Annotated in this window: 94 protein-coding genes, 6 tRNA genes and 6 pseudogenes (1 of these 106 cut by a window edge); 54 read left to right on the forward strand and 52 right to left on the reverse strand. The window is 71.8% G+C overall.

The genetic code is table 11. The features are described from left to right. Positions 1–168 precede the first annotated feature (168 nt). The 4 genes from ACFYM6_RS17665 to ACFYM6_RS17680 all read left to right on the forward strand — a co-directional run bounded on the left by ACFYM6_RS17665 (position 169) and on the right by ACFYM6_RS17680 (position 4,608). Positions 169–1,152, forward strand: a complete 984-nt coding sequence (locus ACFYM6_RS17665; protein ID WP_387276644.1) for a carbohydrate ABC transporter permease — start codon at positions 169–171, stop codon at positions 1,150–1,152. Positions 1,153–1,178: 26 nt separating this feature from the next. Further along, positions 1,179–2,051 (forward strand): carbohydrate ABC transporter permease, encoded by an 873-nt coding sequence (locus tag ACFYM6_RS17670; protein ID WP_387276885.1) that lies wholly within the window; start codon positions 1,179–1,181, stop codon positions 2,049–2,051. Continuing rightward, positions 2,048–3,481: a GH1 family beta-glucosidase gene (locus tag ACFYM6_RS17675; protein ID WP_387276646.1), complete on the forward strand. Its 1,434-nt coding sequence runs from the start codon at positions 2,048–2,050 to the stop codon at positions 3,479–3,481. Before ACFYM6_RS17670 ends, ACFYM6_RS17675 begins: the two co-directional genes overlap by 4 nt. 83 nt (positions 3,482–3,564) lie before the next feature. After that, the gene (locus tag ACFYM6_RS17680) at positions 3,565–4,608 is read left to right on the forward strand and encodes a LacI family DNA-binding transcriptional regulator (RefSeq protein WP_387276648.1); all 1,044 of its coding nucleotides are present in this window, start codon (positions 3,565–3,567) and stop codon (positions 4,606–4,608) included. A gap of 120 nt (positions 4,609–4,728) precedes the next feature. Here the strand turns inward: ACFYM6_RS17680 and ACFYM6_RS17685 are convergent, their stop codons facing one another. Together ACFYM6_RS17685 and ACFYM6_RS17690 are read right to left on the reverse strand one after the other, a co-directional pair. Continuing rightward, a complete protein-coding gene (locus ACFYM6_RS17685) occupies positions 4,729–5,940 on the reverse strand; it encodes an acyl-CoA dehydrogenase family protein (protein WP_387276650.1) in 1,212 nt (403 codons plus the stop codon). Next, the gene (locus ACFYM6_RS17690) at positions 5,940–7,010 is read right to left on the reverse strand and encodes a phosphotransferase family protein (RefSeq protein ID WP_387276652.1); all 1,071 of its coding nucleotides are present in this window, start codon (positions 7,008–7,010) and stop codon (positions 5,940–5,942) included. The genes ACFYM6_RS17685 and ACFYM6_RS17690 overlap by 1 nt, the downstream gene beginning before the upstream one ends. Positions 7,011–7,160: 150 nt before the next feature. Here ACFYM6_RS17690 and ACFYM6_RS17695 point away from each other — a divergent pair, with 150 nt between their 5' ends. Next, positions 7,161–7,862 (forward strand): amino acid-binding protein, encoded by a 702-nt coding sequence (locus ACFYM6_RS17695; protein WP_387276654.1) that lies wholly within the window; start codon positions 7,161–7,163, stop codon positions 7,860–7,862. An 80-nt stretch (positions 7,863–7,942) separates the two neighbouring features. Continuing rightward, on the forward strand, positions 7,943–9,022 hold the full coding sequence (locus ACFYM6_RS17700; RefSeq protein WP_387276656.1) for a GNAT family N-acetyltransferase: 1,080 nt from the start codon (positions 7,943–7,945) through the stop codon (positions 9,020–9,022). Between the two features lie 148 nt (positions 9,023–9,170). Here ACFYM6_RS17700 and ACFYM6_RS17705 read toward each other — a convergent pair whose 3' ends face one another. Next, entirely contained in the window at positions 9,171–10,736 is a 1,566-nt protein-coding gene (locus ACFYM6_RS17705; RefSeq protein ID WP_387276658.1) for an aldehyde dehydrogenase family protein, read from the reverse strand. Between the two features lie 353 nt (positions 10,737–11,089). Continuing rightward, a complete protein-coding gene (locus ACFYM6_RS17710; RefSeq protein ID WP_387276659.1) occupies positions 11,090–11,899 on the reverse strand; it encodes a hypothetical protein in 810 nt (269 codons plus the stop codon). Between the two features lie 369 nt (positions 11,900–12,268). Between ACFYM6_RS17710 and ACFYM6_RS17715 the strand changes: the two genes are divergently transcribed. Beyond that, entirely contained in the window at positions 12,269–12,799 is a 531-nt protein-coding gene (locus tag ACFYM6_RS17715; RefSeq protein ID WP_387276661.1) for a DUF488 family protein, read from the forward strand. Between the two features lies 1 nt (position 12,800). Here the strand turns inward: ACFYM6_RS17715 and ACFYM6_RS17720 are convergent, their stop codons facing one another. From ACFYM6_RS17720 to bioB, 3 genes are read right to left on the reverse strand one after another with little or no spacing between them, the layout of a single operon-like run. Beyond that, positions 12,801–13,307: a GNAT family N-acetyltransferase gene (locus ACFYM6_RS17720; protein ID WP_387276664.1), complete on the reverse strand. Its 507-nt coding sequence runs from the start codon at positions 13,305–13,307 to the stop codon at positions 12,801–12,803. 1 nt (position 13,308) lies between these two features. After that, the gene (locus ACFYM6_RS17725; RefSeq protein ID WP_387276666.1) at positions 13,309–13,518 is read right to left on the reverse strand and encodes a hypothetical protein; all 210 of its coding nucleotides are present in this window, start codon (positions 13,516–13,518) and stop codon (positions 13,309–13,311) included. Positions 13,519–13,540: 22 nt separating this feature from the next. After that, the gene (gene bioB / locus ACFYM6_RS17730) at positions 13,541–14,536 is read right to left on the reverse strand and encodes a biotin synthase BioB (protein ID WP_387276668.1); all 996 of its coding nucleotides are present in this window, start codon (positions 14,534–14,536) and stop codon (positions 13,541–13,543) included. Between the two features lie 176 nt (positions 14,537–14,712). On the opposite strand from bioB, the gene ACFYM6_RS17735 reads away from it, so the two are divergent. From ACFYM6_RS17735 to ACFYM6_RS17750, 4 genes are all read left to right on the forward strand, one after another. Then, a complete protein-coding gene (locus ACFYM6_RS17735) occupies positions 14,713–15,849 on the forward strand; it encodes an 8-amino-7-oxononanoate synthase (protein WP_387276670.1) in 1,137 nt (378 codons plus the stop codon). 115 nt (positions 15,850–15,964) lie between these two features. After that, the gene (bioD, locus tag ACFYM6_RS17740; protein ID WP_387276672.1) at positions 15,965–16,693 is read left to right on the forward strand and encodes a dethiobiotin synthase; all 729 of its coding nucleotides are present in this window, start codon (positions 15,965–15,967) and stop codon (positions 16,691–16,693) included. Between the two features lie 54 nt (positions 16,694–16,747). Continuing rightward, positions 16,748–18,388, forward strand: a complete 1,641-nt coding sequence (locus ACFYM6_RS17745) for a sensor histidine kinase (protein WP_387276674.1) — start codon at positions 16,748–16,750, stop codon at positions 18,386–18,388. Further along, on the forward strand, positions 18,385–19,062 hold the full coding sequence (locus ACFYM6_RS17750) for a response regulator (protein WP_387276676.1): 678 nt from the start codon (positions 18,385–18,387) through the stop codon (positions 19,060–19,062). Before ACFYM6_RS17745 ends, ACFYM6_RS17750 begins: the two co-directional genes overlap by 4 nt. A gap of 16 nt (positions 19,063–19,078) precedes the next feature. Here ACFYM6_RS17750 and ACFYM6_RS17755 read toward each other — a convergent pair whose 3' ends face one another. From ACFYM6_RS17755 to ACFYM6_RS17775, 5 genes are all read right to left on the reverse strand, one after another. Continuing rightward, positions 19,079–19,903, reverse strand: a complete 825-nt coding sequence (locus ACFYM6_RS17755) for an ABC transporter permease (RefSeq protein WP_387276678.1) — start codon at positions 19,901–19,903, stop codon at positions 19,079–19,081. Continuing rightward, entirely contained in the window at positions 19,900–20,832 is a 933-nt protein-coding gene (locus ACFYM6_RS17760; RefSeq protein ID WP_387276680.1) for an ABC transporter ATP-binding protein, read from the reverse strand. The genes ACFYM6_RS17755 and ACFYM6_RS17760 overlap by 4 nt, the downstream gene beginning before the upstream one ends. A gap of 98 nt (positions 20,833–20,930) precedes the next feature. Further along, positions 20,931–22,100 carry a cytochrome P450 gene (locus ACFYM6_RS17765; RefSeq protein ID WP_387276681.1) on the reverse strand — a complete coding sequence of 390 codons (1,170 nt, stop codon included), beginning with the start codon at positions 22,098–22,100 and terminating at the stop codon, positions 20,931–20,933. 1 nt (position 22,101) lies between these two features. Beyond that, positions 22,102–22,770: a class I SAM-dependent methyltransferase gene (locus ACFYM6_RS17770; protein ID WP_387276683.1), complete on the reverse strand. Its 669-nt coding sequence runs from the start codon at positions 22,768–22,770 to the stop codon at positions 22,102–22,104. Positions 22,771–22,931: 161 nt separating this feature from the next. After that, positions 22,932–23,534, reverse strand: a complete 603-nt coding sequence (locus tag ACFYM6_RS17775; RefSeq protein WP_387276685.1) for a TetR/AcrR family transcriptional regulator — start codon at positions 23,532–23,534, stop codon at positions 22,932–22,934. A 267-nt stretch (positions 23,535–23,801) separates the two neighbouring features. Between ACFYM6_RS17775 and ACFYM6_RS17780 the strand changes: the two genes are divergently transcribed. The 3 genes from ACFYM6_RS17780 to ACFYM6_RS17790 all read left to right on the forward strand — a co-directional run bounded on the left by ACFYM6_RS17780 (position 23,802) and on the right by ACFYM6_RS17790 (position 24,065). Beyond that, a tRNA-Gly gene (locus ACFYM6_RS17780) sits at positions 23,802–23,874 on the forward strand. Between the two features lie 35 nt (positions 23,875–23,909). Beyond that, a tRNA-Cys gene (locus ACFYM6_RS17785) sits at positions 23,910–23,980 on the forward strand. 13 nt (positions 23,981–23,993) lie between these two features. Then, positions 23,994–24,065, forward strand: a tRNA-Val gene (locus tag ACFYM6_RS17790). Positions 24,066–24,139: 74 nt separating this feature from the next. Here the strand turns inward: ACFYM6_RS17790 and ACFYM6_RS17795 are convergent. Continuing rightward, complete coding sequence (locus tag ACFYM6_RS17795; protein ID WP_387276686.1) at positions 24,140–25,120, reverse strand: helix-turn-helix domain-containing protein; 981 nt, start codon at positions 25,118–25,120, stop codon at positions 24,140–24,142. A 69-nt stretch (positions 25,121–25,189) separates the two neighbouring features. Between ACFYM6_RS17795 and ACFYM6_RS17800 the strand changes: the two genes are divergently transcribed. After that, positions 25,190–26,008, forward strand: a complete 819-nt coding sequence (locus ACFYM6_RS17800) for an isocitrate lyase/phosphoenolpyruvate mutase family protein (protein WP_387276688.1) — start codon at positions 25,190–25,192, stop codon at positions 26,006–26,008. A gap of 94 nt (positions 26,009–26,102) precedes the next feature. On the opposite strand, the gene ACFYM6_RS17805 is transcribed toward ACFYM6_RS17800, so the two are convergent. Further along, positions 26,103–26,342 (reverse strand): DUF6458 family protein, encoded by a 240-nt coding sequence (locus tag ACFYM6_RS17805; protein WP_073836378.1) that lies wholly within the window; start codon positions 26,340–26,342, stop codon positions 26,103–26,105. 173 nt (positions 26,343–26,515) lie between these two features. Between ACFYM6_RS17805 and ACFYM6_RS17810 the strand changes: the two genes are divergently transcribed. Further along, positions 26,516–26,588, forward strand: a tRNA-Gly gene (locus ACFYM6_RS17810). Positions 26,589–26,645: 57 nt separating this feature from the next. Next, positions 26,646–26,720: transfer RNA gene (locus ACFYM6_RS17815), tRNA-Val, on the forward strand. 128 nt (positions 26,721–26,848) lie between these two features. On the opposite strand, the gene ACFYM6_RS17820 is transcribed toward ACFYM6_RS17815, so the two are convergent. Then, positions 26,849–29,092 carry an MMPL family transporter gene (locus ACFYM6_RS17820; protein ID WP_387276690.1) on the reverse strand — a complete coding sequence of 748 codons (2,244 nt, stop codon included), beginning with the start codon at positions 29,090–29,092 and terminating at the stop codon, positions 26,849–26,851. Between the two features lie 714 nt (positions 29,093–29,806). On the opposite strand from ACFYM6_RS17820, the gene ACFYM6_RS17825 reads away from it, so the two are divergent. Next, the gene (locus tag ACFYM6_RS17825; RefSeq protein ID WP_387276692.1) at positions 29,807–30,814 is read left to right on the forward strand and encodes an NAD-dependent epimerase/dehydratase family protein; all 1,008 of its coding nucleotides are present in this window, start codon (positions 29,807–29,809) and stop codon (positions 30,812–30,814) included. Between the two features lie 67 nt (positions 30,815–30,881). Here ACFYM6_RS17825 and ACFYM6_RS17830 read toward each other — a convergent pair. From ACFYM6_RS17830 to ACFYM6_RS17860, 7 genes and pseudogenes are all read right to left on the reverse strand, one after another. Next, positions 30,882–31,133, reverse strand: a pseudogene (locus ACFYM6_RS17830) (nitroreductase); the annotation flags it as partial. Further along, a pseudogene (locus ACFYM6_RS17835) lies at positions 31,132–31,449 on the reverse strand (ATPase); the annotation flags it as partial. The pseudogenes ACFYM6_RS17835 and ACFYM6_RS17830, both read right to left, overlap by 2 nt. An 81-nt stretch (positions 31,450–31,530) precedes the next feature. Further along, positions 31,531–32,538: an Acg family FMN-binding oxidoreductase gene (locus ACFYM6_RS17840; RefSeq protein WP_387276694.1), complete on the reverse strand. Its 1,008-nt coding sequence runs from the start codon at positions 32,536–32,538 to the stop codon at positions 31,531–31,533. 177 nt (positions 32,539–32,715) lie between these two features. Next, on the reverse strand, positions 32,716–33,642 hold the full coding sequence (locus ACFYM6_RS17845) for a universal stress protein (RefSeq protein WP_387276696.1): 927 nt from the start codon (positions 33,640–33,642) through the stop codon (positions 32,716–32,718). After that, the gene (locus tag ACFYM6_RS17850) at positions 33,594–35,996 is read right to left on the reverse strand and encodes a phosphoketolase (protein ID WP_387276698.1); all 2,403 of its coding nucleotides are present in this window, start codon (positions 35,994–35,996) and stop codon (positions 33,594–33,596) included. Before ACFYM6_RS17850 ends, ACFYM6_RS17845 begins: the two co-directional genes overlap by 49 nt. 126 nt (positions 35,997–36,122) lie before the next feature. Next, entirely contained in the window at positions 36,123–36,950 is an 828-nt protein-coding gene (locus ACFYM6_RS17855; protein WP_387276700.1) for a universal stress protein, read from the reverse strand. Positions 36,951–37,072: 122 nt separating this feature from the next. After that, positions 37,073–37,870 carry a PP2C family protein-serine/threonine phosphatase gene (locus ACFYM6_RS17860; protein ID WP_387276702.1) on the reverse strand — a complete coding sequence of 266 codons (798 nt, stop codon included), beginning with the start codon at positions 37,868–37,870 and terminating at the stop codon, positions 37,073–37,075. 111 nt (positions 37,871–37,981) lie between these two features. Between ACFYM6_RS17860 and ACFYM6_RS17865 the strand changes: the two genes are divergently transcribed. Together ACFYM6_RS17865 and ACFYM6_RS17870 are read left to right on the forward strand one after the other, a co-directional pair. After that, positions 37,982–38,218, forward strand: a complete 237-nt coding sequence (locus tag ACFYM6_RS17865) for an HTH domain-containing protein (RefSeq protein WP_073836364.1) — start codon at positions 37,982–37,984, stop codon at positions 38,216–38,218. Then, a pseudogene (locus ACFYM6_RS17870) lies at positions 38,218–38,400 on the forward strand (Clp protease N-terminal domain-containing protein); the annotation flags it as partial. The gene ACFYM6_RS17865 and the pseudogene ACFYM6_RS17870, both read left to right, overlap by 1 nt. A gap of 230 nt (positions 38,401–38,630) precedes the next feature. Here ACFYM6_RS17870 and ACFYM6_RS17875 read toward each other — a convergent pair. Both ACFYM6_RS17875 and ACFYM6_RS17880 read right to left on the reverse strand, forming a co-directional pair. After that, complete coding sequence (locus tag ACFYM6_RS17875) at positions 38,631–40,007, reverse strand: zinc ribbon domain-containing protein (RefSeq protein WP_387276704.1); 1,377 nt, start codon at positions 40,005–40,007, stop codon at positions 38,631–38,633. Positions 40,008–40,161: 154 nt separating this feature from the next. Beyond that, positions 40,162–40,605 (reverse strand): hypothetical protein, encoded by a 444-nt coding sequence (locus ACFYM6_RS17880; protein ID WP_387276706.1) that lies wholly within the window; start codon positions 40,603–40,605, stop codon positions 40,162–40,164. Between the two features lie 191 nt (positions 40,606–40,796). Between ACFYM6_RS17880 and ACFYM6_RS17885 the strand changes: the two are divergent. The 6 genes and pseudogenes from ACFYM6_RS17885 to ACFYM6_RS17910 all read left to right on the forward strand — a co-directional run. Beyond that, positions 40,797–40,943, forward strand: a pseudogene (locus ACFYM6_RS17885) (Clp protease N-terminal domain-containing protein); the annotation flags it as partial. Positions 40,944–41,094: 151 nt separating this feature from the next. Next, on the forward strand, positions 41,095–42,102 hold the full coding sequence (locus ACFYM6_RS17890) for a diacylglycerol/lipid kinase family protein (protein ID WP_387276708.1): 1,008 nt from the start codon (positions 41,095–41,097) through the stop codon (positions 42,100–42,102). Further along, a complete protein-coding gene (locus tag ACFYM6_RS17895; RefSeq protein ID WP_387276710.1) occupies positions 42,095–43,096 on the forward strand; it encodes a YihY/virulence factor BrkB family protein in 1,002 nt (333 codons plus the stop codon). Before ACFYM6_RS17890 ends, ACFYM6_RS17895 begins: the two co-directional genes overlap by 8 nt. Before the next feature lie 70 nt (positions 43,097–43,166). Next, positions 43,167–44,657 carry a phosphatase PAP2 family protein gene (locus tag ACFYM6_RS17900; protein ID WP_387276712.1) on the forward strand — a complete coding sequence of 497 codons (1,491 nt, stop codon included), beginning with the start codon at positions 43,167–43,169 and terminating at the stop codon, positions 44,655–44,657. A 10-nt stretch (positions 44,658–44,667) separates the two neighbouring features. After that, positions 44,668–45,471 carry an endonuclease/exonuclease/phosphatase family protein gene (locus ACFYM6_RS17905; RefSeq protein ID WP_387276714.1) on the forward strand — a complete coding sequence of 268 codons (804 nt, stop codon included), beginning with the start codon at positions 44,668–44,670 and terminating at the stop codon, positions 45,469–45,471. A 424-nt stretch (positions 45,472–45,895) separates the two neighbouring features. Next, positions 45,896–46,123, forward strand: a complete 228-nt coding sequence (locus ACFYM6_RS17910) for a hypothetical protein (RefSeq protein WP_387276716.1) — start codon at positions 45,896–45,898, stop codon at positions 46,121–46,123. Positions 46,124–46,297: 174 nt separating this feature from the next. On the opposite strand, the gene ACFYM6_RS17915 is transcribed toward ACFYM6_RS17910, so the two are convergent. Then, on the reverse strand, positions 46,298–47,260 hold the full coding sequence (locus ACFYM6_RS17915) for a TIGR03557 family F420-dependent LLM class oxidoreductase (RefSeq protein WP_387276718.1): 963 nt from the start codon (positions 47,258–47,260) through the stop codon (positions 46,298–46,300). Between the two features lie 288 nt (positions 47,261–47,548). Between ACFYM6_RS17915 and ACFYM6_RS17920 the strand changes: the two genes are divergently transcribed. After that, positions 47,549–48,907 carry a cellulase family glycosylhydrolase gene (locus ACFYM6_RS17920; RefSeq protein WP_387276720.1) on the forward strand — a complete coding sequence of 453 codons (1,359 nt, stop codon included), beginning with the start codon at positions 47,549–47,551 and terminating at the stop codon, positions 48,905–48,907. Between the two features lie 176 nt (positions 48,908–49,083). On the opposite strand, the gene ACFYM6_RS17925 is transcribed toward ACFYM6_RS17920, so the two are convergent. The 6 genes from ACFYM6_RS17925 to ACFYM6_RS17950 form a co-directional block, all read right to left on the reverse strand. Next, complete coding sequence (locus ACFYM6_RS17925; RefSeq protein WP_387276887.1) at positions 49,084–50,325, reverse strand: RNA polymerase sigma factor; 1,242 nt, start codon at positions 50,323–50,325, stop codon at positions 49,084–49,086. A gap of 12 nt (positions 50,326–50,337) precedes the next feature. Further along, a complete protein-coding gene (locus ACFYM6_RS17930) occupies positions 50,338–50,730 on the reverse strand; it encodes a YciI family protein (protein ID WP_387276889.1) in 393 nt (130 codons plus the stop codon). A 124-nt stretch (positions 50,731–50,854) separates the two neighbouring features. Continuing rightward, positions 50,855–51,109: a hypothetical protein gene (locus ACFYM6_RS17935; protein WP_387276722.1), complete on the reverse strand. Its 255-nt coding sequence runs from the start codon at positions 51,107–51,109 to the stop codon at positions 50,855–50,857. A gap of 235 nt (positions 51,110–51,344) precedes the next feature. Next, positions 51,345–52,013, reverse strand: coding sequence for a hypothetical protein (locus tag ACFYM6_RS17940; RefSeq protein ID WP_387276724.1), 669 nt, complete (start codon positions 52,011–52,013; stop codon positions 51,345–51,347). 11 nt (positions 52,014–52,024) lie between these two features. Beyond that, positions 52,025–54,358, reverse strand: coding sequence for an FHA domain-containing protein (locus ACFYM6_RS17945; protein WP_387276727.1), 2,334 nt, complete (start codon positions 54,356–54,358; stop codon positions 52,025–52,027). Further along, positions 54,355–56,163 (reverse strand): protein kinase, encoded by a 1,809-nt coding sequence (locus tag ACFYM6_RS17950; protein WP_387276729.1) that lies wholly within the window; start codon positions 56,161–56,163, stop codon positions 54,355–54,357. Before ACFYM6_RS17950 ends, ACFYM6_RS17945 begins: the two co-directional genes overlap by 4 nt. Before the next feature lie 201 nt (positions 56,164–56,364). On the opposite strand from ACFYM6_RS17950, the gene ACFYM6_RS17955 reads away from it, so the two are divergent. Beyond that, complete coding sequence (locus ACFYM6_RS17955) at positions 56,365–59,376, forward strand: BTAD domain-containing putative transcriptional regulator (RefSeq protein WP_387276731.1); 3,012 nt, start codon at positions 56,365–56,367, stop codon at positions 59,374–59,376. A gap of 10 nt (positions 59,377–59,386) precedes the next feature. Here ACFYM6_RS17955 and ACFYM6_RS17960 read toward each other — a convergent pair whose 3' ends face one another. Genes ACFYM6_RS17960 through ACFYM6_RS17975 form a run of 4 tightly spaced genes read right to left on the reverse strand, consistent with a single transcriptional unit; the run spans position 59,387 to position 64,808 of the window. Beyond that, complete coding sequence (locus ACFYM6_RS17960) at positions 59,387–61,600, reverse strand: alpha-galactosidase (protein ID WP_387276733.1); 2,214 nt, start codon at positions 61,598–61,600, stop codon at positions 59,387–59,389. Beyond that, complete coding sequence (locus ACFYM6_RS17965; protein WP_387276735.1) at positions 61,597–62,505, reverse strand: carbohydrate ABC transporter permease; 909 nt, start codon at positions 62,503–62,505, stop codon at positions 61,597–61,599. Before ACFYM6_RS17965 ends, ACFYM6_RS17960 begins: the two co-directional genes overlap by 4 nt. After that, on the reverse strand, positions 62,502–63,458 hold the full coding sequence (locus ACFYM6_RS17970) for a carbohydrate ABC transporter permease (protein WP_387276737.1): 957 nt from the start codon (positions 63,456–63,458) through the stop codon (positions 62,502–62,504). The genes ACFYM6_RS17965 and ACFYM6_RS17970 overlap by 4 nt, the downstream gene beginning before the upstream one ends. A gap of 21 nt (positions 63,459–63,479) precedes the next feature. After that, positions 63,480–64,808 carry an ABC transporter substrate-binding protein gene (locus tag ACFYM6_RS17975; protein WP_387276739.1) on the reverse strand — a complete coding sequence of 443 codons (1,329 nt, stop codon included), beginning with the start codon at positions 64,806–64,808 and terminating at the stop codon, positions 63,480–63,482. A gap of 275 nt (positions 64,809–65,083) precedes the next feature. On the opposite strand from ACFYM6_RS17975, the gene ACFYM6_RS17980 reads away from it, so the two are divergent. The 3 genes from ACFYM6_RS17980 to ACFYM6_RS17990 all read left to right on the forward strand — a co-directional run bounded on the left by ACFYM6_RS17980 (position 65,084) and on the right by ACFYM6_RS17990 (position 69,058). Further along, positions 65,084–67,150, forward strand: coding sequence for a beta-galactosidase (locus ACFYM6_RS17980; RefSeq protein ID WP_387276741.1), 2,067 nt, complete (start codon positions 65,084–65,086; stop codon positions 67,148–67,150). A gap of 29 nt (positions 67,151–67,179) precedes the next feature. Next, the gene (locus ACFYM6_RS17985; protein WP_357433154.1) at positions 67,180–67,956 is read left to right on the forward strand and encodes a DeoR/GlpR family DNA-binding transcription regulator; all 777 of its coding nucleotides are present in this window, start codon (positions 67,180–67,182) and stop codon (positions 67,954–67,956) included. Positions 67,957–68,098: 142 nt separating this feature from the next. Then, positions 68,099–69,058, forward strand: coding sequence for a sporulation protein (locus ACFYM6_RS17990; RefSeq protein WP_387276891.1), 960 nt, complete (start codon positions 68,099–68,101; stop codon positions 69,056–69,058). A gap of 58 nt (positions 69,059–69,116) precedes the next feature. Here the strand turns inward: ACFYM6_RS17990 and ACFYM6_RS17995 are convergent, their stop codons facing one another. Next, a complete protein-coding gene (locus ACFYM6_RS17995) occupies positions 69,117–69,494 on the reverse strand; it encodes a hypothetical protein (RefSeq protein ID WP_387276744.1) in 378 nt (125 codons plus the stop codon). Positions 69,495–69,662: 168 nt separating this feature from the next. After that, positions 69,663–71,705, reverse strand: coding sequence for a glycerophosphodiester phosphodiesterase family protein (locus tag ACFYM6_RS18000; protein WP_387276746.1), 2,043 nt, complete (start codon positions 71,703–71,705; stop codon positions 69,663–69,665). 183 nt (positions 71,706–71,888) lie between these two features. Here ACFYM6_RS18000 and ACFYM6_RS18005 point away from each other — a divergent pair, with 183 nt between their 5' ends. Then, on the forward strand, positions 71,889–72,311 hold the full coding sequence (locus tag ACFYM6_RS18005; RefSeq protein WP_073836345.1) for a hypothetical protein: 423 nt from the start codon (positions 71,889–71,891) through the stop codon (positions 72,309–72,311). 109 nt (positions 72,312–72,420) lie between these two features. Here ACFYM6_RS18005 and ACFYM6_RS18010 read toward each other — a convergent pair whose 3' ends face one another. Together ACFYM6_RS18010 and ACFYM6_RS18015 are read right to left on the reverse strand one after the other, a co-directional pair. Then, positions 72,421–74,640, reverse strand: coding sequence for a HelD family protein (locus ACFYM6_RS18010; protein WP_387276893.1), 2,220 nt, complete (start codon positions 74,638–74,640; stop codon positions 72,421–72,423). Positions 74,641–74,930: 290 nt separating this feature from the next. Continuing rightward, a complete protein-coding gene (locus ACFYM6_RS18015; protein ID WP_387276895.1) occupies positions 74,931–76,079 on the reverse strand; it encodes an outer membrane lipoprotein carrier protein LolA in 1,149 nt (382 codons plus the stop codon). Positions 76,080–76,174: 95 nt separating this feature from the next. On the opposite strand from ACFYM6_RS18015, the gene ACFYM6_RS18020 reads away from it, so the two are divergent. Then, the gene (locus tag ACFYM6_RS18020; RefSeq protein ID WP_387276748.1) at positions 76,175–76,831 is read left to right on the forward strand and encodes a response regulator transcription factor; all 657 of its coding nucleotides are present in this window, start codon (positions 76,175–76,177) and stop codon (positions 76,829–76,831) included. A 47-nt stretch (positions 76,832–76,878) separates the two neighbouring features. After that, on the forward strand, positions 76,879–78,297 hold the full coding sequence (locus tag ACFYM6_RS18025; RefSeq protein ID WP_387276897.1) for an ATP-binding protein: 1,419 nt from the start codon (positions 76,879–76,881) through the stop codon (positions 78,295–78,297). 1 nt (position 78,298) lies between these two features. Here the strand turns inward: ACFYM6_RS18025 and ACFYM6_RS18030 are convergent, their stop codons facing one another. Both ACFYM6_RS18030 and ACFYM6_RS18035 read right to left on the reverse strand, forming a co-directional pair. Next, on the reverse strand, positions 78,299–79,837 hold the full coding sequence (locus ACFYM6_RS18030) for a tetratricopeptide repeat protein (RefSeq protein ID WP_387276750.1): 1,539 nt from the start codon (positions 79,835–79,837) through the stop codon (positions 78,299–78,301). 57 nt (positions 79,838–79,894) lie between these two features. Further along, the gene (locus ACFYM6_RS18035) at positions 79,895–80,356 is read right to left on the reverse strand and encodes a MarR family winged helix-turn-helix transcriptional regulator (protein ID WP_387276752.1); all 462 of its coding nucleotides are present in this window, start codon (positions 80,354–80,356) and stop codon (positions 79,895–79,897) included. Between the two features lie 50 nt (positions 80,357–80,406). Here ACFYM6_RS18035 and ACFYM6_RS18040 point away from each other — a divergent pair, with 50 nt between their 5' ends. Then, positions 80,407–80,928 (forward strand): VOC family protein, encoded by a 522-nt coding sequence (locus ACFYM6_RS18040; RefSeq protein WP_387276754.1) that lies wholly within the window; start codon positions 80,407–80,409, stop codon positions 80,926–80,928. Between the two features lie 25 nt (positions 80,929–80,953). Next, positions 80,954–81,850 (forward strand): hypothetical protein, encoded by an 897-nt coding sequence (locus ACFYM6_RS18045; protein ID WP_387276756.1) that lies wholly within the window; start codon positions 80,954–80,956, stop codon positions 81,848–81,850. Here the strand turns inward: ACFYM6_RS18045 and ACFYM6_RS18050 are convergent. Both ACFYM6_RS18050 and ACFYM6_RS18055 read right to left on the reverse strand, forming a co-directional pair. After that, on the reverse strand, positions 81,822–81,974 hold the full coding sequence (locus ACFYM6_RS18050; protein WP_387276899.1) for an ion channel: 153 nt from the start codon (positions 81,972–81,974) through the stop codon (positions 81,822–81,824). The genes ACFYM6_RS18045 and ACFYM6_RS18050 overlap by 29 nt on opposite strands. Before the next feature lie 140 nt (positions 81,975–82,114). Continuing rightward, positions 82,115–82,294 carry a DUF4236 domain-containing protein gene (locus tag ACFYM6_RS18055; protein ID WP_387276758.1) on the reverse strand — a complete coding sequence of 60 codons (180 nt, stop codon included), beginning with the start codon at positions 82,292–82,294 and terminating at the stop codon, positions 82,115–82,117. A gap of 195 nt (positions 82,295–82,489) precedes the next feature. Between ACFYM6_RS18055 and ACFYM6_RS18060 the strand changes: the two genes are divergently transcribed. Both ACFYM6_RS18060 and ACFYM6_RS18065 read left to right on the forward strand, forming a co-directional pair. Then, positions 82,490–82,615: a hypothetical protein gene (locus ACFYM6_RS18060; RefSeq protein ID WP_387276760.1), complete on the forward strand. Its 126-nt coding sequence runs from the start codon at positions 82,490–82,492 to the stop codon at positions 82,613–82,615. Positions 82,616–82,834: 219 nt separating this feature from the next. Further along, positions 82,835–83,161, forward strand: a pseudogene (locus ACFYM6_RS18065) (flavin reductase family protein); the annotation flags it as partial. Positions 83,162–83,204: 43 nt separating this feature from the next. Here the strand turns inward: ACFYM6_RS18065 and ACFYM6_RS18070 are convergent. Then, positions 83,205–83,660, reverse strand: coding sequence for an RrF2 family transcriptional regulator (locus ACFYM6_RS18070; RefSeq protein WP_387276761.1), 456 nt, complete (start codon positions 83,658–83,660; stop codon positions 83,205–83,207). Between the two features lie 7 nt (positions 83,661–83,667). Next, a complete protein-coding gene (locus tag ACFYM6_RS18075) occupies positions 83,668–84,540 on the reverse strand; it encodes a helix-turn-helix transcriptional regulator (protein ID WP_387276901.1) in 873 nt (290 codons plus the stop codon). Positions 84,541–84,742: 202 nt separating this feature from the next. On the opposite strand from ACFYM6_RS18075, the gene ACFYM6_RS18080 reads away from it, so the two are divergent. Then, the gene (locus tag ACFYM6_RS18080) at positions 84,743–85,519 is read left to right on the forward strand and encodes an SDR family oxidoreductase (protein ID WP_387276763.1); all 777 of its coding nucleotides are present in this window, start codon (positions 84,743–84,745) and stop codon (positions 85,517–85,519) included. Between the two features lie 87 nt (positions 85,520–85,606). On the opposite strand, the gene ACFYM6_RS18085 is transcribed toward ACFYM6_RS18080, so the two are convergent. Further along, entirely contained in the window at positions 85,607–86,038 is a 432-nt protein-coding gene (locus ACFYM6_RS18085; RefSeq protein ID WP_007457244.1) for an SsgA family sporulation/cell division regulator, read from the reverse strand. A 273-nt stretch (positions 86,039–86,311) separates the two neighbouring features. On the opposite strand from ACFYM6_RS18085, the gene ACFYM6_RS18090 reads away from it, so the two are divergent. From ACFYM6_RS18090 to ACFYM6_RS18110, 5 genes are all read left to right on the forward strand, one after another. Continuing rightward, positions 86,312–86,878, forward strand: coding sequence for a TIGR02611 family protein (locus ACFYM6_RS18090; protein ID WP_387276765.1), 567 nt, complete (start codon positions 86,312–86,314; stop codon positions 86,876–86,878). 51 nt (positions 86,879–86,929) lie between these two features. Continuing rightward, positions 86,930–87,001 (forward strand) — tRNA-Val (locus ACFYM6_RS18095). Positions 87,002–87,327: 326 nt separating this feature from the next. Then, positions 87,328–87,714: a hypothetical protein gene (locus ACFYM6_RS18100; protein ID WP_387276767.1), complete on the forward strand. Its 387-nt coding sequence runs from the start codon at positions 87,328–87,330 to the stop codon at positions 87,712–87,714. Between the two features lie 440 nt (positions 87,715–88,154). Further along, complete coding sequence (locus tag ACFYM6_RS18105) at positions 88,155–88,529, forward strand: SUKH-4 family immunity protein (RefSeq protein WP_387276769.1); 375 nt, start codon at positions 88,155–88,157, stop codon at positions 88,527–88,529. Between the two features lie 764 nt (positions 88,530–89,293). Beyond that, positions 89,294–91,783: a S8 family serine peptidase gene (locus ACFYM6_RS18110; protein WP_387276771.1), complete on the forward strand. Its 2,490-nt coding sequence runs from the start codon at positions 89,294–89,296 to the stop codon at positions 91,781–91,783. A gap of 623 nt (positions 91,784–92,406) precedes the next feature. On the opposite strand, the gene ACFYM6_RS18115 is transcribed toward ACFYM6_RS18110, so the two are convergent. The 3 genes from ACFYM6_RS18115 to ACFYM6_RS18125 all read right to left on the reverse strand — a co-directional run bounded on the left by ACFYM6_RS18115 (position 92,407) and on the right by ACFYM6_RS18125 (position 93,540). Then, positions 92,407–92,784 (reverse strand): hypothetical protein, encoded by a 378-nt coding sequence (locus ACFYM6_RS18115; RefSeq protein ID WP_387276773.1) that lies wholly within the window; start codon positions 92,782–92,784, stop codon positions 92,407–92,409. A gap of 103 nt (positions 92,785–92,887) precedes the next feature. After that, a complete protein-coding gene (locus ACFYM6_RS18120; protein WP_387276775.1) occupies positions 92,888–93,268 on the reverse strand; it encodes a hypothetical protein in 381 nt (126 codons plus the stop codon). A gap of 83 nt (positions 93,269–93,351) precedes the next feature. Continuing rightward, positions 93,352–93,540 carry a hypothetical protein gene (locus tag ACFYM6_RS18125; RefSeq protein ID WP_387276777.1) on the reverse strand — a complete coding sequence of 63 codons (189 nt, stop codon included), beginning with the start codon at positions 93,538–93,540 and terminating at the stop codon, positions 93,352–93,354. A gap of 159 nt (positions 93,541–93,699) precedes the next feature. Between ACFYM6_RS18125 and ACFYM6_RS18130 the strand changes: the two genes are divergently transcribed. Then, entirely contained in the window at positions 93,700–94,194 is a 495-nt protein-coding gene (locus tag ACFYM6_RS18130) for a YfbM family protein (protein WP_387276903.1), read from the forward strand. An 811-nt stretch (positions 94,195–95,005) separates the two neighbouring features. Next, positions 95,006–95,515, forward strand: coding sequence for a signal peptidase I (lepB, locus tag ACFYM6_RS18135; protein WP_387276779.1), 510 nt, complete (start codon positions 95,006–95,008; stop codon positions 95,513–95,515). A gap of 138 nt (positions 95,516–95,653) precedes the next feature. On the opposite strand, the pseudogene ACFYM6_RS18140 reads toward lepB, so the two are convergent. Further along, a pseudogene (locus tag ACFYM6_RS18140) lies at positions 95,654–95,845 on the reverse strand (transposase); the annotation flags it as partial. 371 nt (positions 95,846–96,216) lie between these two features. Between ACFYM6_RS18140 and ACFYM6_RS18145 the strand changes: the two are divergent. The 4 genes from ACFYM6_RS18145 (at position 96,217) to ACFYM6_RS18160 (ending at position 105,921) form a co-directional block, all read left to right on the forward strand. Continuing rightward, positions 96,217–99,171: a helix-turn-helix transcriptional regulator gene (locus tag ACFYM6_RS18145; RefSeq protein WP_387276781.1), complete on the forward strand. Its 2,955-nt coding sequence runs from the start codon at positions 96,217–96,219 to the stop codon at positions 99,169–99,171. A gap of 81 nt (positions 99,172–99,252) precedes the next feature. Then, positions 99,253–99,441 (forward strand): hypothetical protein, encoded by a 189-nt coding sequence (locus ACFYM6_RS18150; protein WP_387276783.1) that lies wholly within the window; start codon positions 99,253–99,255, stop codon positions 99,439–99,441. A 15-nt stretch (positions 99,442–99,456) separates the two neighbouring features. Continuing rightward, a complete protein-coding gene (locus tag ACFYM6_RS18155; RefSeq protein ID WP_387276785.1) occupies positions 99,457–105,639 on the forward strand; it encodes a S8 family serine peptidase in 6,183 nt (2,060 codons plus the stop codon). A gap of 90 nt (positions 105,640–105,729) precedes the next feature. Then, the gene (locus tag ACFYM6_RS18160; RefSeq protein ID WP_387276787.1) at positions 105,730–105,921 is read left to right on the forward strand and encodes a hypothetical protein; all 192 of its coding nucleotides are present in this window, start codon (positions 105,730–105,732) and stop codon (positions 105,919–105,921) included. Positions 105,922–106,124: 203 nt separating this feature from the next. Here the strand turns inward: ACFYM6_RS18160 and ACFYM6_RS18165 are convergent, their stop codons facing one another. Next, on the reverse strand, positions 106,125–108,767 hold the full coding sequence (locus ACFYM6_RS18165; RefSeq protein WP_387276788.1) for an SGNH/GDSL hydrolase family protein: 2,643 nt from the start codon (positions 108,765–108,767) through the stop codon (positions 106,125–106,127). A gap of 121 nt (positions 108,768–108,888) precedes the next feature. Here ACFYM6_RS18165 and ACFYM6_RS18170 point away from each other — a divergent pair, with 121 nt between their 5' ends. Both ACFYM6_RS18170 and ACFYM6_RS18175 read left to right on the forward strand, forming a co-directional pair. Beyond that, on the forward strand, positions 108,889–110,751 hold the full coding sequence (locus ACFYM6_RS18170) for an exo-alpha-sialidase (RefSeq protein WP_387276790.1): 1,863 nt from the start codon (positions 108,889–108,891) through the stop codon (positions 110,749–110,751). Between the two features lie 497 nt (positions 110,752–111,248). Then, positions 111,249–111,950 carry a FadR/GntR family transcriptional regulator gene (locus ACFYM6_RS18175; RefSeq protein ID WP_387276792.1) on the forward strand — a complete coding sequence of 234 codons (702 nt, stop codon included), beginning with the start codon at positions 111,249–111,251 and terminating at the stop codon, positions 111,948–111,950. Positions 111,951–112,020: 70 nt separating this feature from the next. Here the strand turns inward: ACFYM6_RS18175 and ACFYM6_RS18180 are convergent, their stop codons facing one another. Next, entirely contained in the window at positions 112,021–112,809 is a 789-nt protein-coding gene (locus ACFYM6_RS18180; protein WP_387276794.1) for a FadR/GntR family transcriptional regulator, read from the reverse strand. Between the two features lie 206 nt (positions 112,810–113,015). Between ACFYM6_RS18180 and ACFYM6_RS18185 the strand changes: the two genes are divergently transcribed. Together ACFYM6_RS18185 and ACFYM6_RS18190 are read left to right on the forward strand one after the other, a co-directional pair. After that, positions 113,016–114,572: an ABC transporter substrate-binding protein gene (locus tag ACFYM6_RS18185; protein WP_387276796.1), complete on the forward strand. Its 1,557-nt coding sequence runs from the start codon at positions 113,016–113,018 to the stop codon at positions 114,570–114,572. Between the two features lie 77 nt (positions 114,573–114,649). Continuing rightward, positions 114,650–115,343, forward strand: the 5' portion of a protein-coding gene (locus ACFYM6_RS18190; protein ID WP_387276798.1) for an ABC transporter permease. 266 nt of this gene lie beyond the right edge of the window; the window shows 694 of its 960 coding nt (coding positions 1–694); its start codon is at positions 114,650–114,652; its stop codon lies beyond the right edge, outside the window.

Consider the following 115,343-nt stretch of genomic DNA (forward strand, 5'->3'; position numbering starts at 1 on the left):
GCGCCGCGGGGCGGGCGGTCGCCCGGCCGCGGGGGGGGGGGGGCGGCGCGCCCCCCCCCCCCCCGGGGGCGGGGGGGCCCCCCGGGGGGGGGGCCCCCCCCCCCCCCGGGGGGGGGGGGCCCCCCCGCCGCGAGGTCACCAACGCCCAACTCCCCGGAAGGACCCGCAATGCGTTCCACTGTCGGCGCGGTGCCACCGTCGCGTGCCGCCTCGCCACCCCCGCCCGCCCCGCCGCGCCGGCGCCGGTCGTACCGGCTCGGCCGTTGGGACATCACCTACTCGCCGTACCTCTACATCGCCCCGTTCTTCGTCCTCTTCGGGATCTTCGGCCTCTTCCCGGTCCTCTACACCGCCTACGTTTCGCTCTTCGACTACGAGTTGCTCAGCGGCACCAAGGAGTTCGCGGGGCTGGAGAACTACCGGGTGCTGATGGCGGACGCCCAGTTCTGGAACGCGGCCTACAACACCGTCGGGATCTTCCTCCTCAGCACCGTGCCGCAGCTCATCGTGGCGCTGATCATCGCCAACCTGCTGAACCGGCAGATGCGGGCCCGCACGCTGCTGCGGATGGGCATTCTCATCCCCAACATCACCTCGGTGGCCGCGGTCGGGATCATCTTCGCGCTGATCTTCGCGGACCGGTACGGCCTGATCAACTGGCTGCTCGGCACCGTGGGCGTCGATCCGGTCGCCTGGCGGGACAACCGCTACGCCTCCTGGTTTGCGGTCGCCTTCATGGTCGACTGGCGGTGGACCGGCTACAACGCGCTGATCTACCTCGGCGCCATGCAGGCCATCCCGAAGGACCTGTACGAGTCGGCCGCGTTGGACGGTGCCTCGGCCTGGCGGCAGTTCTGTGCGATCACCGTGCCGCTGATTCGGCCGACGATCCTCTTCACGGTCATCATCTCCACCATCGGTGGCTTCCAGATCTTCACCGAGCCCCTGATGTACGGGTTCGGCCTGGTCCGCGGTGGCGCGGACCACCAGTTCCAGACCCTGGCCATGTACATCTACGAGCGGACCTTCACCGGCAACGCCGAGTACGGGTACGGCTCGGCGATGTCCTGGCTGCTCTTCATGATGATCATCATCTTCGCGCTGATCAACTTTGCGCTCGTACGCCGGTCGGTGAAGGGGGAGCAGAAGTGACCACCGCGCAGACCCTTCCCCGGTCGGTGGCCCCACCACCGCCGGCTCCGCGACGCCGCCGGCGCACCCCCGGCGTACAGCTCTGGCAGGCCAGCCCGCTGACCTACCTCGCGCTGATCATTGGCAGCGTGTTGTCGATCTTCCCGATCATCTGGTCGTTCATCATCGCCTCCCGGGACAACAGCGCGGTCTACGAGATGCCGCCGAGCCCCGGCGACCAGTTGTTCACCAACATCGACCGGATGCTCGCCAACGAGGACGCCTCGTTCGTCTACGGTCTGGTCAACTCGGCCGTCGTGTCGAGCGTGGTCACCATCTCGGTGATCTTCTTCTCCAGCCTGGCCGGCTTCGCCTTCGCGAAGCTCAGGTTCCGGGGCAGCAACGCGCTGCTGCTGGTCATCATCCTGACCATGATGGTGCCGACCCAGCTCGGCGTCATCCCGCTCTACCTGATGATGGTGGATCTCGGGTGGACGGGCACCCTGCAGGCGGTCATCGTGCCGTTCCTGGTGCAGGGCTTCGGGGTGTTCATGATGCGCCAGTACGCGATGTCCGCGATCAGCGACGAGCTGATCGAGGCGGCCCGGCTCGACGGCTGCTCCACCTGGCGGATCTACTGGAACGTGGTGCTGCCCGCGCTGCGGCCGGCGGCGGCGGTGCTCGGCCTGCTGACCTTCATGCAGACCTGGAACGAGTTCCTCTGGCCGTTCATCGTGCTCACCCCGGACACCCCGACGGTGCAATACTCCCTGAAGATCCTCTCGTCCGGGCCGTACCAGACGGACTACGTGGCCCTGTTCGCCGGCACCGCGCTGGCAACCCTGCCGCTGTTGGTCGTGTTCATCATCTTCGGCCGCCAGATCATCGGCGGAATCATGGAAGGCGCCGTCAAGTCGTGAGCAACCCAGCCAGCCCACCCGCCGTCGGGGTCCTCGACCAGGGGCCGGAACTCACCTTCCCGCCCGGCTTCCTGTGGGGTGCGGCGACCGCGGCGTACCAGATCGAGGGGGCGGCGGCCGAGGGCGGCCGGACCCCGTCGATCTGGGACACCTTCAGCCACACCGAGGGCCGGACGGTGGCCGGGCACACCGGTGACGTGGCCTGCGACCACTACCACCGGATGCCCGCGGACGTGCGGCTGATGGCCGACCTGGGCCTGAAGTCGTACCGTTTCTCGATCTCCTGGCCGCGGGTCCAGCCGGGCGGCGCCGGGCCGGCCAACCAGGCGGGACTGGACTTCTACCGCCGGCTGGTCGACGAGTTGCTGGCCCACGGCATCGAGCCGTGGCTCACCCTCTACCACTGGGACCTGCCCCAGCCACTGGAGGACGCCGGCGGCTGGCCGGCCCGCGACACCGCCGACCGGTTCGCCGACTACACCCGGCTCGTCGCCGACGCGCTCGGCGACCGGGTGCGATACTTCACCACCCTCAACGAGCCGTGGTGCTCGGCGTTCCTCGGCTACGGCTCCGGCGTGCACGCGCCCGGCCGCTCGAACGGGGCGGACGCGGTCCGGGCCGGGCACCACCTCATGCTCGGGCACGGGCTGGCCGTCCAGGCGGTGCGGGCGGCCCGGCCGGAGGCGCAGCTCGGCATCACGCTCAACCTCTACCCGGTGACCCCGGCCACCGACTCGCCCGCGGACGCCGACGCGGCCCGCCGCATCGACGGGCTGGCGAACCGGTTCTTCCTCGACCCGGTGCTGCGCGGGGCGTACCCGGCGGACCTGCAGGCCGACCTGCGCCAGGTCACCGACTTCGGGCACGTGCGCGACGGCGACCTGGGGATCATCTCGGCGCCGCTGGACGTGGTGGGCGTCAACTACTACAGCCGGTACGTGGTCGCCGCACCGGCCCCCGGGGCCGGGGCGGAGGCCTACTGGCGGGCGCCGTCCTGCTGGCCCGGCAGTGCGGACGTCCGGTTCGTCACCCGGGGGGTGCCGGTGACCGACATGGACTGGGAGATCGACGCCCCGGGCCTGGTGGAGACCCTGGAACGCGTCCACCGGGACTACACCGACCTGCCGCTGTACGTCACCGAGAACGGCTCCGCGTTCGTCGACGCGGTGATCGACGGCCGGGTGGACGACCCGGACCGGCTGGCGTACTTCGACGCGCACCTGCGCGCCGCGCACGCCGCGATCGGCGCCGGGGTGCCGCTGAAGGGGTATTTCGCCTGGTCGCTGCTGGACAACTTCGAGTGGGCCTGGGGCTACACCAAGCGCTTCGGGATGGTGTACGTCGACTACGACAGCCAGGCCCGGATCCCCAAGTCCAGCGCCAGGTGGTACGCCGAGGTGATCCGACGTAACGGCCTGGCCGCACAATAGGGCGGAAGGCCAGCCAGTAACGGGTGGCCCGGCACCGACGCCCAAGCAGGTGCCGGGTCCGCCCGACGTCGGAGGTGCAGACGATGACAACGCAGCGCACGCGGTCGCTCGGGCGCCCGACCCTGGACGCGGTCGCCGCCCGCGCCGGCGTGGGGCGCGGCACGGTCTCTCGCGTGGTCAACGGCTCGCCCCAGGTCAGCCCCGAGGCCCGGGCCGCCGTCCAGGCGGCGATCGCCGAGCTGGGGTACGTGCCCAACCGCGCCGCCCGGGCGCTGGTGACCCAGCGGACCGACTCGGTGGCGCTGGTGGTCTCCGAGTCGGGGGAGCGGGTCTTCACCGAGCCGTTCTTCGCCGGCATCGTCCGGGGTGTCAGCTCCGCGCTGCTGGAGACCCCGATGCAGCTCTGGCTGGCCATGGCGCAGTCCCAGATCGAGCGGGAACGGGTCGAGCACCACCTGACCAACCAGCACGTGGACGGCGTGCTGCTGCTCTCCCTGCACGACGCCGACCCGCTGCCCACCCTGCTGGAGGAGCGCGGCCTGCCCACCGTGCTCGGCGGCCGGCCGGCCCGGATGCTGCACCCGAACGCCCAGCCGGCCTGGTTCGTCGACGTGGACAACGTCGGCGGTGCCCGGCAGGCGGTGGAGCACCTGTTCGAACGAGGACGGCGGCGGGTCGCCACCATCGCCGGCCCCCAGGACATGGGCGCCGGCCTGGCCCGGCTGACCGGCTACCGGGAGGCCGTCCAGGCCGCCGGCGGCGAGGTGAACCCGGACCTCATCGCGTACGGCGACTTCAGCGAGGGCAGCGGCACGGCCTGCATGCGCCGGCTGCTGGAGGTCTGCCCGGACCTGGACGCGGTCTTCGTCGCCTCCGACCTGATGGCCTTCGGCGCCCTGCGGGCGCTCCGCGAGGCCGGCCGCCGGGTGCCCGAGGACGTGGCGGTGATCGGCTTCGACGACGCCCCGATCGCCCGGCAGGCCGAGCCGCCGCTGACCACGGTCTTCCAGCCGGTGGAGGAGATGGGCCGGCAGATGGCCCGCCTGCTGGTCTCCCGCATCCGCGGCGAGGAGGTGTCCCCGCACGTCCTCCTCGACACCAAGCTCATCCACCGCGCCTCCGCCTGACCCCCAGCCTCGACCGGACCGCGCGCCCCCGGGCGCGTTGACCATGAGGTTAGCGGTGTGGATTGCCCCGGTTCGTCCCGGCCAACCTCATGATCAACCCGGAGGTCGGCGGGGGTGGGGTCAGGACCAGCGGCGGAGTTCGCGTTTGGCTAGGGAGGCCTTGTGGACCTCGTCGGGGCCGTCGGCCAGGCGGAGGGTGCGGGCCTGCGCCCACAGGGCGGCGAGCGGGGTGTCCTGGCTGACGCCGGCCCCGCCGTACGCCTGGACGGCCTTGTCGATCACCCACTCGGCCATCGCCGGCGTGGCGATCTTGATGGCCTGGATCTCGGTGTGCGCGCCCTTGTTGCCGACGGTGTCCATCAGCCAGGCGGTCTTGAGCGCCAGCAGCCGGGCCTGCTCGATGCGCACCCGGGACTCGGCGATCCACTCCCGGACCACGCCCTGCTCGGCGAGGGGCCGGCCGAACGCGACCCGGTCCAGCGCCCGCCGGCAGAGCAACTCCAGGGCCCGCTCGGCCATCCCGATCAGCCGCATGCAGTGGTGGATCCGCCCCGGGCCGAGCCGGGCCTGGGCGATGGCGAAGCCGCCGCCCTCGGCGCCGACCAGGTTCTCCGCCGGCACCCGTACGTTGGAGAAGTCGATCTCGGCGTGGCCGCCGTGCGGGGCGTCGGTGTAGCCGAACACGGTCATGCCCCGGCGTACGGTCACGCCCGGGGTGTCCCGGGGGACCAGGATCATGCTCTGCTGGCGGTGCCGCTCGGCGCCCGGGTCGGTCTTGCCCATCACGATGAGGATCTCGCAGCGCGGGTCCATCGCCCCGGACGACCACCACTTGCGGCCGTTGACGACAAAGGTGTCGCCGTCCCGGGTGATCCGGGTGGCGATGTTGGTGGCGTCGGAGGAGGCCACCTCCGGCTCGGTCATGCAGAACGCGGAGCGGATCTCCCCCTCCAGCAGGGGCTTCAGCCAGCGGTCCCGCTGCGCAGCAGAGCCGAACTCGGCGAGCAGCTCCATGTTGCCGGTGTCCGGGGCGGCGCAGTTCAGCGCCTCCGGGGCCAAGTGCGGGCTGCGCCCGGTCAGCTCGGCGAGCGGGGCGTACTGGAGGTTGGTCAGGCCGGCGCCGTACCGGGAATCGGGGAGGAAGAGGTTCCACAGGCCCCGCGAACGGGCCTCGGCCTTCAGCTCGGCCATGACCGGCGGGCGTGCCCACGGGTCGCCGGCGGCGGCGACCTGCTCGGCGTGCACCGGCTCGGCCGGGTACACGCACTCGGCGAGGAAGGCTGCCAGCCGGTCGCGCAGCTCGACCGTACGGGCGTCGTACGCGAAGTCCATCACTTGCCCCTGACCGCGTGCAGACCGTGCTCGACCAGCGGCGCCACCAGCTCGCCGATCCGGTCGAAGCCGCCGCCGAGCGTCTGCCCGAGGGTGTGCCGGTAGTGGATCCCCTCGCAGATCACCGCGAGCTTGAAGCAGCCGAGCGCCACGTGCCAGTGCAGCGGGCCGACGTCGACGTCGCTGCGTCCGGCGTACCGGTCGATCAGCTCGGCTCCGGTGGGGAAGCCGGCGCGCGGGCCGAGGCCGTCGGCGACCGGGTTGCCGTCGGCGGCGTCGCTGTCGCCGAGCACGTCCCAGTAGGTCATTAGCAGCCCCAGATCGGCCAGCGGGTCGCCGAGGGTGGCCATCTCCCAGTCGAGCACCGCCCGGACGGCGACCGGGTCGACCGCGGCGAGGAGATTGTCCAGCCGGTAGTCGCCGTGCACGATCCGGCCGGCGTTCGCGCCCTCCGGCACGCTGCCGGCGAGCGCGTCGCGCAGCTCGTCGATGCCGGGCAGCGGGCGGCTGCGGGACCGGTCGAGCTGGCCTGCCCAGCGGCGTACCTGCCGACGCAGGTAGCCGTCGGGGCGGCCGAAGTCGGCCAACCCGACCGCGGCCGGCTCGACCGTGTGCAGCGCGGCGAGGGTGTCCATCATCGCCATGGCCAGGTCGCGCCGCTGCCCGGCGGTGAGCGGGTCGGTCTGTGACCGGGTCCGGTAGACCTCGCCGTCGACCTTCTCCATCAGGTAGAACGGCGCGCCGATCACCGTGTCGTCGGGGCAGAGCAGCAGCACGGCGGGGACCGGCACCTCGGTGGGGGCGAGCGCGGCGATCACCCGGTGCTCCCGGGCCATGTCGTGCGCGGTGGCCAGCACGTGCCCGAGCGGCGGGCGGCGCAGCACCAGCTCCCGGTCGCCGCTGCGCAGCAGGTAGGTCAGGTTGGACTTGCCCCCGGCGATCAGCCGCGCGGTCAGCGGCCCGGCCACCAGCTCGGGCCGGTGCGCCGCCAGGTACGCGGCGAGTCGTTCGAGGTCGAGCCCACCGGGGGCCGAACCGGTCGAGGGTGCGTCGACGGCCGGATCGGTCATCCGATTAGTTGATGGCAGCTCAGCTTTCTTGTCAAGGTCGGATTTTCCCGGCGGGACATGGCGCTGCAACCGGGGCGAAATGGTCCACCGGCAGGCTGTAGCCCAGCCTGCCGGCCGTCTTGGCCGGCCCGCCGAGCGGAGGGATCAGACATGCTGCTGAGAGTTCGGGTGACCCTGCCGGACCGGCCCGGCACGCTCGGCCAGGTGGCCCGCACACTCGGCGTGTCCGGGGCCGACATCGTGCAGGTGGTGGTGCTGGAACGGCTCGGCGGCCGGGCGGTGGACGACTTCACCGTGGTGTGGCCGGGCGCGGCGCGGGTGGAACGCCTCCTAGCCGGGCTGGCCGCCATCCCCGGCGTGCACGTGGACGGGGTGTGGCGGGCGATCGGCGCGCCGACCACCAGCGGCCAGGACGCCGAGCTGCTCGCCCAGATCGCGGCGAACCCGACCGACGGGATCGCCACCCTGGTCGACGCGGTGCCAGGGCTGCTCGCCGCGGACTGGGCGGTGGCCGCGGTCGTACCGCTGGACTGGGCCTCCCGCGGTGGCGCGGGTGAGGCCACCGTCGGGCACGCGAGCTGGCGGACCCCGACCCCGCCCCGGCTGCCGGAGGTGACCCCGCTGCGGGCCCGGGCGACGGCCGGCCCGGACGGCCGGCACCACGCGATCGCCCCGTTCGGGCGCGCCGGCCTGGTGCTGGTGGTGGCGCGGGACCATACCGAGCCGCTCACCGCCCCGGCGTTCCACGCCACCGAGGTGGACCGGCTCGCCCAACTGGTCCGCGCCAGCGCGGTGATCCTCGGCGACCGGCTCGATCTGGTCGGCGCGCCGTCGGTGACCAGCGTGACGTGACGGTGCCCGCCGCGTCACCGCCGGGCAACGGACCCGCAACAGCGGCGCGGCAGGGTCTGGTGGTGGGGAAAGGAGCAGACATGGCGCTGTGGCGGATCCGAGCCACCGTCGAGGACCGGCCGGGATACCTGTCGGTGCTCACGGCGAGCCTCGCGTTGCGCGGGGTCAACATCCTCGCCGTGCAGGTGCACACCACCGAGGTGGGCGCGGTCGACGACTTCCTGGTCGACGCGCCCGACCAGCTCACCGAGGCCGACCTGCGGGCCGCCGTCGAGCGGGGACGCGGCCGGGACTGCTGGGTGGCGCGCAGCGAGGCGCGTGGCCTGGCCGACCAGCCCACCAGGGTGCTCGGCCTGGCCACCCGGCTGGCCAGGGACCCGGAGGCGGCCGGCGAGGCGCTGCGTGCCCTGCTCGGCGCCGACTCGGTGGCCTGGCGGCCGGCGCCGGCCGGCCCGCTCGGCGGGGTGGGCGCGACGACGATGCTGCTGGCCGACCCGTCGGGCGGGTCGTACGAGCTGCGCCGCCGCGAGCCGAGCTTCACCCCGGCCGAGTACGCCCGGGCTCAGGCGCTGGTGGAGCTCGCCGCCACGGTCGCCCGGCGCGACGCCGACCGGGTGACCCTGGTGCTGCCCGACTCGGCCGAGGTGCTGGTCCGGCCGGCCACCGCCGACGACCTGCCGGGGGTGCTGGAGCTGCACGAGACCTGCTCGGCGCGGAGCCGGCAGCGGCGCTACCTGAGCGGTGCCGCCCGGCCGTCACCGGCCCGGTTGCGGCGGCTGCTGGAGCCGGCCCGCGGGCTCACCCTGGTCGCCACGGCCGACTCCGACGGGGAGGCGGAGCCGGTCGTGGCGCTGGCCAACCTGCTCGGCGAGGGGGACGAGGCGGAGGTTGCGCTGCTGGTCCGCGACGACTGGCAGCGGCGCGGCCTGGGCTCGGCCCTGCTGCGGCGGCTGCTCGGGCACGCCGAGCGGGTCGGCTACGCCGCCGTGCTGCTGCACGTGCACGCCGAGAACACCCCGATGCTGCGCGCCGTGCGCCGGCTGGACCGGCCGACCTCGGTGGACCGGGACGGCAGCGTGCTGACCGTGACGGTGCCGCTGCGGGCGCGCCGGGCCGAGGTGCCCCGGCCGGCCGACGCGGCCGTACGACGGTCGCCCTGACTGGACGGTCCCCCGCCGCGCCGGGTGCCGCAACGGCGCGGTACGCCGACGTCGGGCGGGTGACCGGTTCCGGCGCCACCTGACCGACCTCCGGTTCGGGGGACGGCGACCCGGCAGGGCCCCCGGTGCGGGGGCCCTGCCGGTGTCGTCAGGTCGTCGGGTAGCTGCTGTAGTCGGGGAAGTTGCCGTAGAGCCGGCCGTCGCCGCCCACGGTGACCGCCTGTACGAGCAGGTCGCCGCCGACGAACGCGCCCTTCCAGGACGCGCCCCGGCCGCCGAACGGCTCCTCCCGGTCGCCGCGCGAGCGGGGCTTGTTGATGCCCACCTTGAACGCCTGCAGGTCGACGGCGAGCTTGCCGGCCAGCTCCTCGTCGTCGCAGGCGAGGGAGGCGACCAGCGCGCCGTTGGAGGCGTTCATCTGGGCCAGCAGCTCGTCGGTGGTGTCCACCACGACGATGGTGTCGACCGGGCCGAAGGGCTCGGCGTGCATCAGCCGGGACCGCCCCGGCGGGGCGAGCAGCACAGCCGGCGCCACGTACGCGGAGGTGTCCTGCCCGTCGAGGAAGGGTGCCCCGTCGAGCTTGCCCCGGTGCAGCGGCACGGCGCCGCCGCGTACCGCCTCGTCGACCTTGCGGCGCAGCTCCTCGGCCTTGGCGGCGCTGATCAGCGGGCCGAAGTCCAGCTCGGGCAGCGGGTCGCCGGCCGACCAGTCGGCGCCGACGGCGAGCGGGTGTCCGAAGCGTACGGAGCGGACGACCGGCAGGTACATGTCGAGGAACTCGTCGACCAGGTCTCGCTGGACCACGAACCGCGGGTACGCGGTGCAGCGCTGCTTGCCGTACTCGAAGCCCTTCTTCAGGTGCGCGGCGAGCAGGTCCCACTGGGAGAATTTCCAGATGCCCCAGGCGTTGAGGCCCTCCTGCTCGATGAAGTGCCGCTTGTCGGAGTCCAGCAGCGCCGCGGCCACCTTGCCGCCGTTGGACCGGCCGCCGACGAACGCCACCGCGCCGATCTCCGGGGCGCGCACCAGGACCTCGGAGAGTTCCTCGCCGCTGCCGGAGACCAGGGTGGCGGGCAGCCCGGCGCGGCGCATCAGGGCGTGCGCCACGGTGAGGCAGACCGCGCCGCCCTGGGACGGGGTCTTGGCGATCACCGCGTTGCCGGCGAGCAGTTGCACCAGTTCGGCGTGCACCAGCACGCTCATCGGGTAGTTCCAGGAGGCGATGTTGCTGACCGGGCCGGGCAGCGGTTCGCGGCCGTCGGCGAGCATCCGGTCGATCTCCTGCACGTACCAGCGCACGCCGTCCAGGGCGCGGTCGACGTCGGCACAGGCCAGCCGCCACGGCTTGCCGATCTCCCAGACCAGCAGCATGGCGAGCAGGTCACGGTGGGCGGTGAGCGCGTCGAGGGCCTCGGTGACCCGGGCCTTGCGGTCGGCGAGCGGGGTCCGGGCCCAGTCCCGGTGGGCGGTGGCGGCGTGCGCGACGGCCCGGCGCGCCGCGTCGGCGTCGAGCCGGGCCAGGTTCACCAGGACGGTGTGGTCGACGGGGGTGCGCACCGGGGTCGGCGCGCCGACCGCCTGCCATCCGCCTTCGATCAGGTTGTGCAGGGTGGCGCTGCCGTCCGGCGTGGTGCCGAAGGCTTCCGGCGCGGCGGCCACCGCGCGGGCGAGGGTGTCGGACCAGGAGGTGCCGTCGGCGAGTCTGAGAGCCATCGCGATCTCCTCAGGGTTGTCCAGGGGAGCGGCGGCGTCGATGGCACCGCTGGTGAGGCGTACTGTCCCGCGCGGTCGAGCGCGCGGGCAACCGTACGCTCGTATGCCAGGACGCCGGGTCCACCGGTTGGCGCCGGCTGTGGTCGTCCCGCACTGGCGTCCACCTGGGAATACGTGGACATTCCATCGATAGTTATCGTTTATGTGATCCACGTCGGGCGGTCGGCGGCCGGGTTGTCCGTCAATGCCCGCCAGGGTTCAGTCGCGCAGCGCCGCGATCGTGCCGGTCCGCACAATGACGGAACCGGCCGCCGGACGGAGGTCCGACGGCCGGTTCCCAGGTGGCGCGGAGGTCAGCTGGTGAAGGTGACCTTGTCCCGGCGGCGACGCAGCGTCATCAGCACGACGCCGCCACCGATAAGCAGGACGCCGGTGAGCGCGATGCCGGTCGCGGCCACACCGGTGAGCGGCAGACCGCCCTCGCTGCCACCGCCACCCACCGAGGTGCTCGGCGAGACCGAGGTGCCACCGGTGGGGGTCTCCGACGTGGAACCGGACGGCGACTCCGAGGCCGACGGCGACTCGGACGCGGACGGCGACTCGGACGCGGACGGCGACTCGGACGCGGTCGGCGACTCGGACGCGGTCGGCGACTCGGACGGGGTCGGCGACTCGGAGGAGGAGGGCGACGGGGAGGGCGACGGCGACTCCTCGCCGCCGGTGCCGGCGCAGGTGTGGCTCAGGTTGAACTTGTCCGCCGTGCCGCTGATCACCGCGCTGCCGTCGACCAGCGTCCAGCCGGCCGGCGTGAACAGGTACGCGTGGATGGTGCGCCCGTTGTTGCCCCCGGTCGAGTAGAGGTGGTCCGGGTAGGCGTCGGACGCGTCCGGGATCTTCACCTCGACGTTTGTGGTCCCGTCGGTGAAGGTCAGGCTCAGGCTCTCGAAGTTCCCGGACGCGTTGCCGCCGGGCAGGACGAAGTGCCAGCCGTCCTGGTTATCCGCCTTGTCGGCGAACCGCTCGTCGCTGCACTCCTGATTGAAACCGGCCGCGGTCGAGCCCTTGTGCGCCGGGTTGAGCGGGGTGGTGCTGGACGCCCAGGCCGGGGTGGCGAGAGCGAGGAGGGCCGTGGCGGCGGCTGCGGTGAGAGCCGCGCGCGCCACGCGCCGACGCTGTGGCATGAGTATTCCTCCGAGATTGAGAGAGGGGACGGCACATGATCCCATAAGCCCTCTCGGATAGCGACATCGGACGATCAGGCTGAGCTGGACAGACGGCCGACCTGAAGCGGACGTCGGGCAAAGATCAGGCCGCTTTCAGCGCATGTCGATGTAACGCAGAGCGGGGCTGGCGTGCTGCGCCGGCATGGCGCTCGAAGTGCTCGCGCATGTCATGGCCACGTCGGCCGACCGGAGGACCCAGGGTCGCTCTCGTTGACAGGGTTGGCTCGTAGGGATTCGGCGTTGTCGCCCTGGGGTGGGCCGTGCGCCAACTGCCGGTTGGACGGCGGCGATCCGGGACAAGCTGACGCGGTGAAGCGGGAGTTGCTGACGGTGGGGCACGGGGCGGCCGACCGGGAGCGGTTGGGGGAACTGCTGACCGGCGCGCGGATCGCCCTCGTGGTGGACGTACGGCGGTACCCGGCCAGCCGGACCAACCCGGACGTCCGACGGGAGGCGCTCGAACGCTGGCTGCCGGAGCGGGGCATCGCCTACCGCTGGGAGCCCCGCCTCGGCGGTCGCCGGCACGTGCGCGCCGGGGAACCGGAGCCGGACACCTGGTGGACGGTCGCCGCATTCCGGGCGTACGCCGCCTACACCCGGACGCCGGAGTTCGACGCGGCGCTGGACGAGGTGCTGGCCGACGCGGCCCGGCGGACGACGGCGGTGATGTGCAGCGAGAGCGTCTGGTGGCGCTGCCACCGGCGGCTCATCGCCGACGTGGCGGCACTCGGGCGCGGGGTGCCGGTGCGGCACCTCATGCCGGACGGCCGGCTCAGTCCGCACCGCCCCGCGGCGGGTGCCCGCCGCCTACCCGACGGCCACCTGGTCTGGGACGGCTGACTCAGTCGGCCAGTTCGTGGGCGAGGAGGTCCATGAGGAGACCGTCGTGCCAGCGCCCGTCCGCGCCGCGCTCGTACCGCCGCATGATGCCCACCGGGCGGAAGCCCACCTTCGCGTACGCGCGGATCGCCGCCGTGTTCGCCGCCGCAGGGTCGATGGTGAACCGGTGATGGCCGTACTCGTCGACCAGGTGCCGGGCCAGGGTGCGGATGGCGTCCCCGCCGAGGCCGGCGCCGCGTACCGCCGGGTCGAGGAAGATGTCCAGGCTGGCGTGGCGGTAGTCGGGGTCCGTCTCGGCGTACCACTGGATGGCGCCGACCACCCGGCCCTCGTGCTCGATGGCGTACACGGTCAGGTCGTCGTCGGCCAGGTCGGCGCGGACCGCCTCGGCGAGGTCGTCGCCACCGCGCCACCAGCGCCTCACCTCGGGGGTGGCGCGGATCGCGGCGAGGGCGGGCACGTCGGCGTCCGTCGCCGGTCGTAACGTCACCGCCCGCCCCTGCAGCACGTCAGCCCCGACTCTCGCCGTGCTCGACGCAGACCGCCGACCAGCCGGTCGGCACGACCTGCACCTTCATCCGCCGGCGGCAGTGGGCGCAGTAGCGCGGCGGCTCCAGCTCGCGCGCCGCCTGGCAGGCCGCGTGCGCGCCGGCGTCGGCCGGCTCACCACAGCGGTCGCACCAGCGCCGCGTCGTCGCGGGCTCGACAAGCTCGGTCACGTCGTCCTCACCGGGTGGGTCTCTACAGGGTCGCCGACAGCGCCTTGACCGGCATCTTCAGCTCGTCCAGCAGCTTCAGGTCGTCGGTCGCCGACCGGCCCAGCGTGGTCAGGTAGTTGCCGACGATGACCGCGTTGATGCCGCCGAGCAGGCCGTCCCGGGTGCCCAGGTCGCCGAGGGTGAGCTCCCGGCCGCCCGCGTACCGGAGGATGGTGCGCGGCATGGCCAGCCGGAACGCGGCGATGGCCCGCAGCGCGTCCTTGCCCGCCACCACCGGACGGTCGCCGAGCGGGGTGCCGGGGCGGGGGTTGAGGAAGTTCAGCGGGACCTCGTGCGGGTCCAGCTCGGCGAGCTGCGCGGCGAACTCGGCCCGCTGCTCCACCGACTCGCCGAGGCCGAGGATGCCGCCGCAGCAGACCTCCATGCCGGACTCGCGGACCATCGTCAAGGTCTCCCAGCGCTCCTCCCAGGAGTGCGTGGTGACCACGTTCGGGAAGTAGGAGCGGCAGGTCTCCAGGTTGTGGTTGTAGCGGTGCACGCCCATCTCGACCAGCTCGTCGACCTGCTCCTGGGTGAGCATGCCCAGCGAGGCGGCGACCTGGATGTCCACCTCCGCCTTGATGGCGGCCACGCCCTCGCGCATCTGCTTCATCAACCGGGCGTCCGGGCCGCGCACCGCGGCCACGATGCAGAACTCGGTCGCCCCGGTCGCCGCGGTCTGCTTCGCCGCCTCGACCAGCGCCGGGATGTCCAGCCAGACCGAGCGGACCGGCGAGGTGAACAGGCCGGACTGGGAGCAGAAGTGGCAGTCCTCGGGACAGCCGCCGGTCTTCAGCGAGACGATGCCCTCGACCTCGACCTCCGGGCCGCACCAGCGCATCCGTACCTCGTGGGCGAGTTGGAGCGCGGCGGGCAGGTGCTCGTCGGGCAGGTTCAGCACGGCGAGGACACCGGCCTCGTCGAGGCCGACGCCGTTCTCCAGCACCCGGGTGCGGGTCTGGTCGAGGATCTCTGGCATGGCTCGTACCCTACAAGGCCGTTCCGAGGGCGGAAACGGCCGAGTCCCGGGCCATGAGCAGGGGCAGACCTGCCTCGGCGAGCCGGGGCGCGCCACGCCGGGGCCGCCCGGCCGGGTGGTAATTTCGCCCGGCGGAAGCGCCCGAGGGGCGACGAACGGCGGGAAGGGGCGCGACGGTGGCGGACTGGCTGGCGGCGCTCGACCGCCGCGCCGAGCTGCGGGCCAAGGCGGGGCTCACCCGTACGCTGCGCCCACGCGCGGCCGGCGACGCCGTGGTCGACCTGGCCGGCAACGACTACCTCGGCCTGGCCACCCACCCGGAGGTCACCGCCGCCGCCGCGGCGGCGCTGACCGCGTACGGGCTGGGGGCCACCGGGTCCCGGCTGGTGCGCGGCTCCACCGACCTGCACCACGCGCTGGAGGACGCGCTGGCCGACTGGCTCGGCGCCGACCGGGCGCTGGTCTTCTCCTCCGGCTACCTGGCCAACCTCGCCGCCGTCCGGGGCCTGGTGCAGCCGCGTACGCTGCTCGTCTCCGACGCGCACAACCACGCCTCGCTGATCGACGGATGCCGGATCTCCGGCGCGGAGACCGTGGTGACCCCGCACGCCGACGTCGACGCGGTGGCCGCCGCGCTGGCCGCCGCCCCGGGCCGGCCCGCGGTGGTGGTCACCGAGTCGGTCTTCTCGGTCGACGGCGACCTCGCCCCACTGGCCGCGCTGCACGCCGTCGCCCGCCGGTATGGTGCCCTGCTGCTGGTCGACGACGCGCACGCGCTCGGCGTCACCGGTCCGGCCGGGGCCGGCGGGGTGGTCGCGGCGGGGCTGGCCGGCGAGCCCGACGTGGTGGTGACCGCCACCCTCTCCAAGGCGCTCGGGGGCGCGGGCGGAGTGGTGGCCGGGCCGGCGGAGTTCGTCCGGCACCTGGTGGAGACCGGCCGCACCTTCATCTTCGACACCGCGCTGCCCCCGGCGGTCGCGGCCGGCGTGCTGGCCGCGGTGCGGCTGGCCCGGGCCGGCGACGAACTGCGCGCCGAGCTCGCCGAGCGGGCCGCCCTCGCGGTACGCCGGCTGGGCGGGGCCGGGCTGGAGGTCTCCGCGCCCGACGCGGCGGTGGTGTCGGTGACGGCGCCCGGCCCGGAGGCGGCGACCGCGTGGGCGGCCGACTGCCGGGACCGGGGCGTGGCGGTGGGCTGCTTCCGGCCGCCGTCCACGCCGGACAGCCGATCCCGGCTCCGGCTCACCATCGGCGCCGGGGTGGCGCGGGCGGACTTCGGCCGGGCCCTGGACGCCATCGTGGAGTGCGCACCGTGAGCGCGAGGAGTGAGCCGGTTTTGCGAGCCCCGCAGTCGCGAACGAAGAGCGGCACCGTGAGCGCGAGGAGTGAGCCGGTTTTGCGAGCCCCGCAGTCGCGAACAGAGGTGGCCTCATGACGAATGGTTGGACCGGGCCGGTGCTGGTGACCGGGACGGACACCGAGGTGGGCAAGACGGTGGTGACCGCGGCGATCGCGACCGCCGCGCAGGCCGCCGGGCTGCGGGTGGCGGTGGTCAAGCCCGGCCAGACCGGTACGGCCACCGGTGAGCCCGGCGATGTGGACTCGGTGATCCGGCTGGCCGCCCCGCTCACCGGCCGGACCTTGGCCAGCTATCCGGACCCGCTCGCCCCGCTGGCCGCGGCCCGGGTCGCCGAGCTGCCGCCGCTGGAGCTCTACACCGCCGTCGACGCGATCCGCGAGGAGACCGACAAGCACGATCTGGTGCTCGTGGAGGGGGCCGGCGGGCTGCTCGTACCGATGGGGCTGCGGCCGTCGGGTGAGCCCTGGACGGTGGCCGACCTGGCGGTGTCGCTGGGCGCGCCGGCCGTGGTGGTGGCCCGCGCCGGGCTCGGCACGCTGAACCACACCGCCCTCACCCTGGAGGCGCTGGACCGCCGGGCGGTCCCCGCCGGGGTGGTCATCGGGGCCTGGCCGGCCGAGCCGGAGCTGGTGCACTGGCTCAACCTGTCCGACCTGGTGCCTAACCTGCTGGGCGCGGTGCCGATGGGCGCCGGCGCGATGGACCCGGGGGTGTTCCGCCGGTCCGCCCCGGGCTGGCTCACCCCCGCGCTGTACGGGGTGCTCGACGACTGGCGGGCCTGGGCCGAGGACGCGAGCTGACCACCTGACTTTCGTCGGTGCCCGGTCCGGCCGGCCGTCGGTACCGTGGCCGCCGTGGAACTGCGCTGGTGGTGGGCGGGACGCCCGGACCCCGACCGCGGGCCGACCGGCCGGCGGTGGGTCGGCGACCTGCTGCTGTGGGCCGCGGTGTCGGCGCCGGTGGCGTACGCCGGGGTCACCCCGCCCTATCCCCGGTACGCGGTGCCGCTGCTGGTCGGGTCGCTGGCGCTGCTCGCCCTCGCGGTGGCGCTCGGCCGGCGGCTGCCCCTGGCGGCGTTGGTGGCGGTGGTGTTCGGCTCGCTGCTCGACGGCAACTTCGTCTTCGCCATCCCGGTGTTCAGCTTTCTCGCGGGGCGGCGCAGCACCGGCACCGGGCGACCGGCAGCGGTCTTCGGCGCCATCGCGGTCGGCGGGAGCGCGCTCAACCTCGGGCTGCTCGGCACCGAGCCGGAGACCTGGTTCCTGCTGGCCTCGGTGCTGCTCTTCGCCGGGGTGTTCCCCTGGCTGCTCGGGCGGCACCGGCGGCAGCAGCGGGCGCTGGCGCAGGCGGAGCGGCGGCATGCCGAGGCGGAGGAGCGTGAGCGGCGCAGCGCGGTCGACCGGATCCGGCTGCGGGAACGGGCCCGGATCGCCCAGGAGATGCACGACTCGCTGGGCCACGACCTGAGCCTGATCGCGTTGCGCGCCGCCGCGCTGGAGGTGGCACCCGACCTGGCTCCCGCGCACCGGGCCGCGGCCGGGGAGCTGCGCGTCAGCGTGGCCGCGGCCACCGAGCGGCTGCGCGAGATCATCGGCGTGCTCCGGGAGGACCGGCCGGGCTCGCTGCGACCGGCCGGCGAGACCGTGGCGGAGCTGGTGGACGGGGCCCGCGACGCGGGGATGACGGTCGCGCTGCGGGCCGCTGGGGACGTCGGCGCGCTGCCTCCGCTGGCCGCGCACACCGTCCATCGGGTGGTGCGCGAGGCGCTGACCAACGCCGCCCGGTACGCGCCCGGCGCCGCGGTGTCCGTCACCGTCGAGCGGACCGGCGACGAGGTGGTGGTCGGCGTGGTGAACGCGGCACCGCCGACCGGGCCGCTGCCGGGGCCGGCGTCCGACGGCAGCGGTCTGCTCGCCCTGCGCGAGCGGGTCCGCCTCGCCGGCGGGGCGCTCGACGCGGAGCCCCGGGACGGCGGCTTCCAGGTCTCCGCACGGCTGCCGCTGACCGCCGACGCGACGGCCGGCGCGGACACTCGGCCCCTCCCGGCCGCGGTGCCCGACGGTGCGGCGCCCGGAGCAGGCGGTGTGGCGCGCCGGACCGACGGCGGGCCGGACGCGAGCGGCCCCGGCCGAGCGTCGGGCGAGCAACCCGGGGAGGAGGCACGGCGGCTGCGGGACGCCCGCCGCCGGGTGCGGCGCAGCCTGCTGATGGCGTTCGGCGCGCCGGCCGTTCTCGGGCTCGTGCTCGCCCTGGTCTACTACCCGCTCGCCACGGCGGGTGCGGTGCTCGATCGGGCCGGGTATGAGCGGCTGCGGGTCGGCGACCCAAGGGACGGCCTCGGGTTGCCCCGCCGGCAGGCGGCCCCGCCGACGGCGGACGACGACCCCGGGGCATGTGAGTACTACACCGATGGCAACTTCCCCTTCGCGGAGCCGACCTGGCGGCTCTGCTTCTCCGAGGGCCGGCTGGTCAGCAAGGAGCGGATCGCGCAGTGACCGACGACCATGGGCACCCCTTGCGGGTGGTGCTCGCCGACGACGAGGCGATGGTCCGCGCCGGGGTGCGTGCCATCCTGGCCGCCGACCCGGCGATCGAGGTGGTCGGCGAGGCCGGCGACGGCCACGCGGCGGTGGAGCTGGTCCGCGCCCGCCGGCCCCGGGTGGCGCTGCTGGACATCCGGATGCCCAGGTGGGACGGGATCAGCGCGGCGGCGGAGATCCGCCGGCTGGTGCCGGAGACCGCCACGCTCATGCTGACCACCTTCGGTGAGGACGACCTGATCGCCCGGGCGCTCGGTCAGGGGGCGAGCGGGTTCCTGCTCAAGTCGGGTGATCCCCGGGAGTTGCTCGCCGCGATCCGGGCGGTGGCCGACGGTGGGGCGTACCTGTCGCCCCGGGTGGCGCGCCGGGTGATCGAGCTGAGCGGCGGGCGGATGGCGCGGGGGCCGCAGGCCCGGGACCGCCTCGCCGGGCTGACCGACCGGGAGCGGGAGGTGCTGGCCCTGGTCGGGGCGGGACTGTCCAACGCCGAGATCGGCCGCCGGCTGCACCTCGTCGAGGGCACCGTGAAGAGCTACCTGACCAGCATCTTCACCAGACTGGACGTACGCAACCGGGTGCAGGCGGCGATCCTCGCGTACGAGGCGGGGCTGGTGCCGCCGTCCGGGTGACCAGCCCCGCCCTCGCTCACGCGTCCCGGCGGCCCAGCGCGTACCGGCCGAGCAGCAGCGCGGCCACCGCCCAGCCGGCGAGCAGCAGCAGCCCCACCGCCGCCGGGTACGGCTCGGTGTCCCCGGCCAGGAAGTGGCTGCCGGCGACGCCCGGGAAGCCGTCGGCGATCCGGGTGAGCACGGTGATCCCCGGTTCCTGCAGCGACAGCGGCACGATCATCAGCAGGGCGAAGAGCACGGTCAGGGTGAGCACCGCGCCGCGCAGCGCCGCCGCCAGCCCGAGCGCCAGCACGCCGACCAGCGCGAGGTACGCGGCCGAGGCGGCCACGTCGCCGAGGGTTCCGCCGAGCGGGGCGCGACCCCACTCGCCGAGCACCGGCCGGGCGACCGCCGCGCCGACGCCGCCGAGCAGCAGCCCGACCAGGAACGTCACGACGCCGACCACGACCGCCTTGGCCAGCAGTGCGCGGCCGCGGGACGGGGTGCAGCGCAGCGTTGTGCGGATGGTGCCGGTGGCGTACTCGCTGGTGACGGCGAACAGCCCGAGGGCGAGGACGACGTACTGGGTGAGTTCCAGCGAGCCGGTCACGATGTCGCCGACCGGCAGGATGCCCGGGTTGACCGTCGGGTCGTCGTCGGTGTTGGCGTTGACGGCGTAGATGGCGAGCTGGGCAGCGGTGGCCGCCATGGTCAGCGCCGCCGCCAGCAGCGTCCACCAGGTGGACCGGACCGACCACAGCTTGGTCCACTCGGCGGCGACGGCGCCGGCGAACGGGCCGGTCGTCGGGGCGGTCCGGGATGCCGGCCGGGCGGTCGGCGGGAGGGTGGGCAGGGTGGTCATCGGGCCTCGTTTCCGGCCGGGCCGGCGGCGTACTCGACGCTGTCGGCGGTGAGTTCCAGGAACGCCTCCTCCAGCGAGGCGGCCACCGGGGTCAGCTCGTGCAGCCGCACCCCCAGCTCGTACGCCAGGTCACCAACCCGGTCGGCGGAGGCGCCGGTGACGGTCAGGCCGTCCGTGTCGTATGCGGTCACGGTCGCCCGCTCGGCGGTCAGCCGGGCGCCCAGCGCCGCCAGGCCGGCCGGTTCGGGGCCGCGTACCCGGACCGACGCGGCCGGGCCGGCGATCAGCTCGGCCAGCGGCGCGTCGGCGACGAGCCGACCCTTGCCGAGCACGATGACCCGGTCGGCGGTCTGCTGCATCTCGCTCATCAGGTGGCTGGAGAGCAGGACGGTCCGTCCTTCGTCGGCGAGGGTCCGGGTGAGCCGGCGGATCCACCGCACCCCGTCCGGGTCGAGGCCGTTGACCGGCTCGTCGAGCAGCAGCACGGGCGGGTCGCCGAGCAGCGCGCCGGCGATCCCGAGCCGTTGGCCCATGCCCAGCGACAGTGCCCGTCCCGGCTTGTCGGCGGCGCGCCCGTCCAGCCCGACCAGGTCGAGCACCTCGGCCACCCGGCGGGCCGGGATGCCGTTGCTGCGGGCCATCGCCCGCAGGTGGGACCGGCCGGAGCGGGTCGGGTGGATGCCGGTGGCGTCCAGCAGCGCGCCCACCTCGTGCAGCGGGTGCCGCAGTTCCCGGTACGGCCGGCCGTTGACCAGGGCCGCTCCGGCGGTCGGCCGGTCCAGCCCGAGCACCATCCGCATGGTGGTGGACTTGCCCGCGCCGTTGGGGCCGAGGAAGCCGGTCACCTGCCCCGGTCCGATGTCGACGGTCAGGCCGTCGACCACGGTCGCCGTCCCGAACCGTTTCGTCAACCCACGTAGTGTGATCATGCTCCGACGCTAGGCAACGGGCGGGTGGCGGCACCGCTGCCGATCGGCGGCGACCCACCCTGACTTTCGTCAGGCCCGGGCCCGCACCCTCGGGCGGCTCAGGCCCGGCGCACCACGAACGCGTCCGGCATCCGGAAGGTGAGGTTGTCCGGGCACCACGGCGGGCGGACCACGGTCACCCCGTCGAGCAGCGGCGCCGCCTCGGCGACCACCACCGATGCCTCCATCCGGGCCAGCTGCGCCCCCACGCAGCGGTGCGCCCCGGCCCCGAAGGCGAGGTGGCGCCGGGAGCCGCGCTGCCCCGGCCGGAACTCGTCCGGCGCGGCGACCACCTCCGGGTCCCGGCCGGCCCGGGCCAGCCAGGCCACGATGCTGGTGCCGGCCGCGACGGGGGTGCCGCCCAGCGTGGTGTCCACCGCCGCCACCCGTCGCCAGGTGACGATCGGCGGCTCCATGCGCAGCCCCTCCTCGACCACGTCGGCGACCGGGATCTCGCCGGCGCGCAGCCCGGCGCGGACCGACGGTTCGCCGGTCAGCCGGTGCAGCAGCAGGGTGAGGAACTGCGAGGTGGTCTCCTGGCCGGCGACCAGCAGGAAGAAGAGCGCGCCGACGACCACGTCGGGGGAGTGCCCGGCGTCGCGCAGCCGGGCGGCCAGCCCGCCACCGGTCGCGGCGAACGCGCGCAGCACGGTGTGGAACCGGCCGACCTCGGCGGCGAGCGCGAGCTGCCGGTCCTCGGCCAGCGGGGCCCAGAACAGCTCCAGGGCGGCCCGGGCGAAGTCCTTGACCGCGCCGACCGGGGCGTCCGGCAGCTCCACCAGGCGGCCCAGCACCAGCAGCGGCAGGTCGGCGGCGAGTTCGGCGTACAGGTCGACCGCCTCGCCCGCGTCGAGGGCGGTGGCGAGCCGGGCCACCCGCCGCCGGACCAGGTCGGTCAGCCAGGGCTGCTGCGCGGCCACCCGGGTGGGGTGCAGCGCGTCGGCGACGATGCCGCGGATCTCCGGGTGGCTGGAACCCGAGTTGTTGGCCAGGGTCGGGGGGAGCCGGAACCGGTGGCCGGCGAGGACCCGCAGGGCGGCCACCGGGATCGGGGTCACCGCGTCGAGGGCGTTGTCCGGCCGGAACGTCGCCGGGTCGGTGAGCAGCTGCCGGACCAGGGCGTGCCGGGTCACCACCAGATGCGGCACGCCGACGTGGTCGACCACCGTGGCCACGTCGGGCCACCGGCCCTCGACGGACTCCCAGCCCCGGAACAGCACGGGCGTCACGCTAGTGGGCGGCTCCCGGTGGAGCCGGGTTCAGCTCCCACACCGTGGTGTGCTTCACCCGTACGCTCTCCAGCGCCTCCGGCACCGGCACGTCGTAGGCGGCCAACTGGTGGAAGCGCTCGCGGGGCAGGAACGCCCGGCCCGGGTCGCCGACCAGCACCCGGGCCCCGGACCGGGCGGCCCGGAGCAGGAAGCGCAGCATCCGCCGCGCCATCGCCTCGCTGTAGAAGACGTCCCCGGCGAGCACCACCTCGGCGCCGCCGGCATCCTCGTCGAGGATGTCGCCGAGTTCGGCGTCGACGCGTACCCCGTTTGCCTCGGCATTGAGCGCGACGGCCGCGACCGCCCGCTCGTCCACCTCGACGGCCCGCACGGACGCCGCGCCGGCGCGGGCGGCGGCGATGGCGACCAGGCCGGATCCGGTGGCGAGATCGAGCACCCGCCGCCCGGCGACCAGGTCGGGGTGGTCGGTGACGTGCCGGGCGAGCGCCTGCCCGCCGGCCCAGGCGAAGGCCCAGAACGGTGGGGGTTGGGAGCTGTGGAACTCGCCCTCGGTCAGCTCCCAGAGCCCGATGGGCTCGTCGGCCTGGTGCAGCCGCACCTCGGGGACGAAGGCGACCGGGGCGAGCCGGGCGTGCAGCCGGACGAAGGCCGCGGACAGGTCGGACACCGGCTGATTCTGTCGTACGCCTCGACGCCGCCCGCCGGCGCTCCCAGGCGGGTCGCGGCGCGGGCGTGACCGCTTCACCACGGTCCGTGAGGCTGCCCCGCAGTTGGCGATCCGTGCGAACACGCCCGTCTACCGCCTGATCGAGGGCCGGACGGTCGACATCAGTCGAGCTGGGCCGGCTCCAGGCCCAGCTCACGGGCGGCCACCAGCCGGACCCACTCGGCGATCTGCCGCCGGGTGATCACGCGCTCGTGCACCGAGAGCTGCACGGCGAGGCCGTCCATCACGGCGCTGATCCGCCACGCCGCGCCCGCCGGGTCGGGGCAGTCGAAGGTGCCGTCGGCGACCCCGTCGGAGATCACCGCGGCGAGGTCCTGCCGCCACCGCAGGTCGAGCCGGCGGGAGAGCTTCTCCAACTCGGGGGTGCGCAGCGATTCCGCCCAGCCGTCGATCCAGATGGACCAGGAGGTCGACCGGCCGGTCGGGGCGTAGAGGCGCAGCATCCGGCGCAGCTTGGCCAGCGGCGGGGCGGAGGAGCGGAGCACCGCGTCGAGCCGGGCCAGGTCCTGCTCGACGGCGTACGCGAACGCCTGCGCGAGCAGCCGGTCCTTGGTGGCGAAGTGGTAGAAGACCAGCGCCTGGCTGACGCCGGCGGCCTCCGCCACGTCGGCCGTGCGGGTGTTGGCGATTCCACGTTCCGCGATCACGTCACAGGCCGTGCGGAGCAGGGCATCCAGGCGGATCTCGGCGGCGCGTCTCGTCACGATCGCTACCGTAGCCCATCGGTTTGACCACGGGGAGTTACCGACGCGGCCGGTCGTACGGCCAACAGTCGGAAGCCGGACAGTCCCGGCCGGCGTGTCGCCGGGGCGATCCTTCCACCCGGCCCCAACGCAGGCACCTGCCTCCTAGGAAGCTTTCCCGGCGGGGTGGGTCGTCACCCGAACGCGCCCGGAAAACAGACCCGATTTGGCAACCGTTCCCCGGCTCGGCTAAAGTTCTCATCCGTCGCCGGTTAACACCGGGGGCACGCGGACGTAGCGCAGCTGGTAGCGCATCACCTTGCCAAGGTGAGGGTCGCGGGTTCGAATCCCGTCGTCCGCTCGGAGCTGCCGCCACGCATGATCGGGGGCAACCTCGGTGGAGTGGCCGAGAGGCGAGGCAACGGCCTGCAAAGCCGTGTACACGGGTTCAAATCCCGTCTCCACCTCGGCAGTAGACGAGGGCGATTGGCGCAGTGGGAGCGCGCTTCCTTGACACGGAAGAGGTCACTGGTTCAAACCCAGTATCGCCCACTTCGATGAGCAGAAGGCTCGTCACCGGACACCGGTGACGAGCCTTCCTGTTTCTCCGGCCCGTCGGCCGCCGCTCAGGCCGACGCGGTCAGCAGCGCCTCCGCCACCGCCGTCCGGCTGCTCAGCAGGGATCGGCCCTGCCGGTGCGTCACCACCAGGCCGGCCGCGCGCAGCGCGGTGAGGTGCTGCGACACGCCGGCCGGGGACAGACCCGTGTGCCGGGCCAACTCGGTGGTCGACCGAGGTGCGTCCAGCGCCGCGAGCAGCCGGGCCCGCCCCCGCCCGAGCACGGCGCCCAGCGCGTCCGGCGCCGTCGGCGGGCAGGCCCACAGCGCGCCGAGGCCCCGGGCCGGGTACGCCAGCTGCGGCACGTCCCCGGCGGCGATGCTGAGCACGGACGGCCAGACGAAGACCGACGGCACCAGGACCAGCCCGCTGCCGTCGGGCACGTCCGCAGCGGTGCAGTGCCGCTGGCTGATCAGTAGGGCGTCGCCCTCCCAGCGGACCCGCTCGTGCAGGTCGTTGAGGAGCCCGGCCGCGCCGTCCTCGGCCAGCCGGCGGGCCCGCCGGAACACCTCCGCCTCGAGCAGGGCCCGGATCCGGAGCCAGTCGCCGGCCAGGGCCAGCCGCCAGTACGCCTCGATCTCGTCGGCGAGCCGGTGCAGCCCGTCCTCCGGGTCGGCGTAGAGGGCGGACAGCGCCGGTGGCCGGGGGCCGGGGTACAGGTCCAGGTGGGCGCGGACGGTCCCGGGCGGGGTGCCGCGCAGCGCGGCCAACTCCTGCCCCAGGTCGGGGGTCAGGCCGGCGGGCGGCGGGGTGAGGAAGTCGGCCAGGTAGCCGGGCGCGGGCGGGACGAGGTGCCAGAGCAGGCCGCGGTCCGGGCCGATCAGGTGCGCCTCGGCCAGGCGCGGCCGGACCCGGTTCACCCAGGGCAGGTGGATCGCGTGCTGACCGGGGTCGCGCAGCACCCGCACACTGGCGACGGTCTCCCAGAGGCAGGAGAGCGCGAATCGGACCCGCGCCACGGCGCCCGCCGACAGGCCGATCGCGACCATGCCGCCTCCTTCGTTTCAGCTGGGACTGAAACATTACGGCGGCCGGCGGCACGGACCCAGACTGGCCGGGTGAACAATCACCACAGTCAAGCCCTGCACTTCCGTTCCCTGCACGTCCCCGGCGAGCCGCTGGTCCTGGTCAACGCCTGGGACGCCGCCAGCGCCCGGATCGCCGCCGCCGCCGGAGCCCGGGCGGTCGCCACCACCAGCGCCGGCGTCGCCTGGAGCCTGGGCGCCCCGGACGGCGACGCGCTCGGCCGCGTCGCCGCCGTCGACCTGGTCCGCCGGGTCGTCGCGGCGGTGCCGTTGCCGGTCACCGCCGACATCGAATCCGGGTACGGCGACACCGCCGACGAGGTCGCCGTGACCGTCGAGGCGGTAATCGCGGCGGGCGCGGTCGGGGTGAACGTCGAGGACGCCCGGCACGACGGGCAGGCGCCGCTGCGCGCGGTCGACGAGCAGTGTGCCCGGCTGGCCGCCGTCCGGGCCGCCGCGGACCGGGCCGGGGTCCCGTTGTACGTCAACGCGCGCGTCGACACGTTCCTGCGGGGCGCCGGTGGCATCCCGGAGACGGTGGCGCGGGCAAAGGCCTACCTGGCCGCCGGCGCCGACGGGGTGTTCGTGCCGGGCACGGTGGACCCGGCGACGGTGACCGCCCTGGTCGAGGCGATCCCGGCCCCGCTGAACGTGCTGGCCGGGCCCGGCGCCCCAGCGGTGCCGGAACTAGCGAAGCTGGGGGTGGCCCGGGTCAGCCTCGGCTCCTCGGTCGCCGAGGCCGCGTACGCGGTGGCCCGCCGGGCCGCCGTCGAGGCGTTGGCCACCGGGACGTACGGCGCGCTGGCCGACGCCCTCGACTACGGCACGCTGAACGAGCTGATGCGCGGCTGACCGGGCCGGAAGGGGTGCCGGCCGCGCTGGCCGGCACCCCCGTACGCGTATCCCTGGTCCCGGGCCGATCAGTTCCGTCGATTCCCTCGACGGGTCACAGCGGTGGGGCGATGTCCCGACGCTCGTCGACCCGCCGGTACTCCACCGGCTCGGCCGTGGTGACCACCTCGCGGCGACGGCCCCAGACCAGCGTGGTCATGATCAGGCCGAGTACGCCGGCCGCCATCAGGATCCAGCCGACGACGTCCAGGCTGACCCCGCCGATGTGGGCGTTCAGCGCGAAGGTGAGGATCGCGCCGACGGCGATCAGGAAGATGCTGGTACCGATTCCCACGACAGCCTCCTTCGGGGGACGGGTTGTGCTGTCGAGTGCAGTCAGTACCCCGACGGCGACCAGCGCAATCACCGGGCGTGGCGACACGGCCGGGCGGGCGGGTGGGGCCTCCCGCGCGGCGATCTTGTCATCGGGTACAGTTCTACCCGTCGCCGACGCGAGCCGGCGACAACGCGGACGTAGCGCAGCTGGTAGCGCATCACCTTGCCAAGGTGAGGGTCGCGGGTTCGAATCCCGTCGTCCGCTCGCGATCCGCCCCTCGCGGGGCGACCGCCGCCGGTGTGTCAACCCCGGCGAGCGCTCGGGCGATTGGCGCAGTGGGAGCGCGCTTCCTTGACACGGAAGAGGTCACTGGTTCAAACCCAGTATCGCCCACCAACGGTTGTCAGCGGGCCCGGCGTCAGTCGGCGCCGAGCACGATGATGCTGCCCTCGCCCACCCGGCGACAGCCGGCACCGCAGCGGACCCGCGCCGCGACGCCATGGCGCGGGTCCGCTCTGCCACCTCTAGCTCACCGGGACCGGCTCGCGGGCGGGCGCCGGGTGCTCCTCCTTCTCCTCGGCCACCTCGCCGTGCGACAGCGTGGGCAGCCAGTTGAGCCAACTCGGCAGATACCACGCCCGGTCGCCGAGCAGCTTCATGGTGGCCGGCAGCAGGACGGCGCGCACGATGGTGGCGTCGATCAGGATGGCCACCGCCAGGCCCACGCCCATCTGCTTGAAGCTGAGCAGCGACATGGTGCCGAACACCGCGAACACCGCCACCATGATCAGCGCGGCGTTGGTGACCACGCCCGCCGATGCCTTGATGCCGTGGGTGACCGCCCGCTCCGTGGACATCCCGCTGTCGTACGCCTCGCGGATCCGGCTGAGGATGAAGACCTGATAGTCCATCGACAGCCCGAACAGGATGACGAAGAGGAACAGCGGCAGCCAGTTGACGATCGCCCCCGGCGTGAAGCCGAGCAGGTCCGCGCCGTGCCCGTGCTGGAACACGAGCACCAGCACGCCGTAGGCGACGGCCACCGAGAGCAGGTTGAGCACGATCGCCTGGATCGCCACCATGATTGACCGGAAGCTGCTCAGCAGCAGGAAGAACGCCAACAGCAGCACGAAGACGAGGACCAGCGGAGCGGTGCGGGACATCTGCCGGTTGAAGTCCACGGTGGCGGCCATCGCGCCGGTGACGTACGCCTGCGTGTCCGGCTGCGCGCCGACGGTCTCGGGCACGATCGTCTCCCGCAGCGCCGTCACCGACTTGCGGCCCTGCTCGCCGTAGCCGATGCTCAGCGAGACCGTGGCCACCGTCTTCGCCGGATTCACCTGCACGCTCACCGGTTCGTGCGCCACGCCCGTGGCCAGCGCCCGATCCTTCAGCCGCCCGATCGCCTCCTGCATCGCGGGGCTGGACACGTCCGGCGCCTGGACCGCCACGGTGGCCGGCTCGTTGCCGCCCGGGAAGGCCCGGTCGATCGCTTTGAACGTGGCCGCGATCGGATAGTCGCCCTGCAGGTCGTCGATGCCGGGCTGGCCGAGCCGCATCCCGACGGCGGGCACCGCCAGCGCGACGAGCAGGCCCACGGTCAGCACGGTGGACAGCCACGGACGGCGCAGCACGCCGGTGAGGATGACGTTCCACACCCGGCCGCCGCCCGCCCGGCCGCCCAGCCGCCGCGCCCAGGTGACCCGGCCACGGGTGACCACCCGGACGATCCCGTGGATCACCCGGGCGTCGACAGCGTCGCCGAACACCGCCAGCGTCGCCGGGAGCACGGTCACCGAGGCCACCATGGCGGTCAGGACGACCAGGATCGTGCCCTGCGCGAAGCCCATGAACACGCCGTGGTCGGTGAGGAACATGCCGGCCATCGCCACGATCACGGTGACGCCGGAGATCAGCACCGCCCGGCCCGAGGTGGCCGCGGCGATCTCCAGCGCCCGCTCCTTCGACCGTCCCTTCGCCCGCTCCTCCCGCTCCCGCCGCACGTAGAACAGGGAGTAGTCCACGCCCACGGCCAGCCCGATCAGCAGCATCAGGTTGGTCGTCGTGTCGGCCACGTGCAGCACCTTGCTGGCCAGGGCGAGCAGACCGGTGGCGGCGAAGAACGCGGTCATCGACACCCCGAGCGGGATGAGCATGGGCAACAGGGTGCCGAAGGCGATCAGCAGGATGATCGCGGTGATCGGCAGCGACAGCGCCTCGGCCCGCTGGAAGTCCTCGTTGACCGCCACGCCGGCCAGCCGCTGCATGCTGGCCGCGCCCGCCTGCTCCACCCGCAGGTCGGCGTGCCGGGCCTGGACGCCGGCGACCGCGTCGAGGACCGGCTGGACCCGCTCGTCCGCGGTGTCGCCGGCGCCGGTCATGTCGAACAGCACCAGCGCCGTGGTCCCGTCGGCGGTCCGCGGCGCCGGGGCGGCCGGGTCGTACGGCGTGCGCAGGTGCTCCACCTGGCCGGTGGCCTGGACCGCGCTCGCGACGTCCCGCACCACTTGGCGGAACTCGGGGCTGTCCACGGTGATCCGCCCGTCGCGGGCCTGGACCAGCACCATCTCACCCGCCACGTCCGGGAAGCCGGCCTCGTCGATGATCTGCTGGGCCCGCCGCGAGTCGCCGTTCTGGCCCTCGTAGCTCTTCATCGGGGTGGTGCCCACCGCGTTGCCGACAACGGTGGCGAGCACCACGAACGCCAGCCAGAGCAGAATCGCCCACCACCGGTGACGTGCGCTCCACCCGCCGACACGGGCAGCCACATTCTTCGTTTCCCTGGCCCGTTCCCTGGTCAATGTCGGCCTCCGCCGTCTTTGATGAACGCTTGTTGTGGTCTGCGCGCCCCACCACGCGCGTCTTCGCCAGTTCGACCGCCGCTCGTCCTCGTGGCGTACGCCGTCGAGCTCCGGCGATCGACTGAAGCAACCGTTCCTCGAGGCCGCCTCGACGCCGTCCACAGCAACCGCCGTCCCGGTACGCACGGCGGCCGGCGCCGGTCACCCTCGCCCCAAGCCCGCCGTGCGCCCGGCCCGCCCGTGCGTCGCGGTTGTCTTCGGGTACGAACCCGCGTCGCTTTCGGATCTTGGGCGGTTTCCGTTCGGGAGACGGTAACTGTCCACGATGCGGCGTCGTGCTGTTGTGACGGGTGCTTGGTTGATCCACTCCAGGTCGGGTACCCGGCGGTATCCCATAGCGTCGATACCGCCACATCCCGTAAACGGAGTCGGACACCGCCCAGCCGGAGCTTGGGAGGTCGGGATGCCCGGGCTGGGACTGGGCAGTCGATCACGCGCAACGGGCCGCCGGGAGGCCGGAAGCGCCTGGCCAGGGCCACGGGGGCCGGACCAGGGGGACGAGGCAGGGATCTCCGGGAGCGCCGGGCTTCGGCCGGCCGGCGGAGGGTTTCTGCCGTGGGCAGATCCGCTCACCGTGAACGTTGCTCGCTGACGGGTCGAACAGGGGGCAGGGTGGGGCGTATGAGACTGCTGGTGTTGGGCGGGACGGGATTCGTCGGTGGGGCCGTGGTGGCCGAGGCGGCACGCCGGGGCTGGTCGGTGACGTTGTTCAATCGGGGGCTGCACGGTGACGTGCCGGTGGGCGTACGCCGGTTGCGGGGGGACCGGACGGCGCCGGACGGGTTGGCAGCGCTCGCCGGCGGTGAGTGGGACCTGGTCGTGGACACCTGGGACGGCGCGCCCCGGGCGGTGCGGGACGCGGCCCGGGTGCTGGCCGACGCGGTGCCGCACTACGTCTACGTCTCCAGCGGGTCGGTCTACGCCGAGCCGGTGCCGCCCGGCGTGGGCGAGGAGGCACCAATCGTCGACGCTGCGGCCGACGCGGTCGACGGCGACTATCCGCAGCTCAAGGCGGGCGGGGAGCGGGCCGCGGTCGAGGTGTACGGCGAGCGGGCGTTGCTGGCCCGGGCCGGGCTGATCCTCGGGCCGGGCGAGGACATCGGGCGGCTGCCGTGGTGGTTGCAGCGGATCGCCCAGGGCGGGCCGGTCCTGGCTCCGGGGCCACGCGACCTGCCGCTGCAGTACGTCGACGCGCGGGACCTTGCGATCTGGCTGCTGGATCGAGGTGCCGAGGGCGTCGGTGGGGCGTACAACGTGGTGAGCCGGACCGGGCACGCGACGATGGGTGAGCTGCTCGACGCGGCCGTCGTGGCGACCGGCGCGGACGCCAGCCTGCACTGGACGGACCCGGAGCCGATCCTGGCCGCGGGCGTGGAGCCCTGGAACGACCTGCCGATCTGGATTCCGTCGGGCCACCCGTACCGATGGTTGCAGGAGCGGGGCGTGGAGCGGGCGTACGCGGCGGGGCTGGTCTGTCGGCCGGTGGCCGAGACGGTCGCCGACACCTGGCGCTGGCTGCGCGCGGTGGGCCAGGTGCCGCCCCGCGCCGGGCGGCCGGCCCGGGCGGCGGTCGGGCTCGACCCGGAGCGGGAGGCGAAGCTGCTGGCCGGGTTCACCCCGACGGCCTGACCAGCGCCGGACTTGCTGGCCGCCGTGCTTAGGCGCGATGCCAGGACTCGGACCGGGCGCGGCGGGGTCAGGCCGGCACCACGGGCAGGTCGAGCACCTCGTCGACGGGGCGGCGCGGGGTGGCGGCGCCGGGCTGGCCGTAGCCGATCCGCATCACCATCTGCGGGGTGCCGAACCGGCCCAGGGACAGCCGGAGCGCCTCCCGCGGCCCGGGCACCTCGATCGGCTGGGAGATCAGCGACACGCTGAGCCCGGCGTCGGTGGCGGTGAGCAGCACCCGTTGCAGGGCCTGGCCGGCGATGACCTGGTCGGCGGCGGAGCAGGCCGAGCACCCCGCGGCCGTGCGGCAGCTCGCCGATCTTCGCGTGCAGCTCCTCGCTGATGCCGTGGATGATGAAGTCGTGCAGCAGCCGGTCCGGGCCGATCACGCCGAGCGCGCCGTACTTCGCGCCGACCAGTTCGCACGCCGACTGCACGATCCGCTGCAGGGTGCTGCGCAGGTCGAGGTCGGTGCCGATGCCGACCACCGCGTCGAGCAGGGCGCGCAGCCGTTCCCGGCTGGTCACCACCTCGCCGACCCGGTCGAGCATCTCCTGCAGCAGCTCGTCGAGCCGGACCCGGGACAGCGGGGTCAGCCCCAGGGACGGGGTGACGTGCTCGTTCCGGGGATTCGGTGCGCTGGCCACCGGGCGATGTTGTCGCCGGGGACGAGATCGCTATGCGCTGGCGCGTACCGCGGAGGTGTCGACGATCTCCTCGGTGGGCAGGCGTGGGGTGTGCGGCGGCCCCGCGTGCGCCGGGTCCGCGAGCCCCAGCCGCAGCGCCAGGTACGGGAAGCCGAGTCCGGCCAGCAGCCGGCGCACGGTCTGCCGGGTGCCCGCCACCTCCACCACGCCGCTGAGCGGCACCATCGACGCGCCGAGCCGGGTGGCGGTCAGCCAGGCGGCGGAGAGCCCCTCACCGGCGCGCAGCCAGTTGTCCGGCTCGTCCTCGGTGTTCCAGAGGATCCCGTAGACGGCCGCCCGGTCGTGCCCGGGGCCGATCGGCAGCGTGCCGGGACGGCCGAAGTCCCGGGCCGGCACGGTGGTCTGCGGGGCCTGCTCGGGCAGCACCTCGGGCGGTAGCCCGGTGCCGGTGCCGGCCCGGCTGGTCCAGTACTCCAGCTCCTCGCGGGTTTCCGGGTCTTCCGCCGTCACCGTGGCGGCCTGCCCGGCCGCGGCGGCCAGCTCCATCACCTGGTCCGAGTCCAGCACCTCGAGCCGTACGCCCTCCGCGACGGCCGCCCGCACGATCTCGTCGAGGGCCGGGCCGGGCAGTGACTCCTCGCGCACCGGCCGGCGGTCGGTGTGCCGGACCTGCATGCACTGCACGAGGCGCATCGCGTCCGGATCCGCCCCGGTGTGCCGGAACCCGGTGAGCCGGGCGAGCAGTTCCGGCTGCGCCGGGTCGGGGAGCCGCTCCACCAGCGCCGTCCAGCCCTCGGCGGCCAGCGCCACGCGTGCGTGGTGCAGTGCCGCGCCGCAGCTCAGGGTCACCAGCCGGCCCTCCGGGTCGGTGGCGGTGAGCCGGGCTTCCCGCACCATCCGCAGCTCCAGCGCGTCGGGGAGCACCTTCCAGCGCCACGGCTGGGTGTTGTGCACCGAGGGGGCGCGACCGGACGTTGCGGCGGCCTCGGTCAGCGCGGTGGTCAGCGCCCGGTCGGTGGTCGGCGTCTCGTGGCTCATCGTCACGACCTTTCCGTTTCCCTCATCGTGCCCCACCCCGCCCGGGTCCGGGCGGCCTTGCCGCCCCATCCTCTGGCATCCGGCGGGCGGTCGCACGGGCTGCACGACCCGCGTACCTGGGACCTTCGACCGGCGCCGAGCAGCCTTGTTGCCCGGTGCGGCCACCCGCGTCGCCGCTCAGCGTTCCCGGACCACCGCCACCGGGCAGCTCGCATGGTGGATGAGCTGCTGGCTGACCGAGCCGAGGAGCATCCCCCGCAGCCCGCCCCGGCCCCGGCTGCCGACCACCACCAACTGCGCCGCACGGCTCGCCTCGACCAGCAGCGCGGCCGCGTTGCCCGGGCTCGACTGGATCTCGACCGGGACGTCCGGGAAGGTCTTCCGCCACGGGGCCAGGCTCTCCTCGGCCGCTGCCCGTTCGGCGGCCTCGGTCTCCTCCGGGCCGGCGCCGGGATCCACCCACCGCTCGGCCGGTGGCGCCCAGGCCCGCAGCAGCCGCAGCGGCACGTCCCGCTGGGCGGCCCGCTCGACGGCGAAGCCGAGCGCCCGCAGGGAGGACTCGGAGCCGTCCACGCCGACCACGACCGGCCCGGAGGTGGCCACCTGCCCCTGCCGGACCACCACCACCGGGCAGTGCGCGTGGGCGGTGACGGAGACCGCGGTGGAGCCGACGAGCAGGCCGCCGAAGCCGCCGTGGCCCCGGCTGCCGAGCACCAGTAGCCCCGCGTCGGCGGAGCGTTCCTGCAGCACCAGGGCGGGCGGGCCGTCGAAGACCTCGCCGGTCACGGTGAGGCCGGGCCGTTCGGCGCCGGCGTCCGCCGCCGCCTTGCGGACCAACTCCTCGACCTTGCGCCGGGCGGTCTCGTCCGGCCAGATCCCCGGGGCCACCCCGGGTCCGATCCAGCCGGCCACCGTCAGCCATTCGAAGACGTACGCCAGCCGGACCGGCCGGCCGGAGCGGCCCGCCTCGTCCAGTGCCCAGTTCAGGGCCACCGTCGAGTCGGCGGAGCCGTCGTAGCCGACCAGGATCTCGTCGCGGCTGACATCGGCCGGGTTCACTGCCCGCCTCGCAGGCCGAGCTCGGTCTCCCGGATCCAGCGCCACTCGGCGACCTTGGGGTCGTCCTCGCCGTACTCGCGGGTGTAGTCGCGAGCGGCCTGCCGGGCGTCGACCATGTCCTGGCGCAGGTGGGCGGCGCGCGAAGCGAGCCCGGGAACCCGGTCGATGACGTCGATGACCAGGTGGAAGCGGTCCAGGTCGTTGAGCATCACCATGTCGAACGGCGTGGTGGTGGTGCCCTCCTCCTTGTAGCCGCGCACGTGCAGGTTGTCGTGGTTGGTCCGGCGGTAGGTGAGCCGGTGAATCAGCCACGGGTAGCCGTGGTACGCGAAGATGATCGGCTTGTCGCGGGTGAAGATGGTGTCGAACTCGAAGTCCGGCAGGCCGTGCGGGTGCTCGGAGGGCGGCTGCAGCCGCATCAGGTCGACCACGTTGACCACCCGCACCTTCAGCTCGGGCAGGTGCCGCCGGAGCAGGTCGGCCGCGGCCAGCGTCTCCAGCGTCGGCACGTCACCGGCGCAGGCCAGCACCACGTCCGGCTCGGTGCCCTGGTCGGTGCTGGCCCAGTCCCAGATACCCAGACCGCGCCGGGCGTGCTGGATGGCCTCGTCCATGCTCAGCCAGTTCGGCGCCGGCTGCTTGCCGGCCACCACCACGTTGATGTAGTGCCGGCTGCGCAGGCAGTGGTCCATGGTGGAGAGCAGGGTGTTGGCGTCCGGCGGCAGGTAGACCCGGACCACCTCCGCCTTCTTGTTGACCACGTGGTCGATGAAGCCCGGGTCCTGGTGCGAGAAGCCGTTGTGGTCCTGCCGCCACACGTGGCTGGAGAGCAGGTAGTTCAGCGAGGCGAGCTGCTCCCGCCAGGGGATACCCCGGGTCACCTTCAGCCACTTGGCGTGCTGGTTGACCATCGAGTCGACGATGTGGATGAACGCCTCGTAGCTGGTGAAGATGCCGTGCCGGCCGGTGAGCAGGTAGCCCTCCAGCCAGCCCTGGCAGAGGTGCTCGGAGAGCACCTCCATCACCCGACCGTCCGGCGAGAGATGGTCGTCGCCGGGGACCGTCGCACCGACGAACGCCCGATCGGTGACCTCGAAGGCGGCGCCGAGCCGGTTGGAGGCGACCTCGTCGGGCCCGAACAGGCGGAAGTTCTGCGGGTTCGCGGTGATCACGTCGCGGATCCACGGGCCGAGGACGCCGGTGGAGCCGGCCACCGGCTCGCCCGGATGCTCGACGTCGACCCCGTAGGCGCGGAAGTCCGGCAGGTTCAGGTCGCGCAGCACCACCCCACCGTTGGTGACCGGGTTGGCGCTCATCCGCCGGTCCCCCTTCGGGGGCAGGTCGACCACTTCGGCGACCGGGGCGCCGGTGGCGTCGAAGAGTTCCTCCGGCCGGTAGCTGCGCAGCCAGCGCTCCAGCTCGGCCAGGGCCTCCGGGCTCTTGCGTACGCCGTCGATGGGCACCTGGTGGGCGCGGAAGGTCCCCTCGACCGGCTTGCCCTTGACCTCCCGCGGGCCGGTCCAGCCCTTCGGCGTACGGAGGATGATCATCGGCCAGCGGGGGCGTTCGACCCGGCCGCCGGAGCGGGCCCGCCGCTGGATCTCGGCGATCTCGTCGAGCGCCCGGTCCAGCGTCGCGGCGAGGCTCTGGTGCACCCGGGCGGGGTCGTCGCCGGCCACCACGTAGGGCTGGTAGCCGTAGCCGCGCATCAGGCCGAGCAGGTCGTCCTCGGGGATCCGGTCCAGCACACTCGGGTTGGCGATCTTGTAGCCGTTGAGGTGCAGGATGGGCAGCACCGCCCCGTCCCGGGCCGGGTTGAGGAAGACGTTGGACAGCCAACTGCCGGCCAGCGGACCGGTCTCCGCCTCGCCGTCCCCGATCACGCAGGCCACCAGCAGCTCCGGATTGTCGAAGGCGGCGCCGTAGGCGTGGCTCAGCGCGTACCCCAGCTCGCCGCCCTCGTGGATCGAACCCGGCACCTCCGCGGCGACGTGGCTGGGGATGCCGCCGGGGAAGGAGAACTGGCGGAACAGCCGGGCCATCCCCGTCTCGTCCCGGGTCACCGAGTGGTAGAGCTGGCTGTAGGTGCCCTCCAGCCAGGCGTTCGCCACGATCGCCGGCCCGCCGTGGCCGGGACCGGTGAGGTAGATGACGTTCAGGTCGCGGTTGACGATGACCCGGTTGAGGTGGGCGTAGATCAGGTTCAACCCGGGGCTGGTGCCCCAGTGCCCGAGCAGCCGGGGCTTGACGTGCTCGGGCTTGAGCGGCTCGCGGAGCAGCGGATTGGCGAGCAGGTAGATCTGCCCGACGGTGAGGTAGTTCGCCGCCCGCCAGTAGGCGTCAAGCCGGCGCAGCTCGTCTTCGGTCAGTGGGCTGTGCAGGTCGAGAGCGGTGTCCATGCTGCAATAGCCTCTCGCGGCTCGGGGACTTCTGCAGCCCGTAGGCGGATATCCCGCCCGGGCGGGTCCAGCTTGGCCCCGTGCCGGTCGGGCGGTCAGGGCCGGAGGTCCCGGGCCGGGCGGGCGTCATGGCCCGTACTCGTCCGGGGCGAGTCCACGGACGACGATCACCGGGGCCGGCGAGTGGTAGAGCAGCGACTGGCTGACCTCGCCCAGCATGCCCCGCCAGGCTTCGTCGCCGCGCGCGGCGACCAGCGCGACCTGCGCCGAGCGGGACTGTTCGACCAGGACGGTGCCGGGGTCGCCGCGGACGGTGTGGCACTCGGCGGCCACCGTGGGGTGCCGGGCGGCGTACCGGGCCACCGTCTCGGCGAGCAGGTCGTCGCCGTCGCCGGCGCGGCCGGACTCGACGACCCGGATCGCCAGCAGCCGGGCCCCGCGGCGTTCCGCGCAGTCGAAGGCGTAACCGAGGGCGGTGTGGGAGGACGTCGACCCGTCCACGCCGACCAGCACCGGTCCGGGCGGCGGCGGCTCGGCCCGGCCGACCAGGACCGGGCAGCCGGCCCGGGCGGCGAGCTGCACGGCCGGCGCGTCGGTCGGTACGCAGTCCGTGCAGCCGGCCATCCCGCCGTCGCCGAGCGCCACCAGGAAGGCCGACTCGGAGGCCCGGATCAGCGCCTCGACCGGGGATCCCTCGACGATCGCACCGCTCACCGGCACCGCCGGTTCCGCCTCGGCGGCCACCTGTCCGGCCTGTTCCAGCAGGTCCTCGGCGGCGGCGCGGGGCCCGCCCGGCGTGGACGTCGCGGCCTCCGCCGCCCAGTTGAAGGCGTGCAGCAGGTGCAGCGGGCGGTCGTGGGCGGCGGCCTCCACGGCGGCCGTCCGGACCACCTGGAGGTCCTCGTCCGACCGGCCGACGCCGACCACCACCGCGTCCTCGGTGGGTGCGGCCATCCCGCCTCACCTCCCGACCGCGCACTCCTCACCCACGGTAGTCGTGGCGGGTGCCCGCCCGGACCGGGTCGGCGGAACTGGCCCGGTCACCGCGCCGGGGGATGCGCGGGTGCGGCCCGCGGTCAGCGCGGGGTGGGCACGGTGGGCAGGACGCGGACCACCACGGCGGTGGCGTTGTCGTCGCCGCCCTCCTCCAGGCTGGCCGAGAGCAGGGCGCGGGTCGCCCGCGCCGGGTCCCGCTCGGCCAGCAGGTCCCGCAGCCGGTGGTAGCCGAGCTGGTCGCTGACCCCGTCGGTGCAGAGCAGCCAGGTGTCCCCGGTGCGCAGCGGGACGGCCAGCACGTCCGGCTCCGGCCGGTCCGGGTGGCCGACGTAGCGCAGCAGCTGGTAGCGGGCCCGGGCCGCCTCGGGCGAGGTGGCCGGCCACCAGCCGTGCACCACCCCCAGCCAGGCCATGGTGTGGTCGACCGTCACCAGCTCCAGCAGCCCGTCGCGCAGCCGGTAGGCCCGCGAGTCGCCGAGCTGGACGAGCCAGCCCTGCCCGCCGTCGGGCTCGACGGCCAGCGCGGTCAGCGTGCAGCCGGTGAGCCCGGCCAGTCCCGCCCCGGCCTGGCGTACCCGCAGCTGGGTCTCCGCGGTCGCGGCGCGCAGCTCGCGCGCGCCGACGGCCGGCCAGGTGGCGCGGACCCGCTCGACGAAGGTGCTCGTCGCGGTGGCGCCGGCGATCCGGCTGCCGTCACCGTCGCCCATCCCGTCGGCCACCGCGAACAGCGGCAGCTCCGGGTCGACGTGCAGCACGTCGAAGTTCTCCGGGTAGTGGTGCCCGACCACGCTGCCGCCGGCCATCTCCAGCGTGAGCCGCCCGACCGTCAGCCGGCGGGCGGCCTCGACCGGTCGGTCCAGCGAGCGGCGGCGGAACACCAGCGGACCGTAGCACCAGCTGGGGCTGCGCCCGGCGCGTCGCGGCCGTGTCGGCCCGTCGGGGTGTCAACCATGGTTGACAAGGAGGCGCTGTCAACCTATGTTGACAGCATGAGTCAGGCGACGGAACTCGCGGCGGCCGCCGGCAGCACCGACCCGAAGGTCGGGCTCCGCGCGGTCCTCGCCCTGCGCCGGCTGCTCGAGCGGCTCGAGGTGGTCCAGGTGGACAACGCCCGACGACAGGGCTGGTCCTGGCAGGAGATCGCCGACGCGCTCGAGGTCAGCCGGCAGGCGGTCCACAAGAAGCACGCCGGGCGACCGGCGGTGCCCGGAAGCTGGGAGGCGTGATGTTCGAACGGTTCACCGACCGGGCCCGGACGGCGGTGCGGCACGCGGTCGACGAGGCCCGCGCCGAGGGCCGGCGCCCCGTCGGCACCGAGCACCTGCTGCTCGGCGTGCTCGCCGACGGCGACAACCTGGCCGTCCGGGTGCTGGCCCAGGCCGGCGTCCGGGCCGAGGACCTGCGCGCCGCAGTGGCCCGGCACACGGCCGGCGGCGTCGACGGCCTCGGCGAGGCCGACGCGGCGGCGCTGCGGGAGATTGGCATCGACCTGGCGGCGATCGTCGCGCGGATCGAGGAGTCCTTCGGACCCGACGCGCTGCGCGAGGCGGCGCCCCCACCCCGCCGGCGCTGGGGCCGGCGCCGGCCCGACGACGGCCGGTTCTCGCCCCGGAAGGTGCTGGAACTCAGCGTCCCTGATCAGCTTAGCGATCCTGAGTCGGATGGGGTTTCCGGGATCGTTTCCCACCGTGGTGGAGATGCATGGGCGTGGAGATGGAATCCGGCGCCCAGTGCGGCTCCGCGTGGCCGGTGGCCGGCGGTGGTGGGTGTGCTGATCGTGTTCACGCCCTGGTGTCGGTGGGCTGCGCGGGGCAGCCTCCGGTCCGTTGGTGCGTGTCCCTCCGGACGCTTACCCGCCTGACCCTGAGGCCGGGTAGGGGAGGGTGCCCCGCGTCGCCTGGGCGCGGGGCGTGAGGTGCGGTGCCGGGTGGGGCCGGTCTTGGACCGGTCCCTCCGGCTGCCCGTGGTGCTTGGGGTGACGACGGCGCTGGCTTCGAGCTCGTCGACGACCGTGCGGATCACCATGGCACCGGTGGTCTTGTCGGTGACGGTTTTGGCTTGGTGGGTGAGGCCGCGGGCGGCGATGCGCCGCCAGGCGCCGTGGTCGCGGTCGCCCTGCCAGCCGCACCCGGTGTTGGGGCAGATGGCCCATTTCCATCCCGCGACGGTCCGCTTGTCGGGGGCTTTACGGTGCCGCAGCGGGGTCAAACATTGGGGGCAGTGCTTGGAGGTGTTGCGGGCGGGGACGGTGACCACGGCGATACCGTGCTCGGCGGCAAGGTGCCGCATCCGGTCGCTGATCTTTCCGCGGACCTGCTGGGACAGACGCGTGTTCAGGCTGTGCCCCATGCCCTTGGCTTCCATCGACCGCAGGTCTTCCAGATAGATCACCGTCGCCCGGGCGGCGATCGCCTGGTCCACGGTCCAGCGGGCGGCAGCCCAGGCGAGCGCGTCGTTCAAGTTTTGGCGGCGGGCGGACACGTGGCGGATCTCGCCGGCCAGCACCTCCTGTTTCGCCCTCAACTGCTCGTCCGGGCGGCCGCCGACCAGCCGCGCGTACTGGTCGACCTTCGCATGCAGCCGCTCACTGTGGCGGCGCAGGCGGTGCTGCTTGGCCAGGACCCCGGCGGCCCGGAACTGTCCACCAGCCCCCAACGCCGCGATCCGGCCATCCTTTCCCAGTCGCAGGGCACCGGCGCTGAGGAGAGTGTTGAGGCCCCAGTCCACGCCAAGCGCCACCGAGTGGCCGGTAGCCCGGGCCTTCGGCACGACGTGCGTGTACGCCATGTCGGCTTGTACCTGTGGGCCGGTGACACGGAGGGTGGGCAGGTGCAGCACCGCCGCGGCGGGAACCGCGGACGGCAGCCTGATCGGACACTCGACCCACGTCCAGTCCCGATACGTCTGCGGATCCGGACGGGTGGGCAGTTGCAGCCGCAGCAGCGCCCTGCCCGGGTCGGCGTCGCAGCGCTCGATGATGGCCTGCTGCCGATCACACGCGGCCAACACCAACATCCGCGGAATCCGCGGGACACCTTCCAACTCGAACACGTCCACCGGCAGCCGGCCGTTGACCTTGACGAACGCGGCGACCTGCCGGGTCCGGGACTTGATGACATTGGATGGCAGATACTCGCCGCCGGGGATCGAGGCCCGAACCTGATCCCACTTAGCCGGGAGTGCGCCTACGCGGATCGGACGGCCACGACGACAGGACCCCGGCGGTCACATCGGCACGCCACTTCACCGAACGCAGAACACGCCCCGCCTGCTCCTGGACCATCCGGATGATGCGGTCATTGACCCTCACACCACCAGGTGCGGTCACCGCCCAGCCCAAACGTCGTAACGCCATCCACGCGTTCGACGGCAACCGCCGCCCACCCGCATCCACCCCGGCCGCCAACACCTCCACATCCACGGTGTTCCAATGCGCGTCGATCAGCGCGGCCACCATGCCCGCCACCAGATCGGCACACCAACCGACCCGCTGCGCCAGCACCGCCCGAGACAGCACCTCACCGGTTGCCTCATCCACGCCGGTGCGCAGCAAACCGCGGGCACACGCGGTGCGGGCGGCCTCGCCCTCGGCCAGCCGCAGCTTCCCGCTCACCGACTCAACGACCCACCATCGATCGAGCAGAACCAACGCTCACGGCCGCCCCACGCCACCGGAATCCTCCCCGAACCAGCCCAAACACCAGGCGTCACGAGACGGACACCGACAGACGCGCCGTGGTCTGCGAAAATCGAAGAAGGTCCACGCGACCAATCTATGATCACTGACGATTCATAATCAAATTGGTTAGCCTGCGCGAGGCGATCCGGCTGCGCCACCACCACATCGGCACCGAGCACATCCTGCTCGGCCTGCTCCGCGAGGGCAACGGCCTGGCCGCGCTGGTGCTCACCGAGGCCGGCGCCGACCTCGACGACCTGCGCCGGCGGGTGGAGGCGGCGCTGCGGACGGCGGCCTGACGCCCGACGACACGAACGTCGGCGGCGCCGACCGGCCACTGCGGTCCTTAAACCTGTTTGCGGTCCATGCAACGTCCGTCTCCGTCGACTCGCTGACCCGTCGGAGTTGCTGCACACTGACGCCGTGAACGGTGGAGCGGACCAGCGGCTGGTGACCGCCGGCAACGCCGCGCCGCGCTCGGCGGTGGTGGTCAACCCGGTGAAGGTGACCGATCTCGACCAGTTCCGCCGCACGGTGGACGGCGCCCTCGACGCCGCCGGCTGGCCCCCGCCGACGTGGTACGAGACCACCGTCGAGGACCCGGGCCGCGGCCAGACCGAGGCGGCCGTCAGGGCCGGCGCGGAGGTCGTCCTCGCCTGCGGCGGCGACGGCACGGTACGCGCCTGCGTGACCGCGCTGGCCGGCACCGACGTGGCGCTCGCCGTGCTGCCCCAGGGCACCGGCAACCTGCTCGCCGCCAACCTCGGTCTCTCCGGCGACCTGGCCGCCGGGCTGGAGGTCGCCGTCGAGCGGGGCAGGCGGCGGCTGGACGTCGGGGTCGTCGGCGACCAGTGCTTCGCCGTGATGGCCGGGATGGGCTTCGACGCGCAGATGCTCGACGCCACCTCGGAGACCACCAAGGCACGGATCGGCTGGCCGGCATACGTCGTGGGCGCCGTGAAACACCTGCGGGACCGGCCGATGCGGGTCTGGATCCGGATCGACGACCACCCGCCGCTGCGCCGCCGGGCCCGCTCGGTCCTGGTCGCCAACGTCGGCCGCCTCCAGGGCGGCGTACGCCTGCTCACCGACGCTGAGCCCGACGACGGCTGGCTCGACGTCGCGGTGCTCACCCCCCGGACGCTGGGCCACTGGCTGGCCATGGGCTGGGCGCTCGTCCGCCGGCGTGGCCAGGTGCCCCGGATGGAGATCCTCCGGGGCCGGAAGGTCGAGATCACCAGCAACCGGGCCCAGCCACGGGAGCTCGACGGTGACCTGATCGAGCCCGGCCGCTCGCTCACGGCCGAGATCCGGCCCGCGGCGCTCTGGCTCTGCGTGGCCCGGCCGGAGCGCCACCCCGACCTGTCGGTGGACGCCGACGCCGCCGGTCAGCGCGGTGAACGCCTGGTCGAGGACGCCCGCCGTGAGTAGCACCAAGCTGGTCCCCGAGACCCGGCTGATGTCGGCGGACGAACTCTCCGCCGACGACGCCTGGCACACCCTGCGCCGCCACGGCGGCTGGTGCCTGCTGCGGGACGCCTTCGTCCGGTTCCGCTACGGCGACGGCTTCAGCCACTCCCGGGCCCTCGCCCTGCAGCTCTGCCTGGCCGTGGTGCCGTTCCTCATCGCGCTCACCGGCCTGATCACCGACCTCGGCGCCGACGAGGGCGGCAAGGTGGTCGCCGACACCGTGCTCGCGCTCACCCCCGGCCAGAGCGAGTCGGTGGTGCAGCAACTGCTGGCCGACGGCGAGCACAGCGAACACGCCGGTGAACTGGCGTTGACCCTCGGCCTGCTCACCGGCCTCGTCGCGCTCGCCACCACCATGGCCCAGATCGAACGGGGCGCGAACCGCATCTACGGCGTCGAGCGGGACCGCCCGGCCCTGGCCAAGTACGTCCGTGCCGCCGTGCTCGCGGTGACCGCCGGCGTGCCCGCGCTGGCCGGGTTCCTCATCCTGGTCGGCGGACGGGCGATGGGCGAGTCGGTGCGACGGCACTACGCCTGGGGCAGCGTCGCCAACGCCGCCTGGGACGTGATCCGCTGGCCGCTCAGCCTCGGGCTGACCGTGCTGGCCGTGGCGGTGCTGTTCCGGCACGCGCCCCGGCGCCGGCAGCCCGGCCTGTCCTGGCTGTTCATCGGTGCCGGCATCGCCACCGCGCTCTGGTGGCTGGCGAGCCTGCTGCTCGCCGCGTACGTCAAGTACAGCGACGGATTCGGACAGACCTACGGCGCGCTGACCGGGATGATGGCCCTGCTGCTGTGGGCCAACCTGACCGGGATGGCGCTCTTCGGCGGGCTGGCCTTCGCCGCGCAGCTGGAGGCGATGCGGATCGGCGTGGCGGAGCCCGCCCAGCCCGACCTCTGGGAGCCGGAGGCCGAACCCGCGGCGGTCCTCGACACCGGCGAGATGACCGCGCTCTGACCGCCGGCCGCGTGTACGCGGAGCGCGAACCGGGTACAGCGCGCCTCGGCAGAACACAAGGGAGGTGCGGGTGACAGCGGTCAAGGAGACCCGCCGCCGGCCCCTCGGCCGGTTCGCCGAGCGCAGCGTCGTAGGGCTGCTAGCGGTCGCCGGGGCGGGGGTCGCGTTCGGGGTGCTGCTCATGCTCGTCCGGTTCCACTGGGACCCGCTGTACCGCGCCGACCACGAGGCGGCCGAGTGGTTCAACCGGCTCGTGGCGCCGCACCACCCCCTGGTCACCGCGCTCCAGGCGGTCACCGACCTGGGCGGCCGGCCGGTGCTGATCTGGCTGGTCACCATCGCCGTGGTCGGCCTGCTGATCCGCCGCCAGCCCCGGCTGGCGGTCTACCTGATCATCGCCGGGGTGGGCGGGCTGATCCTCGACCCGTCGCTGAAGGCGCTGGTCGGGCGGCTGCGCCCGGTGGTCGACGTGCCGATCACCCACGCTCCCGGCAACAGCTTCCCGAGCGGGCACGCGCTCGGCTCGTTCGTCGCGTACGGGGCGCTGCTGCTGGTCTTCCTGCCGGCCATGCCACCCCGGTGGCGCAGACCGGCCATCGTCCTGGTCGGCGGGCTGGTCCTCCTGATCGGGCTGACCCGGATCGCGCTCGGCGTGCACTTCGTCTCCGACGTGCTCGGCGGCTGGCTGCTCGGCGCGACCTGGCTCGGCGTCACCGCGTACGCCTTCCGGCTGTGGCGGCGCGACCGCGGCCGCCCGGTGCCGCCGATCAGCGAGGGCCTGGAGCCGGAGGCGGGGGAGGAGATCACCCCCGCGCCGAACGAGGAGCACGTGCTGGAGCACCCCCGCTCGGCCGTCGCCGAGCTGCTGGTCGGCTGGGTACTCGTCTTCGGCGCCCTCTACGCGTTCGGCATGGTGGTCAGCTACCACGCCAAGGGAACGTTCCTCGACACCCTCGACACCGAGGTGCCGCAGTGGCTCGCGGCCCGGCGTACCGACTCGCTGAACAACCTGAGCTGGTGGTGGAGCAAGTTCGGCGACACCCACGCCATCCTGCTGATCTCGCTGGTCTTCTGCCCGCTGGTGCTGGCGATCTGGAAGCGCTGGCGGCCGGTGCTCTTCGTGGCGCTGGCGATGTTCGGCGAGCTGAGCCTCTTCCTCGCCTCCTCCGGAGCGGTCGACCGCCCCCGCCCGCCCGTGGACAACCTGGACGGGCACCTGCCCACCTCGTCCTTCCCGTCCGGGCACATCGCGGCCACCATCTGCCTCTGGACCGCGATCGCCGTCATCGTGCTCGCCCGCACCGACCACTGGTGGCGGTGGCTGTTCGTGGCCATGGCGGTGATCATGCCGGTCGGGGTGGCCGTCTCCCGGATGTACCGGGGCATGCACCACCCGACCGACGTCATGGGCGCGCTCCTGCTCAGCGGGCTGTGGATCGGGCTGCTCTGGTGGGTGGTCCGCCCCAACGCCGACGTCCGGCGGGGCAACCGCCCGGCCATCGAGTCGGAGCAGGTGCCCGAACTGCCCGACGAGCTGGCCAGGGCCGGCCGGGACGAGTGACCGGGCGCCGATGCTGCGGGTAATGACCTGGAACATCCGGACCGGCGGGCGGGACCGGGACGGGCCCGACCGGTGGGCCGGGATCGTCGCGGTCGTCAGCGGCCAGCGCCCCGACGTGCTGGCCCTGCAGGAGCTGCGCGGCCTCGACCGCGGCGGGCGGATGGCGGACCTGGCCGGCCGGCTGGGGATGGCGCCCCACCTGGCCCGGTCCTGCTTCGGGCAGCCGGTGGCGGTGCTGGTCCGCGCGCCGCTGCGGGTGCTGCGCTCCGCTCGGGTACGCCGACCCTTCCACCACGCCGCCGCCCGGGTCCAGGTGTCCACCGGGGCGGGGCCACTCACCGTGTTCAGCACCCACCTCGATCCGTACTCCGGCGGCCGGCGGCGGATGGAGGCGGAGTGGCTCGCGGCGGCGGTCCGGCGTACCGGGGGCGAGTTGGCCCTGCTCGCCGGGGACCTGAACACCCTCGAGCCGACCGCCGACCACACCGCCCGGCTGGCCGGCCTGTCCGACCGGTACCGGCGCCGGCACCTGCGCCGCGACGGCCGTACCGTCGACACCCGCGCCGTGTCCCGCCTGCTCGACGCCGGCCTGGTCGACCTGTGGCCGGACCGGGGCGGGAGCGAGCCCGGCGGGCTGACCGTGCCGACCCGGCACGGCGGGGCGGAGTTCGCCGGAATGCGCCTGGACTACCTGCTCGCCACGCCCGCGTTGGCCGCGCTGGCCCGCCAGGTGCGGGTGGTCCGGGGCGGCGACACGGACACCGCCTCCGACCACTATCCGGTGGTGGCGGACCTGGCGCTGGACCCGGCCTGACCGGGGCGGCGGTCGTTGCCGCGGCTGACTACCGTGACGCCGTGACCGGCCCGCCGCCCCCGCGCCCGTCCGACCCGTACCGGCCGCCCACGCCGCCCCGGCCGGACGCCGCCGCGTCGACCGGCTCGCGCACCCCGCTCGAGCCGCCGCCCCCGCTGGTCGCGGCCGTCGCCCGCGCCGTCGCCCTGGTCGTGGTCCTGCCGGTACGCCTCGCCTGGGAGTTGGCCATCGCCGCCGGCCGCCTGCTGGACCGGTACCTGGTCAGGCCCACCGGCCGGTTCCTGCACCGCTGGCTGCTGCGCCCGCTGGCCTGGGCCGCGCGCACCCTGCTGTGGCGGCCGCTGGTCTGGCTGGCGCGTGGGGCGGCCTGGGTCGCCCCGCACCTGCTGTGGCGGCCCCTGGTCTGGGCGGCCCGGCGCCTGGTGTGGGTGCCGCTGGCCTGGCTGGTCCCCTGTGGCGGCACGCCGCCGTACCGCTGGGCCGGGCCGTCCGGGCCGGCTGGCGGGCCACCGTCGTCCCGGCGGCGCGGGGCATGCGTACGGCGTGGCGGGCCACGGTCGGGCCGACCCGCCGCTGGCTGCGCCGGGCGGTGCTGGACCCGGTCCGGGTCACCAGCCGGGAGCTGCTCACCGCCCTGGGCCTGCGCCGCTGAGCCGCCCCCAGCCTCACCCGGCCCGGCGGTCAGATCAGCAGGTTCAGCACCACGGTCAGCACCACCGAGACGAGGATCGAGAAGAGGATCATCAGCAGGCAGCCGACTCCGCCCCCGAGGGGTCGGATCTCGGTGTTCCCGATACGCATGGACCCACCATCGCAGGTCGGGCGGTCACAGCGTGCGGAGCCGGGGCAACAGCTCCTCCTGCGCCCAGTTCAGGAACATCGGCTGGCTGTCCGCGCCCACCTGGACCAGCGCCACGTGGGTGAAGCCCGCGTCGACGAACTGCTTGAACGCCGCCACGTGCCGGTCCACGTCCGGGCCGCACGGGATCGACCCGGCCACGTCCTCCTCGCGCACGAACTGCGTCGCCGCGGCGAACGACTCAGGCCCCGGCAGGTTCGCGTTGACCTTCCAGCCCAGGCCGAACCAGCGGAACTGGTCGTGCACGATCTTGCGGCACTCGGCCTCGTCCGGGCCGTAGCAGATCGCCACCTGGCCGTAGCGCGGCTTTCCGGCGCCGCCGGCGTCGTCGTACATCTGGATCAGGTGCGCGTCGGGCTCGGTGGCGATCATGCCGTTGCCGTACTCGGCGGCGAGGGTGGCGGACTGCCGGCCGGAGGCGGCGACCGCCATCGGCACCGGGCGCTCCGGCCGGTCCCAGACGTACGCGTCGGGGACGTCGAAGTGGTTGCCGGAGAAGGTCAGCGTCTCGCCGTTGAGCAGGGGCCGGATGATCTGCAGCGCCTCCTCGAACATCTCGTGCCGCTGCTCCACGTGCGGCCAGCCGCCGACCACGTGCTCGTTGAGGTTCTCCCCGGCGCCCAGCCCGAGGGTGAACCGGCCGTCCGAGAGCACCCCGACCGTGCTGGCCTTCTGCGCCACCACCGCCGGGTGGTAGCGGCGGATCGGGCAGGTCACGAAGGACATCAGCCCGACCCGGCTGGTCGCGTGCGCGACCGCGCCGAGCACCGACCAGGCGTACGGGGAGTGGCCCTGCGCGTCGAGCCACGGGTAGTAGTGGTCGGATGTGACCAGGTGGTCGAAGCCGGCGGCCTCGGCGCGGACGGCGTGGTCGACCAGGTGCTTCGGGCCGGCCTGCTCGCACAGGAGGGTGTAGCCGACGTTGACCATGGCGCATCTCCTTCCGGCGGATCCTCACCAGATACCCCGCGCTGCGCCGGTCAACCGTGCCCGTCCGCTTGCCGTCCAGGCACTTACTGCCGGCGGCGGCGCTGCTGCCCACCTTCCGGTCGCCACCCTTATCCATCGATCGACTTCACCGGTTGCCTCCGGCGTTCCCTCGCCCTACGCTGATGCCTGCGTCCGCCGGGAGTCGGGCGGCGGCTGTCGGGCTCAGCCGCCCTTGTCACCACCACCGCACCCCCACCAGGGCACGGGGGAGACTCCCTGAGGACAGCCATGAAAAAGTTGCTCTCCGTCGCGGGCGCCGCCCTGCTGACGGTTCTCGCCGCCATCTTCGCCGTCGGGCAGCCGGCACACGCCGCCGCCGGCTTCTCCGTCTCGAACGGGCGGCTGTACGACGCCAACGGCACCGAGTTCGTCATGCGTGGGGTCAACCACGCGCACACCTGGTACCCGCAGCAGACCAGCTCGTTCGCCAACCTCAAGGCGCTCGGCGCGAACAGCGTACGGGTGGTGCTGGCCAGCGGTGACCGCTGGGCGAGGAACAGCGCCGCCGACGTCACCAACGTCATCTCCCTGTGCCAGGCCAACAAGCTGATCTGCGTCCTGGAGGTGCACGACACCACCGGCTACGGCGAGCAGAGCGGCGCCATCACCCTGGACCGGGCGGTCGACTACTGGCTCAGCATCGCCGGCGCACTGGTCGGGCAGGAGAAGTACGTCATCGTCAACATCGGCAACGAGCCGTACGGCAACCAGGGCTACGCCACCTGGGCGACGGACACCGCCAACGCGATCAAGCGGCTGCGCGCCGGCGGCATCAACCACACGATCATGGTGGACGCCCCGAACTGGGGCCAGGACTGGTCGTTCACCATGCGCGACAACGCCGGCACGGTCTTCACCGCCGACCCGGCGAAGAACACCGTCTTCTCGATCCACATGTACGGCGTCTTCGACACCGCCGCGGAGATCACCGACTACCTGGGCCGGTTCCGCACCGCCAAGCTGCCCATCGTGGTCGGCGAGTTCGGCTTCGACCACTCGGACGGCAACCCGGACGAGGACACCATCATGGCGTACAGCCAGGCCAACGGGATCGGCTACCTGGGCTGGTCGTGGAGCGGCAACGGCGGCGGCGTCGAATACCTGGACATGGCCACCAACTTCGACCCGAACAACCTGACCAGCTGGGGCCAGCGGATCTTCAACGGCGCCAACGGCATCCGGGCCACCGCCAGGGAGGCGTCGGTCTACTCCGGCACCACCCCGCCGACCACGACCCCGCCCACGACGACCCCGCCGAGCAGCCCGCCGCCGACCACCCCGCCGGCCGGCGGCTGCACGGCCGGCTACACGATCGTCAACTCCTGGCAGGGCGGCTTCCAGGGCGAGGTCAAGGCGACCGCCGGCCCCTCGGCGATCACCGGCTGGACCGTGCGCTGGACCTTCGCCAACGGCCAGACGATCAGCCAGACCTGGAACGCCACGATCAGCAACAGCGGCGCGGCGTACACGGCGCGCAACGTCGACTACAACGGCGGGCTGGGTGCCGGCGCCAGCACCAGCTTCGGCTTCCTCGGCAGCTGGAACGGCAGCAACACCACCCCATCCCTGACCTGCACCCCGAGCTGACCCACCCGGCGGCCGGGCCCGCCCGGCCCGGCCCGCCCGACCCGCCCGGCCCGCCCGGATGCGGGCCCGCACCGGATCGGCGACGTGGCGGTATCCCCGCCGCCCCGATAACACCACCTCGCCGATCTGGTGTGGATCATGGAGCCGTCGACAGCCGATCGGGAGTGGATCAACGATCAGCGCTGGGCCAGGCGGGCGGCGCGCATCTGCAGGTAGCGCTGCTCGGGGAGGCTGGTGGTCTGCCCGGCGGCGGCCCGGTAGTGGGTTACCGCGGCGTCCCGGTCGCCGGCCATCTCGTACAGGTGCGCCCGGGCCGCGTCGAGGCGGTGGTGCCCGGCCATCCGGGGGTCGGCGTCCAGGGCGGCGAGCGCGTCCAGCCCGGCGGTCGGGCCGTGCACCATGGCAGTCGCCACCGCGCGGTTGAGCGACACCACCGGGTTCCCGGAGAGGCGTTCCAGCACCTGGTAGAGCGCGAGGATCTGCGGCCAGTCGGTCTGCGTGGCGCTGGGCGCCTCGTCGTGCAGCGCGGCGATGGCGGCCTGGAGCTGGTACGGCCCGACCGGCCCGCGGGCCATCGCCCGGGTGACGAGCGTGGTCCCCTCGGCGATCGCGGCGGCGTCCCACCGGCTGCGGTCCTGGTCGGCCAGGGAGATCAGCTCACCCGACGGGCCGCTCCGGGCGGCGGCGCGGGCCTCGGTGAGCAGCATCAGGGCGAGCAGGCCGGCCACCTCGCTGTCGTCCGGCAGCAGCGCGTGCATGGCCCGGGCCAGCCGGATCGCCTCCTCGGACAGGTCCACCCGGCGCAGGTCCGTGCCGAGGCTGGCGGTGTGCCCCTCGGTGAAGATCAGGTACAGCACGTGCAGCACCGCCGCGAGGCGGGACTCGCGCTCGCCTTCGTCGGGCATCCGGAACGGCAGCCCGGAGCTCCGGATACGCTGCTTGGCGCGGCTGATCCGCTGCGCCATGGTGGGCTCGGGGACGAGGAACGCGCGGGCGATCTCGGTGGTGGTGAGCCCGCCCACCGCGCGCAGCGTCAGCGCGATCGCCGAGGCGGTCGACAGCGTCGGGTGGCAGCAGAGGAAGAGCAGGACCAGGGTGTCGTCCCGGTCCGAGATCAGCGGCTCGTCCGCGGCCGGCGCGGTCCGCCGCTGGTCGCCCTCCCGCCGGGCGGCGCGGTCCTCCCGGTCCCGCCGGGCGGCCTCGGCCCGGACCAGCTCGATCATCCGGCGGTACGCGACCTGGACGAGCCAGCCGCGCGGATTGTCCGGCAGCCCCTGGGCCGGCCACTGGGTGGCCGCGTCCAGCAGTGCCTCCTGCACCGCGTCCTCAGCGGTGGCGAAGTCACCGAACCGGCGGGCGAGCACGCCGAGGACCTGCGGCGCCAGCTCGCGCAGCAGGTCCTCGACGGTCCGGTCCAGGGTGTCCAGCGGTCAGATCTCCTGCGGTGGCGCCGACATGATCGGGTGCACCTCGATCGGCATGTTCACCGGCCGCCCGCCGGGCCCGGGCGCGGTGGAGATGTGCGCGGCGATCTCGACCGCCCGCTCCGGCGTCTCGCAGTCGACGATCCACCAGCCGGCGAGGAACTCCTTGGTCTCGGCGAACGGCCCTTCGGTGACGACCGGGGCGCCGCCCTCACCCGCCCGGACGATCCGCGCCTGCTGCGGCCCGCCCAGGCCCTCCGCCTGGACCCACTCCCCGTCGGCGGTGAGCTTTGCGTTGACCTCCCCCATGAACCCGATGTGCGCCCGGATCTCCTCCGGCGTCCAGGTGTCGATCGACGGGAAGTCGGTCCCGGCGGCGCTGAACTGCATCAGCAGCATGTACTTCACGGTTCGCTCCTCACGCCTGTGCACCGATTCTCGGTGCTTCCACCCTCAGGTAGAAGCCGCCACCCCGGTTCTCGACATCCGCGGCGAAAGAAATTCCTACCGTTCGGCTCGCCCTTCAGGTGTCTCGCTGACGCAGCACGAGATATCCCCCGACGAGGGCGGCCGTCGTCCAGCCCGCCAGGATGACCAGCGCGGTCCCCGCTCCGTACTCGGGTCCGAACCGGCCGTCCTGCGGTCCGCCGGCGATCCGCATCAGCTCCATGCCCGCCTGGTCGGGCAGATACTGCAGCACCTTCCGCAGCCCAGGGAGGTTGGCCAGCCCCTGCGACCCGAGGAACAGGACCGGGATACGGCCGCCGTGAAGACCCACGTCGGCCACCTGCTGACGAAGCTCGCCGCCCGGGACCGCGCCCAGCTGGTCATCGCGGCGTACGAAAGCGGCTTGGTCATCCCGACCACAGGTTCGTGAGGTTGGCCCGGATCCGTGGCTTGCCGGCGGTCATGCCGTGGGCTCTGGGTGCGCTTGTTGTCGCTGGGGTGGTTACCCAAGGATCAGCACGCGCCCTGGCCCCGTCCACGGCGGTTCATCGAGACGAGGATCGCGGCTAGGCGGGCGGCAGTGCCGGAGGGCCACCGGAGCCGTTTCCAGGGACGGTCCCGCCACTGATGATCCGTTGCTGGTGGGCCGTGGCTTCGGCTACCGAACGAGCCAGCGCGGCGAGGGCCGGAAGTTGCAGGCCCCTCCGCCCGTACACGAGGTGCGCGACACTGACCGCGAACCAGGGCGCCGCCGGGCCATGCAGCATGATCGGGTCGCCGACGTGGTAGCGCAGCACGAAGAGCCACTGCGCCATGTCGCCCTGGAACTCCACGATTCCCTCGTGCCAGAAGCTCAACCATTTGCCGCGGTAGTCGCACAACAAGCGTTTGTTGGTGAGGATCGTCCGGACGTGCGCGTGGTCGCGCCACTGGGTGGCGGCCTGCGCCGCCGCCCGGTTCTTCGCGGCCGAGTTCGCGACCGCGTTCGCAGCCAACCCGGCGGCTACGAACGTCGCCGAGCCCAGCAGGAACATGCTGCTCTGCTGGTACGTCACGGTCGTGCCGTAGAAGCGGGCGTAGCCGAGCACCGCCTCCGCGTACGGCACCTCGTCCGGGTTCAACCGAACCGCGCCGGGCGGCAGGATGGTGAGGTCACCGCCGCTTTGGAGATGCTGGTAAAGCTGGCATGCGCTGGTCCAACCCTCGCGCAGGGCGTTCTCGAGGCGTCCGTCCATCTCGTACCTCCTCAGCGGCCCGGCTCGTGGCGCCGCAGCGCCCACCTGGCGGCGCAGGTGAGCACCACACCCTGCAGCGCGAGGACGCCCATCGCCCACCACCACGCTCCGGCGGTGTGCTTCCACAGCGCATCCGCGCTGGGATTCACCACCAGCGAGCGCAGGTCGGCGGTCGCCGCCGCAGCCGCATATCCCCACCTGGACGGTGCGAGCCAGGACAACTGCTCGACGCCCTGGCGGCCGACCACTTCGAAAAGTCCGCCGCAGAGCACCAGCTGCGCCATCACCAGCCCCACCAGGATGGGCATCGTCTGCTCGCCGGTGGAGACGTATGCGCTGACCAGCAGGCCGGTCACGGTCGCGACCAGGGCGGTCAACCAGACCACCACGATCAGCTCTAGCAGCGGCCATGGCAGCGCCAGCGTCTCCTCGGCCCGCGGCCGCCCGGCGAGGCCCACCGCCACGAACAGCGCGGCCTGCATCCCGTTCAGGATCGCGAACACCAGAAGCTTCGAGCCGAGATACGCGCCGGGCGCGAGCCCGACGGCCCGTTCCCGGCGGTAGATGGCGCGCTCCCGGACGAGCTCCCGGACGCCGCCCGCGAGCCCGAAGAACACGGCTCCGATGATCAGCACGACGAGCAGCTGCGACGCTTCCGGGCTGCGCCCCAGCGGGTTGTCCGGCTTGGCGAATCCGTTGTCGCCGGGGATCACGTGCAGCAGCGCGGCGAGGCCGAGCGGCAGCCCGAGCAGCAATGCCACGTACATCCGGTCGGCCAGGGTCACCGCGGCCATCCGCCGGGTCTGGATCGCGAGCTGTCGCCGCCAGCTCTGCCGCGGCGGCGGCGCCTGGGTTGGTTGGGGCGAGGGCGCCGCCCGTTCGCCGGAGGCGGGTGGCGGCGCCACCGTGGCGGCGAAGCGCGCGGCCCAACCGTCGGGGGCGTCGTACACCTGCTTGAAGACGTCGGCGTACTCGCTGGCGCCGAAGAACGGCAGCAGGTCGCCGGGCGGCCCGAAATAGGCGACCTTGCCGCCCCGCCCGAGCACCAGTACCCGGTCGCAGACGTTGAGGTGCAGCGGGCTGTGGGTGACCACGACGACCGTACGGCCCCGGTCAGCGAGGTCCCGCAGGCTCACCATCACATCGCGGTCGAGCGCCGGGTCGAGCCCGGAGGTTGGTTCGTCGAGGAACAGCAGCGAGGGCTCGGTGAGCAGCTCCAACGCCACCGACGTGCGCTTGCGCTGGCCGCCGGAGAGGGTGTCGATCCGCTGATCTGCCTGGCTGGTCAGACCGAGCTGGTCGACCACCTCGTCGATCCGCCGTTCCCGCTCCGCGACCGTCACGTCGGACCCGAATCGCAGGGCGGCCGCGTATCGCAGGGCACGGCGTACGGTCAATGCCGAATGCAGGATGTCGTCCTGCGGCACCAAGCCGATCCGCTGGCGCAGTTCGTCGTATTCCCCGTACAGGTCGCGGCCCTGGTAGATGACGGCGCCCTCGTTCGCCGGACGGTACCCGGTCAACGCGCCCAACAAGGTCGACTTGCCGGCACCGCTCGGGCCCACGACGGCGAGCAGGCTGCACTCACCGAGCGCGAAACTGACCTTGTCGAGCAACCGCTTGCCGCCCGAAACGGTGACCTCCAACCCGTCCACGTGGAGCGAGACGCGGCCGGTGTCGACGTACTCCCGCAGCTGCGTGCCGTCGACGACGAGCTGATGCCGGCCGAACGACAGCAGGTCACCCTGCCGCAGGTCGGCCTCGGAGATCCGGCGGCCGTTGACGAACGTGCCGTTGCGGGTGCCCAGGTCGACGAGCTTCAGGCCAGCCGGGGTGCTCAGCAGTTCCGCGTGGTAACGCGACACCTGCAGGTCGTCGAGCACGATGTCGTTGTCCGGGGCGCGCCCGATCCGCGTCCGGTGCGCGGCCCGGTAGGTCGCGGAGGGTGCCCGCCCGGCCTCGAACCGCGGCCCGGGCGTGGCCGCCCCGGGCCGTGCCGGGCCAGCCGCCGCGGTGATCGTCACCGGCGGTGCATCGGCCCGGACCGACTCCGGACGCAGGGTGAGTGATGGCCCGTCGGCGGCCCCAAGTCGCACTTGGCACGGCTGCGTCAGGTCGAGTTCGTCGACCCGTACCCCCGCGGCGTAGGTGCCGTTTCGGCTGCCCAGGTCCCGCAGCCGCCAGCCACCGGGCAGGTATTGCACCTCGACGTGTTCGCGGGACACCCGGGGATCGTCGATCACGATCCGGCACAACGGATCCCGGCCGATCCGCAGCACCGCCTCCTCCGGCGTGATCCGGCGTTCCCCGTCCTGCGTACCGATCAGCAGCGCGGCGCCGGTCATGTGCCGCTCTTCGGGAGCCGCCTCGCCATCGCGGTGGCGAGCTTGATCGCGTCCGACTGGTAGCTGCCGTGGACCAGGTCCATGAAGGTCTGCCCCGTCACCACCACCTCGATGACCGCCTGACCGCTACGGACGAAAACGATGGCCAGCTTGGTGCTCCCATCGTCGGTGAAAACCCCGAGCGCTTCATCGCCGAGCTTCGCGGTCTGCATCTCCGTCCACCCGCATCGGCCGGCCTGGTCGCGCAAGGCGGCGAAGAAGACCTTCGCCTCGTCACCGTAGAAGCCCGCGACGGCCGAACTCACGTACGGGTAGCCCTCGGCACCTAGGACCTTGAAGTTGTTCGTCTCGGCGCCGGCGATGGCGTCCCCGGCCACCGCGCCGTCGGCGCACATCTTCAGGCTGGACAGCCCACCCTGAAGATAGTTCTCGTCAGACCTCTTCTCGATCGTGTCGCGCGATGCGCGCATCACCGCGGCTATGTCACCGACTGAGACCAGCGCCGCCCGCAGCTCCGTCACCGGTGGCGGGGGCTTGCTCTTGTCGAACGACCGCGCGGGGCGGGCGCCGGGACCGCCGCCGGAGCTGTATTGGCCGTTGCCCGCATTCGACGACGACCCGATCTTGTAGAGGCCACCGCAGCAGCCGGCGAAGACCAGCAGCACCACGCCGACGATCACGAAAGGCAGCTTCGTGGCCTTCTTCTTCGTCAGCGGGGGCGGGGCGCCCAGATAACCTCCGGCGGACGGCGGGAGCTGCGGTGCGCCGAGGCTGCTGGCCGGCATCGGATAGCTCACCGGTCCCGGCGGCGCACCGGCAGAGGAGCCGGGCGGCATCGGGTATCCGGACGGGGACGCCGTGGTGGGCGGACCCGCGAGGCCGGGCAGGGAGGCGGCCGTCGGGGGCGGACCCGAGGGCCCCGGGCCAGCCGTCGTCTGCAGCGGTGCCGCTCGCAGGGCGCGAACCCAGGCGGCGGCGCTGGCGGGGCGCGCGTCGGGCGGCACCGCGAGCATCGCGACGATGCCGCGGACCTCCCGATCCCTTCCGGGCCCGAGTGCCGCCGTCAGCCGCTGCGCCATCCCCTCCAGGTCACCGGGCACCGGCGTCTCGGCGGTCAGGGCGTAGTAGACGGTGGCGCCCAGCGTGTACCGGTCGGTGGCCGGGGTGTATTCGCCGCGAGCCAGGGACTCCGGCGCCATGAACGGCGCGGTGCCGAAGATCCGCGAGGTCCTGTCGGTGCTGCGCAGGCGCACCAGTCCGAAGTCCACCAGGTATACCCGGCCGTCGGCGGCGAGCAGCACGTTCGCGGGTTTGATGTCACGGTGGATCACCGGGGCGCCGTTGGTGTCCCGTCCGCTGTGCAGGTAGTCGATCGCCTCGGCGACCTGCTCCAGAGGCACCAGCACGTCGAGGCCCCGGATCTCGCCCCGCTCCAGCGCCTCCTGGAGGCTGCGCCCCTCGATCCACTTCATGACGAAGTACAGCCGCCGCCCGGTGGCGGTGGCTCCCTGACCGGCAGCGTGCGGCGGCGGGCCGACGAAGACCTCCTTCACCTTCACCAGTGCCGGATGCTCCACATGCGTGGCGAGCGCAGCTTGCAGCCGCAGTTCTTCGAGATGGCGATCCGCGGCCGAGTCGTCGTCGGTCCGGATCACCTTCACGGCGTAGGCGAACGACTCGGCGCCATGGCGTTCACGCGCCAGCCAGACCTCGCCCTCACCGCCTGCTGCGCGCCGCTCCACGAGCTCGTACCGGTCCAGCGCGTCGGTCGGGCCGACGAAGCCTGGGCCCCCGTTCAATGACACCAGTTCTCAACCGTTCTCTTGCCCTGGGCAATGTCCGCCACCCTAGTGGGGCACCGCCGCCGGCATCGAGCCGCTGTTAGAGGGTTGTTAGAGCAGCAATGAGCACTCCCAGAATTCGGGATAGCTTCGATGAGCTCGGTCTGCGTCAGCAGTGGTCCGCAGTCGACACGGACCGACCCATCTGAATGAATACGAGAGACGATGCGCTATCAATGTCTCGTGAAATTCGGAGTCTTGGGGCCGGTCGAAGTCCATGATCTGGGACGGCCCTTGCCGAGCGGGAGCGGGCGGGAGCGGCTGGTGCTCGCCACCCTGCTGGTCAACGCCGGAAGGTTGACCTCCACCGAGCTGTTGATCGCCCGGCTCTGGGATCAGGCGCCAGGTTCCGCGAAGGCACAGCTGCACAACCTTATCAGCAACCTGCGTCGCCGGTTCCGCATCGCGGATCCGTCCCTGATCGAGACCAGGCCCAGCGGATACATGGTGCGGCTGGGACCGCACCGGTTGGACCTGGTGGAGTTTCGAGGCCTCGCCGAGCGGGGCTGCACAGCGGCCGCGGCGGGCGACCACAGGGTCGCAGTGGCCCTGCTGGATCAGGCGCTGTCGCTCTGGCGCGGGCCGGCACTGGCCGACATCCCCGACGCCCTTGCCGGCGAGCTCCGCGCGGCACTCCATCAGGAGAGGCTCGCGGCTGCCGAAACGAAGCTGGACGCCGCGCTGGCGCTCGACGACTACGGCGCGGCGCTGCGCGAGGTGGAGCCGCTGGTCGCCGAGAACCCATACGCCGAGCGACTCTACAGTCGGCAGATGTTGGCGCTGGCCGGCATGGGCCGCCGGGCCGAGGCGCTCGCCGTCTACCGCCGCGCGCACCGGCGTTTCTTCGACGACCTGGGTGTGGAGCCGGGGCCGGTGCTGCGCAACACACAGCGGCAGATCCTGCAGGGGCAGCCGGTGGGAAGCGTCATCGCTACGCCCGCGCGAACGGTACCGCGCCAGCTTCCGCCCGCGGCGCCGCTGACGGGTCGCGGTCAGCTGCTCGATCGGGTCGTCCGGACGTTGGAGAGCAAGGGTGAAACCTCCGCTCCGGTGGTGGTACTGGTGGGGCAGGGCGGAGTCGGCAAGAGCGCGCTGGCGGTGTCGGCGGGTCAGCGGTTGAGCGCGGTGTTCACGAACGGGCAGCTTTACGCCGATCTGCGCGGCAGTTATGACACACCGGCGGACCCGTACCGGATCGTCGAGCGGTTTCTGCGAGCGTTGGGCGTGGACAGCGGCGAGATGCCAACGGACCCGGAGGAGCGCATCGCCTTGTACCGCAGCCACCTCGCGGATGGCCGGACGCTGGTGGTTCTCGACGACGCCGGCGACGAGGCGCAGGTGCGGCCGCTGCTGCCGGGGGCAGGCGGTGTGGTGGTGACCTCGCGGCGACAGCTGGCGGCGCTGCTGAACGCGGCCCGCCTCGTGGTGCCGGCGCTGCGGACCGAGGACGCGATCCGCTTGCTCGCCAATGGCGCCGGCGAAGCTCGCGTCGCCGCCGAGCCCGAGGCGGCACAGGAAATTGTGCGGCTCTGCGGTGAGCTTCCGCTCGCCGTCTGTATCGCGGGGGCCCGGCTGGCGCTACGGCCGGACGCCACTCTTGACGAGTTGCGGGCGCGACTGGCCACCCAGCGGGGCCGGCTCGACGAGTTGGCTGTCGGCGACCTGGATGTACGGGCCAGCATCGCGCTGAGCTGCGACGCACTTCCGGTCGACGCACGGCGGCTGTTCCTGCGGTTGAGCCTGCTCGCTACCGCCGACTGGCCGGAGTGGGTGGCACAGGCGCTCCTCGACGTAGCGGCAGTGCAGGCTCGGAAGCTCCTTGACCAACTCACGGACGTCCATTTGGTGGAACCGCTGGGCCTCGACCCGGTGGGACAGCGGCGATACCGGCTGCACGAGCTGGTCGCCGAGTATGCCCGGGAGCGCTACCCGACCGATGAAGCGCCGGCCGAGCGGGGCCGGGCGCTGGAACGGTTGCTCAACGGCTGGCTCGCGCTTGCGCGCGAAGCCGACGAGCTGCTGGGCGACCCCGCGGGCGACCGCGACGCGAGTGTTCCGTCGCCACCACGCGACAGCGGTGCACACGCGGTGCGGGTCAGTCCTCTCGACTGGTTCGAAACCGAACGGGCCGGACTCGTCGCGGCGGTCGACCATGCCTGCCGGTCCGCTCTGGCGGACGTCGCCGGCCCACTCGCGGTGCGCCTGTCGACCTATCTCTGGCACCGGTGCTATGCCGACGACTGGGAACAGGTGCTCCACCAAGCGATCTCGTGCGTCCGCACCACCGGGTCGGACACGCTCCTCGCCCCGTTGCTCGAAGCTCTCTTCAAGGCCCACCTGCAGCGCGACCAGTACGCCCAGCTACCGGCCATCGCGGCCGAGCAACGGGCCGTGGCGGGCCGGCTCGGTGACCGGAAACTCCAGGTGGCCGCGCTCCGGACCTCCGGCCTGGCCGCACTGCGTGTCGGGCGGTTGGGTGAGGCGTTCGACTGGTTGGAGCAGGCGGTGGTGGCGGCCCGCGACCAAGCGGTGCCCAACTGGTTGCTCGGCGAAAGCCTGGACAGCCTCGGCTACGCCCTCTTCGAGGCGGGTGCTGCCGCCAGAGCCGTGCCGCTGCTGGAAGAGGTAATCGCCATCGATGGCGCAGCGGGTGCCTCGCTGCGGACCGCGCTCCACCGCTACCACTACGGGATGGCGCTTACCGACATCGGGAAGCTCGAAGACGCGGAGCGGGAACTGGCCGCGGCGCTGCGGTTCTCCCATGAGGTGCGCGACGACATGGGTACGGCGTACGCCGAGCAGGCGATGGCCGACGTGGACATTCGGCAAGGCCGGTGGACCCATGCCGCCGCGCGACTGGACAGGGCCCTGGCCGGACACCACAAGATCGGGCGTCCCGATGGCCTCGCCGAAACGCTGCGTTCCATGGGTGACCTGGCCGCCGCGGAGGGACGCTGGGCGGAGGCCGCGACTTCGTTGCGCCGCGCACTGGACGTCTGGCGCCGCATCGGCACGCGGCCGCAGATCGCACGCGTGCTGGCCCGTCTCGACCGGATCGCGGCCGCCACCGGTGACGAAGTCGCTGCCGCGACCTACCGCCGGGAACGGCGGTCGCTCCTCGCCACATTGAACCTCGACGAAGCCTCGCTGCAAATTCCGCGGTTCCTCGCCGGGTAACTCCCCGCGCTTAGCCGACCGCGGTGACCTCCAGCAGCAGCGCCTGCTCCGGGTGCAGGGCGGGCAGCTGCACCCCGACGCTGCCCAGCACCGAACCGCTCAGCGTCACCCCGTCGCCCGAGGTGAGCCAGCCCGGCGCGCTCAGCTGCACCACCGCCGGCTCCGGCACCCCGGCCGGCGGGCGGACCAGGTAACGCCGGGTCGGGTCCAGCCCCGGCAGGCGTATCGGGCCCGGCACCTGGGCGACCGAGGTGGTCAGCCGGGCGATCGCGTACACCGCGTGGGAGCGGTCGTGAGCGACCACGCCGTGCGCCTGCACGGCCGGGTCGGGGTGGTCGACCCGGACCACCCGGCCGCCGTGCAGCAGCGGACGCAGCCGCTTGTGCAGGGCGACCCAGGCGGCGAGTTCCGCCCGCTCCGCCGGGGTGATGCCGCTGATGTCCCACTCGATGCCGTGGTGGCCGAAGAGCGCGGTGACCGCCCGGAAGCCCAGGCCGTGCACCCGGTGGGTGGTGTGCGAGCGTTCCGGTCCGATGTGGGTGCCGACCAGTTCGGGCGGGAGCAGCAGGCCGGTCCAGCGCTGGATCGACAACCGCTCCAGGGCGTCGTTGCAGTCGCTGGCCCACACCCGGTCGGTGCGGCGCAGGATCTCCAGGTCCACCCGCGCCCCGCCGGACGAGCAGCTCTCGATCTCCACTGCGGGGTGGCGACCCCGCAGCTCGTCGAGGAGGTGGTAGACCGCCACGGTCTGCGCGTGCACCCCGGGCCGGCCGCCGTGCCCGGCCTCGGTGAGGTCCCGGTTGTGGTCCCACTTCAGGTACGCGATCCCGTCGTGCTCCGTCAGCACGGCGTCCAGCCGGCCCAGCAGGTGGGCGTATGCGTCCGGGTGGGCGAGGTCGAGCACCTGCTGGTGGCGCCACTCCGGCGGCAGCCGGCCGGGCGCCTGGAGCAGCCAGTCCGGGTGGGCCCGGAACAGGTCCGAGTCCGGGTTGACCATCTCCGGCTCGACCCAGAGCCCGAACTGCATCCCGTGCCCGCGGACGTGGTCGATGAGCGGTTGCAGCCCGTCCGGCCAGACGTCGTCGTCGACCCACCAGTCGCCGAGCCCGGCCCGGTCGTGCCGGCGGCCCCGGAACCAGCCGTCGTCGAGCACGAACCGTTCCACGCCCACCTCGGCGGCCCGGTCGGCGAGGTCTCTGAGCCGGTCCAGGTCGTGGTCGAAGTAGACCGCCTCCCAGACGTTGAGTGTCACCGGGCGGGGTGCGCGCGGGTGCTGCGGGCGGGCCCGCAGGTGGGTGTGCAGCACGTCGCTGAGTCCGTCCAGCCCGTCGGTCGAGTGGACCGCGTAGAGCAGGGGAGTGGCGTACTCCGCGCCGGGGGCGAGCACGATCTCGCCGGGGGTGAGCAGTTCGCCGCCGCCCAGGGTGGACTCCCCGGTCGGGCGGCGTTCGGCCACCGTGACGTGGTCTCCGCTCCACGCGGTGTGCACCGCCCACACCTCGCCGTGCCCGAAGCCGAAGCCCGGCGTGCCGGCGACGAGCAGCAGCGTGGCGTCGTGGCCGGTGCGGCCGTGCCGGCCCTCGCGTACCCAGGCGCCCATCGGCCACGGGTGCCGCTGCGGGGCGCGTTCCCGGCACCAGCGCCCGGTCAGGTCGAGCAGTTCGGTGGCGACCGCCGGCACCGGCAGCACCGGGGTCAGCTCCCGCACCTCGTACGGCCGGTCGCCGTCGTTGCGCAGCCGGTGCCGCAGTGTCAGCAGTCCGGTCGGGTCGAGCGTGAGCTCGACGGTGAGCGACAACCCCGCGCCCGGGTCCGCCGCCCGCACGGTCACCCGCGCGGCACCGGCCCCGTCGGGGTCCCGCTGCGCCCCGGATACGCGCACCGCCTCTCCGCCCCCCGCCACGCGGCTCGGCTCCGGGGCGGCGTCGGCGACGTCGAGCCCGTCGAGGCGGAAGGCGGTGGACCAGTCCCGGCCGTCGCGGTGGCCGGCCAGGCCGGGCCGGCCGCTCCAGCCGGCGCTGGGCTCGGGCAGCAGTGACAGCACCGTCGGCGCGTCGAAGCTGCTCGGTACCACCGGCGCGATGGTGGCGTCGACCAGGGCGGGCAGGTCGTCGGCGGGGAGCGGGCCGAGGTCGGCGCCCCAGTGCACGACCCGGGGCAGGCCCGGGCCGCGCGCGTCGAGCACCAGGCTGGTTCGGGCGCGGCGCAGGTGGAGGATCGTCATCCCTTGCTGGCTCCCAGGGTCAGGCCCCGGACGAACTGCTTCTGCAACAGGAAGAAGATCACCAGGGTGGGGATCGCGACCAGCACCGAGCCGGCCGAGACCAGGTTGTTGTCGGTGAAGAACTCACCGCGCAGGTTGTTCAGCGAGCTGGTCACCGGGAACTTGTCGCCGGTGCGCATCAGCACGGTGGCCCAGAAGAACTCGTTGTAGATCCAGGTCACCTCGAGGGTGGCCAGCGCGGCCAGGGCCGGCCGGCACAGCGGCATGGTGACCTGCCAGTACTGCCGCCAGACGCTGGCGCCGTCCACCATCGCCGCCTCGTACAGGTCGTGCGGCAGGGCCTTCATGTAGTTGCTCAGCACGAAGACGCAGAAGCCGCACTGGAAGGCGACGTTGACCAGGATCAGTCCCCAGTAGCTGTCGTAGAGCAGCTCCGAGTCGCTCATCCAGGCCGGCAGCGGGATCTCGGTGAACATCCGGAACAGCGGGATCAGCAGGGCCTGCTGCGGCAGCAGGTTCGCCGCGGTGAACAGCCCGAGCAGCACGAGGTTGAGTTTCCAGCTGAACCGGGCGATCACGAACGCCACGCAGGAGGCGAGGAAGAGCGTCAGCAGCACCGCCGGCACGGTGATGTAGACGGAGTTGAGGAAGTGCTTGCCGAACTCCGCGGTCCGCCAGGCGGTGACGTAGTTGTCGATGGTCCAGCCGCCGAGGGAGACGTAGCCGTGGGTGGCGGTGTACTCGTAGGACCGTAGTGAGGTCAGCGTCGCCCAGAGGATCGGGAAGAGCCAGCCGACGGCGACCGTACCCAGGAAGAGGTGCAGGACCACCCGGGCGGGCCGCAGTGGCCGGCGGCGCCCGGCCGGTGCGGTGGCCGTGGTATCGCGGGTCAGGACGGTGGTCATCGCCGGTCCTCCCGCATCACGGTGGCCAGATAGAGGGTGATGAAGACCAGGGAGACGACCAGCATGATGGTCGCCAGGGCGGAGCCGAAGCCGATCCGGCTGGCCTCGCCCACCACGTTGGCGGTGACCAGCGCGGAGATCAGCTCCAGCCCGTTGCGGCCCTTGTTGATCACCCACACCAGGTCGAACGCGCGCAGCGACTCGATCACCGTCACCACCAGCACGATGATGTTGATCGGCCGCATGACCGGGAAGACCACCCGGAAGAAGGTGCTGGCCTCGGAGGAGCCGTCCACGGCGGCCGCCTCGCGCAGCGACGGGTCGACGCCCTTCAGGCCGGCCAGATAGAGCAGCATGATGTAGCCGACGTGCCGCCAGCCGGCGGCGACGAGCACCGACCAGATGTTCACGTGCGGGTCGCCGTACCAGTCGGTCTGGGTGCCCAGCAGTGCGTTGAGCAGGCCCTGGTCGCGGCTGTAGATGAGCTGCCAGACGAAGCCGATCAGCGCCAGGGAGAGCACCACCGGCAGGTAGAGCGCGGTCTGGTAGAAGCGGCTGCCGCGCAGTTCCTTGTCGAGCAGCACGGCGAGGAACATCCCGAACGGGGTGGCCACCACGAAGAGCGCGGCCAGCCAGAGCAGGTTGTTCTGGATCGCCGGCACGAACGGCGGGTAGATGTTCACCACGTCGTCGTAGTTCTTCAGGCCGACCCAGTCGATCTCGCTGAGCGGGCCGATGCCGTCCCAGTTGGTGCCGGAGAGCAGCACGGTGGCCAGCGCCGGCAGCCAGACCAGGCCGACGACGAGGAGCATGGGTACCAGCACCATCAGCGTGATCACCACGCGGTCGGTGCGGGACAGGAGCCGTAGCCGCCGGCGGCGACCACGCGTGGTGGTGGTCGCGGCCGGCGTTGGTACGGCGCGATCCGCTTGGATCAGGGGCAGGTCGGACATGTGTCCTCCTCCCTTCCGCCGTCAGCTGGTGAAGATCGACTTCTTCTGGTTCTCGATGCTGGTGAGCAGCCCGCTGATGTCCTTCGGGTTCTTGATGAACTGCTGGAACGCCGGGATGATCACCGTGGAGGCGAAATCCGGCCGGGTGTCCCGGTCGAGGAACTGGGCGATCTCCGTGGCCGAGCCGACCAGTTCGGCGGCCTTCTTCTTCAGCGCGGTGTAGCCGCTGGTGTCCCCGCCGCTGTTGGCGACCAGGGTGCCGGGGTCGCCCTTCACCATGATGTTCGCGGCGTCGACGCCGCCTATGTACTCCAGCAGCTTCTTGGCGTTGGCCTCGGACTTCGGCTTGCGGGCCATCATGTAGCCGTCGATCGGCGCGTCCAGGGCCTTGGCGCCGATGGTCGAGTCGATCTCGGGGAAGGTGAAGAAGTCGATGTCGTCCTGCTCGTTGTCGTTGAACTGCTGAGCGACGAAGAGGCCGAGCAGGTACATGCCGCTCTTCTTCTGCTGCAGCGACTGGGCGGCCTCCTGCCAGGTCCGGCCCAGGGCGTCCGGCTGGTGCAGTGGCAGCAGCCCGGCCCAGGTGTCGAAGACCTTCTTCACCTTGTCGGAGGTCCACGCCTCCTTGCCCGCCATCAGGTCGACGTGGAACTGGTAGCCGTTGATCCGCAGGTTGAGGATGTCGAAGGTGCCCATCGCCGGCCAGCCGTCCTTGTCGGCGAAGGCGATCGGGATGAGGCCATCCCTCTTCATCTGCCCGGCGAGCGAGGTGAGGTCGTCGAGCGTCGTCGGCACCTGGTAGCCGTGCTGCTGCCACACCGACTTGCGATAGAAGACCGCCCACGGGTAGTACGACGCGGGCACGAAGTACTGCTTGCCGTCGTCGCCGGTGGACGCCTTCTTGAACGCGTCGGAGAAGCCGGAGAGCTTGCCCCAGACGTCGCTGACGTCGCCGGCCAGGCCCTTGGCGGCGAAGAACCGCATCCGGTAGCCGGCGAACCAGGTGAACACATCGTCCGGCTTGCCCTGCAGGTAGTTGTTGATGTTCTCCTGGAACGTGTTGTGGTCAACCGTGTTGATGTTGACCTGGACCACGGACGAGCTCTGGAAGCCGGCCGCCAGCTTGGCGAGGACGTCCTTCGGCGTCGGGTCCGAGGCGTTCGAGCCGACGGAGACGGTCTTCGAGCCTCCGCCCGAGTCGGAGTCGGAACCGCAGCCGGCGAGCAGTCCCGTGCCGAGCAGCGCGCCCGCGCCGGCCGCGCCGGCGAGCAGCGAGCGGCGGTTCAGGCCGGCGACGGACGGGGGCACGAGTCGGGCGAGGTATTCGGCTTGTGATCGGGGACGGGACATGGTGCCTCCTGCCTGGAAGAGGTGCGCTGTGTCCAAAAGCCGTGGTGGTGGGATGGGTGTTCGCGCCGCCGGCTGTGGATCCACCGCGAATCCACATGTCCGAACACAAACAGCCGGTGGCGGTTGAAGCTACCCCCTGGTTCCGCGCTGTCAAGGGGGGAAGCGGACAGCGATAACCCAGTTGTGACATGGCCGAGACCGGCCAACCGCAGCAATCCCTGTCGATGTTGGAAAGTGTTGACTTGGTGGCCGTTCGGGGGGCACCCTCTGCACTCATGCGGACCTGGCACGGTGAGCGGATCTGGTACGGCGCCGACTACAACCCGGAGCAGTGGCCCGAGGAGACCTGGGTCGAGGACGTCGCGCTGATGCGCCGGGCCGGGGTCAATCTGGTCTCGGTCGGGATCTTCTCCTGGGCCCTGCTGGAACCCGCCCCCGGCCGCTACGAGTTCGGCTGGCTCGACCGGGCGCTCGACCTGCTGCACGACGGCGGGATCAGCGTCGACCTGGCCACCGCCACCGCCAGTCCGCCACCCTGGCTGGCCCACCGGCACCCGGAGACGCTGCCCCGACGCGCCGATGGCACGGTCCTCTGGCCGGGCGGGAGGCAGGCCTACTGCCCCAGCTCACCGGTCTTCCGGCAGCGGTCCCTCACACTGGTCGAGGCCGTCGCCGGCCGGTACGCCGACCACCCGGCCGTGGTGATGTGGCACGTCTCCAACGAGCTGGGCTGCCACAACGTGCACTGCTACTGCGATGTCAGCGCCGAGGCGTTCCGCCGCTGGCTGCGCGAGCGCTACGGCGACCTGGACGCGCTCAACGCCGCCTGGGGCACCGCGTTCTGGAGCCAGCGCTACCACGACTGGGCCGAGATCAACCCGCCACGGACCGCCCCGACCTTCGCCAACCCCACCCAGCAGCTGGACTTCCTGCGTTTCTCCTCCGACGAGCAGCGCGCCCAGCTGCGTGCGGAGCAGGAGGTGCTGACCCGGCTCACCCGGCAGCCGGTCACCACCAACTTCATGATCGGCACCGGCGTCAAGCACCTGGACTACCACTCCTGGGCGTCCGACGTGGACCTGGTCGCCAACGACCACTACCTGATCGCCGCCGACCCGCGGCCGCAGGTCGACCTGGCGCTCGCCGCCGACCACACCCGGGGCGTCGCCGGTGGCGGGCCGTGGCTGCTGATGGAGCACTCCACCAGCGCGGTCAACTGGCAGCCGCGCAACGTCGCCAAGACCCCGGGCCAGCTGCGGCGCAACAGCCTCGCCCACGTGGCGCGCGGCGCCGACGGGGTGCTCTTCTTCCAGTGGCGGGCCTCCCGGGCGGGCGCGGAGAAGTTCCACTCCGCACTGGTCCCGCACGCCGGGCCGGAGACCAAGGTGTTCCGCGAGGTGTGCCGGCTCGGCGCCGACCTGACGGCCCTCGCCGAGGTACGCGGCAGCCGGGTCGAGTCCGAGGTGGCGATCCTGTTCGACTACGAGGCCTGGTGGGGCGTCGAGCTCGACTCCCACCCCAGCACCGACGTCACCTACGTGGACCGGCTCGCTGCCCTGCACGGCGCGCTCTGGCGGGCCGGGGTCACCGCCGACGTGGTGCACCCGTCGGCCGACCTGTCCCGCTACCGGCTGGTCCTGGTGCCCACCCTCTACCTGGTCCGCGACGCCGACGCCGAGGCCCTGCGCGCGTTCGTGGCCTCGGGTGGCACCGCCCTGGTGACCTACTTCAGCGGCATCGTCGACGAGCACGACCACATCCGGCTCGGCGGCTACCCGGGCGCGTTCCGCGAGCTGCTCGGCGTCCGCACCGAGGAGTTCTTCCCGCTCCGCGCGGGTGAGCGGGTACGCCTCGACGACGGTGCCACCGCCGACGTGTGGACCGAGTGGCTGCACGCCGAGGGGGCGGAGGTGCTCGCCTCGTACGCCGACGGGCCGCTGCCCGGGGTGCCCGCGCTGACCCGGCACGCGGTCGGCGCCGGAGCCGCCTGGTACGTCGCCACCCGGCTGGACGCGGCCGCCACCGACCGGCTCGTCGCCCGGCTGCTCACCGAGTCCGGCGCCCGCCCGCCGGTGGCCGCCCCGGCGGGGGTGGAGGTGGTCCGCCGCCGGTCCGCCGACCGGAGCTGGCTGTTCGTCATCAACCACACCGACGCCGAGGCCCGGCTGGCGGTCGCCGGCGTCGAACTGCTCGGCGGCGGCCGCTGCGACGGCGAGTTGGTGGTCCCGGCCGGCGAGGTGGCGGTGGTCCGCGAAATGCCGGCCCGCGCCGCCGACCAGCCGGTGCCGGCCAGGGTGCAGGCCGGCGATCCGGCGACGGACCGGACGGCCGAGGCCGCCTGACCGTGGCCCCTGCACCCGAAGGAGGAGCCATGCTCGCCCAGCAACGGCAGAGCGCCATCCTGGAGCTGATCCGCCAGCGTGGTGGCGTCCGGGTCAGTCACCTGGTCAGCCGCTTCGGGGTGTCGGACATGACCATCCGGCGGGACCTGGAGGTGCTCGCCGAGCGGGGGCTCGTCGACAAGGTCCACGGTGGAGCGACGCTGGCCGGCCCCGGCTCGGCCGAGGAGCCCGGCTTCGCCGCGAAGTCGATCCGGCAGCAGGCCGAGAAGCGGGCCATCGCCGAGCGGGCCGCCGGCCTGGTCGAGCCCGGAATGGCGATCGCGCTCTCCGCCGGCACGACCACCGCCGCCCTGGCCGCCCGGCTCGCCGACGTCCGCGGGCTCACCGTGGTCACCAACTCGGTCCCGGTCGCCGACGCCCTCTACCAGAACCCCCGCCCCGACCAGACCGTCGTGCTCACCGGTGGCATCCGTACGCCCTCGGACGCGCTGACCGGGCCGGTGGCCGAGGCGGCCATCGCCGCCCTCAACGTCGACCTGCTCTTCCTCGGCGTGCACGGGATGAGCCCGCGGACCGGGTTCACCACGCCGAACCTGCTGGAAGGGGCGGTCAACCGGGGGCTGATCGCGGCCGCCCGGCGGCTCGTCGTGCTCGCCGACCACACCAAGTGGGAGACCATCGGGATCGCCACCATCGCCCCGCTCGCGGCGGCCGACGTGCTCATCACCGACGGCGGGCTGCCCGCGGAGGGACGGCAGCAGATCGGCGAGCAGGTCGGCGAACTGATCGTCGTGCGGGTCGACTGACACCGCGACGAGCCTCGTGCCGGCGGTGCCGGCGGAGGCCCTCGTGCTCACAGCCACTTCACAGCGCTGCACGTTAACGTGCCTTTGGTGGTCCCGTGCGCGCTCTGTCATGGAGCGTGCCGAAGGTGGAAGCGGAGTGGCGATGGTCTTCAAGAAGATGCTGAGCGCGTTCGGCGTCGGCGGCCCCAGCGTCGACACGGTGCTGACCAACCCGAACACCCGGCCCGGCCTGGCCCTCGACGGGCACGTCAACCTGGTCGGCGGTGACGTGCCGGCCAGCATCGAGCAGATCAGCGTCGGCCTGGTCACCCGGGTGGAGGTCGAGAGCGGCGACTCCGAGTACGCCGGCATCATGGAGTTCCACCGGATGTCGGTCAGCGGCCGGCTGGAGCTGGCCCCGAAGCAGCAGCTCTCCCTCCCGTTCCAGCTCCCGGTGCCGTGGGAGACCCCGGTCACCGACGTGTACGGGCAGCGGCTGCGCGGTATGACCATGGGGCTGCGTACCGAGGTCGCGGTGGCCCGCGCGGTGGACAAGAGCGACCTGGACCAGGTGGCGGTGCACCCGCTGCCGATCCACGAGCGGATTCTCGAGGCGTTCCAGACCCTCGGCTTCCGGTTCAAGCACGCCGACCTGGAGCGCGGCCACATCTACGGCGTGCAGCAGACGCTGCCGTTCTACCAGGAGATCGAGTTCTTCGCCGCGCCGCAGTACGCGCAGGCCGTCACCGAGGTCGAGCTGACCTTCGTGACCAGCCAGCGCGGCGTCGAGGTGATCCTGGAGTGCGACAAACGGGGTGGGTTCTTCACCGCCGGGCACGACGTCTTCGGCCGATACACCGTCCCGCACAGCGACGCGGGCCGCACCGACTGGGCCCAGGTGGTGGACGGCTGGCTGCGGGAGACCACCTCGCGCTACGGCAACCTGCGGGCCCAGGGCTTCGGACCGCACGGGCACCACGGCCACCATGGGCGCCGTGGGCCGGGGGTTGGCGGCATGGTGGCAGGCGCCGCCCTGGGGGTGGCCGGTGGCCTGGTCGCCGGTGAGCTGATCGAGGGCGCCTTCGAGGGCGACTTCGGGGACTTCGGCGGGGACTTCGAGTAGTCCACGCACGACGGTGGCCCCGGGAAATCCCGGGGCCACCGCCGCTCTCAGGTGTTGCTCACTGGCGCCGGGCCGCCCGGCGCTCCGCGATCGAGTGGCGTTCGCTACCAGCCTTGGCCAGACCACGGCTGAACAGATAGGCGCCGGTCAGGACCGTCAGGAACCACCACGACAGGTTCGGGTTGGCGAGGTTCAAGCCATTGCCGCTCCCGCCGGGCCAGTACGCGGCAACGATGACGCCCGCGACGGCGATCGCGTACACCCAGAACTCTGTGGTGAGAAGGGCGTGCTTGGTCTCGGTGCCCGGAGACGGCTGCCGGCGACCATCCTCGATCATCGGCATCTGACGGGTCTGGACGTCCTGCATGGCCATCCGGTTGGGCGCCTCTTGCGCCGGCCGGTTCATCGGCCTGGTGGACGCAGCCTGCGTGCTCATCTTGTCCTCCTCGGATGCGATGAGTTGCACACCCGCCCCGCTACCGCGTTTCGGCCACGGCACGGTTCGCGTTTCGTGGCGGGGGCACCCCGCGTCTACCCGAGGGCCCCGGAGAGGTAACACCCGATCGGCGGCGGATGTGGTCGCCCCGGGGCTCCTGCCGGTCGGTCAGCGCAGGCCGTTGCGCACCGCCACCGTGATCAGCAGGTCCGGGTCGTCGGTGATGAGGCCATCCACGCCGAGGTCGATGACCCGCTGCATCACCGCCGCGTCGTTGACGGTGTAGGGGACCACGGTGAGCCCGTACCGCCGCTGCAGGGTCGAGACGTCCGGTCCGTGGAAGTATGCCGGGTTCTGCCGCAGGTACCAGTCGGCCGACGCCACCGTGCCCTGCCCCGGGTCGTGCACCTGCCAGTTCGCCGACACCGTGGTCGCGCCGGACTGCCGGACCAGCTTGCCCAGGTCCTCGTGGCGCCACCAGTCCAGGCCGGCGGTCCACGGGCTCCGCACCGTCGGGCCGCCGTAGACCGCCTGCAGCGTGCACTCGTCGGCGAGGGTGGCGCACTCGGCCGGGCCGTACTGCCAGACCAGGGCGACGGTGTCGATGCGGGGGCTGAGGCGGTGGGCGTACTCGATGGTGCGCCAGTCGAACGACTGGACGGTGGCGCGCCGGGTGAAGCCGGCCCGCTCGATGGCGGTGACCAGCTTGCGGGTGAAGCTCTGGTACGGCTCGGTGTCGGCCACCAGCGGGCTGATCTTCGTCTCGATGTTCATCCGGACGTCGTCCCGGCCGCTCGCCGACACCAGGGCGAAGACCTCGTCGAGGGTGGGGATCCGGGCGCCCGGCACGGCCACCTGGGCGGGGAACTCGGGCAGCGTCTTCGCGCCGCAGTCGACGGTCTTCAGCTGGGCCAGGGTCAGCTCGTGCACCAGCTTCCCGACGTACGGGTACTTCGGGTCTCCGGGGCGTACCGGCGAGGTGTCCACGCAGTGCGATCCGTTGACCGCCCGGTCGTGCAGCACGACCAGGTGCCCGTCGGCGGTCACCCCGGTGTCCAGCTCGAGAGTGGAGATGGCCGGGTTCTGCAGGGCGTGCGCGAACGCGGGGAGGGTGTTCTCCGGGCGGGTGGCCCGGCCGCCCCGGTGGGCCTGGATGTCGAAGGGCGAGGCGTACGCCCCGGGCAGCCGGTAGCCGCGCTCGGCGAGCAGCCCGCGCAGCCGGTCCGGGTAGTCGGTGATGAGGCCGTCCACGCCGTCGTCGATCAGCTTCGCCATGGTGGGCACGTCGTCCACCGTCCACGGGATCACCTTGATCCCGTTGCGGTGCGCGTGCGCCACCATCTCCTTCGTCACGTACGGCCGGTAGCCGGCATCGGTGACCGTGCCGTTCTGCGGGAAGCCGTGCACCGGCGAGAACGCCGCCGCGCCGAAGCTGCGGATCGCGGCGATCGGGTCGCCGCCGAAGTCGTCGATGTCCAGGCCGCCCAGCCACGGCGACGCGCCCGGCTGGCCGACCTGCAGGAAGTCGTAGTTGGTCAGGGCCACCAGCGGCAGTCGCGGCTCCACCTGGCGCATCCGCATCAGCGCGCCCCAGTCGAAGCTCTGGATCGTCACCTGGCGCAGCATCCCGGCGTTCCGGATCTCCCGCGCAGTGACCTGCACGAACTGCTCGCGTGGTGCGGTCTCGGCCGGCGCGCCGGCCTCCACCTTGGTCTCCACGTTGAGCATCACGTCGTCCGCCCGGTAGCGCTTGACCAGGGCGAAGACCTCGCGCAGCAGGGGCATCCGGGCGCCGGGCACGGCGAGCTGACCGGGCTTGTCGGCCAGGGTCTTCGAGCCACAGTCCAACGTGCGCACCTGAGCCAGGGTGAGCGTGTTGACGTACTTTCCGACGTACGGGTACTCCGGGTCACCCGGGGTTGCCGGTGCGGTGTCCACGCACTTGGCGGCGCTGACCTTCCGGTCGTGGGTCACCACGGCCTGTCCGTCCTCGGTGATCTGCACGTCCAGTTCGAGCGTGCTCACGCCGAGCTGAAGGGCGTTGCCGAACGAGGCGAGGGTGTTCTCCACCCGCAGGCCCAGGCCGCCGCGGTGGGCTTGGAGGTCGAAGGTCCGGCCGGGCCGCGGGGCCGCCTCGGCGGCCGCCGGGAGACCGGCGGTCACGGTCGCCGCCAGGAGCGCGGCGAGGGTGGTACGGCGTACGGTGCGCACGCTGTCTTCCCTTCGGGGGCGGGCGGGTCCCGCCAACCCGCGGCTCAGCATGGGCAGCCCGGGCGGCCGGCAGGCGAGCAGCGGAAGACGCGCCGGTGAACCCGGGCGGACGACCAGCGCGGGTTTGGACCGCCGGTCGTCGGGCACGCAACAAAGATCCGAGAATGCTGCGAGGTGGTTGACGTGCGTGAGGACGACATGCGGCAGGAGGCCGCCCGGCGGGCCGAGGACCGGATCGCCGGCGGTGTGTACGGCAAGGGCGCGGTGGACGAGGTCACCGTGCCGCAGACCGATGTGCTGCGGGTGATCCAGGAGGAGGATCCGGACGACCCGGCGCACGTTCCGGTCGACCCGAACGTGCTGCGCGACGGCGGCCCGACGCGCGGTCAGGGCGCGGTCACCACGACCGGGGGCACGGCCGGCCCGGCCAGCGCCCGCCGGCTGGCCCGCCAGCCGGAGCGGCACCGGGGGAAGGTGGCCCCGACCACCACGGGTGACGCCACCACCGGTGGCCTGAGCACCCCGGCCGGCGGCTCCACGAGTGACGCGTCGTCGAGCGGCAGCCAGGTCGGCAACTTCACCGACGAACGGCCCCACCCAGGCTGACCGGCGGCTTCCCCGCCCTGTCGATCATGAGGTTGGCGGCACTCGTGGAGATCGAGATCGCCGTCAACCTCATGATCAGCCGGGGATTGCGCGGGGCGGGGGGTGGGGGTTAGGGCGTGCGGAGGATGCCTAGGCGTTGGGTGGCGCGGGTGAGGGCGACGTAGAGGTCGCTGTGGCCGCGCGGGGACTCGGCGACGATGCGGTCCGGGTCCACCACCAGGACCGAGTCGAACTCCAGGCCCTTGGCCTGCTCGGTGGTGAGCACCACCACCCGGTTCGCCAGCTCCGGCTGCTCCCCGACGGCGGCCTCCGGCAGGGCGGCGGTGACCGCTGCGCCCAGCTCCGCCACCCGGCCGGCCGGCACGATCACGCCGAGCCGCCCGTCGGTCAGCCCGGCCGCCTCCCGCGTGGTCGCGGCGACCAGCTCCGCGGCGAGCCGGTCCGCGTCGACGGTCCGGTCCCACGGCGGCACGCCGCTGGCGCGTACGGAGCGGGGCGGGCGCAGCGCCGGGTCGATCGCGGCGAGCACGTCGGCGGCGACCGCCATGATCTCGGCGGGGGTGCGGTAGCTGACGGTCAGCTCCTCCAGCCGCCACCGGTCCGCCACGTACGGCGCCAGCGCCTCCGACCAAGAAGGCGTGCCGGCGAGGGCGCCGGTCTGCGCCACGTCCCCGACGATGGTCATCGACCGGCTCGGGCACCGGCGCATCAGCAGCCGCCACGCCATCGGCGACAGCTCCTGCGCCTCGTCGACGATCACGTGCCCGAACGCCCAGCTCCGATCGGCGGCGGCGCGCTGCGCGGTGGTCAGCCGGTCGGACTCCTCCTGCCGTTCCAACAGCCGGTCGGCGTCGATGAGGTCGGTGACGCCGAGGATCTCACCGCCGTCCGCCTCGTCCTCGACGTCGATCGACCGGGAACCGCGGGCGATCTCCAGCACGCCCTCGGCGTACTCGCGTTGCAGCGACCGGATTCGCTCCCGGCGGGCCGCGGCGGCGCGCTCGTCCTCGCCCAGCAACTCGGCCGCCTCGTCCAGCAGCGGCACGTCGGCCGGCGTCCAGCCGCCCGGCTCGCGGTGCAGCATGGTCCGCTCGGCGTCGGTGAGCATCGGCGCGGCGGCGGCGATCCGTTCCGGCGCGCCGTACAGGTCGGCGAGCAGCCGCTGCGGGGTGAGGACCGGCCACAGCTCGTCCAGCGCGGCCCGGACCTCGGGCTCGTCGCGCAGTTCCCGGCGGATCTCGGCGCGGTCGGCCTCGGAGAGCAGGTTCTCCCCGCCGAGCGGGTCGGCGCCGATCCGCTCGGCGACCTGGTCGGCGAGCGCGTGCACGATCTCGATGTCGAACAGCGCCCGGGCCAGGTTGTGCGGGCGGTCGGCGCGGCGGACCCGCTCCCGGGCCTCCCCGACCACGCCCGGGTCCAAGGTGAGGATCTCCCGCTGCGGCAGCTCGATCTCCAGCGGCTCCTCGGGCACCCACTGCCGGTCCCGTACCGCGTTGGCCAGCACCTCGGCCATCACCGCGCGTCCCTTCAGCGCGGCGGTCTCCGCCGGCTCGGTGCGCCGGGCCTGCACCCCGGGAAAGAGGTCGGCCTGGGTACGCAGCAGCACACCCGTCTCGGCCAGCGCGGGCAGCACCTGGGAGATGTAGCGCAGGAAGGTGGCGTTGGGGCCGACCAGCAGCACGCCCCGGGTGGAGAGCTGCTGCCGGTGCGTGTAGAGCAGGTACGCGGCCCGGTGCAGCGCCACCGCCGTCTTGCCGGTGCCGGGACCGCCCTGCACCACCAGCACGCCGGGGAGGTCGGCCCGGATGATCCGGTCCTGCTCGGCCTGGATGGTCTCGACGATGTCGCGCATCCGGCCGGTGCGGCCGGCGTTCAGCGCGGCGAGCAGCGACGCCTCGCCGGTCAGTTCCTCGTGTGCGGTGGGGGAGGCGGCGGCGATGTCCAGCACCTCGTCGTTGATCCCGGTGACCTTCCGCTCCCGGGTGCGCAGGTGCCGGCGCCGGCGTACGCCCTGCGGGTTGGCGGCGGTGGCGAGGTAGAACGCCCGGGCCGCCGGGGCCCGCCAGTCCATGAGCAGCGGGTCGTAGTCGCCGCTGGTGTCGAAGATCCCGATCCGGCCGATGTAGCGGCGGGAGTCGTCGTCGCCGTCGAGGCGGCCGAAGCAGAGGCCGGTCTCCACCGCGGAGAACTGCTCGACCTGGTCGGCGTACATCCCGACCGCGGCGTCGCGCTGGGAGCGGGCCTGCATCGTGCCGCCGGTGCTCCGCAGCTCCTCGGTGAGCCGCCGGCCGGCCTGCTCGCGCATGCCGTCCAGCCGGTCGTAGAGCATCGAGACGTACTCCTGCTCGCGCCCGATCTCGTCGTCCTGGTGCAGCTCTACGTCGGAGTGCGTTGACAAGCCGGCTCCTCATTGGCTAAAATCGTCGCAGGAATGGCTTTCATGAGCCGTTCCTTTTTGTTTGAACTGAGAAAGATACCGCCTGGCCCGCTACCGGGCCAAGTGAACCAGGCCGTCCGTGGGCACCTCACACCGCCGCGCCGCGCTTCCTCCGCACACGCATCAGGGGCCCGGCCGGCTTCCGCCGTCCGGGCCCCTGATGAGGCTCGCTCTCTAATAGGTCAGCCCTTGGCCGCCTGGTAGAGCCGTTCCGGCGTGACCAGGCCGGCCAGCACCCGGCCGTCGTCGGTGAGCAGCACGCTGAACAGCTTCCCGGTCAGCAGCCGGCCGCTGCCCCAGTCACCGCTCACCTTCGGCAGCCCGCCCAGCAGCCCGGCCACCGCGTCCGCGCCGGCCCGGCCCGGGTCGCCGGCCGGCCCCGCCGCATCGCCCGGCCGGGCACCCCGGGCATTCGGGGCGCCGCCACCGGTCAGGTCGGCCGCGTCCAACTTCGCCACCAGCACCGTCGTCCAGCCGGTCCCGACCGTACGCACGTCCGGCCGCCGCTCGGCGTCCGGCCGGTGCTGCCGGGTCGGCCCGGGCGCGCTCGCCTTCTCCTCGCTGACCGTCACCCCCGGCGGCGGGTTGAACCGGAACTGGTCCGCGTCCGGCGTGCGGAAGTCGACCTGGGTGAAGGCCACCTCGAACGCCGGCTGGTCGGCGCCGTCGGCGAGCACCTCGAACCGCAGCGGCACGTGCTCCTTCGCGTCCAGCGCGACCCGCACCTGATGCACCAGCGAGTCCTTGTCGCGCGGCGTCAGCACCAGCTCGTACACGTCCCGGCCGGCGACCTTCGCGGTGCGCCCCACGGTGACCGCGGTGCTCGGGTCGATCGCCGCGAGCGCCTTGTCGGCGGCCTCGACCGGGGTGGCCGGCGCGGACGGCATCGTCTTCTCGGTGGCCGACAGCGTCCGGTGCGACGCGGTGTTGGTCCGGCTGCTCCACGTCCACACGTCGCGGCCGTTGCGCAGCATGTCCCGCTCGCCGAGCGTGTCGACCAGGGCGATCCGCTGCCGCTCGGGGCCGCCGTACCAGACCCGCACGGTGTGCGTTCCGGTGAGCAGGCTGGCCAGCTCGTTGCCGCCGGCCGCGCCGGCCAGGTCGGCGATCGGCGGCAGCCCGAGATCGGCGCGCTGCACCACGGTGCCGGAGAGCCCGTCCAGGCGGGACGAGCGCAGATCCTCGAGCAGTTGCGCCGCGGTGCGCGGCGGCAGGGCCGGGTCGGCCCCGGCGGCCAACGTGCCGATCGCGGCGCCGCCGCCGACCACGGCGACCCCCGCGGTCACCGGGACCAGCCAGCGCAGCACGGCACGGTTCTTCAGTACGGACATCATGGGCACCTCCTGACCGTAATGGTGCAGGAGGGTCGCTGTGAGGCCGCTGAGGAGATTCCCTAGGGGTGTCGCCCGGGTGGCACCCTGGATGGGTGCGGTTGCTGGTGGTGGAGGACGAGACGCGGCTCGCGTCCGCGCTGCGGCGGGGCCTGGCGGCGGAGGGGTTCGCGGTGGACGTCGAGTCGACCGGCCCGGCCGGGCTGGACGCCGCCCGGCACGGCGGCTACGACGCGATGATCCTCGACGTGATGCTGCCCGGCCTGTCCGGGTACGAGGTGGTGCGCCGGCTACGAGCCGAGGAGCACTGGCTGCCGGTGCTCATGCTCTCGGCCAAGGACGGCGAGTACGACCAGGCCGACGGGCTGGACTGCGGGGCGGACGACTACCTCACCAAGCCCTTCTCGTACGTGGTGCTGCTGGCCCGGCTGCGGGCGCTGCTGCGCCGCGGCGCGCCGGAACGCCCGACCGTGCTCACCGTCGGCGACCTGCGGCTGGATCCGGCCCGGCGGCGGGTGACCCGGGCCGACGCCGAGGTGGCCCTGACCACCCGCGAGTACGCCCTGCTCGACTATCTGATGCGCCGGGCCGGCCAGGTGGTGTCCAAGACCGAGCTGCTGGACCACGTCTGGGACGCCAGCCTCGACACCGCCCCCAACGCCGTCGAGGTCTACGTCGGCTACCTGCGCCGCAAGATCGGCCGGGAACGCCTGGAGACCGTCCGGGGCGCCGGCTACCGGCTTGCCACATGACCGGCCCGCGCCGCTGGCTGCCCAGCCTCGGCCTGCGGGCCCGGCTGCTGGTGATCGGGGTGGCCGGGCTGAGCGTGGGGCTCGCACTCGGTGGGGTGCTGCTGCTCGGCGCGCTCGGCTGGACGCTGCAGCGCACGGTCGACGCCGAGGCGTTCCGGACCGCGGACGCGGTGGCACTGCTCGGCGCCTCCGACGCCCTGCCCGACCCGCTGCCGGTCGCCGGCGGGCAGCTCCGGGTGCAGGTGGTGGACGGGCAGGGCCGGATCCGGGCCGCCTCCATCGACGCCGACCGGCTGGTGCCGATGCTCCGCCCCGACCAGCTCCGCGCCGGGCAGCGCCAGCGCCTCGTCGTCGACGGCCGGCGGGTCGGGCTCACCGGCCCGGTACGGGTGGTGACCGTGCCGGCGGGCACCCCGGCCGAGCCGCTCACCGTGCTGGTCGCCAAGTCGATGAGCGACGTCCGGCACAGCCTGCACATGGTCCGGACCCTGCTGCTGGTGGGCTTCCCGCTGCTCGTCGCCGGGCTCGCCGTGGTCGCCTGGCGCGTGATCGGCGCGACGCTGCGCCCGGTGGAGTCGTTGCGTCGCGGCGCCGCCGAGATCACTGGCCGGGCCGGGCCGGGGCGGCTGCCCGTACCGGCCGCGGCGGACGAGATCCAGCGGTTGGCGATCACTCTCAACGACATGCTCGACCGGCTGGAGGCGGCCCGGGCCCGGCAACGGGCGTTCGTCGCCGACGCCGCGCACGAGCTGCGCAGCCCGCTGACCAACATGCGTACCGAGCTGGAGGTGGCCCGCCGGCTGGGCGACGGGACGGACTGGCCGGCGGTGACGGAGAACCTGCTCGCCGACACCGACCGGCTGAGCCGGCTCGTCGACGACCTGCTGCTGCTGGCCCGGGTCGACGAGCAGGCCACCCGGCCGGACGGGTCCCCGGCGCGGATAGTGGGCCCGGTGGAGCTGGGCGAGCTGCTCCGCACGGTCGCCGACCGCTACCCGTCCCCGCCGGTACGCCTCGCGCCGCCGTCCGGGCCGCTGTGGACCGAGGGTGACCCGGCCGAGCTGCGCCGGGTGCTCGCCAACCTGGTGGACAACGCGCTGCGACACGCTCGCGGCGAGGTGCGCCTCGACGTCACCGGCCCGTACCCCGACCCGCCGGTGCCCGGGCAGCGCGGGGCGGGCCCGGGACAGGCGTACCACCTGGTGACGGTCACCGACGACGGGCCGGGCATCCCGGCGGCCGACCGGGAACGGGTCTTCGCGCGGTTCACCCGGCTGGACGACGCGCGGGCGCGCGACGCCGGCGGCGCCGGTCTGGGCCTGGCCATCGTCCGCGAACTGGTCCGCCGGGCGGGCGGCGGCGTCGACCTCGCCGACGCCGCGCCGACGGACCCGGCGACCGAGTCCGGGCCGGGGCTGCGGGTGACCGTGCGGCTGCCGGCGCTGGTCGACCCGGAGGCGGACTGACTCAACCGCGGCGGGTGCAGACCGAGGGGGCCCGGGCCACCGTGTCGGTGGACCACACCAGCGCGACGGTGAAGCAGTAGTCGGTGCTGCGGTTGAGCCCGTAGGCGATGTAGCTGTCGGTCCCGGCGGGCAGTTCGAGGAAGGTGTGCTGCGGCTGACCCGTGCGGCCCCCGGCGACCACCACCGGCCCTTCGGCGCCGGCCGGGTAGGTCCAGCTCAACAGGATGCTGTCCCGCCGGTCGGTCAGCCGAACCTGCTGGGGCGGGGTGCCGGGGGAGGCGGCGGGCGCGGCGTTCGGCGTACCGGAGGGGGTGCCGGTCGCGGCGCGGCCGGTGGTGGGGGAGGGGCCGGGCGTCTCCCGGGACCGGTCCAGCCGAGACACGCCGGCGACCACCGCGATCGCGCCGATCAGCAGCACCACGATCACCCCGGCCACCACCAGCGGCAGCCGTGGTCCGGTCCGGCCCTCGGGCGCGGGCGGCCGGGGCACGTGCACCGGCAGGTGGCGCGCCGGCGCCTCGGGTTCGGCGGGCTGCGCCACCCGGCGTACGCCCTCGGGTTCGTCGTCGGTCAGCCCGACCACGGTCGGGGGCAGCGCGCTCTCCCCGGGCCGCCAGGGTTCCTCGGCCGGTTCGTCCGGCGGCCACGGGTGGTCGTCGAACGGCTCGTCGGCGGCCTCGGGTGGCGTCCGGGGGGTGGGCACGCCGGGGCGCCCGCCGTCGGCGCGGTCCGGCGGGTGGTAGAGCGGCGGCTCGGGGATGGTCGGCTCGGGCGGCCCCTCGGCGGGCGGCGGGACCCGAGCGGCCGGTACGACCGGCGCCGGCCGGGCGGGTGGCTCCGGTTCGGCGCAGACGTGGTCCGGGTCGGCGGCAGCCCGGGCCAGCCCGGCCACCTGGGCGGTGAGCGGGTCGTCGGTGGGCAGGTGCTGTCGGCAAAGCTCCTCGGCGAGGGCCAGGTGCTCGTGGGACTCGGCGTACCGGCCGCAGTCGCGCTCCATCGCGCCGAGCTTGGCCAGCATCTTGATGCCGCTGGGGTGGTCGTCGCCGTATACCTCGCGGTGCAGCTCCCAGGCGTCCTGTAGCCGGTCGCGGGCGATCTCGCACTGGCCGCGGGCGTACTCGACGGTGGCCAGGTCGGCGTGGGCGGCGAGCACCCGCTGCGACTCCGGTCCGTCGCGGGCGGTCAGTTCGATGATGACGTTGGAGTAGAGCCGGGCGGCGCGGGCCTCGCTGCCGACCCGGTGCAGCACGGCGGCCAGGGTGGCGGCGGCGGTGACGGTGCGTTCGTCGGAGCGGCCGTACAGCCGGGTGGCCGCGGCGTACGCGAAGGCGGCCCAGCCGCGTGCGGAGTGTGGCTCGCCGAGCGCGATCAGGACCCGGGCCTGGAGGCCGGCGGCCTCGGCCAGCACCGGGGAGGCGTTGGCGGGACGCGGATCGGCGTCGATCAGCGCGTCAGCGAGCAGCCGCTGGGCACCGGCGAGGTCGCCTTCGGACACCAGGTGGTGCGCCTGGACAGTCAGGTCAGCGAAGCCGGAGGTCACGCCCCATCGTGCTCATCCGGCGACGGTAAGTACAAGACCCGGAGTGGATCAGTTTGGTCAGGATCCGGTCAGGTGGTCGGCCAGGGTTTCGCTGATCCTCCGCAGCTGGTCGACCTGGGCGGGGCTCAGCGCGTCGAACAGGTGCCGGCGTACGCCTTCGACGTGGCCGGGCGCGGCGGCGGCGAGGGTGGCGAAGCCGTCGTCGGTGAGGACGGCGATCTGCCCGCGCCGGTCGGTGGGGCAGTCCTCGCGGCGGATCCAGCCGGCCGCCTCCAGCCGGGCGGCGGCGTGCGAGAGCCGGCTGCGGGAGGAGCCGGTGGCGTCGGCCAGCTCGCTCATCCGCAGCCGCCGGTCGGGGGCCTCGGAGAGCCGGACCAGGATCTCGTAGTAGGCGTGCGGCATGCCGGCGTCGCGTTGCAGTTCGCGGTCGAGGGTGTCCATCAGCGCCCGGGAGGCGGTGAGGAAGGCGCGCCAGGTCCGCTGCTCGTCGGGGTCCAGCCACCGGGTCATGACGGCCATCATACCGCTTGTTGTTGAGCGCTCAACAAAACCGCGCTACCGTCGAGGTCATGGGAATCCACCGCCTCAACCACGCCGTCCTCTACGTCCGCGACGTCGGGCGCAGCGTCGCCTTCTACCGCGACGTGCTGGGCTTCCGTCCGGTCCCGATGACCCCGGACGGGTTCCGCGGCGCCGCCTTCCTGCAGGCGCCCGACTCCACCAACGACCACGACCTCGGCCTGTTCGAGATCGGCGCGGCCGCCGGCCCCTCCCCGGCCGGTCGGGCCACCGTCGGCCTCTACCACCTGGCCTGGGAGCTCGACACCCTCGACGAGCTGGCCGCCACCGCCGAGCGGCTGGCCGCCGCCGACGCCCTGGTCGGCGCCTCCGACCACGGCACCACCAAGAGCCTCTACGGCCGGGACCCGGACGGGCTGGAGTTCGAGATCGTCTGGATCGTTCCCGCCGACCTGCTGGACGAGGCCGCCCTCGCCGCCCGCAAGCGGATCGGCCGGCTCGACCTCGACCAGGAGCGGCAGCGCTACGGCGGCCAGACCCGTGGCGGGGTGGGTATCTCCGTCCCGGCCTGAGTCGGCCATACGGTAGAACGGCAGGATGTCGACCGACCCCGTCCTGCGCGAACTGCTCGTCCGGCAGCTCGACCACTGGCTGCCGGCAGCGCTGCACCGCTCCCGGCGGGCCACCCTCGCCCTCGCGTCCACCGGCCGCGACACCGGCGACGCCGAGGAGGCGCTGCGGGTGGTCGCCGAGTTCGCCGACCGGCTGCGCGGCCGGCGGCTGACCGTGCTGGTGCTCGCCGGCGGCAGCGCGGAGCTGCCGGCCCGGCTCGGCACCGTGGCGGCGGCCCTGGCGGCGGACGTGGCCGTGCACGTGGTGCCGGGCCATCCGGACCGGCTGCCGGTGGCGCTCAAGGCCGCCGGCGCGGCGGGCGCTCCGCTGCTGACCGTGGTCGACGGCGGTTACCCCGACCCGGCCGTGCTGGCCGCCGCGGCGTCCGGCCGCCCGGCCGAGCTGCTGGTGGTCACCGCGCCCGGGCGGCCCCTGCGGCCGGCGCTGACCGCGGCCGGGTTCCCGCTGGTCACCGAGGTGGAACTGGTGCCCGCCGACGGTGCCCCGGCCCGGCTGCTCGGCTACGCCACCGGTTCGGACCGGAGCCTGGAGGCGCTCAAGGACGCGCTCTGGGCGGTCGACGAGTACGCCGGAGTGCGCTACCGCGACCCGGCCGACCCGGCGGGGCGGCTGCTCGACATCACCCTCGAACCCGAACCGGGCCCACTGCGCCGCGAGCTGCTCGCCGAGCTCACCCGCTCCGGTCCGCGTACGGTGACCGAACTGCGCCGCTTCGCGGCCACGTCGACGGTCTACCGGGCCGCCGACGCGAACCGGGCGTTGGCCTCGCTGCTCGCCTCCGGGGCGGTGACCCGGCAGCCCGAGCACGGCCGGCTCGGCGGCGACGTGCTGATCACCGCTTCGGCTGCCGCAGCTGGGTGACCTGCCGGACCACGATGGACACCCCGGTGGCGATCACCCCGATGCTGAACAGCATCTGGACGCAGACCACCACCCGGGCGACCTGTCCCTGCGCGTGCACGTCCCCGTAGCCGATGGTGGTCAGCGTGGTGAGCGCGAAGTAGAGCGCGTTTACGCCGCGATTCTCCGCCGGGTCGGGCGGCCGGTTCGTCCGGAAAAGAAAAGTCGCCCGGACGCCGGGCGGGGTGCCGGCTGTTCATCGGCACCCCGCCCGACCTCAGGGCGTCACGCCCGCGACTTGTCTTGCTTCCACGACAGCGGCCCTGGCAGGTCCACCCGGTGCGCCCGGCTGCGCGAATTCCAGGACCATCGGCCGACCTTGATGCTCCACGAGGAGAAGCCCTTCTCGGTGAAGTTGAGGATCAGCGGGCCGAACTTCTTCCGTTTGCGGAACATGATGCCCATCGCCTGGCTCCTTCCCGTCTGCCTGCCTCTGCGGCCTCGAACATGCCCGAAACGGCGGTTTGCGAAACCGGGTCGGATTTGCGCTGACGGGCCGCTCCACCCAGCGGATTCGCTATCCAGCGGGTAGGTGTTATGGGGATGGTGAATGCTGGTGGAAGCGGCAGGTGGCGATGTAAGGGATGCAGGTCTCACTTCGTGGTAGGGCGTTTGACCGGCTCGGAGAATGGCCGGCAACATGAGTTCATGTCGCAGCGGGACGAGCTTCTGCTCACCGCTCGCGTGCACGTCGACCTGGTCCGGCACGCGAGCGCGCTCTATTGAGCTGACCCGGCTGCTCCGGCTCGGCTACCCGTCCGTATCTCCCCCGCCCGTCCGCTCCCGCGCCGGCGCACCCCGGCCGGCGCGGCCTGTTCCGACCCGAGTACGCCGGTCGCACCCGGCGCGAGCACTACCGGCCGCCCCGCCCGGCCAGCGCGTACGCCCCCCGAGAGTTGGTGACCGCATGACCACCGTGGACCGTCCCGCCTCGGGCGGGAGTCGTCCAGCTGGCCCACCATGGCCCACGCCGAGCACGTGGCCGTGCACCTGCTCTCCGCCGAACAGCAGGAGGTGGCCCGGATCTTCGCGACCAGCGGCATCGACCGGTTCGCCGCCCACCCCGGCTGGGGCACCGGCCCGTTCGGGGTGCCGCTGATCGGCGACGCCCTCGCCGTGCTGCTCTGCCGGGTGACCCGCCGGATCAAGGCCGGTGACCACACCATCGTGCTCGGCACGCCGCTGGCCCTCGCCGCAGGGCCGGACGGCGACCCGCTGCTGCGCCACCGCGGCGGCTACACCACCTTCGGGCCGCAGCAGTCCCCGTGGTGACTCCACCCGCCGCCGAGCCGCTGGCGCTCGACCGGGTCGCCGGTCAGCGGGGTTCCCAGGCGTCGGGGCGGGCGATCAGCTTGCGTACGTGCCCAGGCAGCTTGCCGCTGGCCATCTCGGCCAGGCTCACCTCGTCGACGACCTGCCGCACGGCGGCGCGGACGGCCACCCAGAGCCGGGGCAGGTTCTCCGCCGCGCCCTCGTACCGGGTCTGCTCGGGGCGCAGCCCGCGTACCCCGGCGAGGGGGCCGTCGACGGCGCGCAGCACCTGCCCGATGGTGACCTCGCGCGGCGGCCGGGCCAGGGTGTAGCCGCCCTCTGCGCCGCGCTGGGCGCGGACGATCCCGGCCCGGCGCAGGTCGGCCAGGACGGCCTCGAGGAACTTGCGGGGCATGTCCTGCTCGGCCGCGATGGCCTGGGTGGACAGCAGGGCGGGGTACGCGGTGGCCAGACTCAGTGCGGCCCGGACCGCGTAGTCGCCGCGCGCGGAGATCTGCACCCTGCCATCATGCCCGGCGAGCGTGGGCGGGGGAGTCGACGGGCGGGCGGGGGCGCACCAGGCGGACGGGCAGTGGTCGTTCCCGGGCGGCCCGGAACGCGCCGGGGCTCACCCCGATCTCGCGGGTGAAGAAGCGGCCGAAGTTGGTCGGCTCGGGGAAGCCGAGTCGCCGGCCGATCCGGGCGACCGGTTCGTCGGTGGCGGCGAGCAGCCGGCTGGCCTGCAACGCCACCCGCTCGTCGATCACCTGTTTGGCGCTGCGGCCGGTCACCGCCAGGCAGGCCCGGGTGAGCGTACGCACGGAGCAGCCGAGCTGCGCCGCGTAGTCCTCCACCCGGCGGGTGTGCCGGTAGCCGCGCTCCACCTCCCGACAGAGCCGGTGGAAGGTCGCCGTCTCCGCGCGGGTCGTCTGCCGCTCCGCTCCGCCGGGGAGCAGGCTCAGCCGCAGCAGCAGCACGGCGAGCTGGTGGCGGAGCAGCACGGCGGCGGCGGGCACCCCGGCGTGCCGTTCGGCGTCGACCGCCAGCTGGGTCACTTCGCTGATCACGGCGTCCTCGTCCTCCCCGGCGAGCTGCCGGTAGGCCGGCACCGCGTCCGGGTCGACGTCGAGGCCGCGCAGCGTCCCGGCCCCCCAGCAGACCACGGTGGCGTCGAGGTGCGGGCCGAGGCAGCGCAGCACCTGGCCGGGGCGGAGGTACAGCAGGGTGCCGGGCCGGCAGGGCCGGGCCCGGAAGTCCAGTTCGGCAGTGCCGTGACCGCTGGTGACCAGGATCAGCAGGTCCGCGTCGAGCAGGACGGGGCGGGGCCAGCCGGGTCCGGGCGCGAGGTCAGCGAGGGCGCCGGTGGTGATGTCGTCGTTGTCGTATCCGGGGGCAGACAGGCCGGTGCGGATTGCCGGGGAAAGCTGACCGTTAGTGACCATCGTCTCGACGTTAACCCTGCCCGGCGCACCTTGCACCTTGGCAGTTTCACCCGACCGGGCGGGTCTTGTCGCCGGGAAGGCGAGGCGGTTAGGTTACCGATCGGTAGCGCATGGGTCGTCCGACCGACCCGCGGCCCCGCCGACTCGCGATGGGATGGGCATGACGGATCTGTTCTCGGTCGAAGGCAAGACGGTCCTGGTGACCGGCGGTTCACGAGGGATCGGGCTGATGATCGCCCGGGGCTTCGTCGAGGCCGGCGCGAAGGTCATCATCTCCTCGCGTAAGGCTGACGTCTGCGAGACCGTGGCCAAGGAGCTGTCCGACATCGGCCGGTGCGAGGCGATCCCCGCCGACCTGAGCCACGACGAGGGCGCGCTGGGGCTGGCCGCCGCCGTGCAGGAGCGCACCGACCGGCTCGACGTGCTGGTCAACAACGCCGGCGCGACCTGGGGCGCGCCGCTGGAGGCGTACCCGGAGAGCGCCTTCGACAAGCTCTGGGCGGTCAACGTCAAGGCCGTCTTCCGGCTCACCACCGCGCTGCTGCCGGCGCTGCGCGCGGCAGCCAGCGCCGACGATCCGGCCCGCGTGATCAACATCGGGTCGATCGACGGCCTCCGCGTGCCCTGGATGGAGGTGTACGCCTACTCGGCGACCAAGGCGGCCGTGCACATGCTCACCCGCAGCCTCGCCCACCAGCTCGCCGGCGAGCAGATCACCGTCAACGCGATCGCCCCCGGGCCGTTCGAGAGCAAGATGATGGCCTTCGCCCTGGACGATCCGGCATCCCGGGGCGCGATCGAGCAGCAGGTGCCGCTGGGCCGGATCGGCCGCCCCGAGGACATGGCGGGCACCGCGATCTACCTGTCGTCGCGGGCCGGCGCGTACCTGACCGGCGCGGTGATCCCGGTCGACGGCGGAATCACCACCCACGGCTGAATCGGGCAGCAGGGACGGCGTACCCGAATTGATGACGGACCGGGGCCGCGCGGACTCGGCAGATCCGCACGCCCCCGGTGTGCGTCATCAGCGGCCGGCGAGCAGCCGGTTGACCGCCGTGTCGACGTCCAGGTGCTCGGCCTCCCGGCCGCGCGGGACGACGACGTAGGTCCGGCGCAGGAAGCGCACGAGGACGCTGCGTGGGACCTCGAACAGGGCGTTGCCGTCCGGGGACGACAGCGCGAGCGCGACGAAGTCGCCGCGCGGCGTGGCCCACGGCCAGACCCGAACATCGCCGATGCCGGCCGGCTCGTCGAGCCCGGTGACCAGCAGTTCGCGAGCGAACGACCAGCTCACCGCCTCGCCACCGGCGGATTCGGCGTGGAACAGGACATGGACCGCATACGGGTCAGCAGGGTCGTAACGCAAGCTGGCACGCACCGGCAAGGCGGTGGCGTCAGGCGCGACGAGCCTTAGCGACGTCTCGACCTCTACGGTCGTCGGTCGGATGACACTCATGGACGTTCTCCCCCCGGCACCGCTGCGGAACGCGCGTGTCCCGCTTTTCCCATACTCAGCCGCTACTCCTGGCTACGCTCCGCCATACGCTGACTTCACCCAGTGGTGGGAAGGGGGTCGGAACGCCTCCGAGAATGTGAAAATTCTTGTAGGATTCCCTCTTCTGCCCAGTCCGTCGTCCCGCCCGGCAACGGGTGGTTCAGTCGTCGACTTACTCCGGTAACGTCCAGTCCTCAGCAGGGGTGACGGTCGCGCGCGACACTGGGGGTGGAAATGGTCACGAAGGGTTCCTCGGTGGAGCCGAGGGCCACGGCCGACCCGCCGAAAGGAGCGGCCCGAGCAGCCGAAAGGCGGGGGTACGAGGTGCCGGTGGAGGGCGGTCCGCGGGGTGCCGGCGGCACTCCCCAGGGCGGTGCCGGCAGCGCCGTCGCCGAGCGGCGCCGCGGCGGCTGGAGGACCCGGGTGCACACCACTCTCGACCTGATCCGGGCCAACCCCACCGGCCGGGTCGCGCTCAAGATCTTCATCGCCATCGTCGGCGCGATCATCGTCACTGTCGGTATCGCCCTCATCCCGTTGCCCGGCCCCGGCTGGCTGCTGGTGATCGCCGGTCTGGGTGTCTGGGCCGTCGAGTTCATCTGGGCCCGCCGGCTGCTCACCTTCACCCGGCGCAACGTGCAGACCTGGACCCGTTGGGCGACCAGCCAGTCGCTGCCGGTGCGGTTCGTGCTCGGTGCGGTCGGGCTGGTGTTCGTGAGCGTGGTGGTGTGGCTGTCGCTCAAGTACAGCCTCGGCATCGACCTGGTCGCCCGGGCCCTGCACTACCTCGCGACGCACTGACCCCCGGGTTTTTGGTCCGCAGTGTCGATCAGGTAGAGTCATCGGCGCTGAGGGCGATTAGCTCAGCGGGAGAGCGCTTCGTTCACACCGAAGAGGTCACTGGTTCGATCCCAGTATCGCCCACCGTAAATATGTGCAGGTAGCGAGCCCGTAACCGGAACCACCGGTAACGGGCTTTCGCGTTGTTGCCCCTTAAATTCGGAGCAGATTGGGAGCAGCGGCAACCGGCTCCCGATCCTGACCTCGGGGAACGTGGCCATTCCTCCATGGCCCAACATGCCCGTCGATCCCGTCGATCCCGTCGATCCCGTCGATCCCGTCGATCCCGTCGACGGCGTCCCCGCGGCGCACCCGGTCGACCACGGGTGCCGTTGTCCAACCGGCCGTCTACCGTCTCCTCCGACGGCCGGCCCTGCTCAGGTTGGGCGACGATCAGGCATCGTGGGCGGGTGATTCACACCAGCGGAGATGGGCCGGCCCTCCGGCTGCGGGTGGAGCTTGTTCCGCGGCCGCTGTGGGGCCGCAACCTGCGGGACGTGCTGTCACGGTCGGAGTGGCAGCGGCTGCGCCGCTGGGCGCTTGACCAAGCGGGCGAGCACTGCGAGCCCTGCGGGCTGCATGTGCCCGGCGGCCGGAACCTGATCTGCCACGAGCAGTGGACCTACGACAATGCCACCCGCACCCAGACTCTCATCGGGGTCGAGATCCACTGCCGAGACTGCGACGTCGTCACGCACATCGGCCGCGCCGGCGTCGGGGCGCTGCCGGTGCCCACTCGTCACCACCGCAGCCGACGCCGATGCCAGGCGGCAAGGCTGGACCCGATCCGAACCTGACCGCATCTTCAAACTAGAACACTGGGACTACGACGCCGAACAGATCTCCGGCTTCGACCACGACATCGGCGCGACCCTCGTAAAGGCCACCACCGTCACCGGCGAGGCCCCACTCGCCGCGGCCCTCGAAGCATGGAACCTGCGGCCCGAGCAGTTCCTCCACCAGCCCGTGGCACCATCACAGCCCCCGATAGACGGGTCGCGAGCTGCGCATCGGGCCGTGGTGGCCGCCTCGCCTGGGACAGACGCCGAGAGAGCCAGTGGTGGCTTGCTGAGAGGATCGGGGGATGCCGGATGAGCCTCTGTCACCGTGGCCACGGTTCACTGTTGCACACCTGTCAGGCAGTGATCTACCGCCTGATCTGGCTCGACGGTTTCCGCAGCTCATAGTCCCCAGCGCCGGCATCACAGGGTTCGCCGCCGAAGACAAACTCCTTCTCGTGACAGCAGTCGATGGAAACGAGCTGGTCCAGCGCGGCCACCACCTCTACGGCCCGGTCTGCCTCGATCCGTCGAAGGGCCAGGTGGTCGACATGGTTACCAACCGAGGTGAAGTCGTCCGTGGCCCGCTTATGGTCAACTCCAGCCTCGACCAGTTCATCCGGACCACGAGAGCCGCAACCGAGCTGTTTCCGTACCACGGTGCCGACCCGGATGCGGATACCGAGGCTGCGGCCGACGCTCTCCGCGCCCAGCTCGAACCGATCGATCCTGCGGCGTGGCAGGTTGATGGCTACTGGGACACGTTCTACTGGGACGTCGCCATAGGCGACTACTCACCGGATCAGTTCGAGCCGCCGCCCCCACCGCTGTGACGGTGCCACCAACACACCCGACGTCCACCGAAGGCGCCGGAAAAGGGAACGGGGGACCGGCCGGCGGATGGCACGATGCGTGCCGTGAGTTGGTAGTTGCTGGTTACACCGCTGCACGTGGCAGCCGCAGATAGCGGACACGAATGGGCAGCCGACGCGGAGTCAGCCTTTGGACTGCCCGAGGAGCCACCGGCCGCCCGGGAACTGCCGGCGGTGGCGCAGGCCCTGTGGGCGTTCCGGAGCGCTGGCTGTCACGGTGTGCCGTGGTTCCAGGTCGCCGGACATGAGGTGACCGCCGATCTTCCGGGCTGCCCGGACCCGGCAACCTGCATCCGTGGGTGGCCTGGGCTCCCATCTCCGTGGGAGTGGGGTGACGTAGGGCAGCTGCCGCCGATCGACCCCAGCCAAAACCCGTGGCGAGGGGATCCCGGCTACAGCCCGTACCGCGCATGGCCCACCGCCTACGAGGGCAACGAGACGAGCTGCCTGAACGCTCGTTCTGTGCTCTGTCAATGACCGATCGCTCCTGAATCGACGATCCGGTCGTCGCAAACGCGAATCGGGTCGGCTCGCGGTCCAGCGCCGGCGGCGACCGTCGACAGGCGTAGGAGCCGACGCCGGCCATCTTCCACAGGTGTCCGATGACCTGCCGCACGTCGGTCCGTAGGTTCGGCTCGACCGTCGTGGCGACTGGCCCGTGTCTATGCCGACGAGGGACCTCGAGCCGCTGGTCGACGGGTGGTGTGGAGAGGAGGAGCACGCAGATGCGAAGAGGGAAGCTTGCCTGGCGCGGCTCGGTGCTGGCCTTGGCGGTCGTGGCCGCCGGCCTGCCGGCGACCGGCGCCCTGGCCAGGCCGGGGGCCGACGAACGCCCGGCCAGCGCGCAGTGGTCGTACCCGGAGGACTGCGCGCAGTGGTCGTACCCGGAAGACCCCGGCTTTGTCGCCACGAGTCCAGGGGAACTAGATGCCGCTAAAGCCAGTTGGGAAACGCCGGAATATGGCTATTATACCGGCCATAATCCTTCTACTCCTGGCACAGCGGTCAACTCCCCATGGCAGCTCGCCGCGGTAAACGCGTCCACCGCCTACGCCCTGGGGTACTGCGGGCAGGGCGTCACGCTGGGCATGATGGATTCGGGCTACAGGCCTACACACGAAGCATTTCAGACCGAGCTGATCGATTCGGTGACAGGGGAGGGTGTCTACGGCACGTCCGGCTACGGGTATCGTGGCGCGACCCCGACGAACCCTTTTACTGCGGGCGAGTGGTTCACTGTGGCCGGTGATCAGGCGAAAACAACTGACTACTCGCACGGGACCGGCATGCTTGGGGTTACCTCCGGCATGCGCGATGGTATAGACCAGCACGGCATCGCCTTTGGATCGAAGATGTATGTTGCCAAGACCGGCGGTTCCGATAGCCAGTCCCACGGCCCCTTCCACGATTACGTGTACTGGTATACAGCCAATAAGGCCCTGGTCGACGAAGGCGCCCAGGTCATCAACAGCAGTTGGGGCTCTTATGTCCAGACTCTTGACAGAGCCCGCTATGACGGCTTAGGAAACGACCTTGGAGTCAACGGCAACCGCGCCAACGCTTACCAACTGACTGGCGAAGACAGCGCCAGCGCCACGGCAATGGCGACCATTATCCCCAACGAGTACCTGAAGGATCTGGAGTATCAGTATTTCTTCTTCAAGAAAAGCTATTCGGAAGGCGGCATTCAATACAATCCGAACTACCCCGGACGTTCCTTTATGGACGCCATCTGGGACGCCATCAAGGACAGCGGTACCGTCAACGCAAGGTCGGCCGGCAACAACGACTGGAGCAACCCGTATTTTCGCCCGGCGTATCCCCTCTTCAATCCCTTGGCGGAAAAGCAGTGGATAGCCGTCGGCGGGGTGCAACCGCCCACTGCGACCAATCCCGAATACACAAAGCATTTCGGGTATAACGAGGCCGGGCTCGCCAAATGGTGGAACGTGTCTACCCCTTCAAGCAACGTTCGGACCACGAGCAGCGGTGGTGACACTAACTATTCAAACTCAAGCGGCACGTCACCGGCAACGCCCGTTGCGACAGCGGTGATGGGGGTTCTGCTCTCCCGCTATCCGAACATGGACGCCAAGCAGGTGCGTGAGCTGATGTTCACCACGGCGAACAACAAGATGTCCGACGGCGTGAGATTCCTTGGCACCGGGCAAACCTCCCCCTCCGGGGCATCCATCGCCTGGACCGCCCCCGACGGTCTTCCGGACGAACGCTGGGGCTGGGGGATTCCCGATCTGGCCAAGGGCATGTACGGCCCCGGCCAACTCCTGAGCCCCATGACCTACAACATGGATAAAGCGCCCCTGGACGTCTGGTCGAACGACATCAGCCAGATCGCGATCAAGGAAAGGGAAAGGGAAGATCTGGAGTGGCTGGCGGGCTACAAGGAGCAAGGCATTGCCTACGCCGGTGAATTCAGCCCCAACGTGCTGAACCCGGACGGCACGCTTGACGAACAGGCCTTCATGCTTCAGGGCATTTTGGGTGATCCTCACATCCAAGCTATCACTAACGGCCATCCCGAGTTGTACGACAAGATCACCTATGCGGACGCCGTCAAGTGGCGCAAGGAATGGATGGACGAGCGCGCGGCCTACATTCAGAACAACATCGACAACAACCTCTACACGGCTTCTCTGACCAAGCAAGGCCCCGGGACGCTGATCATGACGGGCAACGCCACCTACGAGGGCGGCACGACGGTTGAAGGCGGTAAGCTTTCGATCACCGGCTCGCACGCAAGCTCGATCGACGTCAAGGGCGGCACGCTCGGCGGCAGTGGCAGCGTGGGTGACAGCGTGACCGTCACCACCGGCGTGCTGCGGCCCGGGCTCGCGTCCGACGAGGCCGCGCAGCTCACCGGCACCTCCGCGGGCAACGTCCTGAACGTCGGCGGGAACGTGACCGTCGGCAGGCAGGGTCGCGTCGCCGTCACGATCTCCGGCGACCGGGACTACACGAGCGTCCGGGCGGCGGGCAAGCTGGTGCTGGACGGCGAGCTGGACCTGGACGTGCGGGGCAAGCTGACCCCCGGCACCGTGTTCACGATCATGAGCGGTAGCTCGATCAAGGGCGCCTTCCACGCGCTGCCCGAGAACCGGGCCCTGAACGTGGGCGGTTACCTGTTCCGGGTGTCCTACAAGAACAACAGCATGACGCTGACCGTCATGCACCCGGTGCCGAACAACGGGAAGTAGGCCGTGATCTGCGGCTTGACCATGGTCGAGCCGTGGTGAAGGGACCGTGAGGAAAGGCGGGCCGCGACGCCGAGATCGGCGTCGCGGCCCACCAATTCGTCCGGCCCGCCCCGTGCCCCCTCATTCCGGGACGGCCGGCGGAGCAGGCGCCTACTGGGCGGGCGCCGCCGGCTCGGAGTCGGCCACCCAGCTCGGGTGAGCGGCGACGAACGCGTCGACGGTGTCGTCCCGGACCGCTTGCATCAGTCGCAGGCTGGTCGGGCTGAGGATCTCGGCGCTGCCACAAGTGAGACCAAGCCGATCATGGCGGCAGCGGCGCAACCGCTCTTCTTCGCAGGCTCCACTCTGATCCGGATCGTCCGGTCGCGGCGCTCGCTCCGGTTGTCGTCGTCCCAGTCGTCGTGACGGTCAACGAACTGCGACCGGTACTCCGCAGGTGTCAGCTCACGGCGTCGCCAGGCCTGGTGCCACTCCGGTCGCCGCGCCTGATGCTGTGCCTGCCGCTCGGTGGCGAGCTGAGCCGCGATGGCCTCACCCGCGGTGTTCGCGAACAGACCCTGCTTCGCGGTAGGGGAGGAATCGTCAAGCTTGTGGCGCGGCGTTTCCCGCAGTGAGATTGGCTGCTACTTCGGGTCGTCGGTCTGCCAGGGGTGGAGGAACTGCTCGGGCCGCAGGTTCCATGCTTCGAGGGCCGCGGCGAGTGGGGCCTCGCCGGTGACGGTGGTGGCCTTTACGAGGGTCGCGCCGATGTCGTGGTCGAAGCCGGAGATCTGTTCGGCGTCGTAGTCCCAGTGTTCTAGTTTGAAGATGCGGTCAGGTTCGGATCGGGTCCAGCCTTGCCGCCAGGCATCGGCGTCGGCAGCGGTCGTCATGGGTCGGATGTCGACGAACGCTCGCCGGCCCGGTCCGGTGGCAGGTACCTCGGTCACCAGGCGCCGGCCAAGGCGCAGGGCGTTCAGCGTGTCGGCGGGCCACCGCAGCCGGCCGCCACTCATGCTCATGCTGCAACCTGCTCGTTCGGATCCGGGCCGGCCTGTATCGGCCATGAGGCCCGGACGTAAGGCGAGGGCTGGTGGCTGCAAGGCCGGTCAGGCGGCCGGGGAATCACGACCAGGGTGGTGCGCCCAGGAGGTCACGGCAAGCCGCCATCAGCTTCTGTTGAGCGTCAGCGATCCGGGCCTCGGCCTGTGTCATGTCCGCCTTGCCGTGGCTGCTCACATCCAGGTCGCCAGCCTCCTTGACGGCCAACACCAACTCCTGGCCGGCGGCGTTGACAGCGGGGTCCGTCGAACGGACAGCCCGGGACCCGACGCTGCCGTTCAGAGTCCAGCCATGGTCATTCTTCTGCAGTCGGTCCGCCAGCATGGCGCAACCACCGCGGCTGTACGGGTCGGGGCTGGGCCGGGTTGCCTCCGGCTTGTCGTCGCTGCAAGCGGCGAGAAGGAGGGCAGCGCCCAGCAGCCCCACGGTGAGGGGTCGATTCACCGGCGGATCGTATACCGGCGATCATGAGCATCGGCATCACCTCAGCTCGTGCCATCCCAAGCTGAAATCGGGGGTTCACCGCCTCACCTGGGCGGCTGTGTGGCCGCGTCACCGTTCATCTCCCGCCACTGGCCGCCGTCGGCGTGCACGAGGCGCCGCACCATCTGCCGGGCCTCGTCCTCGGTGTCGAACTCCCACCGCAGCACCTTGCCTGTCTCCGAGTCGCCTGCCCTGGCAATGATGTGCCACCGGACCTCGCGGGCGAGCCACACGTCACGCCGGGTCAGCTGGCGGCTTGTGTTGGCTGCGGGTGAGGTCGGCCGTGATGGCCTGCTGATCCTGTCGAGGGCAAATCGAGGTTGCGGTACGGTGCCGCCTGAAGAGGAGACGTGACAGCAAGCCAACGACCAGAAAGGGCCCGCTTCGTGGGCATGGTGTTGATCGGGCGCCGGTTGTCGGCCGGGGAGTTGGGGGCAGTGCTCGCCGACCCGACGGTGGTCGACATGCTGCTCTACGGGGATCTCGACGACGACGAGGCCGAGATGCCCGAGCCGGAGCTGGATCTGGACAAGTCGTGGCACGGCATCCACTACTTGCTCACTGGCACGGCGTGGCAGATCGGCGAGAGTGCTGGGGCGGCGATCCTCGGGGGCGTCGAGATCGGTCCGGATGGTGGCTACGGCCCGCCCCGACTGCTCGATCCGGACTCCGTCCGCGCCATCGCCACGGCGCTCGACGCGCTGGACGTGGAGACATTGCGCGCCCGCTTCGACCCAGGCGCCATGACAGCCGCCGAGATCTATCCGGACCTGTGGACCAATGGCACCGACGATTTCGACTACCTTATGTCGCACTTCGCCGAACTGCGCCGGTTCTATCACTCGGCGGCGGTGAGCGGGCAAGCCCTGTTGCTCGCTATCACCTGAGGCAGGCGCCTGCCGTCCGGTCGCTTCCGGCCATGGTTCCGGACTGGCTCAACCGGTTGACCGGCCTGGTTTCCGAGTGGGACGACTGGCCCGCGGGACGGGAACAGGTCGAGTCGGAGATGGTGGCTGAGACGTTGGCGCTGCTGGCCAAGCGACGACCGGGGCATCGGACGGGCTGCAGTCTTGGCTGACCAGGAGACGGCTACGGCCTCCTCTGTGAGCCGGTTGGCCGATTGTGGAGGAGGTCTATGGACGCCCAGGGACGGCCGCCGCAGCTAGGTCCTCTTGGCAATGCAGGTCAGGGAGCTGTGTTGGTTGCCTGGAGGTCAAGTGCTGGCTCGATGGTCGGCGGAGCATCGGGAGGCTAAGTCTTGTCCCGCTGCCGCCGTTCTAGCTCCCAGAGCCTCGCGCGATCGCGGTAGTAGATCTCGTCTTGGCGATGCATCACCTCGACCAGGGCTTTGATGCCGGCGTTACGCCCGAAGCATTCCGCGTGGACGAGCCGGAGTGGGTTGGTCCGAAGGTCGTACACGTACGGCACCCACTTAGCCGGGCTCCATTCGGAACCGCTGCCGGGCCTGCGGTCCTGGCTTACTGCGGGTCCATCGGGATCGATCGGCTTGCCGCACTCGGGGCATATGAGCGACGACATTCGAACAGTATGGGCTCTAGGTCATGCCCGATGCGTGCCAGATCCGGGTCAGGGCTCGTCGTCACGCCACCATTCTGCCCCGAGCTAAGCGCTCACCGCACCAACCAGCCACTGCCGGCAGCTCCAGCGCCGGGCTCGATTGGCGCACAGCGGGCTGGCATGATCCTGGACGTGCGGAAGACTCTGCTCCTGGTCGGACTCGTAGCTTCGTTGACCGCCTGCGGGTCGATCGGCGATGGTGCCCGGAACAAACGCTACGAGGTCAACTCCCCCACCATGGAGACAACGATCACGGAAGGTTCGGTTGTCACCGCCAAGGTGGTAAAGCCGGGCGAATACCAGCCGCGCACGGGTGACATTGTGGTGTTCGATCCACCGGACAGCTACGGCTGGAATCCCGATGGAAGGCCACGGATCTTACGAGTGGTGGCGGTTCCGGGCGACACTATCGCCTGCTGCGACGCTCAGGGCCGGATCATCCGTAACGGCACCGCCCAGGACGAGCCCTACATCAAGGCACCGCCCTTCGGGCCCCCGGCGGCGTTCGAGCCGACCACCGTGCCCGAGGGCAAGCTCTACCTCCTCGGCGACTACCGAGAGGCGGCCAATGACTCCTCGCACAACGGGCCAGTGCCGGTGGAGAACGTGATCGGCGTCGTCAAGCTGTGAGCAGGCAGCGAGGGTGGGCGTCGGGGTCGCAGATCTCCAGGCGACAGCCGGCCGCCGGCCTGCTGGGTCGGGACCGGCTGGAACCGGTCGGCGGGAGTGACCGGCGTCTTCGGGTCGAGGGCCTGGTGGGCGGTCGGTGTTGTAGTGCAGCACGTAGGCGTCCACCGCGGCCTGGGCTTCCTGCAGGCTGGTGAACGCCTCGGCGGTGTCGAGGAAGTCGGGGCGGACGATGCCGTGGAACCGTTCCACCTTGCCGTTCTGGTTCGGTGAGGCGGGCGCGGTGTGCCGGTGCGTGATGCCGTTGTGGCGGAAGATCTTGTCGAACAGCACTTCACCGGTGCGGGGCCGATACTTGCCGAACCAGTCGCTGGACTGCTTGCCGTTGTCGGTGATGATCTCCTCGGGAACCCCGAACCGGGCCAGCGCCTCAGCCAGCGCCAGACACCGCCCGGCCAGTGGCCCTCTCCGCCACCTTGGCGATCACGCGCCGCGTCATCCTCGCCGAATAGTCCTCCGGCGCAGGGATCACGAAGTTCGGGCCAGAGCCATATCCCGATGACCGTTGACATCACGTCCCCAGAGGGTCACCCAGGGTGCCGTCACCTTATCGGTGGGCATCGCTCACTCCGGCTGAGGATCCCGCAACGCGAGTCGCCGCGATGGTACTTGCGCCCGAGCATCGAAAAGCGAGATCATCACGCATGCTCGACCCCTCGCCCGAGGACGACGGGACTTCACCGACGGTTTCTACGCCGGATTTCGTGGGTCGTGATCGGGAGATGGCGGCGCTCAGGGGCGCCTTGGCCCGGCCACCGGCGATCGTGCTGGTAGAGGGCGAGGCGGGGATCGGGAAGAGCCGACTGCTGCGAGAGTGGTTGGCCGCGCCGCACCAGCGCACTGCCCTGGTCTCGGTGTGCCCACCGCTTCGAGAGTCGCTGACGTTGGGGCCGATCGTCGACGCGTTCCGTGGGATCGACCGGCCGGCGTCGCGACTGCGGCTCACCGATCTTGCGGGTGCGTTACGGCCCCTGTTCCCTGAATGGTCCTCGGACCTGCCGCCCGCACTGGAGCCCTTGGACGATGCGAAGGCGGCACGGCATCGCCTGTTCCGCGCCCTGGACGAGCTGCTCCGGGCTCTGCGTGTCGACGTTCTCGTGCTCGAGGACGCTCACTGGGCCGACGAGGTGACCTTGGAGTTCCTGCTGTTCGTCACCTCCCGACAGCAGTCGGACGGGCCAAGCCTCGTGATCTCCTATCGGCCGGAGGAGGTGGACGCCGGATCGCTGTTGCTGCGGCTGACGTCCCGGCTGCCTGCTGGCGTGACCCAGCTGAGGATCGCCCTGGCGCCGATGCGACCCAACGACACGGCAGCGCTGGTGTCCTCGATGCTGGACGGCAACCCGATATCGCAGGAGTTCACGACGTTCATGCACGAGCGGACCGGTGGCGTTCCTCTGGCGCTGGAGGAGTCGGTTCGCCTCATGTGCGACCGTGCCGACCTCGTCTTCCGCGACGGGCAGTGGGTCCGGCTGAAGCTGCGCGAGCTACAGGTGCCGCCAACGGTGCGTGACTCCACCCGGGAGCGGGTGGGCCGTCTGTCGCCGACGGCGCAGCAGGTGTTGCGAGCCGCGGCGACGTTGGCCGAGCGGTCATCGGTGGCCACGATCGCGGTGACCGCCGGTCTGTCCCCAGATGCGTGTCGAGGCGCTATCGCGGAGGCGGCCGATGCCGGCGTCTTGGACGGAGACGACCGCGGCCAGTGGCGATTCCGGCATGTGCTGGCCGCCACGGCTGTCTACGAAGCGATCCCGTTGACCGATCGCAGACAGTTCCACCTGCTGGCCGGCCGGGCGTTGGAGGACATCCATCCGCCGCCTGTCGCACGCCTTGCCCGCCACTTCCGTGAGGCGGGCGAGACGGAGTCCTGGGCGCGGTACGCCGAGCAGGGCGCCGAGCTGGCCATGGCCTCGGGTGACCACACCAAGGCGGTCGTCTTGCTGGTCGATCTGTTGTCGTGGTCCGAGCTGCCGCCGTCGGATCGGGCACGAGTCGCGCGCATCGCCGGAGTAGCCGCACTGGGCCGTCGTGAACCGGTCGACGAGGTCTACCACCGCGTGATCCGTACCTTGCGCTCGGTGCTGGAGACCCCCGGTCTCTCCGCACGCCAGCAGGCCGAGATCCGTAACCCCCTGGGTCGGCTCCTGATCACCGGGGGTGAGGCGCAGGCCGCACTCAGCGAGCTCGAGCAGGCGGTGGCCAACCTCGACCATGACCCGGTCGAGGCGGCTCGGGCGATGACCTATCTTGGATGGGCCTATGCGGGACCGTGGCCGGCGTCGACTCATCGGCGTTGGCTGGATCGCGCCGCTGAGCTCACCGCCGAATTCGATTTTCCCGCGGAGCGGCTGAACCTGGCCGGCAACCGTGCCGCTGCGTTGCTGATGCTCGGCGAAGAGGAGGCCTGGGACGTCGTCGCCGACCTGCCCATCGACGGTGCGACCTCGGCGGAGCGTCTCGACGTGGCCCGCATCCACGCAAATGTCGGGACCGGCGCACTGATCTGGGGTCGGTACGCCGAGGCGGAGGGACATCTCGTCGTGGCCATGCGCCTTGCCGAGGCCGAGCAGGCGTCCCGGTTGCAATACAACGTCCGACTCGAACAGGCCAACCTGGCGTGGCTCACCGGTCGGTGGGAGGGTCTCGCGGAGCGAAGCGCGGCACTCGCCGATGCCGACCGAGACCGGCCGGCGCTCTACCTCGGCAGCATTCGGCTCGCGGCCCGGCTGGCAGCCGCGGCCGGACGGCGGCGCGCTGCGGAGGAGCAGTTCCGGCTGGTCCTCGAGGAGTCTGCCCGTCTCGGCGCAGCCGACGACACGATGGAGGCCGCCGCTGCGCTGGCCAGACTGTGGCTGACGGACGGAAACAGCGGCCGGGCGCTGCAGATCACGAACGAGCCGATGGACACAGTCCCGAGAAAAGGCATCTGGGTCTGGGCGACGGACCTCGTCCCCGCCCGGATCGAGGCGCACCTCGCCGCGGGCGACCTTAAGGCCGCGACACGCCTGGGCGACCAGTTCGCCAGAGGACTGCGTGGCCGTACGGCGCCCGCGCCTCGCGCGGCGCTCACCGTATGCCGTGCCCTGCTGGTCGCCGCAGCCGGAGACCACGCCCGCGCCGCGACGGCATTCGACCGGGCGGCGCGCGCCTGGAGCGCGTTGCCGCGCCCCTACGACGCCATGCTCGCCCGCGAGCGTCAAGCCGAGGCGCTCATGGCGCAAGGCCAGATCGAACAGGGCCGAGAGTTGCTGGCCGGACAGTACGAGCAACTGTTCAGGCTCGGAGCCCGCGGCGATGCGGACCGTGTCGCACAGCGGCTTCGCGAACACGGCGCCGAGGTTCCGCGATTGTGGCGCGGCGGTCGACGGGGGTACGGCGACCGGCTCTCACCTCGTGAGCTCGACGTGGTCCGACTGGTTGTCGCCGGCAAGACGAACCGGGAGATCAGCCGGATTCTGGCCAAGTCGCCGGCCACGGTGGATCAACAGCTGCGTGCGGCGATGCGCAAGTTGAAGGTGACCTCCCGGACCGCGCTCGCGGTCAAGGCAGTAGAGGCCGGAGTGTTCGCAGAAGAGGATTCCCTCGACGACCCGTCGTGAAAATTGACGTATCCGCTGGATAGCGAAGGTCGCTCGTCCCCCCCGAGCATGACTCCATGATCCATGGCCCTAGGGCAGTGCATGCCTGAGCGACCTATCGCGCGTGACGACTCCGTCATCGAGCACCAGCCACCACTCGAGCTGTCGCGCGAGCCGCGCGTCTGCGCCCACGACGCCCGCGACGCCCGCGACGCCCGCGATGCCCGCGATGCCCGCGACGCCGGCGATGCCGACGACCACAAGAGCCACGACCCCTACCAACCCCTGTAGGCGGAGGACCCCCACATGAGACTCAAAGCCCTCGTCGCTTCGCTGGCCGTAGCGGTCGGCCTGAGCACGATCTCGCCACCATCGGCGTCGGCCGCCGAGCCGGATCCCGGTGCGGCCGCCAGCAAGATCGCGTCGGACCTGAAGGACCGCTTCCGCACGGAGCCGGTCTCCGACTTCTGGATCACGTTCGACACCAAGGCCGACCTCGCGCCGGCGAAGAAGATCGCCGACTGGACCACTCGCGGTCAGTTCGTCTACGACGCGCTGACCGCAGCGGCGAAGAACTCCGTGGCATCCGTCTCCACCGAACTCGACGGGGCAGGCGTCAAGTACACCTCCTACCCGATCGCCAACGCTGTGCTCGTCAAGGGCGGCACCGAGAACCTCGCCCTCGACGTGGCCTCGGTGGTGCAGGTCGCCGAGATCCACGCTACGCCGCAGGTCGCGCTGGTCGAGCCCGTGGACGAGAAGAGCCCGGCTGACCAGGCCGTCCGCCCCGCCGCCCCGGCGGCTGCCGCCGAGGCGGGCACCGTCTCGTGGGGTCTGGACGCCATTCACGCCCCCCAGGCCTGGGCCATGGGCGCCACCGGTGCGGGCATCACCGTGTCCAACCTCGACTCGGGCGTCCAGTTCGACCATCCGGCGCTGGTGGACTCCTACCGCGGCAACAAGGGCGACGGCACGTTCAACCACGACTACAACTGGATGGCCACCCGGGGCACGTGCGCGGGCGCGCCGTGCGACGACAACGGGCACGGCACGCACACCATGGGCACCATGGTCGGCGACGACGGCACCAATCACGTCGGCGTCGCCCCGGACGCGCAGTGGATCGCGACGAACGGGTGCTGCGCGTCCAACGGCCCCGAGTCGCTGCTCGAGTCCGGCTGGTGGCTGCTCGCCCCGACCGACGTCCACGGGAACAACCCGGACGTCTCCAAGCGCCCCCACGTCATCAACAACTCGTGGGGCCAGAGTGCGGAGCACAACTTCGACGACTTCTTCCAGGCCATCGACGAGGCCTGGAGCGCCGCGGGCATCTTCAGCGTCTGGTCATCGGGCAACACCTCGCCGTACGCGGCCTGCGACACCGTCTCCTCGCCCGGCTCCGCCGAGAGCGCCTACTCCGTCGGCGCCTACGCGTCGAACGGCACGCTCGCGTCGTTCTCCCGCAAGGGCGAGGGTGAAGGCGGCCGGATCAAGCCCGAGATCTCCGCCCCCGGCGTGACCGTCCGGTCGTCCTACCCGAACAACAGCTACACCGAGATGTCCGGCACCTCGATGGCGGCCCCCCACGTCGCCGGCGCCGTCGCGGCGCTGTGGAGCTATGACCCGACCCTCATCGGGCAGGTCGAGGAGACCCGCCGCCTGCTCGCCGAGTCGGCCGTCGACGTCGACGACACCGAGTGCGGCGGCACCGCCGCCTTCAACAACAAGTACGGCGAGGGCCGGCTCGACCTCGTCCGCCTGCTCGAGCTCGCGCCGCGCCAAGGCGGCACCCTGACCGGGATCGTCACCGCCAACGGCGCCCCGGTCCCCGCCGCCGAGGTGACGATCAGCGGACCATTCAGCCGGTCGATCGGGACCGACAAGGACGGCCGGTTCACGATGAACCTCCCGGTCGGCGACTACCAGATCAGCACCAAGGTCTTCGGCTACCTGACCGCGACAGCGAGCGCCACGATCACGCTCGGCCAGAACACTTCGCTCGAGGTTCCCCTCACCGCCGCGGCGCGCCACGACATCAGCGGCAGGGTCGTCGACGACAAGAAGCAGCCCGTCCCGAACGCCGACGTCTCCGTCAAGGACACGCCGCTGGCCGCGGTACGCACGGATGCCAACGGCGCGTTCACGATCGTCGCTGTCCCCGAGGGCGGGTACGTGCTGAACATCAAGCCCAACGCCTGCTTCTCGCCCACGACCGTCCCGCTGACCGTCGACGCGCAGAACGAGTCGCCCGAGATCCCGGTCGCGCTCGTCGTCGACGAGGGCGGCTACACCTGCTCCGTCTCCGAAGGCGAGTACCTGCGCGGCACGGACCCGGTCGCGTTCCCGAGCGGCGTCTGGGCCACGGTGAAGCTGCCGTTCCCGGTCGCGCTCTACAACGGGAGCCACGACACCCTGAGTATCAGCCTGCGCGGCGTGATCTCCCCGGACGCCTCCACTGGTCCCGGCACCGGCGGTGCCGGCGCCTTCCCGTTCTATGTCCAGACCCCCGTCCAGACCACGGGCGGTGGCGTCTACACGGCGACGACCAAGGTCAACGGCGAGGACGCCTTCGTCGTCGAGTTCCGCGATGTCCGGGTCTGGGCCTACCCCATCCGGTCGGAGTACACGCAGCCGGTCAGCTTCTCGGCCACCTTCACCCGCTCCGGCACCGTGATCTTCGGGTACGGCCACGGCATCGGCACCGACGACCCGGTGACCGCCGGCGCCCGCGCCATCACCGGCATACAGGGCTGGGCCGGCGTCGACGGCATCCGGTTCTCCGACAACGCCCCGGTGCTGCACGACGGGATGATCGTCACCTACGACCTGCCTGACTTCGGGTACCTCGACGCGACCGTCGTCGACCAGAACGACGGGCTGCCGGTGGCCGGGGCCAAGGTCTCTTTCACGAACAAGAATGGGCTCGTCGAGACCGTCACGACCAACGGGACGGGCATCGTGCATCGCCAGCTTCCGGTCGGCGACTACACCATGACGGTCGACGCGCCGAACTACACGACCGCGGCATACCCCTTCTCCCTCGACAAGCTGTACGCGAAGGCCAAGATCGACGCGCGTCTGACCACGGGTGTCGCCGGCCTGAAGGCCGACGGCCTCGACGCGGTGCTGGGCACCGACCAGAAGGGCGTCGGCACGCTCACGCTGACCAACACCGGCTCGGCACCGCTGAAGTACGACCTGGGCGAGGCGGGGCGCCACCCTGAGCTCGACGCGACCGGGCCCACCGAACGCACCGGGACGGGAGCCGACAGCACCATCGACCTCACCGCCTGGAACACGACGTCGACGGGCATGCAACCGTCGTCCTTCGACGGCACGAGCACCAAGGTCGATGCCGCTGCAGCGCGAGCCGCCGACAAGATCGGCACGACCTCCGGCGGCGACGTCATCACCCGGATCGCCATCCCGGGCAAGATCGAGGAGAAGGAGCCCACCGGCGTCGGGTACGACGGCGACGTCTGGGTCCACGACTATGACGCCAGGACCAACACCGCCTACACGGTGACCGGCAAGCCGACCGGCAAGGTCTTCGACGCCGCGTGGAACCCCGCCTACCGCGCGTTCGACCTGGAGCTCGACACTCGGACCGGCGACATGTGCCAGATCGAGGACAGCCCGCGCTCGGTGATCCACTGCTTCAACCGGGAGACCGGTAAGGAGACCAGGGTCATCAAGGGCACGTGGTCCACGGTGCAGCTGACCGGGCTCGCCTACAACCCGACGCTCGACGTCTTCTACGCGGGCGGCCGCCAGAACGGCTCCATCGGGACCGTCGCCGGCACCTCGTGGCAGAACCCGGGCGAGTTCCTCTCCTACTGCGCCGCGCCCAAGCCCGAGGTGATGGGGCTGGCCTACAACCCCGCGTCGAACACTCTCTGGTACAGCGACCTCGCCAGCAGCGGGCCGACCCGGCTGATCCAGGTCAACCCCAGCACCTGTCAGCTCGTCAACGCCTGGTGGTTCCCAGGCATGAAGGCGCGCCAGGGCGGCGGCCTTGCCACCGACGTGACCGGCGCGCTCTGGGCCGTCGACCAGATCGCCGATGACGTCGTGCTCGTCGACGTCGAGGACGACCTGCTCACCGACCTGCCGTGGCTGTCGCTCTCCTCGACCGGCGGCACCCTTGCGCCGGGTGAGTCGACGACCGTCAAGGTCTCGGTCTCATCGAAGGACGCCAAGCCAGGAGTCCTCGGCGCGAACATCGTGGTGAGGTCCGACTCCGGACGCCAGTCCAAGACCTACGTCCCAGTGACGCTCACGACCACGAAGTACCAGGTCGGCGTCAACGCCGGCGGCCCTTCGTTCACCGACGGCTCCGGCTACACCTGGTCCGCCGACCACGCCTCCGGCGACAAGGCATGGGGCTACGAGGGAAAGACGAAGGTCACCTCCACACAAGCCGGAATCGAAGGCACCACGGACGACAAGCTGTTCCAGTCGCAGCGCACCACGCCACTCAAGGACCTGACCTACACCTTCCCCGACGCGCCCAAGGGCACCTACGCGATCGATCTCGGGTTCGCCGAGATCGAGAAGGTGGCCGAGGGGAAGCGGGTGTTCGACGTCCTCGTGGACGGCTCGCTGACGGACTACGCGTACGACGCGGCCGCGGCCGTGGGGTCGAACGCCGCCGACTGGCGCACTGCCGTCGTGAAGCACGAGGGCGGTCCGCTGACCGTGGAGCTGCGGGGTTCGAGGGGCCTGCGCGCCCCGAGCATCGCCGCGCTGCGTGTGACGCTCGACCCGCGCGCAGACCAGGTTGAGCAGGAGCCCGTGCCCGAGCAGCCGAAGCCGGGCGAGGTGCCGGTGGCTCCCGCCGGTCGCTCGTACTCGTTGACGGTGACCAGCGGGCTCTACCGCCAGGGCACCGAGAACTCCGGCTGGATCGGCGACGACCTCTGCGGCGTGCTGTGGTTCGACTCCAGCTTCCGCTTCCCGTTCTACGACACGTCCTGGGACGGCGTGTGCGTAAACACCAACGGCTCGTTGGTCTTCGACCGCGCCAGCACGCTGCGGAACAACACGGCACTGCCGTCGCGAAGTCCGATCGACGCGATCTATCCGCTCTGGGACGACCTCATCGTCGACGCCGAGGGAGGCATCTACCTGGGCACGACCGAGGTGGACGGGCTGGCCGCGCAGGTCATCGAGTGGCGCAACGTCACCTTCTACAGTGACCGGACGGCCCGCGTGAGCTTCTCGGTCACCCTGATCGCGGACGGACGGATCCAGATCGGGTACGGCGACGGGATCGGCGGCGAGAAGCCCGTGACCCGCGGGTCGTCGGCCACGGTCGGCGTGGAGAGCCTCGAGCGCAACCCCGCGAGCCAGTACTCCTTCAACCAGCCCATCCTCACGGCCGGCCTGGGGCTGCAGTACACCCTCCCGGCTGCGGGCACGATCGAGGGCACCGTCACCGACGCGAACGACAGCAAGCCGATCGCGGGTGCGATCGTCACGCTGAAGTCGCCGACTGGCGACCGCGTCATCACGGCCGACGCCGCGGGCCGCTGGAAGGCCCAGGCGCTGGTCGGCGAGAACACCGTGGAGGTCTGGGCGCCGAACTACGTCACGGCCAGCCACCCGGTCACCATCGCCAAGAAGGACCAGGCCGAGGTGGTCGACACCGCGCTCACCACAGGCGTCGCGACCATCGCCGGAGCAGACCTCGACTGGTTCCTCAGCTCCGACCAGGCGGCCAGCGCCGACGTGACCGTGACCAACACCGGCTCCGCGCCACTGCAGGTCCAGCTGAGCGAGCAACTCCGTACCAAGGGCGGACACGAGGCTGCGGACCTTCCGTGGCTGACGCTGACGGGTGAGGCCGCGACCGGCACGGTCCAGCTCGCGGTCGGTGAGTCCACCACGGTCACGGCGATCGTCGACAACACCGGGTTCCAGCCCGGCATCCTCGTCGGTGACGTGCTCGTGGCGTCGAACGCTGGCAAGGGCGAGGCCCAGTACACGCCGGTCCGTCTGGCGACCTCGGCCTACTGGAAGGGCGTCGACGTGGGCGGGTCCGGGCACGTCGGTGCCGACGGCTTCGTCTGGTCGCCCGACCAGCCGCTGGGCTCGGGAGCATGGGGGTACGTCGGAGGCGTCGCGCGCGCCACCAAGGCGGACATCGCCGGCACCGAGGATGACGCTTTGTTCCGCGCCCAGCGGACCGGGAAGACGTTCGCCTACGTGTTCAAGAACGCGCCCGCCGGCACGTACCAGATCGGCCTCGACTTCGCGGAGATCGAGAAGGTCAAGGCCGGCATGCGTACCTTCGATGTCCTGGTCGACGGCAAGGCCGTGCTCCACGACCACGACGTGCAGGCGAAGGCGGGTGCGCTGACCGCGGACGTGAACACGGTCACCGTCGAGCACGCCGGTGGCGATCTGAAAATCGAGCTCCGCAGCGAGATCGGCGAGCGCGACCCGATCCTCAACGACCTGAAGGTCCAGGAGGACCCGCGCCTATGAGATAGCCGAACCGGCCCTCCAGCAGAGGTCAGAGTCTTCTCGGGACATCATCCCGGGGAGGCTCTGACCGCGACTACCGAGTCTGCGCCTTTGGCCCGCATCCGCGCACTTGATATCAAAGAGTCCGAGTTCCTCGTCGATGGCGACGTGCCGGACGTCGAAGGCGCGTTGCCCGACGCGCCAGAGCCCTTCGCCTTGTTGCCGATCCGGGAGTTGCCTGTGCTCAGCGCTCGACAGCCCGAGCTCGATCGACCAGGATCGCGATCAACTGCTTATCGGTGACCGCACCCACCGACCGCCGGCCGGCTCCTGCCCCGAGGTGATCTCAGTCGTCATCTGGCGTCTCTCCCTTGATAGGTCGATCAGCCGTCATTTGTACAGTCCCGCGCTGGGCCGGGATGATCCGGCGGATCGCTGCTCGCCGCGCGTCACCGCTCCGGTGGGTGGCTGCGTGCCGACCTGGGTGGGCAGCACGCAGCCAGCACTCAGCGGAGTGTGCCGAGGTCGATGGCCTGAGCCATCGCGCGGTAGCCCGCGTCCGACGGGTGCAGGTGGTCGCCCGAGTCGTACGACGGGTTGATCCGTTGCGGGTCGGCCGGGTCACGCACCACCGCGTCGAAGTCGACGACGGCGTCGAAGTCGCCACTCGTGCGGATGAACTCGTTCACGGCCTGCCGCACGTTGTCCCGTTCCTCGGAGTAGGAGCGCCATCCCTTGATCGGCGTGATGGTTCCGACGACGATCCGCAGGCCCTGTGCGCGTGCCTGGGCGGCGATCTGCCGCAGGGCGAGTTTCAGGGTCTCCGGGTCGGGGTGTGCGAGGTTGAGGATGTCGTTGACTCCCTCGAGCACGATGACCGTGCGCGCCCCGGAAGTGGTCAGCATGTCCCGGGACAGGCGGGCGAACGCGTTCGGGCCACCGATCCCGGTTCCGGTACTGCTATCGAGGATCCGGTTGCCGCTGATGCCGCTGTTGACCACGCCGAGCTTGGTTGGTCCCGGCTCGGCGGCGAGCCGGTCGGCGAGAACGTCGGGCCACCGCAGGTTCGTGTTGATGGTCGACCTGTCCCCGTCGGTGATCGAGTCGCCGAAGGTCACCACCGCGCCGCGCGAGGTGGTGGACCGGACGTCCACGCCTGTCACGTAGTACCAGGCCGTAGTCGGCCGGGTGAACGCGGCGCCCTGCTCGTCCGCCGCATGGTCGCCGTCTGCGGCGATGAACGACGTCTGGTACGAGCGCGGGTGCTCGGTCACCGGGCCGGACGGCATCGGGGTGTAGACGGTCACCAGCAGGTCCGCGTCTGCCGGCACGGCGAGGGAGATCGGGTCGCTGAGCACTTCACCGCCGGCCGGGATGGTGACCGACGGCGCTCCGCCGAAGGTCAGCTCGCGCATCGTGCCGGCGACCGCCTCGGGTGCGTCGGGCCTGGTCGCCACCGCCAGCGTCGCTCGCCGCATCAGGACGGGCGCCGTGCCGAGCGCGTTGGACAGGCGGACGCGGGCCGCGTCGCCACCCACGCTGGTGTGCACCACGTTGCGGATCGAGTGGTTCGGCATGCCCTGGTCGGCACCGGGCGTCGTGCGCGCCATTGCCGTCTGCCAGGTGCCCACCCAGTGGCCGGGCGGGCGGCGGTCGAGCTTCTCCAGGTCAACGACTGCCGCCATCGCCTGGTAGCCGGCGTCCTTCGGGTGCAGGTGGTCGCCGGAGTCGTACTCCGCCCGTAGCCGGTTCGGCACCGCGGGGTCGCGCAGCGCGGCGTCGAAGTCGGCCACCGCGTCGAACGCGCCGCCGTCGCGGATGAAGTCGTTGACCGCCTGTCGCACGCCTTCCAGTTCCTCGGTGTAGTTGCTCGACCCGCCGAACGGAGTAAGCGTGCCGCCGGTGACCCGCAGCCCCTTGGCCTTGGCCTGAGCCGCAATCTGGCCCAACGCCGCGACGATTTGCGACGGCTCGTGGTGCTGCGGCTGGCCGCCGATGTCGTTGATTCCCAACATGACGATCACGGAGCGCGCGCCGGTCGCGGTCAGCACGTCCCGGTCCAGCCTGGACAGCGCGTTGGGGTTCCAGGTGCTGTTGAGCAGACGATTCGAGCTGATGCCGGCGTTGAGCACGCCGAGCCGGGTCGACCCAGGCTCGGCGATCAGCCGGTCGGCCAGGTAGTCCGGCCAGCGGTGATTCGCGTTCCGGGTCGAGTTGTTTCCATCGGTGATCGAGTCGCCGAGTGTGACCACTGCGCCCTCGGCATCTCCCAGGACGTCCACGCCGCTCACGTACGGCCAGAAGGTGATCGTCTGGGTAAACGCGGCACCGGACTCGTCGGCCGCGTGATCGCCGGTTTGCGACAGGTACGAAGTCTGGTCGGCCACCTGGTGATAGGTCACCGGCCCGGACGGCACCGGGGTGTACACGCTGACCAGAAGGTCGCCGTCTTCCGGCACGGCAAGGGAGATCGGGTCGCTCAGCACCTCGCCGCCGGCCGGGATGGTCACCGACGGCGCGCCACCGAAGGTCAGCTCGCGCATCGTGCCCGCGACCGCGTTCGGCGCGTCGGGCGCATCGGCGACCGCGACCGTCACCGCGTCCATCCGCACCGCCACTGTACCGAGGACGTTGGTCAGTGAGACCCGCAGACCTGCACCACCAACGCTGGTGTGCACGACGTTGCGGATGGTCCGGTCCGCATATCCGGTGGGGAGGTTGGGCACGGTGCCGGAAGCCGAGGCCGACCAGGTGCCAACCCAGCCATGCGGCGGTGCCGTCGACTGGGTGTTCTGGCCGGCTGCGGCGGCCGGGCTCGTCAGGCCGAGCACGAGCGCGAGCACGGTGCTGGCGGTTTGCGTCATTGTCCGAATGTTGGACATGGGATCTCCTCCCGATCGCCAACGAGTTTGCTCCCCGCCCACGTTGCGGTCAACAGGTGACCGGCGTTCCGTCCAATTGCGACTTACCTTGCTGGCCAGGTGCGTCACGGCGCGCAAATTGATCGACGTTGGCAGATCGTCGCGGGACGGTGTGCAGCAAAGGGGCTTGCGGTCAGCGACATGGGACGTAGGATGTCCGGCAACGCTTCGTACGTGTGACGAGAGGTTGGCGGCACGGGCAGAGCCGCGGACGATCCACGAGCGCAACAGGTGTGACAGCCGGCAGCTCCGGCCTCACCTGCCGTTCGACACGATCCGCCAAGTGGTGACCAGTGGAGGTATCGCATTCATGACGAGGCAGAGACTCGGTCGGAGACACCATCAATGGTTGTCTGTTGCGGCGATCGCGGCGATGGTCGGCGCCTTGCTCACCCCCGGCACCGCGCACGCCGCCGAGCCGTACCACGAGGAGCAGGCGGTCTACACGGCAAGAACGGACGGGTATTTCTGCTTCCGGATCCCGGCGATCGTGAAGGCCACCAACGGAGACCTGCTGGCGTTCGCCGAAGGCCGGGTCAACAACTGTGACGACAGGGGCGACATCGACCTGGTGCTGAAGCGGTCCCACGACGGCGGTCGCAGCTGGGGGCCGCTGCAGGTCGTGTCGCGCGGCAACGGCGACACGCACGGTAACCCGATGCCGATCGTGGACGAACGGACCGGTCGGGTCGTGCTGTTCACCACCCACAACCCGGGCACCGGGAGCGGTGGTCGCGTTCCGTTCCTGCAGATCAGCGACGACCACGGAGCGACCTGGACCGCGCCGCGGGAAATGACCGAGCTGATGCAGCCGGAGTGGGCAGCCTGGTACGCCACCGGCCCGGTGCACGCCATCCAGCTCAAACGCGGCCCGCACGCCGGACGGCTGGTGATGAGCGCCAACCATGAGTCCTTCGCGCCCGACGGGCGCCGCATCGCCGGCATCCACCTCGGATACAGCGACGACGGCGGCGAGACCTGGCACCTGGGTGCCAGCGCCGGTGGCGCCGCCAACGACATCTTCGTCAACGAGTCGACGCTGGTGGAGCTGACCGACGGGCGGATCTACGTCAACGTGCGGGAAGCCGGCACGGCTGAGGGCACCCGGGCGTACGCGGTCTCCAGCGACGGCGCCGAAGGCTTCGACGCGCCGTTTCAGATGGTGCCCGAGCTGATGATGCCGGTCGTGCAGGGAGCGTTGCTGCGCCTCACCGCCACCGACGAAGGCGACGCGCGGGACCGCATCCTGTTCTCCGGGCCCGCCAACCCGGGCAAGCGCGAGGCCCTGACGATCCGGTCCTCGTACGACGAGGCCCAGACCTGGGAGACCTGGCAGGAAGGCAAGGTCATCAGCTGGGGTCCGGGCGGGTACTCCGACCTCGTCAAGATCGAGAGCGACCCGGTCGCGGGCCCCGTGGCCGGGGTGTTGTACGAAGGCGGCGTGTCCGCCCTGTACGAGGTGGTCCAGTTCGTCAGGTTCAACGAGGCGTACCTCGACACCCCGAACGGTTCGCCGCCGGACCTGCCGCCGCCACCGGAGCCGGGACCGACGACCCCGGACGCGTCACCACGCTACGACAACACCGCCTACGTCCGCGGCGGCGCGACGCTGACCGAGGGACGGTACGGCACCGGGATTGCGCTCGACGGTGTCGACGACCACGTGGAGGTGCCGTACAACCCGGACGTCGACCTTGGGGACGACCAGTTCACGATCATGACGTGGTTCCGGTACAGCGAGACCACCGGCAACATCGTGATCTGGTGGTTCCACCAGGTGGGTACGGGAGCCGCGCAGATCTGGCTGCGGGCCGAACCGGCGAGCAACCGCATCCGGGGTGTCGTCGGCACCGGCCAGGGCGACGCGAACATCACCATCGCGGGCGCGTACAACGACGGGCTCTGGCACCACGTCGCCATGCAACGCACGGCAACCCGCGTCGCGGTCTTCATTGACGGCGCCACCGTCGCCGACCTGGCCGCCCCCCGCGGCTCGGTGACCACCGGCAAGGAGTTCGGCATCCACAGCATCTACCTCGGCCGGCGGGTCGACGGCCTCAACAACCCGTTCCGCGGCACCCTCGACGAGTTCCGCATCTACGGCCGCGCTCTCACTCCGCAGGAGTTGCGGGATATCCGGGAACACAACGCCCCGATCGCCGGCCAGCTCCGGCTTCGCCTCCCGTTCACGGCCATCAACCCGCAGCATTGACATCCTCTCCCGCCTCTACGCGCGAGATTCCCGATGCCAGCGCCGTACGTCGCCGACGCTGATTGGCCTGGTGTCCGCAGGACCCGCATCGGAACACCGCTTTCGCGGTTGTTCCGGTGCGTGTTCCCGCAGCGGCTGCAACGCTGCGAGGTTATGGCGGCCGGGCCCCCGGTGCGGTGTCCACAAACGTTCACCGGGTGTGCGGTGGTTGTTGTGGATCCTCGAACGACCTGACCGCCTCCGTCCCCGACGACCCGGGCGTTGGCGGTCACGCCACTCACTGCCTCAGCCGTCCTGGCACCGTAGGAGCCGGGCGACTCCACGCCTCGGTGCCCCGCCGATCTGTCCACCTCTGCGAAGCAAGACATGGGATGTCCGCGGGCATCTGGAACATGCGCGACACCAGCAGACCAGCGGGCGGATGCCGCGTGTACATTGCTCCTCAGCGGTCCGGAGGTAGGATGTGTACCAGCCGCGGAAGAGCCTGGAGGCACGGGATGGCCAGACGCAACGGCGAGACGGTTCAGGACCGCATCATGGCCCTGATCCACGATCGTCAGCTCCAGCCCGGCGCTCCGATGCCGACCGAGCCGCAGCTCATGGACTTGCTGGGGGCGAGTCGCAACAGCGTGCGCGAGGCGGTCCGGGCGCTGCAGGCGCTGGGCATCGTCGAGATCCGCCACGGGTTCGGCACCTTCGTCGGCCGAGCTTCACTTGACGTGCTCAGCTCTTCGCTGGAGTTCCGGATCCGCTCCGGCCCGCATGGCGTCCGCGCGCTCCATGACCTCGTGGAGGTGCGGGAGATGCTGGAGACCGCGCTCGTCGCGCGGGTCGCCGGCTCGACCAGTCCGAGCCGCCTGGCGGCGCTCGACGCCCTCGCGACGGCGATGCAGGCCGACCTCGAAGCGGACCGGGCCTTCCACGCGCTGCTCTACGAATCCTGCGGCAACGAGCTCGTGCTGCAGCTGATCGACCTGTTCTGGCAGGTCTACCACCAGGTTGAGCCGCTGGTGGGAGCGCCAGACGAGCGCATGGACGTAACGGTGGGCAACCACCGGCGGATCGTCGATGCGCTGCGCGCCCGGGACGCGTCCGCCGCCCAGGAGGCGATGGAACGGCACTTCCGCGACGTCAAGGAGCGCATCGCGCGGGCCGAGGCGGCCCAAGCGGCGAAGCCGCTCGACAGCGAAGCGGCCTGAGCCGGGTCGAGTCGGCGCCAACCATCCGCTCTTCCGCCCGGCAGCACGGCGGCCGAGCAGGTGGACTCGGTCAGTGTTGCCCTAGGCGGGCCAGCCGGGCGCGTACGCCGTCGAAGTGCGCGCGTATCGCCGTCGCGGCCAGCGCGCGATCCCCCGTGACGACGGCCGTGTAGATGTCGCGATGCTTGCGAGCCACGTCGGCGGGCGTCTCGTCGGGCGGGCCGAGGTCGTCGCTCAGCTGGTGATAGACCTCCCAGAATGCGCCGAGCAGCCTGCCCACCAGCGGATTGCCCAGCGGGTGGTAGAGCACGTCGTGGAAGCGGCGGTCGGTGTCGGGGGATACGGTGCCCACCCGTGCCTCGGTCTCCATCTGCGCTATGACGTTGCGGGCCGGGGCCAGGTCGGGCGCCAGGTCCAGATCGTCCTGCTGGTCGATCAGGCGTTGCACGAGCCCGCTCTCCAGGATCTCGCGAATCTCGATAAGGTGGCCGAGGTGGTTGCGCTCGTCCGGCAGGGTGATGCGGCTGTGGAACGTCAGTTCGTCGACGAGGCCGTTGAGCGACATGCGCCCGACGAACATCCCGAAGCCGTGGCGGATGTCGACGATGCCGACGGCCTGAAGGACCTTGAGGGCTTCCCTGACCGAGTTGCGGCCAATGCCCAGCTCCTCCATCAGTTCGGACTCGGTCGGCAACGGGTCCCCCGTGGTCAACCGGCGTTCCAGAATGAGGCCCTTGACCGCCTCCTGCACTTCGACGGCGCGGCTGAGCCGACGCCGCTCACCTGCGGGAACGCGGCGCAGCTTGGGGGGTCGGGCCGAGGCGTCGCCCGTGCGTTGAGGATCGGCGTGAAACACCACGGAAATCTCCTGGTCATTTGGTCTTGACCGGGGACGAGCGCGGCCCCTAGCCTCCACTCTACAGGACGTGGGACGTAGGACGTCCAACGTGATGGCTCGAAGAGACAATTCAAGCCAAAGCCAGAATCCCCACAGGAGGCACCGTGAGCGCTCCGGTTTCTCGGCCAGTTTTCAGCCGCCGCGACTTTCTGCGTTACAGCGGGACGGTGAGCGCCGCGGCGACCATCTCCGCCGCCCTCTCCGCCTGCAGCGGCCCCGCGTCCACCAGCTCGGCGGGGGCCGGCGGCGACAAAGACCTCGTCACCGCGGTCATCGGATACGGCAACAACCAGAGCTGGGACCCGACCATGACGGCGTCGGCCTTCTCCATGGCCGCCATCAACCACATCTACGAGGGACTGGTCGACACCGACCCGATCACCCGCGAGCCCTACCCGGCCCTGGCCACCGCCCTGCCGGTCGACACCTCGGCGACCACGTGGAAGTTCACCCTGCGGCAGGGGGCCAAGTGGCACGACGGCCAGCCGGTCACAGTCGACGACGTGCTCTTCACCTTCCAGCGCATCCTCGACCCGGCCGCTCAGACGCTCACCTACTCCTTCTTCGGGACCTGGCTCAAGGAGGCGCGCAAGGTCGACGACACGAGCGTCGAACTGGTCTTCAACTTCCCGTTCCCCGATGCGTTGCAGCGCCTGACGATCGCCAAGATCATGCCGAAGCACGTCTTCGGCGCGCCCGGCGGCTGGGACGCGGCCAAGGGCGGCAAGGCGGTCGGCTCCGGCCCCTACAAGATGGTCGCGCACAACCCGAAGTCCAACACCGTGCTCGAGGCTTTCGCCGACTACAACGGCCCCCGCAAGCCCGTCATCAAAAAGATGAACTGGCTGTCCATCGTCGAGGCGCCAGCCCGGGTCGCGAAGATCTCCGGCGCCAGCGCCGAGGCCCAGATCGCCGACAACATCCCGTACGCCAACATCGACCAGCTGCGCAGCGGTGGGCTGACCGTCGAGGGCGGCAAGGGCATGAACCACATGTTCCTCATGTTCAACACGGCCCAGAAGCCCTTCGACGACGTGCGTGTGCGCCAGGCGCTCCTCTACGCCATCGACACCAAGAAGATGATCGACGTGGCGCTCAAGGGCCACGGCACACCGGCCACGAGCTTTCTCAACGAGCAGAATCCGTCGTACGCCAAGGCGAAGACCGCCTACAACTACGATCCCGCGAAGGCGAAGGCCTTGCTGGCCGCCGCCGGCGTGACGAACCTGTCCGTCACGCTGATGGCGGTGAACGTCAGCTGGATCACCGACTGCCTGCCCACCATCGCCAACTCCTGGCAGGCGGTCGGCATCAAGACCACGCTCGAACCGCAGGACACCGCCGCGCTCTTCACCAAGATGGACCAGTCGCAGTCCTACCAGGTGGTCGCGGCGGCGTCGAACCCGAACCAGTTCGGCCTGGACGCGGACCTGATTCTCCGCTACAACTACACCTCGGGCGGCACCTGGATGAAGTACACCAAGTGGGACACCAGCCCGGCGGCCAAGAACCTGTTCGCGCTGATGGACAAGGCCACCCAGGAGTCCGACCGGACAAAGAAGCTGGAGCTGCTGCACCAGTACCTCGACGTCATCGCGGAGCAGGCAGTGCTCTACCCCGTCCTGCACACGGAGCTGATGACCGCCTGGGATCCGAAAAAGCTCACCGGAGTCCGGCCGCAGGCATACCCGGGCATCAACCTGCTGCAGGCGCAGCGCGTCTGACCCCTCGTGCGGCGCCGGGCACGGCCCGGCGCCGCACCCACCGCCCACCGGCCGGGCCGCGTCAGGAGGATTAACCAGTGGCAGTCGTCGCCAGAATGCTGGTCCGCCGAATACTCATCCTGATCCCGCTGTTGCTGGGCGTCATCCTCTTCGTATTCATCATCATGCGGTTCTCCAACAACAAGCCGGAGTACGCCTACTTCCAGGGCGCCAACCCGACGACGGAACAGATCCACCAGTTCCAGGTGCAGAACGGCCTGCTCGATCCGCTGCCGGTGCGCTATGTGCGCTTCGTCGGCGACCTGCTCCACGGCGACATGGGCACCAGCGTCCTCACCAAGGCGCCGGTGCTCGACTCCGTCGTCACCGCGCTGCCGCTCACGCTGCAGCTGACCTTCCTCGGGCTGGCCGTCGCCGTGGTCCTGGCCGTGATCTTCGGCGTCACCGCGGCGATCTTCCGGGACCGCTGGCCCGACCAGCTCATCCGGCTGGTGTCGCTGATCGGCGTCGCCGCGCCGGCGTTCTGGCTGGCCCTGCTGATGATCCAGTGGCTGGCCGTGGACCGCGGCTGGTTCCCGACCAGCGGCTACATCAATCCCGGCGACTCGTTCAGCGGCTGGTTGCGGTCGATGACGCTGCCCGCGCTCTCCCTGTCGCTGCCCGTCGCCGCCCAGTTGACCCGGATCATCCGGACGTCGATGGTCGAGGAGCTGGACAGGGACTACGTCCGCACCGCGATCGGCAGCGGCCTGCCGCCGATCGTCGTGATCG

The sequence above is a fragment of the Micromonospora sp. NPDC006431 genome (assembly GCF_042870725.1).
Classification (GTDB): domain Bacteria; phylum Actinomycetota; class Actinomycetes; order Mycobacteriales; family Micromonosporaceae; genus Micromonospora.

Excerpts from the sequence above, each read along its gene's own strand:
- lepB (WP_387276779.1), top strand. The coding sequence starts at position 95,006 with ATGATCCTGGACGTGCGGAAGACTCTGCTCCTGGTCGGACTCGTAGCT.
- ACFYM6_RS17680 (WP_387276648.1), top strand. The coding sequence starts at position 3,565 with ATGACAACGCAGCGCACGCGGTCGCTCGGGCGCCCGACCCTGGACGCG.
- ACFYM6_RS18155 (WP_387276785.1), top strand. The coding sequence starts at position 99,457 with ATGAGACTCAAAGCCCTCGTCGCTTCGCTGGCCGTAGCGGTCGGCCTG.
- ACFYM6_RS17755 (WP_387276678.1), bottom strand. The coding sequence starts at position 19,903 with ATGACCACCCTGCCCACCCTCCCGCCGACCGCCCGGCCGGCATCCCGG.
- bioB (WP_387276668.1), bottom strand. The coding sequence starts at position 14,536 with ATGCCAGAGATCCTCGACCAGACCCGCACCCGGGTGCTGGAGAACGGC.
- ACFYM6_RS18175 (WP_387276792.1), top strand. The coding sequence starts at position 111,249 with ATGGCCAGACGCAACGGCGAGACGGTTCAGGACCGCATCATGGCCCTG.
- ACFYM6_RS18015 (WP_387276895.1), bottom strand. The coding sequence starts at position 76,079 with ATGTCCGTACTGAAGAACCGTGCCGTGCTGCGCTGGCTGGTCCCGGTG.
- ACFYM6_RS17760 (WP_387276680.1), bottom strand. The coding sequence starts at position 20,832 with ATGATCACACTACGTGGGTTGACGAAACGGTTCGGGACGGCGACCGTG.
- ACFYM6_RS17965 (WP_387276735.1), bottom strand. The coding sequence starts at position 62,505 with ATGACCACCGTCCTGACCCGCGATACCACGGCCACCGCACCGGCCGGG.
- ACFYM6_RS17855 (WP_387276700.1), bottom strand. The coding sequence starts at position 36,950 with ATGGCCGCACCCACCGAGGACGCGGTGGTGGTCGGCGTCGGCCGGTCG.
- ACFYM6_RS18055 (WP_387276758.1), bottom strand. The coding sequence starts at position 82,294 with ATGGGCATCATGTTCCGCAAACGGAAGAAGTTCGGCCCGCTGATCCTC.
- ACFYM6_RS17920 (WP_387276720.1), top strand. The coding sequence starts at position 47,549 with ATGAAAAAGTTGCTCTCCGTCGCGGGCGCCGCCCTGCTGACGGTTCTC.
- ACFYM6_RS17915 (WP_387276718.1), bottom strand. The coding sequence starts at position 47,260 with ATGGTCAACGTCGGCTACACCCTCCTGTGCGAGCAGGCCGGCCCGAAG.
- ACFYM6_RS18110 (WP_387276771.1), top strand. The coding sequence starts at position 89,294 with ATGCGAAGAGGGAAGCTTGCCTGGCGCGGCTCGGTGCTGGCCTTGGCG.
- ACFYM6_RS17685 (WP_387276650.1), bottom strand. The coding sequence starts at position 5,940 with ATGGACTTCGCGTACGACGCCCGTACGGTCGAGCTGCGCGACCGGCTG.
- ACFYM6_RS18145 (WP_387276781.1), top strand. The coding sequence starts at position 96,217 with ATGCTCGACCCCTCGCCCGAGGACGACGGGACTTCACCGACGGTTTCT.
- ACFYM6_RS17955 (WP_387276731.1), top strand. The coding sequence starts at position 56,365 with ATGCGCTATCAATGTCTCGTGAAATTCGGAGTCTTGGGGCCGGTCGAA.
- ACFYM6_RS17970 (WP_387276737.1), bottom strand. The coding sequence starts at position 63,458 with ATGTCCGACCTGCCCCTGATCCAAGCGGATCGCGCCGTACCAACGCCG.
- ACFYM6_RS17700 (WP_387276656.1), top strand. The coding sequence starts at position 7,943 with ATGGCGCTGTGGCGGATCCGAGCCACCGTCGAGGACCGGCCGGGATAC.
- ACFYM6_RS17665 (WP_387276644.1), top strand. The coding sequence starts at position 169 with ATGCGTTCCACTGTCGGCGCGGTGCCACCGTCGCGTGCCGCCTCGCCA.
- ACFYM6_RS17690 (WP_387276652.1), bottom strand. The coding sequence starts at position 7,010 with ATGACCGATCCGGCCGTCGACGCACCCTCGACCGGTTCGGCCCCCGGT.
- ACFYM6_RS18040 (WP_387276754.1), top strand. The coding sequence starts at position 80,407 with ATGGGAATCCACCGCCTCAACCACGCCGTCCTCTACGTCCGCGACGTC.
- ACFYM6_RS17840 (WP_387276694.1), bottom strand. The coding sequence starts at position 32,538 with ATGAGCCACGAGACGCCGACCACCGACCGGGCGCTGACCACCGCGCTG.
- ACFYM6_RS17960 (WP_387276733.1), bottom strand. The coding sequence starts at position 61,600 with ATGACGATCCTCCACCTGCGCCGCGCCCGAACCAGCCTGGTGCTCGAC.
- bioD (WP_387276672.1), top strand. The coding sequence starts at position 15,965 with ATGACGAATGGTTGGACCGGGCCGGTGCTGGTGACCGGGACGGACACC.
- ACFYM6_RS18045 (WP_387276756.1), top strand. The coding sequence starts at position 80,954 with ATGTCGACCGACCCCGTCCTGCGCGAACTGCTCGTCCGGCAGCTCGAC.
- ACFYM6_RS17990 (WP_387276891.1), top strand. The coding sequence starts at position 68,099 with ATGGTCTTCAAGAAGATGCTGAGCGCGTTCGGCGTCGGCGGCCCCAGC.
- ACFYM6_RS17980 (WP_387276741.1), top strand. The coding sequence starts at position 65,084 with ATGCGGACCTGGCACGGTGAGCGGATCTGGTACGGCGCCGACTACAAC.
- ACFYM6_RS18010 (WP_387276893.1), bottom strand. The coding sequence starts at position 74,640 with ATGCTCTACGACCGGCTGGACGGCATGCGCGAGCAGGCCGGCCGGCGG.
- ACFYM6_RS17975 (WP_387276739.1), bottom strand. The coding sequence starts at position 64,808 with ATGTCCCGTCCCCGATCACAAGCCGAATACCTCGCCCGACTCGTGCCC.
- ACFYM6_RS17995 (WP_387276744.1), bottom strand. The coding sequence starts at position 69,494 with ATGAGCACGCAGGCTGCGTCCACCAGGCCGATGAACCGGCCGGCGCAA.
- ACFYM6_RS18080 (WP_387276763.1), top strand. The coding sequence starts at position 84,743 with ATGACGGATCTGTTCTCGGTCGAAGGCAAGACGGTCCTGGTGACCGGC.
- ACFYM6_RS17930 (WP_387276889.1), bottom strand. The coding sequence starts at position 50,730 with ATGCTGCTGATGCAGTTCAGCGCCGCCGGGACCGACTTCCCGTCGATC.
- ACFYM6_RS17705 (WP_387276658.1), bottom strand. The coding sequence starts at position 10,736 with ATGGCTCTCAGACTCGCCGACGGCACCTCCTGGTCCGACACCCTCGCC.
- ACFYM6_RS17825 (WP_387276692.1), top strand. The coding sequence starts at position 29,807 with ATGAGACTGCTGGTGTTGGGCGGGACGGGATTCGTCGGTGGGGCCGTG.
- ACFYM6_RS17795 (WP_387276686.1), bottom strand. The coding sequence starts at position 25,120 with ATGGTCGCGATCGGCCTGTCGGCGGGCGCCGTGGCGCGGGTCCGATTC.
- ACFYM6_RS17985 (WP_357433154.1), top strand. The coding sequence starts at position 67,180 with ATGCTCGCCCAGCAACGGCAGAGCGCCATCCTGGAGCTGATCCGCCAG.
- ACFYM6_RS18085 (WP_007457244.1), bottom strand. The coding sequence starts at position 86,038 with ATGAGTGTCATCCGACCGACGACCGTAGAGGTCGAGACGTCGCTAAGG.
- ACFYM6_RS17865 (WP_073836364.1), top strand. The coding sequence starts at position 37,982 with ATGAGTCAGGCGACGGAACTCGCGGCGGCCGCCGGCAGCACCGACCCG.
- ACFYM6_RS17940 (WP_387276724.1), bottom strand. The coding sequence starts at position 52,013 with ATGGACGGACGCCTCGAGAACGCCCTGCGCGAGGGTTGGACCAGCGCA.
- ACFYM6_RS18130 (WP_387276903.1), top strand. The coding sequence starts at position 93,700 with ATGGTGTTGATCGGGCGCCGGTTGTCGGCCGGGGAGTTGGGGGCAGTG.
- ACFYM6_RS17875 (WP_387276704.1), bottom strand. The coding sequence starts at position 40,007 with ATGTTGGTGTTGGCCGCGTGTGATCGGCAGCAGGCCATCATCGAGCGC.
- ACFYM6_RS18035 (WP_387276752.1), bottom strand. The coding sequence starts at position 80,356 with ATGGCCGTCATGACCCGGTGGCTGGACCCCGACGAGCAGCGGACCTGG.
- ACFYM6_RS17945 (WP_387276727.1), bottom strand. The coding sequence starts at position 54,358 with ATGACCGGCGCCGCGCTGCTGATCGGTACGCAGGACGGGGAACGCCGG.
- ACFYM6_RS18090 (WP_387276765.1), top strand. The coding sequence starts at position 86,312 with ATGGTCACGAAGGGTTCCTCGGTGGAGCCGAGGGCCACGGCCGACCCG.
- ACFYM6_RS17695 (WP_387276654.1), top strand. The coding sequence starts at position 7,161 with ATGCTGCTGAGAGTTCGGGTGACCCTGCCGGACCGGCCCGGCACGCTC.
- ACFYM6_RS18115 (WP_387276773.1), bottom strand. The coding sequence starts at position 92,784 with ATGAGCATGAGTGGCGGCCGGCTGCGGTGGCCCGCCGACACGCTGAAC.
- ACFYM6_RS17905 (WP_387276714.1), top strand. The coding sequence starts at position 44,668 with ATGCTGCGGGTAATGACCTGGAACATCCGGACCGGCGGGCGGGACCGG.
- ACFYM6_RS17850 (WP_387276698.1), bottom strand. The coding sequence starts at position 35,996 with ATGGACACCGCTCTCGACCTGCACAGCCCACTGACCGAAGACGAGCTG.
- ACFYM6_RS18150 (WP_387276783.1), top strand. The coding sequence starts at position 99,253 with ATGCCTGAGCGACCTATCGCGCGTGACGACTCCGTCATCGAGCACCAG.